87 protein-coding genes, 1 pseudogene and 2 riboswitches (2 of these 90 only partly in view) are annotated in these 115,343 nt (G+C 62.0%); of the genes and pseudogenes, 50 read left to right on the top strand and 38 right to left on the bottom strand.

The genetic code is table 11. The features are described from left to right. On the top strand, positions 1–6,520 hold the 3' portion of the coding sequence (locus ACZ89E_RS08350) for a filamentous haemagglutinin family protein (RefSeq protein ID WP_476255345.1). The gene continues 5,945 nt to the left of window position 1, outside the view; 6,520 of the gene's 12,465 nt are visible here — the last part of the coding sequence; the start codon falls outside the window, past its left edge; the stop codon is at positions 6,518–6,520. Between the two features lie 205 nt (positions 6,521–6,725). Here the strand turns inward: ACZ89E_RS08350 and ACZ89E_RS08345 are convergent, their stop codons facing one another. Continuing rightward, positions 6,726–7,676, bottom strand: coding sequence for a SphA family protein (locus ACZ89E_RS08345; RefSeq protein WP_476255344.1), 951 nt, complete (start codon positions 7,674–7,676; stop codon positions 6,726–6,728). A gap of 205 nt (positions 7,677–7,881) precedes the next feature. Here ACZ89E_RS08345 and ACZ89E_RS08340 point away from each other — a divergent pair, with 205 nt between their 5' ends. The 11 genes from ACZ89E_RS08340 to ACZ89E_RS08290 all read left to right on the top strand — a co-directional run bounded on the left by ACZ89E_RS08340 (position 7,882) and on the right by ACZ89E_RS08290 (position 18,625). Then, positions 7,882–8,910 carry an AraC family transcriptional regulator gene (locus ACZ89E_RS08340; protein ID WP_476255343.1) on the top strand — a complete coding sequence of 343 codons (1,029 nt, stop codon included), beginning with the start codon at positions 7,882–7,884 and terminating at the stop codon, positions 8,908–8,910. A gap of 299 nt (positions 8,911–9,209) precedes the next feature. Continuing rightward, a complete protein-coding gene (locus tag ACZ89E_RS08335) occupies positions 9,210–10,097 on the top strand; it encodes a Dyp-type peroxidase (protein ID WP_149658214.1) in 888 nt (295 codons plus the stop codon). Positions 10,098–10,114: 17 nt separating this feature from the next. Beyond that, complete coding sequence (locus ACZ89E_RS08330) at positions 10,115–11,083, top strand: Gfo/Idh/MocA family protein (protein WP_476255342.1); 969 nt, start codon at positions 10,115–10,117, stop codon at positions 11,081–11,083. Positions 11,084–11,364: 281 nt separating this feature from the next. Continuing rightward, positions 11,365–12,117, top strand: coding sequence for a GntR family transcriptional regulator (locus ACZ89E_RS08325; RefSeq protein ID WP_149658212.1), 753 nt, complete (start codon positions 11,365–11,367; stop codon positions 12,115–12,117). After that, positions 12,114–13,844 (top strand): fumarate reductase/succinate dehydrogenase flavoprotein subunit, encoded by a 1,731-nt coding sequence (locus ACZ89E_RS08320; RefSeq protein ID WP_476255341.1) that lies wholly within the window; start codon positions 12,114–12,116, stop codon positions 13,842–13,844. The genes ACZ89E_RS08325 and ACZ89E_RS08320 overlap by 4 nt, the downstream gene beginning before the upstream one ends. Positions 13,845–13,869: 25 nt before the next feature. Next, on the top strand, positions 13,870–14,115 hold the full coding sequence (locus ACZ89E_RS08315) for a 4Fe-4S dicluster domain-containing protein (protein WP_476255340.1): 246 nt from the start codon (positions 13,870–13,872) through the stop codon (positions 14,113–14,115). 123 nt (positions 14,116–14,238) lie between these two features. Next, positions 14,239–15,645, top strand: coding sequence for an ABC transporter substrate-binding protein (locus ACZ89E_RS08310; protein WP_476255339.1), 1,407 nt, complete (start codon positions 14,239–14,241; stop codon positions 15,643–15,645). A 127-nt stretch (positions 15,646–15,772) separates the two neighbouring features. Then, positions 15,773–16,546, top strand: a complete 774-nt coding sequence (locus ACZ89E_RS08305) for an ABC transporter permease (protein WP_149658209.1) — start codon at positions 15,773–15,775, stop codon at positions 16,544–16,546. Further along, on the top strand, positions 16,546–17,394 hold the full coding sequence (locus ACZ89E_RS08300) for an ABC transporter ATP-binding protein (RefSeq protein ID WP_476255338.1): 849 nt from the start codon (positions 16,546–16,548) through the stop codon (positions 17,392–17,394). The genes ACZ89E_RS08305 and ACZ89E_RS08300 overlap by 1 nt, the downstream gene beginning before the upstream one ends. Further along, positions 17,391–18,353 carry a HEAT repeat domain-containing protein gene (locus tag ACZ89E_RS08295; protein WP_476255337.1) on the top strand — a complete coding sequence of 321 codons (963 nt, stop codon included), beginning with the start codon at positions 17,391–17,393 and terminating at the stop codon, positions 18,351–18,353. Before ACZ89E_RS08300 ends, ACZ89E_RS08295 begins: the two co-directional genes overlap by 4 nt. Next, positions 18,350–18,625 carry a DUF971 domain-containing protein gene (locus ACZ89E_RS08290; RefSeq protein ID WP_149658206.1) on the top strand — a complete coding sequence of 92 codons (276 nt, stop codon included), beginning with the start codon at positions 18,350–18,352 and terminating at the stop codon, positions 18,623–18,625. Before ACZ89E_RS08295 ends, ACZ89E_RS08290 begins: the two co-directional genes overlap by 4 nt. A gap of 141 nt (positions 18,626–18,766) precedes the next feature. On the opposite strand, the gene ACZ89E_RS08285 is transcribed toward ACZ89E_RS08290, so the two are convergent. Together ACZ89E_RS08285 and ACZ89E_RS08280 are read right to left on the bottom strand one after the other, a co-directional pair. Then, entirely contained in the window at positions 18,767–19,519 is a 753-nt protein-coding gene (locus tag ACZ89E_RS08285) for a TorF family putative porin (protein ID WP_476255336.1), read from the bottom strand. 98 nt (positions 19,520–19,617) lie between these two features. Then, positions 19,618–21,360 carry an amidohydrolase gene (locus ACZ89E_RS08280; RefSeq protein ID WP_476255335.1) on the bottom strand — a complete coding sequence of 581 codons (1,743 nt, stop codon included), beginning with the start codon at positions 21,358–21,360 and terminating at the stop codon, positions 19,618–19,620. A 103-nt stretch (positions 21,361–21,463) separates the two neighbouring features. Here ACZ89E_RS08280 and ACZ89E_RS08275 point away from each other — a divergent pair. The 5 genes and pseudogenes from ACZ89E_RS08275 (at position 21,464) to ACZ89E_RS08255 (ending at position 28,305) form a co-directional block, all read left to right on the top strand. After that, positions 21,464–22,394: pseudogene (locus tag ACZ89E_RS08275) on the top strand (LysR family transcriptional regulator). A 179-nt stretch (positions 22,395–22,573) separates the two neighbouring features. Then, complete coding sequence (lexA, locus tag ACZ89E_RS08270) at positions 22,574–23,191, top strand: transcriptional repressor LexA (RefSeq protein WP_149658202.1); 618 nt, start codon at positions 22,574–22,576, stop codon at positions 23,189–23,191. Then, positions 23,191–23,808, top strand: a complete 618-nt coding sequence (gene imuA / locus ACZ89E_RS08265) for a translesion DNA synthesis-associated protein ImuA (protein ID WP_476255334.1) — start codon at positions 23,191–23,193, stop codon at positions 23,806–23,808. The genes lexA and imuA overlap by 1 nt, the downstream gene beginning before the upstream one ends. Positions 23,809–23,815: 7 nt before the next feature. After that, positions 23,816–25,231, top strand: coding sequence for a Y-family DNA polymerase (locus ACZ89E_RS08260; protein ID WP_476255333.1), 1,416 nt, complete (start codon positions 23,816–23,818; stop codon positions 25,229–25,231). Then, a complete protein-coding gene (locus ACZ89E_RS08255) occupies positions 25,228–28,305 on the top strand; it encodes an error-prone DNA polymerase (protein ID WP_476255332.1) in 3,078 nt (1,025 codons plus the stop codon). Before ACZ89E_RS08260 ends, ACZ89E_RS08255 begins: the two co-directional genes overlap by 4 nt. A gap of 138 nt (positions 28,306–28,443) precedes the next feature. Here ACZ89E_RS08255 and ACZ89E_RS08250 read toward each other — a convergent pair whose 3' ends face one another. The 7 genes from ACZ89E_RS08250 to ACZ89E_RS08220 form a co-directional block, all read right to left on the bottom strand. Continuing rightward, complete coding sequence (locus ACZ89E_RS08250) at positions 28,444–29,106, bottom strand: flavin reductase family protein (RefSeq protein ID WP_463260523.1); 663 nt, start codon at positions 29,104–29,106, stop codon at positions 28,444–28,446. A gap of 11 nt (positions 29,107–29,117) precedes the next feature. Further along, the gene (locus tag ACZ89E_RS08245; protein WP_476255331.1) at positions 29,118–30,596 is read right to left on the bottom strand and encodes an amidohydrolase family protein; all 1,479 of its coding nucleotides are present in this window, start codon (positions 30,594–30,596) and stop codon (positions 29,118–29,120) included. Next, the gene (locus ACZ89E_RS08240; protein WP_476255330.1) at positions 30,593–31,780 is read right to left on the bottom strand and encodes an amidohydrolase family protein; all 1,188 of its coding nucleotides are present in this window, start codon (positions 31,778–31,780) and stop codon (positions 30,593–30,595) included. Before ACZ89E_RS08240 ends, ACZ89E_RS08245 begins: the two co-directional genes overlap by 4 nt. A gap of 95 nt (positions 31,781–31,875) precedes the next feature. Further along, entirely contained in the window at positions 31,876–32,928 is a 1,053-nt protein-coding gene (locus ACZ89E_RS08235; protein WP_476255329.1) for an extracellular solute-binding protein, read from the bottom strand. Between the two features lie 18 nt (positions 32,929–32,946). Beyond that, positions 32,947–33,735 carry an ABC transporter permease gene (locus tag ACZ89E_RS08230; protein ID WP_149658194.1) on the bottom strand — a complete coding sequence of 263 codons (789 nt, stop codon included), beginning with the start codon at positions 33,733–33,735 and terminating at the stop codon, positions 32,947–32,949. Further along, the gene (locus ACZ89E_RS08225; RefSeq protein WP_463260527.1) at positions 33,732–34,649 is read right to left on the bottom strand and encodes an ABC transporter permease; all 918 of its coding nucleotides are present in this window, start codon (positions 34,647–34,649) and stop codon (positions 33,732–33,734) included. The genes ACZ89E_RS08230 and ACZ89E_RS08225 overlap by 4 nt, the downstream gene beginning before the upstream one ends. Position 34,650: 1 nt before the next feature. Next, entirely contained in the window at positions 34,651–35,736 is a 1,086-nt protein-coding gene (locus ACZ89E_RS08220; RefSeq protein WP_149658192.1) for an ABC transporter ATP-binding protein, read from the bottom strand. 140 nt (positions 35,737–35,876) lie between these two features. On the opposite strand from ACZ89E_RS08220, the gene ACZ89E_RS08215 reads away from it, so the two are divergent. From ACZ89E_RS08215 to ACZ89E_RS08205, 3 genes are all read left to right on the top strand, one after another. Beyond that, positions 35,877–36,566, top strand: coding sequence for a GntR family transcriptional regulator (locus ACZ89E_RS08215; protein ID WP_149658191.1), 690 nt, complete (start codon positions 35,877–35,879; stop codon positions 36,564–36,566). A 247-nt stretch (positions 36,567–36,813) separates the two neighbouring features. Beyond that, positions 36,814–38,925, top strand: coding sequence for a hybrid sensor histidine kinase/response regulator (locus ACZ89E_RS08210; RefSeq protein WP_476255328.1), 2,112 nt, complete (start codon positions 36,814–36,816; stop codon positions 38,923–38,925). Between the two features lie 143 nt (positions 38,926–39,068). Then, on the top strand, positions 39,069–41,693 hold the full coding sequence (locus tag ACZ89E_RS08205; RefSeq protein WP_476255327.1) for an excinuclease ABC subunit UvrA: 2,625 nt from the start codon (positions 39,069–39,071) through the stop codon (positions 41,691–41,693). Positions 41,694–41,825: 132 nt separating this feature from the next. On the opposite strand, the gene ACZ89E_RS08200 is transcribed toward ACZ89E_RS08205, so the two are convergent. The 6 genes from ACZ89E_RS08200 to ACZ89E_RS08175 are packed head-to-tail and all read right to left on the bottom strand — an operon-like array spanning position 41,826 to position 47,247. Continuing rightward, entirely contained in the window at positions 41,826–43,769 is a 1,944-nt protein-coding gene (locus ACZ89E_RS08200) for a response regulator (protein WP_476255326.1), read from the bottom strand. After that, positions 43,759–44,634 (bottom strand): sensor histidine kinase, encoded by an 876-nt coding sequence (locus ACZ89E_RS08195; protein ID WP_476255325.1) that lies wholly within the window; start codon positions 44,632–44,634, stop codon positions 43,759–43,761. Before ACZ89E_RS08195 ends, ACZ89E_RS08200 begins: the two co-directional genes overlap by 11 nt. Continuing rightward, a complete protein-coding gene (locus ACZ89E_RS08190) occupies positions 44,627–45,631 on the bottom strand; it encodes an ATP-binding protein (protein WP_476257031.1) in 1,005 nt (334 codons plus the stop codon). Before ACZ89E_RS08190 ends, ACZ89E_RS08195 begins: the two co-directional genes overlap by 8 nt. Then, positions 45,628–46,032 (bottom strand): anti-sigma regulatory factor, encoded by a 405-nt coding sequence (locus ACZ89E_RS08185; RefSeq protein WP_054055096.1) that lies wholly within the window; start codon positions 46,030–46,032, stop codon positions 45,628–45,630. Before ACZ89E_RS08185 ends, ACZ89E_RS08190 begins: the two co-directional genes overlap by 4 nt. Then, complete coding sequence (locus tag ACZ89E_RS08180) at positions 46,029–46,391, bottom strand: STAS domain-containing protein (RefSeq protein ID WP_059405963.1); 363 nt, start codon at positions 46,389–46,391, stop codon at positions 46,029–46,031. Before ACZ89E_RS08180 ends, ACZ89E_RS08185 begins: the two co-directional genes overlap by 4 nt. Before the next feature lie 4 nt (positions 46,392–46,395). Next, entirely contained in the window at positions 46,396–47,247 is an 852-nt protein-coding gene (locus ACZ89E_RS08175) for an STAS domain-containing protein (protein WP_149658187.1), read from the bottom strand. Between the two features lie 363 nt (positions 47,248–47,610). Here ACZ89E_RS08175 and ACZ89E_RS08170 point away from each other — a divergent pair, with 363 nt between their 5' ends. After that, positions 47,611–47,874 carry a hypothetical protein gene (locus tag ACZ89E_RS08170; protein WP_463260532.1) on the top strand — a complete coding sequence of 88 codons (264 nt, stop codon included), beginning with the start codon at positions 47,611–47,613 and terminating at the stop codon, positions 47,872–47,874. Between the two features lie 230 nt (positions 47,875–48,104). On the opposite strand, the gene ACZ89E_RS08165 is transcribed toward ACZ89E_RS08170, so the two are convergent. Then, positions 48,105–48,626 carry a DUF4142 domain-containing protein gene (locus ACZ89E_RS08165; protein ID WP_476255324.1) on the bottom strand — a complete coding sequence of 174 codons (522 nt, stop codon included), beginning with the start codon at positions 48,624–48,626 and terminating at the stop codon, positions 48,105–48,107. A 217-nt stretch (positions 48,627–48,843) separates the two neighbouring features. On the opposite strand from ACZ89E_RS08165, the gene ACZ89E_RS08160 reads away from it, so the two are divergent. Together ACZ89E_RS08160 and ACZ89E_RS08155 are read left to right on the top strand one after the other, a co-directional pair. Further along, a complete protein-coding gene (locus ACZ89E_RS08160; RefSeq protein ID WP_133836247.1) occupies positions 48,844–49,086 on the top strand; it encodes an HP1242/YdcH family protein in 243 nt (80 codons plus the stop codon). 103 nt (positions 49,087–49,189) lie between these two features. Then, positions 49,190–49,432: a hypothetical protein gene (locus tag ACZ89E_RS08155; RefSeq protein WP_463260533.1), complete on the top strand. Its 243-nt coding sequence runs from the start codon at positions 49,190–49,192 to the stop codon at positions 49,430–49,432. A 144-nt stretch (positions 49,433–49,576) separates the two neighbouring features. Here ACZ89E_RS08155 and ACZ89E_RS08150 read toward each other — a convergent pair whose 3' ends face one another. From ACZ89E_RS08150 to ACZ89E_RS08140, 3 genes are all read right to left on the bottom strand, one after another. Continuing rightward, positions 49,577–50,656, bottom strand: coding sequence for an SMP-30/gluconolactonase/LRE family protein (locus tag ACZ89E_RS08150; RefSeq protein ID WP_476255323.1), 1,080 nt, complete (start codon positions 50,654–50,656; stop codon positions 49,577–49,579). Further along, a complete protein-coding gene (locus ACZ89E_RS08145; RefSeq protein WP_476255322.1) occupies positions 50,653–51,798 on the bottom strand; it encodes a sterol desaturase/SRPBCC family protein in 1,146 nt (381 codons plus the stop codon). Before ACZ89E_RS08145 ends, ACZ89E_RS08150 begins: the two co-directional genes overlap by 4 nt. 95 nt (positions 51,799–51,893) lie before the next feature. Then, positions 51,894–52,757 carry a LysR family transcriptional regulator gene (locus ACZ89E_RS08140; RefSeq protein ID WP_476255321.1) on the bottom strand — a complete coding sequence of 288 codons (864 nt, stop codon included), beginning with the start codon at positions 52,755–52,757 and terminating at the stop codon, positions 51,894–51,896. A gap of 271 nt (positions 52,758–53,028) precedes the next feature. Here ACZ89E_RS08140 and ACZ89E_RS08135 point away from each other — a divergent pair, with 271 nt between their 5' ends. Next, positions 53,029–55,665, top strand: a complete 2,637-nt coding sequence (locus ACZ89E_RS08135; RefSeq protein WP_476255320.1) for an MGH1-like glycoside hydrolase domain-containing protein — start codon at positions 53,029–53,031, stop codon at positions 55,663–55,665. Positions 55,666–55,776: 111 nt separating this feature from the next. Here the strand turns inward: ACZ89E_RS08135 and ACZ89E_RS08130 are convergent, their stop codons facing one another. Both ACZ89E_RS08130 and ACZ89E_RS08125 read right to left on the bottom strand, forming a co-directional pair. Continuing rightward, positions 55,777–57,489, bottom strand: a complete 1,713-nt coding sequence (locus ACZ89E_RS08130) for a hydrogenase maturation protein (protein ID WP_476255319.1) — start codon at positions 57,487–57,489, stop codon at positions 55,777–55,779. A gap of 256 nt (positions 57,490–57,745) precedes the next feature. After that, the gene (locus ACZ89E_RS08125) at positions 57,746–59,584 is read right to left on the bottom strand and encodes an amidohydrolase (RefSeq protein WP_476255318.1); all 1,839 of its coding nucleotides are present in this window, start codon (positions 59,582–59,584) and stop codon (positions 57,746–57,748) included. Positions 59,585–59,892: 308 nt separating this feature from the next. Here ACZ89E_RS08125 and ACZ89E_RS08120 point away from each other — a divergent pair, with 308 nt between their 5' ends. Beyond that, positions 59,893–60,456: a hypothetical protein gene (locus ACZ89E_RS08120; RefSeq protein ID WP_476255317.1), complete on the top strand. Its 564-nt coding sequence runs from the start codon at positions 59,893–59,895 to the stop codon at positions 60,454–60,456. Positions 60,457–60,536: 80 nt separating this feature from the next. On the opposite strand, the gene ACZ89E_RS08115 is transcribed toward ACZ89E_RS08120, so the two are convergent. Further along, a complete protein-coding gene (locus tag ACZ89E_RS08115) occupies positions 60,537–60,851 on the bottom strand; it encodes an SCP2 sterol-binding domain-containing protein (RefSeq protein ID WP_149658176.1) in 315 nt (104 codons plus the stop codon). 63 nt (positions 60,852–60,914) lie between these two features. Further along, complete coding sequence (locus ACZ89E_RS08110) at positions 60,915–61,625, bottom strand: histidine phosphatase family protein (RefSeq protein WP_476255316.1); 711 nt, start codon at positions 61,623–61,625, stop codon at positions 60,915–60,917. A 206-nt stretch (positions 61,626–61,831) separates the two neighbouring features. On the opposite strand from ACZ89E_RS08110, the gene sohB reads away from it, so the two are divergent. From sohB to ACZ89E_RS08095, 3 genes are all read left to right on the top strand, one after another. Beyond that, positions 61,832–62,854, top strand: coding sequence for a protease SohB (sohB, locus tag ACZ89E_RS08105; protein WP_463260541.1), 1,023 nt, complete (start codon positions 61,832–61,834; stop codon positions 62,852–62,854). A 273-nt stretch (positions 62,855–63,127) separates the two neighbouring features. Continuing rightward, positions 63,128–67,978: a dermonecrotic toxin domain-containing protein gene (locus ACZ89E_RS08100; RefSeq protein ID WP_476255315.1), complete on the top strand. Its 4,851-nt coding sequence runs from the start codon at positions 63,128–63,130 to the stop codon at positions 67,976–67,978. Positions 67,979–67,995: 17 nt separating this feature from the next. Next, complete coding sequence (locus tag ACZ89E_RS08095; protein WP_476255314.1) at positions 67,996–71,805, top strand: dermonecrotic toxin domain-containing protein; 3,810 nt, start codon at positions 67,996–67,998, stop codon at positions 71,803–71,805. Between the two features lie 59 nt (positions 71,806–71,864). Here ACZ89E_RS08095 and ACZ89E_RS08090 read toward each other — a convergent pair whose 3' ends face one another. Then, the gene (locus ACZ89E_RS08090; protein ID WP_149658171.1) at positions 71,865–72,359 is read right to left on the bottom strand and encodes a DUF934 domain-containing protein; all 495 of its coding nucleotides are present in this window, start codon (positions 72,357–72,359) and stop codon (positions 71,865–71,867) included. Continuing rightward, positions 72,343–74,001: a nitrite/sulfite reductase gene (locus ACZ89E_RS08085; RefSeq protein ID WP_476255313.1), complete on the bottom strand. Its 1,659-nt coding sequence runs from the start codon at positions 73,999–74,001 to the stop codon at positions 72,343–72,345. Before ACZ89E_RS08085 ends, ACZ89E_RS08090 begins: the two co-directional genes overlap by 17 nt. Positions 74,002–74,524: 523 nt before the next feature. Here ACZ89E_RS08085 and ACZ89E_RS08080 point away from each other — a divergent pair. Continuing rightward, positions 74,525–75,598, top strand: a complete 1,074-nt coding sequence (locus ACZ89E_RS08080; RefSeq protein ID WP_476255312.1) for an ABC transporter substrate-binding protein — start codon at positions 74,525–74,527, stop codon at positions 75,596–75,598. A 7-nt stretch (positions 75,599–75,605) separates the two neighbouring features. Here ACZ89E_RS08080 and ACZ89E_RS08075 read toward each other — a convergent pair whose 3' ends face one another. Both ACZ89E_RS08075 and metH read right to left on the bottom strand, forming a co-directional pair. Further along, positions 75,606–75,824, bottom strand: coding sequence for a DUF2970 domain-containing protein (locus ACZ89E_RS08075; protein WP_149658168.1), 219 nt, complete (start codon positions 75,822–75,824; stop codon positions 75,606–75,608). Between the two features lie 272 nt (positions 75,825–76,096). Continuing rightward, positions 76,097–79,807 carry a methionine synthase gene (metH, locus tag ACZ89E_RS08070; RefSeq protein WP_149661253.1) on the bottom strand — a complete coding sequence of 1,237 codons (3,711 nt, stop codon included), beginning with the start codon at positions 79,805–79,807 and terminating at the stop codon, positions 76,097–76,099. Between the two features lie 155 nt (positions 79,808–79,962). Here metH and ACZ89E_RS08065 point away from each other — a divergent pair, with 155 nt between their 5' ends. From ACZ89E_RS08065 to nfuA, 3 genes are all read left to right on the top strand, one after another. Next, positions 79,963–82,248, top strand: a complete 2,286-nt coding sequence (locus ACZ89E_RS08065) for a fatty acid cis/trans isomerase (RefSeq protein ID WP_476255311.1) — start codon at positions 79,963–79,965, stop codon at positions 82,246–82,248. Positions 82,249–82,423: 175 nt separating this feature from the next. Next, complete coding sequence (locus ACZ89E_RS08060) at positions 82,424–83,458, top strand: acyltransferase family protein (RefSeq protein WP_476255310.1); 1,035 nt, start codon at positions 82,424–82,426, stop codon at positions 83,456–83,458. A gap of 57 nt (positions 83,459–83,515) precedes the next feature. Beyond that, positions 83,516–84,100, top strand: coding sequence for a Fe-S biogenesis protein NfuA (gene nfuA / locus ACZ89E_RS08055; RefSeq protein WP_007898222.1), 585 nt, complete (start codon positions 83,516–83,518; stop codon positions 84,098–84,100). A gap of 87 nt (positions 84,101–84,187) precedes the next feature. Here the strand turns inward: nfuA and cobM are convergent, their stop codons facing one another. The 4 genes from cobM to ACZ89E_RS08035 all read right to left on the bottom strand — a co-directional run bounded on the left by cobM (position 84,188) and on the right by ACZ89E_RS08035 (position 86,353). Then, positions 84,188–84,934, bottom strand: a complete 747-nt coding sequence (gene cobM, locus ACZ89E_RS08050) for a precorrin-4 C(11)-methyltransferase (RefSeq protein WP_476255309.1) — start codon at positions 84,932–84,934, stop codon at positions 84,188–84,190. A gap of 95 nt (positions 84,935–85,029) precedes the next feature. After that, positions 85,030–85,443 carry a cobalamin biosynthesis protein gene (locus ACZ89E_RS08045; RefSeq protein ID WP_463260550.1) on the bottom strand — a complete coding sequence of 138 codons (414 nt, stop codon included), beginning with the start codon at positions 85,441–85,443 and terminating at the stop codon, positions 85,030–85,032. Continuing rightward, entirely contained in the window at positions 85,440–86,147 is a 708-nt protein-coding gene (locus tag ACZ89E_RS08040; RefSeq protein WP_476255308.1) for a CbtA family protein, read from the bottom strand. The genes ACZ89E_RS08045 and ACZ89E_RS08040 overlap by 4 nt, the downstream gene beginning before the upstream one ends. A gap of 11 nt (positions 86,148–86,158) precedes the next feature. After that, positions 86,159–86,353 (bottom strand): CbtB domain-containing protein, encoded by a 195-nt coding sequence (locus ACZ89E_RS08035; protein WP_123408989.1) that lies wholly within the window; start codon positions 86,351–86,353, stop codon positions 86,159–86,161. 117 nt (positions 86,354–86,470) lie between these two features. Further along, positions 86,471–86,699: riboswitch (cobalamin riboswitch) on the bottom strand. Between the two features lie 202 nt (positions 86,700–86,901). Continuing rightward, positions 86,902–87,116: riboswitch (cobalamin riboswitch) on the top strand. Positions 87,117–87,212: 96 nt separating this feature from the next. Here ACZ89E_RS08035 and cobW point away from each other — a divergent pair. The 5 genes from cobW to ACZ89E_RS08010 all read left to right on the top strand — a co-directional run bounded on the left by cobW (position 87,213) and on the right by ACZ89E_RS08010 (position 95,697). Continuing rightward, positions 87,213–88,277 carry a cobalamin biosynthesis protein CobW gene (gene cobW / locus ACZ89E_RS08030; protein ID WP_149661247.1) on the top strand — a complete coding sequence of 355 codons (1,065 nt, stop codon included), beginning with the start codon at positions 87,213–87,215 and terminating at the stop codon, positions 88,275–88,277. A gap of 3 nt (positions 88,278–88,280) precedes the next feature. Then, a complete protein-coding gene (cobN, locus tag ACZ89E_RS08025; RefSeq protein WP_476255307.1) occupies positions 88,281–92,171 on the top strand; it encodes a cobaltochelatase subunit CobN in 3,891 nt (1,296 codons plus the stop codon). Between the two features lie 191 nt (positions 92,172–92,362). Further along, on the top strand, positions 92,363–93,361 hold the full coding sequence (locus ACZ89E_RS08020; RefSeq protein ID WP_476255306.1) for a magnesium chelatase ATPase subunit I: 999 nt from the start codon (positions 92,363–92,365) through the stop codon (positions 93,359–93,361). A 53-nt stretch (positions 93,362–93,414) separates the two neighbouring features. After that, positions 93,415–94,017, top strand: a complete 603-nt coding sequence (locus tag ACZ89E_RS08015) for a vWA domain-containing protein (RefSeq protein ID WP_476257030.1) — start codon at positions 93,415–93,417, stop codon at positions 94,015–94,017. A 36-nt stretch (positions 94,018–94,053) separates the two neighbouring features. Beyond that, positions 94,054–95,697, top strand: a complete 1,644-nt coding sequence (locus tag ACZ89E_RS08010; RefSeq protein ID WP_476255305.1) for a phospholipase D-like domain-containing protein — start codon at positions 94,054–94,056, stop codon at positions 95,695–95,697. Between the two features lie 82 nt (positions 95,698–95,779). On the opposite strand, the gene poxB is transcribed toward ACZ89E_RS08010, so the two are convergent. Continuing rightward, positions 95,780–97,504, bottom strand: a complete 1,725-nt coding sequence (gene poxB, locus ACZ89E_RS08005; RefSeq protein WP_149661242.1) for a ubiquinone-dependent pyruvate dehydrogenase — start codon at positions 97,502–97,504, stop codon at positions 95,780–95,782. Positions 97,505–97,596: 92 nt separating this feature from the next. Then, the gene (locus tag ACZ89E_RS08000) at positions 97,597–98,820 is read right to left on the bottom strand and encodes an NADH:flavin oxidoreductase/NADH oxidase family protein (protein ID WP_476255304.1); all 1,224 of its coding nucleotides are present in this window, start codon (positions 98,818–98,820) and stop codon (positions 97,597–97,599) included. A gap of 77 nt (positions 98,821–98,897) precedes the next feature. Between ACZ89E_RS08000 and ACZ89E_RS07995 the strand changes: the two genes are divergently transcribed. Then, the gene (locus ACZ89E_RS07995; protein WP_149661241.1) at positions 98,898–99,308 is read left to right on the top strand and encodes a MerR family transcriptional regulator; all 411 of its coding nucleotides are present in this window, start codon (positions 98,898–98,900) and stop codon (positions 99,306–99,308) included. 202 nt (positions 99,309–99,510) lie between these two features. On the opposite strand, the gene ACZ89E_RS07990 is transcribed toward ACZ89E_RS07995, so the two are convergent. After that, positions 99,511–101,049 (bottom strand): MFS transporter, encoded by a 1,539-nt coding sequence (locus ACZ89E_RS07990; RefSeq protein ID WP_476255303.1) that lies wholly within the window; start codon positions 101,047–101,049, stop codon positions 99,511–99,513. A gap of 140 nt (positions 101,050–101,189) precedes the next feature. Here ACZ89E_RS07990 and ACZ89E_RS07985 point away from each other — a divergent pair, with 140 nt between their 5' ends. Together ACZ89E_RS07985 and ACZ89E_RS07980 are read left to right on the top strand one after the other, a co-directional pair. Then, complete coding sequence (locus ACZ89E_RS07985) at positions 101,190–102,059, top strand: LysR family transcriptional regulator (protein WP_476255302.1); 870 nt, start codon at positions 101,190–101,192, stop codon at positions 102,057–102,059. A 344-nt stretch (positions 102,060–102,403) separates the two neighbouring features. Further along, positions 102,404–103,963 carry a TerC family protein gene (locus tag ACZ89E_RS07980; RefSeq protein WP_476255301.1) on the top strand — a complete coding sequence of 520 codons (1,560 nt, stop codon included), beginning with the start codon at positions 102,404–102,406 and terminating at the stop codon, positions 103,961–103,963. A 20-nt stretch (positions 103,964–103,983) separates the two neighbouring features. Here the strand turns inward: ACZ89E_RS07980 and ACZ89E_RS07975 are convergent, their stop codons facing one another. Beyond that, on the bottom strand, positions 103,984–104,415 hold the full coding sequence (locus ACZ89E_RS07975; protein WP_476255300.1) for a thioredoxin family protein: 432 nt from the start codon (positions 104,413–104,415) through the stop codon (positions 103,984–103,986). Positions 104,416–104,499: 84 nt separating this feature from the next. On the opposite strand from ACZ89E_RS07975, the gene ACZ89E_RS07970 reads away from it, so the two are divergent. From ACZ89E_RS07970 to ACZ89E_RS07930, 9 genes are all read left to right on the top strand, one after another. Further along, positions 104,500–104,664: a hypothetical protein gene (locus tag ACZ89E_RS07970; RefSeq protein WP_476255299.1), complete on the top strand. Its 165-nt coding sequence runs from the start codon at positions 104,500–104,502 to the stop codon at positions 104,662–104,664. Positions 104,665–104,886: 222 nt separating this feature from the next. Then, on the top strand, positions 104,887–105,735 hold the full coding sequence (locus ACZ89E_RS07965) for a transporter substrate-binding domain-containing protein (RefSeq protein WP_149661235.1): 849 nt from the start codon (positions 104,887–104,889) through the stop codon (positions 105,733–105,735). 175 nt (positions 105,736–105,910) lie between these two features. Beyond that, the gene (locus ACZ89E_RS07960; RefSeq protein WP_149661234.1) at positions 105,911–106,573 is read left to right on the top strand and encodes an amino acid ABC transporter permease; all 663 of its coding nucleotides are present in this window, start codon (positions 105,911–105,913) and stop codon (positions 106,571–106,573) included. Positions 106,574–106,582: 9 nt separating this feature from the next. Next, positions 106,583–107,245: an amino acid ABC transporter permease gene (locus tag ACZ89E_RS07955; protein ID WP_476255298.1), complete on the top strand. Its 663-nt coding sequence runs from the start codon at positions 106,583–106,585 to the stop codon at positions 107,243–107,245. Continuing rightward, positions 107,242–108,033 carry an amino acid ABC transporter ATP-binding protein gene (locus tag ACZ89E_RS07950; protein ID WP_123407719.1) on the top strand — a complete coding sequence of 264 codons (792 nt, stop codon included), beginning with the start codon at positions 107,242–107,244 and terminating at the stop codon, positions 108,031–108,033. The genes ACZ89E_RS07955 and ACZ89E_RS07950 overlap by 4 nt, the downstream gene beginning before the upstream one ends. 36 nt (positions 108,034–108,069) lie before the next feature. Then, positions 108,070–108,459 carry a RidA family protein gene (locus tag ACZ89E_RS07945; RefSeq protein ID WP_133836284.1) on the top strand — a complete coding sequence of 130 codons (390 nt, stop codon included), beginning with the start codon at positions 108,070–108,072 and terminating at the stop codon, positions 108,457–108,459. Between the two features lie 175 nt (positions 108,460–108,634). After that, complete coding sequence (locus ACZ89E_RS07940; RefSeq protein ID WP_476255297.1) at positions 108,635–109,399, top strand: IclR family transcriptional regulator; 765 nt, start codon at positions 108,635–108,637, stop codon at positions 109,397–109,399. A 39-nt stretch (positions 109,400–109,438) separates the two neighbouring features. Continuing rightward, the gene (locus ACZ89E_RS07935; RefSeq protein WP_149661232.1) at positions 109,439–110,644 is read left to right on the top strand and encodes an amino acid deaminase; all 1,206 of its coding nucleotides are present in this window, start codon (positions 109,439–109,441) and stop codon (positions 110,642–110,644) included. A gap of 142 nt (positions 110,645–110,786) precedes the next feature. After that, positions 110,787–111,722, top strand: coding sequence for a sugar kinase (locus ACZ89E_RS07930; protein WP_476255296.1), 936 nt, complete (start codon positions 110,787–110,789; stop codon positions 111,720–111,722). A 167-nt stretch (positions 111,723–111,889) separates the two neighbouring features. Here ACZ89E_RS07930 and ACZ89E_RS07925 read toward each other — a convergent pair whose 3' ends face one another. Both ACZ89E_RS07925 and ACZ89E_RS07920 read right to left on the bottom strand, forming a co-directional pair. Continuing rightward, positions 111,890–112,189, bottom strand: a complete 300-nt coding sequence (locus tag ACZ89E_RS07925) for a peptidylprolyl isomerase (protein WP_256672389.1) — start codon at positions 112,187–112,189, stop codon at positions 111,890–111,892. Between the two features lie 29 nt (positions 112,190–112,218). Next, the gene (locus tag ACZ89E_RS07920; protein ID WP_476255295.1) at positions 112,219–114,756 is read right to left on the bottom strand and encodes a PAS domain-containing hybrid sensor histidine kinase/response regulator; all 2,538 of its coding nucleotides are present in this window, start codon (positions 114,754–114,756) and stop codon (positions 112,219–112,221) included. 131 nt (positions 114,757–114,887) lie between these two features. On the opposite strand from ACZ89E_RS07920, the gene ACZ89E_RS07915 reads away from it, so the two are divergent. Continuing rightward, a protein-coding gene (locus ACZ89E_RS07915; protein WP_149661229.1) for a PilT/PilU family type 4a pilus ATPase crosses the window boundary here: on the top strand, positions 114,888–115,343 show its 5' portion. The gene runs 654 nt beyond the window's last position; 456 of the gene's 1,110 nt are visible here — the first part of the coding sequence; it begins with the start codon at positions 114,888–114,890; the stop codon falls past the right edge of the window.

The raw sequence follows: 115,343 nt of genomic DNA, 5'->3' as shown, positions 1-115,343 counted from the left end.
ACGCAGTGGTTTCATTTATGACCCAGGTACTAATGGCCTGTTGGCGGTGTCGAACGGCTGGCTTGACATGCTCCCGCCCACCGCGGCACCGGGTTCCTTTACGGGCCCCAGTCCGGTCCGGATCGGCCTGTGCACGTCACTGGCCTGCACCGGCACCACGCAGCTGTACTCCGAGGGTTCGATCACCGTTGCCACCGACAACACCTTCAGCCTGGATGACTCGGTGCGCTTCGGCACGCGCAACCTGATCCTGGCGGTGGGCGGGGTCAACATCGGTTCGGCCCAGGCGTTGGCCGCCGCGCAACAACGCAACGCCTTGCCCCAGGGCCTGACGCTGAATCAGCAAGTGCTCGACCGGTTGTTGCTGGGTGACACCAGCAAAGGCGCGCCGGCCCTGGAAAACCTGGTGCTCAATGCCCGGGATTCGGTGAATTTCTACGACAGCGTCGACCTCAGTACCCTCGACCAGAACGGCCAGTCGCGCTTGCAGCGCCTGGTGCTCGGCACCCCGGCTATCTACGGTTATGGCGCGGCGGGTGACCGGGCGACGATTCGTACCGGCACCCTGGTATGGAACGGCACCACGACGTCGCCAGCAGCCCCGATTGCCAATGGCGCGGGTACCGGCAGCGGTCTGCTGGATATCCTGGTCGATACCCTGGAGTTCGGTTACGGGCCGAGTAGCCAGGCTAACAACGACGACGGCCAGCGTCTGACCCTGGGTTTCAATCAGGTCAATCTCACCGCGACCCAGCGCATCACCGCCAACCATACCGGTGGCTTGCGCGTCTATCAGAAACAGGGTGATTACGTCGCGGGCAGCGGTTTCACCTACAGCGGCGGCGACCTGCGGGTCAGCACGCCGTTGTGGACGGGCGAAGCCGGTTCGGTCAACCGCATCAAGGCCGGGGGCGCGATTAGCGTTTCGGGCATTGCTGGCCTGAATGCCGGGGTCGTCGACGCGTCGGCACTGGGGGCGGAACTGGCGCTTGAAGGCCAGAATCTGTACATCGACAGCACCCTGCGACTGCCCAGCGGCAAGCTGACCCTGGACAGCCGCGGCGACTTGACCCTGGGTGATGCGGCGCGGCTTGATCTGGCTGGCCGCGAGCTGACTTTTAATGATGTCGTGCGCTACAGCTGGGGCGGTGACGTCCTCCTCAAGAGCCAGGCCGGTAATATCCGCCAGGCCGCTGGGTCGGTCATTGACCTGAGCGCGCGTAACAACTACGCGGGCACCTTGAGCGCCTATGCCCTGAATGACGGGGCAGGTCTGGTGGACTTGCAAGGGCAGATCCTCGGCAGCGCCAGCGGTGACTACAACGCCGGCGGCACACGGGTGCCATACGCGGCGGGCGGGGTGGATATCCGTGCGCAGAGCGTTGGTGATTTCGCCACGCTCAACCAGCGCTTGAACCGCGACCAGGTATTCGGCTCACGCAGCTTCCAGATCAAGCGTGGCGATCTGGTGATCGGTAATGAACTCAAGGCTAACGAAATCAACGTGTCGGTGGACAACGGTAGCCTGACGGTGCTCGGCTCGATCGACGCCAGCGGCCGGCAGGTGGGCAGCATCCGTCTGGCGGGCAAAACCGGGTTGACCCTGGCCGGTAGCGCGGTGCTGGACGCCCATGGCACGCAATTGCGGGTCGACAGCTACGGCAAAATCATCGACTCGCCGAACCGCGCCATCGTCGAGCTGACCGCCCAGGACGGTCCGCTGGTATTGGCCAGCGGTGCACGAATCGACTTGCGTCACGGCACCGATGCCGCCCTCGGCAATGGGCCGGGGCAACATGACGGTCGGATGCGCGGCACCCTCGAACTCAACGCTCGACGCCTGGGGGCGGCGACTGCGGGCGACATCGACATCGACGCCCGAGGTCCATTGACCGTTCAAGGTGCGCGTTCGATTGTGCTCAATGCGGTGCAACGTTACAGCGATGCCCCGCTGGGCGTGGGTGTGGGGGCTGACGGCAAACCGTATCAGGTGATCGACCAGACTTATCTCAATGCAAAGCACACTGAGAGCACGACCTTCATCGACGCGGCGCTGGCCAACCCGGCGTTGCTCAACGGCAAGCTCGCCGGGCTGAACAACGCCACCTACGCCGATGCCTTCCACCTGCGTCCCGGTGTGCAGATTGTCAGTGCGACAGCGGATGGCGACATGGTGATTTCCGGTGATGTCGACCTGTCCGGTTACCGCTATGCCAGCCTCAATCCGCACAGCCAGCAAACTGGCGTCTATGGTTCCGGCGAACCGGGCAGCCTGGTGATTCGCGCCGGGGGCAATCTTGATGTGTTTGGCAGCGTCACCGATGGCTTCATGCCGCCTGATCCGACGGTTGCTGCCGAGCGCACAGACGGTAACGGCTGGCTGTTAATTCCCGGCAAACAGCCTTTCGGTGGTGACCTGGTGGTACCGCTCAGCGGCGTCGAACTGGCCGATGGCACCCAGTACCCGGCAGGCAGCGTGCTCAACTATGACCTGCCGTTCAAGGCCATGACCCTCACGGCTGGCACCCTGTTGCCCAACGCTTTGGTGTTGGAGGCTCCGCTGAACCTGGCGGCCGGCACCTTGCTCAGCGCCGCCGTGCGCGACAGTAATGGCAACGTGTTGTACGCCGCCGGGACGTTACTCAAAGATGCCGTGACCTTGCCGGCCGACACGCGCCTGGACGCCGGCAGCCGCTTCACGGTGGCCGTTGCGGTGAAGTCCGGGGTCTGGCCCAAAGGCGTGAAGTTGCCGGACACCGGTTTGGTGCAATCAGGCGCCAATACCTTGCCCATCGGTGGCTTGATTCCCGCCGAAACCAACGTCAAGTTGGCCGAGGGCACCGACCTGATCGAGTTGCGCCCCGGCGTCAACGGGCAACAGGGCCGCAACTGGGCGGTGGCGACGATGCTGCCGGACGGTTCGTTGTCGTGGTCGATGCGCCTGGTGGCCGGGGCCGATACCGACGCCGCGGACACTCGCATCACACAGGTGAACGGCAGCGAAGGGCATTTGCGCCTGGCCGACGCACACTACATGGCCAAGCGAGTGACCACCGGTGGCCACACCGGCACCGGCATGGTCTGGAGCGATGACAACGGCTATGCCGACCCGGGCACGCCCGTTTCCGAGGAAGACCTGTACCTGTGCGACGCCGTTCCCGGCTGGTGCGTACCCGCACCTCCGAAAATGGTCTGGGTGTGGGCACCGGACAATCCGTATGCGGAGCCGGGCACACCGGTCGGCGATCAGGACCTCGCTTTCTGCACCGACATTCCAGACTGGTGCGTCCAGGTGCCGGTGCCTGAGGAGCCTGCGCGCACTGTCGCCACCCCGAGCACGCAGCTATTCAGCGTATTGCGCACCGGTACCGGTGATCTGGACCTGCTGAGCGCCGGCGACTTCAACATGCAATCGCTGTTCGGCGTGTACACGGCGGGCACCCCATCGGCCACGCTGGCCAGCGGCGCGAGTGACCCGTATCAGCAGGCCCGTGGTCGCGGGTCCGATGGCACGGTGCTGGGCGTCGATGCCAACGTTTATGAACCCTTGACCCAAGGCGCGGCGTATCAAGCCTGGTATCCGGAGCAGGGCGGTAACCTGCGGTTGAACGCGGGGGGGCAATTGCAAGGCGATACGCTGGGGCACATGAACGGAGGTCGAGACACGCTGCGCCCACAGCTGGCATCGGCGGCGGTCGGCAACTGGTTGTGGCGCCAGGGCATGGGCAATGGTTCGGACATCCCGACGGCCTGGTGGATCAACTTTGGCACCTTTGTCGCGCAATCCAGTGGTGATCCGGCACTGGCAGGCTTTACCGGCATCGGTACGCTGGGCGGCGGTAACCTCGACATCAGCGCCGCGGGTGACGCCGGTCTACTGGGCTACAGTGGTACGACAATCGCTTCCGAAGTGCAGCGCAGCCAGGGCATTACGCTGGCCGTGGGCAGCACCGGCCGAGTTAGCGATGATGGCAGCCTGGTCTTGACCGGCGGTGGTGACATGCAGGTGCGCATTGGCGGTCGACTTAATCCGTCGGCGTCGGCGCTTGCCGCCGCCAACGGTTCGACCGCCGACCTGAAGGGCACGCTGGTCAACCTGCGGGGCGCAGTGCAATTGCAGGCCGGCGCGGTAGGGGCACTGCAACTGAAATATGGCAGTGGCAGTGCGGTTCAAAACTCAAAAGAATCCAGGGCCTATGACGCCTACACCGCAACCTTGGCCACTGCACAAGGCGGTCTGACGGTGGTGGCCGCAGATGCTGGCGTCCAGTTGAATAGCCGTGGCGATCTGGTACTCGATGGCGTGGGTGACGCCGGACGCCTGGAGATGAAAAACTCGACGGGTTACACCGACGCATCCGGTGCTCCTCATGACGGAGGCGGTTACAGCGGTTTCTCATTGTGGACGCCGAACACCGCGATCGATCTGTTCAGCGCGGGCGGCAACCTGACGCCGTTCCTGAAGACTGAAATCAACCCGAGCCTCAATACACCCGGCGCTGGCGGACGTATGTTCTATCCATCGATCCTGCGTGCGGTGGCGGCCAATGGCAGTCTTTACTATGGATCTTCGGCATTCGGCCTCAGCGGCGATGGCGATTCATCGACATATTCATTGATGACGGCGCCTTCGGCCAATGCCGAACTGCAATTGATTGCCAGCGACTCGATCTACGCCGGCGGTTATGCGGTGACACAATCAGGGGCCGATCCGGCGCGGATTCCCACACCGTTCAACCCGGTGTTCGTAGGGACCAATTCGTTCGGGGGTGTCGGCTATAACAACTTCAGTGCAGATGTTTACGACTCCGAATTCAACAGGTTCCCGCTGTTCACCTTTGGCGCCAACACCTACACCAACATGGCCTGGCCGGACCGCAAGCCTGTGCGTTTCTATGCCATCAATGGCGACATCATCGGTTTGCGTACGGGGGAAATCCTGCGTTTTACGGAGACAGATAACCAAGTCCGCTATGAGGGCAGTGGTCCGGTCCGGATCATGGCCGGCCGGGACATTGTCAATTCCGGTGTGCCCCTGGATCAATACACGCTTGTACCGGCTACCGTCCGCCACGCGGGTGGCCGATCCACCGGCAACCTGATCGTCCATAGCCGGGCCGATGATATTTCCATCGTTTCAGCCGGGCGCGATATTCGCCTGAGCACGTTCAACATCGCCGGCCCCGGTTTGCTGGAAGTGACCGCCGGCCGCAATCTGTATGGCGCCGGCTCGGGTGTGGGCCAGGTGTATCAGGAGGGTGGCTTTAACAGCATCGGCCATGTTGATGCCCGTTCCTCGGTCAACGAGGGGGGTGCATCGATTTCGCTGACCGTCGGCGCCGGGGCTCAAGGGCCGAACTACCAAGGCTTGCTGAGTCGGTACCTGGGGCAGGGTGCGATCAAAAACTACAGCGCCGAATTGGCGCAGTGGTTGACCGAACGCTTTGGTTTCATCGGGGACGACAAACAGGTGGCCGCTTATTTCGCGGCACTGCCGGCCGAGCAGCAACGGGTCTTCGCTCGCCAGATCTACTTCGCCGAACTCAAGGCCGGCGGGCGCGAATACAACACCGTCGGCGCCACTCGCAGTGGCAGTTATGCGCGAGGTCGCGAGGCGATTGCCGCCCTGTTCCCGACCAAGGACGTGGCCGGCAATACGATCAATTACGACGGCGACGTCACGCTCTATGGCGGTGCGGGCATTCACACCGATTTCGGTGGCGACATCCAGGTGCTGACGCCGGGCGGACGGCAAATCTACGGCATCGAAGGCGCGGCGCCGCCGTCCACGGCGGGGGTGATCACCCAGGGTTCCGGTGACATTCAGTTGTATGCCCAGGACAGTATTCTGCTGGGCCAGAGCCGGATCATGACCACGTTCGGTGGTTCGATTTTCGGCTGGTCGGCCCAGGGCGACATCAACGCCGGGCGCGGCTCGAAAACCACCGTGGTGTACACCCCACCGAAACGCGTCTACGACACCTGGGGCAACGTGACCCTGTCGCCGTCGGTGCCGAGCACTGGCGCGGGGATCGCGACGTTGAATCCGATTCCGGAAGTGGCGCCGGGGGACATCGACCTCATTGCGCCGCTGGGCACCATCGATGCCGGCGAGGCGGGGATCCGGGTGTCGGGCAACGTCAACATCGCCGCGCTGACCGTGGTCAACGCGGCCAACATTCAGACCCAGGGCAAGTCATCCGGGGTGCCGGTCAGTGCTTCGGTCAATACCGGGGCCATTACGTCGGCCAGTTCGGCGGCGTCATCGGCCACCCAGGCGGCAGAAGACGTGGCGCGTCAGCAGCAGGCAGCGGCGCGACAGAACCAGGCGTCGGTGTTCACCGTGCAGGTCTTGAGCTTTGGCTCGGAACAACTGGCCCCCTCGCGCGATGGCGCGAGTCTGGCACCGACCAAGGGGTACAACCCCGACAGCCCGGTGCAAGTCCTGGGCGCCGGGGCGCTGGATGAACAGGCGCGGCAGCAATTGACGGAGGAGGAGCGGGGGCAATTGACCTTGTAGATGGCGCTGTGGCTGTGAGGGCCTCTTCGCGGGCAAGCCTCGCTCCTACAGGGATCGCGTCGAACACAGCATTCGTATAAACCGCCGACCCCGTGTAGGAGCGAGGCTTGCCCGCGAAGGCGTCGTGTCAGCCCGCATCAATGCTGATTGTGGAACCGCCATCGTGAGCAAGCATTGCTCCTACAGGGGATGAGGTGGCTGCCCGTCAAAACGCATACGGAATGCTGATCTTCGCCCACAGCATTTCGCCTTCAGGCCGGTTCTCCACGTCGAATTCCTTGGCCCAGCGAATCTCCGCGCTGGCGTATTTGAGGAAGGTCAGGTGCAGCGCCGGGCCGATGGCGAACACCTGGCCGCGCACGCCGTCGTTGACGTCTTCGCCGTTGAACTGCACGGTGCGGCCGAACTGTTTGTCGTCGGTGGTTTGCTTGAGGTAGTAGCCATTCAAGCCAAGCATCAGGTTGTCGGTGATTTTGTAGCTGGCGGAATAATCGAAGTGGAAAATCTGCCCCGACTTGTAGTCGGTGTCCTTGTTCTTTTCGTTGAAGCTGTACGTGGTCTTCATCGACAGCTCGGTGCGCTCCGTCGGCAGCCAGGTGAAGGAGAACAGCGGTTTGTAGGTGTAGAAGTTGTTGCTGGTGTTGGCCAGGCGATCGGCGCTGTATTCGCCGGTCGGCACGGTGATTTCCACGGCGGCGCCGAGGGTCAGGTTTTTGCCCATGTCCCACAGGATGATCGGCGCGATGGTGGTGTCGCCCATGCCTTCGCGGGTGTCCTGCAAGCCGAACACCGAGACTTCCTGCTTCAGCCAGGGCTGGGCGATGTAACCGGCCAACCGTCCGCCGAAAATGCGCACGGGGCTCAAATAATCCAGGCGCGGGATCACGGCGGTGGATTCGATATCGACCTTCGGCACTTTGCCGCCGAGGGAGCTGATGTTCAGCTTCGTGGATTTGTAATGGTTGTAGTAAACGTTGAAGGCCACCATGTTGTCCGGGAGGCTGTCCACCTCCAGCGGCAGCATGAAGAAGCCATCGGTGCCGGGGCCGATGTTGTCCACGCCCGCCTCGGTGGCGAGCGCCGGCAACTGGATGGCAAACACACCGGCCAGGCTGACGGCCAGGCGCAAGCAGAATGTCGTGCGGGTCGGGTTCATGGGTGTACTCATTATTATTGTTAGGGACGCACCGCCGGCCGCGCGGGCCGTTGCATAGAAATAAGCGCTTCAGGCCTTGCCGGGCAGGGTATTGGCGGCCACGTAGGGGGACTTCTGCGGACAGCCGTAAAACCCTGTGCTAAGTTCTTTCGACATAACCGGTAACAAAAATAAGAATTCAGCCTGCTCCGGGATGTCTTGCGCCATGCAAATGAAAGTCGTCGACCCTACCTACGAACTGGCGCTGGTTTCGCCATTCCTGTTGCAAACCCTGGCCGAAGTGGCCGAGCTCAACCAGGTTAATCCCGAGAGTCTCTGCCGAGGTTTGGGCTTCACCCTGGAAGACCTCCAGGACCCGGCCCAACGCATTTCCTACCGACAAGCCGTGGCGATGATCCAGCGCGCGCTCAAAGTGCTGCCCAATCGCGGGCTCGGCTTGTGGGTTGGCGCGCAGAACGTGCTGGGCACCCTCGGTTTGCTGGGCCATGTGCTGTCGCTGTGCAAGACCTTGCGCGACGCTTTTGAACTGGGCATCCGCCACCAGCACACCTCTGGCGGCATCGTGGTGTCGAGCGTGGAGGAGGCGGGCGACCGGGTGTTTGTCGACATCGAATGCCGCCTGCCGTTTACCGATGTGCAGTTGTTTGCGGTGGAAGAGTTCTTCGCCAGCCTGTTGGTGTACGGGCGGGCCTTGGTCGGGGCGGATTTCAAACCGATGGCGGTGGAATTTGTGCATGCCGCACCGGATTACCTCGCGGAATACCAGCGCTTGCTCGGGCCGGATGTGCGTTTCGGTTGCCTGCAAAACCGCATGGTGATTGCCGCGCATTGGCTGGATGTGCGGCTGCCCAATCACCATTCGTTGGCGCTGCGTCAGGCCGTCAAGTTGCTGGAGCTGGAAGCGGCGCAGGTGCATCAGAAAATCGACCTGATCCAGGCGGTGGAACGGGCGATTGCCCGGGACCTGACGCGGGGCAGTCATATCGAAAAAATTGCCGGCGACTTGAACATGAGCAGCCGGACGTTGCGGCGGCGCCTGACTGAACATGCGCTGACGTTCGAGACATTGCTGGAACAGGTGCGCCAGGCGCGAACCTTGAGCCTGTTGGCCAATCCGGAGATGTCGATCGAGCGGATTACCGAAGAAGTCGGGTATAGCGACGTGCGCAGCTTTCGCCGGGCGTTCAAGCGTTGGACGGGGATGAGTCCGACGGCGTTTCGGATCAGCTCATAAATCGGGCGCCGCCCAACCCTGTAGGAGCAAGGCTTGCCCGCGAAGGCGGCGTCACATCCAACAAAGATGTTGATTGACCCACCGCTTTCGCGGGCAAGCCTCGCTCCTACACGGGATCGGTGGTGTATATGCATGCGGTGTTCGGCGCCAATCCCTGTAGGAGCAAGGCTTGCCCGCGAAGGCGATTTCAAGGGCGCCATCGCGAGCACGCTTTGCTCCTACGGGTGAACTTTTGACCTGAAAGCACACAACAGCCTTTGCCCCGGTTAAACTCCGCGCTTCTTTCCCAAGGAGTTCATATGAGTTACTACCAGCCGGGCATTCTCGCCACCCCTGTTCCGCCTCAAGCCCGTCATATGTTCTTCGCCCTCGAATCCGCCGCCGCGCTGCCGGCCGCGCTCGAAAAGTTGATGCACCTGGTGGACGGCCAATCGGCGGTGGTCGGTTTCGGTGAATCCCTGGTCAAAGCCCTGCACGGTCAGATCGAAGGCCTGCGCGCATTCCCGGCCATGACCGGCGTCGGCGTCGATAACCCATCGACCCAGCACGCGCTGTGGTGCTGGCTGCACGGCGTCGACCGCGGTGAATTGCTCAACCGCAGCACCGCCATCGAAGCCGCGCTGGCCCCGGCGTTTCGCCTGGTGCAGATGAACGAAACCTTCCGCCATCTCACCGGCCACGACCTGACCGGTTACGAAGACGGCACCGAAAACCCCCACGACGAAGCCGCCGTGGCCGCCGCGCTGGTCAGCAACGGCGCCGATGGCACGGTCGGTGGCAGCTTCGCCGCGATCCAACAGTGGCAGCACGACCTCAAGGGTTTCCGCGCGCTGCCGTCCCACGAGACGGACAACATCATGGGCCGTCGCCTGAGCGACAACGAAGAACTCGACGACGCGCCGATCTCCGCCCACGTCAAACGCACCGCCCAGGAAAGCTTCGCCCCCGAAGCCTTCGTGGTGCGCCGCTCGATGCCGTGGATCGAAGGCGACCGCGCCGGTCTGATGTTCCTCGCGTTCGGCTTTTCCCTCGATGCCTTCGAAGCGCAACTGCGGCGCATGAGCGGTCTGGAAGACGGCATTACCGACGGTTTGTATCGCATCAGCCGGCCGATCACGGGCGGCTATTATTGGTGTCCGCCGATCAAGGACGGCCATCTGGACCTGCGCGCATTGCGCATGGGCTAAACCATCAAGGAGTGACTATGAACGTGGTGAGCTGGGGCATGATTGGTTGTGGGGATGTCACCGAACGCAAGAGCGGGCCGGCCTTCTACAAGGCACCCGGTTCGGCGCTGGTGGCGGTGATGGGGCGACGGCAGGAGGCGGTGACCGACTACGCCGCGCGCCACGGCATCGCCCGGGTCTACACCGATGCTCAGTCGCTGATCAACGACCCCGAGGTGGACGCGGTGTACATCGCCACGCCACCGGACAGTCACCGCGCTTACGCCCTGATGGTGGCGGCCGCCGGCAAACATTGCTGCGTCGAAAAGCCGATGTCGCTGAATGCCGGGCAAAGCCGTGAGATGCAAAAGGTCTTCGCCGATGCCGGGCTGCACCTGTTTGTTTCCTACTACCGTCGCTCGTTGCCGCGTTTCCAGCAAGTGCGGCAATGGCTGGCGGTGGGGCGGATCGGCGAGGTCCGGCACCTGAGTTGGACCCTGACCAAGGCCCCTTCTCCGGCGGATCTTGGCGGCACCAACAACTGGCGCACCGACCCGGTGATTGCCGGCGGCGGTTACTTTGCCGACCTGGCCAGCCATGGCTTTGATCTGTTCCAGTACCTGCTCGGCGACATCGTCGACGTCGCCGGGTTTACCGCACAACAGGCCGGGTTGTACGCGGCGGAAGATGCGGTCAGCGCCAGTTGGCGCTTTGCCAGCGGGGCACTGGGCATGGGCTGCTGGAATTTTGTCGCGGACCGGCGTGAGGATCGGGTCGAGGTGATTGGCAGTAAGGGGCGGATCAGTTTTGCGGTGTTCGATGAGCATCCGGTGGTGCTCGAAGCCGATGAAACCCTGAGCCTGGACATTGCCCATCACGAGCATATCCAGTGGCATCACGTGCTGGGCATGAACGCGCATATCCGGGGTGAGGCGCGGCACCCGGCGGTGGCTGAAGAGGCGCTGAAGACTGATTGGGTGATGGACCGGATTCTCAAGCGCGGCTGATCAAGATCAAAAGATCGCAGGCTTTTGTGGCAGTTGATTTCCTGTGGCGAGGGAGCTTGCTCCCGTTGGGCTGCGAAGCAGCCCCAAACCCAACAACCCCAATCCATCAGACATACCGCGTGCTCAGGTTTTACGACTGCTGCGCAGCCGAGCGGGAGCAAGCTCCCTCGCCACAAGGACAGATGGCACTCAGCTCTAACCTTATGCATAAACAATATTTCTCAACCCCCGCACGACCTCTCTAAGATCACGTCATAACTCGTTATAACAAGTGATCTCAGATGACCGATAACGTTCTATCCCTCAGCAGCGTGCCTTTGCACACCCAACTGCGCGACGTGCTGCGCAGCCGCATCCTCGACGGCGAATACCCGCAAGACAGCCAGATGCCATCCGAAAGCGAACTCGGCGCCCTGTTCAAAGTCAGCCGCATCACCGTGCGCCAGGCGCTTGGTGATCTGCAGAAAGAAGGCCTGATCTTCAAGATCCACGGCAAAGGCACTTTCGTCGCCAAGCCCAAGACTTTCCAGAACGTCAGCACCCTGCAAGGTCTGGCCGAGTCCATGACCGGTCGCGGCTACGAGGTGATCAACCGCCTGCGCAGTTTCAAATTCATCGCCGCCGACAAACTGGTCGCCGAGCGTTTACAGGTCGCTGAAGGCGAAACCGTGGCGCAGATCAAACGGGTTCGCCTGATCAACCGCGAGCCGATCTCCCTGGAAATCACCTACCTGCCCAAAGCCATCGGCGAGCGGTTGGAGAAGGCTGACCTGGTCACCCGCGACATCTTCCTGATCCTGGAAAACGACTGCGGCCTCGCTCTCGGCCACGCCGACCTGGCCATCGACGCGGTGCTGGCCGACAGCGACCTGACCCAGGCCCTGAACGTCGAACCCGGCTCGCCGATCATGCGCATCGAGCGCCTGACCCACGATGCCGCTGGCGTTCCGGTGGACTTCGAACACCTTTACTACCGTGGCGATGCCTTCCAGTACCGCTTACGGATCGACCGGCAAAAAGGGGATCAGGCATGACCCGAACGACTCTGGAACAGGAATACGACATCGTCGTGATCGGCGGTGGCACCGCCGGCCCGATGGCGGCGATCAAGGCCAAGGAACGCAACCGCGACTTGCGCGTGTTGCTGATCGACAAGGCCAACGTCAAGCGCAGCGGCGCGATCAGCATGGGCATGGACGGCCTGAACAACGCGATCATCCCCGGCCACTCGACGCCGGAGCAGTACACCAAGGAAATCACCATCGCCAACGACGGCATCGTCAATCAGGCGGCGGTGTACGCCTACGCGACCCACAGCTTCGAAACCATCGAGCAACTGGACCGCTGGGGCGTGAAGTTCGAGAAGGACGAAACCGGCGATTACGCGGTGAAAAAAGTCCACCACATGGGCGCCTACGTGCTGCCGATGCCGGAAGGCCACGACATCAAGAAAGTCCTGTATCGCCAGTTGAAACGCGCGCGAGTGAGCATCACCAATCGTGTGGTCTGCACCCGTTTGCTGATGGACGAAGAGGGCACGGTCAACGGCCTGATGGGCTTCGATTGCCGCACCGCCGACTTCCATGTGATCAAGGCCAAGGCTGTGATTCTCGCCTGCGGTGCCGCCGGGCGTTTGGGCCTGCCGTCCTCGGGCTACCTGATGGGCACCTACGAAAACCCGACCAACGCCGGCGACGGTTACGCCATGGCCTATCACGCCGGGGCCGAACTGGCGAACCTCGAATGCTTCCAGATCAACCCGCTGATCAAGGATTACAACGGCCCGGCCTGCGCCTACGTCACCGGTCCGTTGGGTGGCTACACCGCGAATAACAAGGGCGAGCGCTTTATCGAGTGCGACTACTGGAGCGGCCAAATGATGTGGGAGTTCCACCAGGAACTCGAAAGCGGCAACGGCCCGGTGTTCCTCAAACTCGATCACCTGGCCGAGGAAACCATCCAGAACATCGAGGAGATCCTGCACAGCAACGAACGCCCGAGTCGCGGCCAGTTCCACGCCAATCGCGGCACGGACTACCGCACGCAGATGGTTGAAATGCACATCTCCGAGATCGGTTTTTGCAGCGGTCACTCGGCGTCCGGGGTGTGGGTCAACGAGAGGGCTGAAACCTCGGTCAAGGGTTTGTACTCGGCCGGCGACATGGCGGCAGTGCCGCATAACTACATGCTCGGCGCGTTCACCTATGGCTGGTTTGCTGGCACCAACGCCGCAGATTTTGTCGCCGGGCGCGAGTTTTCAGCGGTGGATGCCCAGCAGATCGAGACGGAAAAGCAGAGGGTCTACGCACCGCTGGACCGCGAACACGGCCTGCCGCCCGCGCAAGTCGAATACAAGCTGCGCCGTTTCGTGAACGACTACCTGCAACCGCCGAAAGTGACCAAGAAGATGCAAATCGGCCTGCAACGCTTCAGCGATATCCAGCGCGACCTCGATCAGATCAAGGCCCACAACCCCCACGAATTGATGCGTGCCATGGAAGTCAGCATGATCCGCGACTGCGCCGAAATGGCCGCCCGCGCCTCGTTGTTCCGCGCCGAAAGTCGCTGGGGGCTTTACCACTATCGGGTTGACCACCCGCAACGCAACGACAGCGACTGGTTCTGCCATTGCCACCTGAAGAAGGGCGACGACGGTCGGATGACCAGTTTCAAGAAAGCCGTCGAGCCTTACATCATCCCGCTCGATGCCGAAGAAATGCAGGCCTACGACCGGCTGCGGGTCGGCGCGTTTGCGGCCTGAGCCTGACTATAAGAGAGACCGAGAAATGGCCTATCACCCCCAGGAAATCTTCTTCCGCTCCAACGCGCCGGTCACGGTCGACGAGGACCTTTGCATCGCCCACAAAGGCTGCACCGTGTGCGTCGACGTCTGCCCGATGGACCTGCTGGCGATCAACCCGGCCACGCAAAAGGCCTACATGGCGTTCGACGAATGCTGGTACTGCATGCCCTGTGAAAAGGATTGCCCGACCGGGGCGGTGAAGGTCGAGATTCCATATCTGTTGCGTTGAACCCCGCTTGCGTCAAAGCCATCCGGCAACACCGGACGCCTGATCCGAACACCCCTCGTTTCCCACCGCGCCCTGATCGTGGCGGAGACGAACATCCAATTAATGATTCGAGGGGAAATACGTATGTTATTGCGTGCAGCATTAGCCGGTCTGGTACTGGCTTCATTCACCGTGTCCGCGTCGGCTGAAACCATCCGCATCGCCATCGGCACCCAGGACACCACCATCAACTGCGCCGCTGGCGGCCTGCTGATCCGTGAACTCGGTTTGCTCGACAAATACCTGCCCCACGACGGGCAATACAAAGACGCCAAATACGAGGTGGAGTGGAAGAACTTCACCAGCGGCGCGCCCCTGACCAATGAGATGGTTGCCGGCAAACTCGACTTCGGTGCCATGGCCGATTTCCCCGGCGCGTTCAACGGCGTGGCGTTCGAAACGGCCGGCAAGCACAGCCTGTTTATCAGCGTGCTGTCGGGCAGCATCAAGGGCAGCGGCAACGGCATCGTGGTGCCGAGCGCGTCCGGTGTGCAGTCCCTGGCCGAACTCAAGGGCAAGACCATTTCCGTGCCGTTCGCCTCCACTGCCCACGGCATGTTGCTGCGCGCCGTGGCCGCCCAGGGCTGGGACCCGCTCAAAGACGTGAACATCATCGCCCAGCCGCCGGAAGTCGCCGGCTCGGCGTTGCAGGCCGGGAAGATCGACGCCCACGCTGATTTCGTGCCGTTTGCCGAACTGTTCCCGAGCCGTGGTTTCGCGCGCAAGATTTATGACGGCGCCCAAGCCAATGCGCCGACCTTCCACGGAGCGTTGGTGGATCAGGCTTACGCGAAGAAGTACCCGGAAATCGTCGTCGCCTACCTGCGGGCGAGCATCGAAGCCAATCAACGGCTGGCGGCGGAACCCGAGAAGTACAGCGAGCTGATCGCCAAGGTCACCGGCGTGGACGCCGAGGTCAACTACCTGTTCCACGGCCCGCTGGGCGTGCAGACCCGCGACCTGAGCTGGAAACCGGAATACCGCCAAGCGGTCGGCACCGCCATCGATACCCTCAAGTTGTTGAAGAAGGCTGATCGGGGCCTCGACCTGAATACCTTCATCGATGACCAGTACATCCGCGCCGCGTTCAAGGCATCGAACCTGGACTACACCGCGCAACTGGCCAACTACGCGCAAACGCCGCTCAACGCGGTGGATGCGCTCAGCGGCAAAGCCATCACCGATGTCAGCCACGTGGCGGAAATCTGGGTGCGCGGCGAGCCGAAAGTCCGGCAGTACGCCTCGGCGGAAGCAGCGTTCAGCGCGTTGGCCGGATTGAAGGCAGAAGGCAAAAACATCCGCGCGGTGTATGCCCAGGCGAGTGACAGCGGGATCAAGTTACTGGCGGATCAGGCGTGGTTTGCCAGCGATGCCAAGGGCCGGCTCAGTGCGTTCCTGCTCAAGGGCCAGGCCCAGCAATTCGCCACGGCCCAGGGTGGCAAGGTGTTCGATTTTGCCGACGCCACCACCCAGGCCTTGGCTAGCCGCTGAGTCAGATCGTTCCCACGCTCTGCGTGGGAATGCCGCCAGGGACGCTCCGCGTTCCACTCTTGTATGTGACGCAGAGCGTCACGGGATGCATTCCCACGCAGAGCGTGGGAACGATCAGAGGTGACATATGAATTCACGCTGGCTCCCCCGAGCCGCCTCACTGCTGCTGTGCCTGCTGTTCTGGCAACTCGCTGCGAGCGGTCACTGGAACCTCGGCCTGGTGACCTTCGCCAATGTGCCGACGCCCCTGTCGGTGATCCACGCCGCGTTGGGCCTGGGCGACTCCGGCAAACTCGGCCAACACCTGAGCGCCAGCCTCAGCCGAGTCTTCGCCGGTTACCTCGCGGCGCTGGTCATCGGCATCGCCCTGGGCCTGGCCATCGGCCGCTCGAAATGGGCCGAAGACTTGCTGCTGCCGCCTCTTGAAGTCTTAAGACCAATCCCCGCCGTCGCGTGGATCCCGTTGGCCATCCTGATGTTCCCGTCCTCGGAACTGTCGATGGTCTTCATCACCTTCACCGGCGCACTGTTTCCGATCCTGCTCAACACCATCCACGGCGTCGAAGGCGTCGACCCACGCCTGATCGCCTCGGCCCGCAGCCTCGGGGCAGGGCGCCGCGCGATTTTGCTGGAGGTGATCCTGCCCGGCGCCGCGCCGAGCATCATCACTGGCCTGGCCATCGGCATGGGCACGTCGTGGTTCTGTCTGGTGACCGCCGAGATGATCTCCGGTCAGTTCGGCATCGGCTATTACACCTGGGAGTCCTACACCATCCAGAACTACGCCGACATCGTCGTCGGCATGTTGCTGATCGGCGTGCTCGGGATGGGCAGCAGCCTGCTGATCAAACGCCTGGGCGGGCTGTTCACGCCTTGGCATCGACCACGAGGAAAAGCCTGATGAGCGTTTTTCAACACCCCGAAGGGCGCATCGATATTCGTGATTTGTCGATCAGCCTGGGCGAGGGCAGCACGGCGTTCGAAGCGGTCCAGGGCCTGGATTGCCAGATCGAACCGGGCCAGTTTGTGTGCATTCTCGGGCCGTCCGGTTGCGGCAAATCCACCTTGCTCGGCGCATTGGCCGGGCATCTGCAACCGCGCATCGGCACCTTGAATGTCGATGGCGCGCCGATCTGCGGCCCGTCGCCGCAGCGCGGCATGGTGTTCCAGCATCACACGCTGTTCCCTTGGCGCACGGTGCGCGACAACGTCGCCTTCGGCCTGAAAATGCGCGGCATCGGCAAGACCGAACGCCACCAAGCCGCCGATGAAATCCTCGCGCTAGTGGGGCTGGAAGGCTTTGCCGAACGCTGGCCGGACCAGCTCTCCGGCGGCATGCAGCAGCGGGTCGAAATCGCCCGGGTGCTGATCAATCGCCCACGGCTGTTGCTGATGGATGAACCGTTCGGCGCCCTCGATGCGCTGACCCGATTGAACATGCAGGAACTGCTGCTGGACATCTGGACACGGATTCGCACCACCGTGGTGTTCGTCACCCATGACATCGACGAGGCGCTGTTCCTCGCCGATCGCTTGCTGGTGATGAGTTCGCGTCCTGGTCGAATCATCGAAGACCTGCGCCTGGATTTCCCCCGGCCACGCACCACCGAATTGGTGACCAGCCACGAGTTTTCCCGCTTGAAGCGTCACTGCCTTGAGCTCCTGCGTCACGAGGACGGTCGGCAGCTGCCACGCCTGAACCCCCTCGGACTTCCCCCAGAAAACAAACTGCCGCGATTTGCCCTATGACCTCATTATTTGATGCAACCGAAAACGACGACATCCTCGCCCTGCAACCGCGCCTGACTGATGCCGATCCCGGCGTGCGCCGCATTGCGCTGATTGAACTGGCTGATCTGGAAGAGCCGGAAGGGCTGCTGTGGCTGGTCGATCGCCTGGCCGAAGACCCGACTGAAGAGGTTCGCGCGGAAGCCGCGCGATTGCTGGAAGCCTGGGAGGACGAACCGGTCGTTGAGGCGCTGTGCCAGGCGCTGACCGATCCGTCATTGGCCGTGCAAGCCGCCGCCGCGCAGAGTTTAAGCCTGCTTAAGAGCGAAGCGGCGGGCCGGGTGATTTTGCCGTGGACCGGGCATGCCGATATCAGCGTGCGGGTGGCGGCGTTCAGGGCTTTGCGCGAATTGCGGTTCCCCGAGGCTGCCGGCGCTGCTTTAAACGCGTTGAACGATCAAGACGCCAGCGTGCGCCGCGAGGCCGTTGGCGTACTCGGCTGGCTCAAGCAGCTGGACGCCTTGCCAGCCCTGGCCCGACTGGCCAGTGACGACCCGGACACCGAAGTCCGCCGCGCCGCCACCGGTGCCCTCGGATTGGCCTCCGACATTCAAGTCCTGCCGGCCCTGCGCCAGGCCTTGCAGGACCACGCCTGGCAAGTGCGCGAAGAAGCTGCCACCACGTTGGGCAAAGTGGGGCACGTGGATGCAGGCCCGGCATTGGTCGAAGCCTTGAGTGACGATTACTGGCAAGTACGCCTGCGCGCCACCCGCAGCCTCGGCCGCTTGCGTTACGCCCCGGCCCTCGACGCGCTGATCGAAACGTTAGGCCATCGCATCAGTAATTTGCGCAAGGAAGCAGCGCTGGCCCTCGGTGAATTGAACGATCGAGGCGCGGTTTCCGCCCTGCAAGCCGCCCAGGACGACGGCGACCCGGAAGTGCGCAAAGCCGTGCGCATCGCCTTGAGTCAGCTGCATTGAACCCGCTGGCGGTGGGTAATTCCCAGAGCAGACAGCAATTGCGGCTGAACTGGCCGGATGGGCGCGAGCAATTGCTCGACCACGCCGACCTGCGCCGCCAGTGCCCGTGCTCGCAATGCCGGGCGTTTCGGCTGCAAGGGCTGACCGTGAAGGTCGATTCGCGGATTCGCGTGGTCGAGTTGAATAGCCAGGGCTACGGCCTGCAACTGGTGTTCAGCGACGGCCACGAACGCGGCATCTATCCGTGGCCCTACCTCGCAGAATTGACCTGATCCCTGCCCGAAACGCGGCTGTCTGACCGGAACCCTGTAGGAGCGAGGCTTGCCCGCGAAGGCGATGTCCCTGACACACCGCCTTCGCGGGCAAGCCTCGCTCCTACGGTTCACCGGATCAGTTCCGCAGGTGTCGGCGGTTCAGAACGATTTACTGACGCTCGCCACCACCGTCGCCGTGCACACATCACCAAACCCCCAATTGCTGGCGCATTGGCTTTGCGACAGGTCGGTGTCGATGTAGCTGACCCCCAGCAACACCCCGGCCAGTTCATGGGTCAGCTTCACTTCCCATTCGTGGTACGCGTCTTCGGCGTGGCCGTTCGAGGCGTACAGGTGCGGGTCCTTGAAGTCCATTTCGCCGTAGCGCAGTTTCAAACCCAAGTCGTAGGGCAATTCGGTTTCGTAGCCGATGTAGCTGTAGAGCGAACTCTGCTGGCTGTCGATGCCCGGCGCATCCGCCGAATAATAGGCGGCGAGCTTCACCCCATACACGCTGAGAATGCCGTAGGTTTCGCTCTGATTGAACTGGCCTTCCTTGGGGTAGGCGTACTTCAAATAGCCGAGGTCCAGGCTCACGGCATCGGTCGCCTGCCACAGCCAACCGGCGTAGTAATCGATTTCTTGCCGGGTTTTCAGGCCGCCGCCGAAATCGACATTCGAACTCCATACACCCGCATACAAACCACTGCTGTGAGCCAGGGTGACACCGGCCTGCACGGCGGGATCGTTCTGGGTTTGCGAGATGCCGCGGGTGCGGTAATCGCTGGCCAGGGTCAGGTCCACCAGCAGGTTGAAATCGTCGTTCAAGGGGATGGCCTGGCTGCTCAGGGGCAGCAGGCTTAACGGCAACAAAGTTAAAGAGCGGAGGGCGAACAGGGTGAAAGCTTTCATGGGACGGTGCCTTTGTTGTGATTGTTCTGGGCAGTTTTCGGGCAAGGCTGCGCCACACCCCGGCGACGGTCGCAGGGGCAGGGCAGCAAGAGGGTTTCTTATAGGGTCGGTGCGTAGACTTCGCGTCCGGCAAACCAGGTTTGCAAGACTTTGGTGTCGTTCAGAGCTTTGTTATCGACCGTGAACACATCGCGATCCAGCACGATGAAATCGGCCTGTTTGCCGGCGGTCAGCGAACCGATCTGCTTCTCCAACCCGATGGTCCGCGCCGCGTTGAGGGTGTAGGCGTAGAACAGGGTTTCGCGGTCCAGGCGTTCATCGGCATTCAGCACACCCAGCGGACCTTTGCGGGTGATCGCCTGGGCCATGGCATTAAACGGATTGGGCGTGGACACCGGCCAGTCGCTGGCCCCGGCAATGGTCGCGCCCTGTTTGAGCAGCGAGTGCGCCGGGTATTGATAACGGAAGGCCAGGGCGCTGACGTAGGGTTTGATCATGTCCAGGGTGTAATCGTCGGCCGTGGCCCACAGCAGTTGCATCGAGGCGATCACGTTCAGCGGCTTGAACCGCGCAAACTCCTTCGGGTTGACCATTTGCAGGTGGGTGATCGAGTGGGTCACGCCGCTCTGGCGATCCTTGCGCGCCTGGGCGATACCGTTCAGGGATTCACGCACCGCGCGGTCGCCGATGGCGTGGATGTGCACCAGCCAGCCACGCTGGTCGATGGCGCTGACCAGTTCGCCGAAATGCTTGGGATCGATCAGCAACTCGCCCTGTTTGTGCGAGTTACTGTACGGATCGATCATCGCCGCGCTCTGCGCCGGGTATTCGATCACGCCGTCGGCGAAGATCTTGATCCCCGGCAGCGTCAGGTTGGGGATGCCCTGGAACTGCTGGCGGACCTTGTCCAGCACGTCGAGATCGGCCGGCACGCTTTTCGGATTGGCCACCAGCAGCGCGGCGACGTGGACGCTCATGTCGCCGGTTTCCGACAGCGCTTTATAGGCCGGCAGCACACCGACGGTCTTCTCCGTGGGCTTGAGCGCGAACACCGGCTCGCCCGGCGCGGCGTTGGCGGCGGGGTCCATCCACGCGGTAATGCCGAGGCTGTTGTTGTAGCGCATCGCCGATTGCGCGGCCTTGAGCATGTCGGCGGCGCTCGGCACCGGCATTTTCGAGGCGACCCGGTCCCAACCGGCATCCACCAGGAACCCGTTGGGGCTGCCATCGGCGTGTTTGCCGATCGTGTCTTTCTCGGCGTCCGGCAGGCTTTTCAGCAACGCGGCATCGATACCGGCGCGCTCCAGCATTACGTTGTTGGCCCACGCGGTGTGGTGGTCGCTGCCGGTGAAGACCACGGGCACGTTGGCCCATTCGCCGCTGTTGAATGTCTTGCCAAAGGCTTCAGCCTGCGCCCAATACGCCGAACTCATGCCGGCCACGCTCAGCACATCGCCGTGTTTGGCCTTGCCGTCGTCACGCCAGGCGCGCAGGCGTTTTTCCAGTTCGTCGAGGCTGACCACCTCGTCTTGCATATTCGCCGAGACCATTTCCAGGCCGCCGAACACCGCGTGGGAATGGCTGTCGATCAGCCCGGGCATCAGGGTCTTGCCACCGAGGTCGATGACTTGGGTATTGGCGTCGATCAGGGCTTTGATCTGTGCGTCAGTGCCGACTTTCAGCACCTTGCCGTTCTCTACCGCCAGGGCCTGCACCTTCGGTTGGGTGCGGTCGGCGGTGAAAATCTTGCCATTGAGCAGCACCAGATCAGTGGCGGCCATGGCTTCCATCGAGGCAAAACTAACAGCGGCCATCAACAGATTCGGGATGAATCTTTTCATTGAATGTTTCCTTGTTATTGCGTCTGATGGCCAGATTAGTGGCTGCCCGCGCTCAGCAGAACGCCTGCCTCACGAAAAACGTTTTTGCCTGAATGGAAAAAGCATGGACAAGTTGGGCGCATTGAAAATGTTCGTGGTCACCGCGCAGCTCGGCAGTTTCAGCCGCGCCGCCGAGCAACTGGGCAAGACCCCGTCGGCCCTGACCAAAGCGGTCAATCACCTCGAAGCCGAGCTGGGTGCGCGATTGTTCGAGCGCAGCACCCGGCGGATTCTGCTGACGGAAGTGGGGCGGCTGTATCTGGAAACCGCGCGCCAGGTGTTGCAGCGGCTGGAGGAGGTCGGCGAGGAAGTCGAGCAAATGCAGCATGGCCTGCGCGGCAGCCTGAAAATCACCGCGCCGCTGGCGTATGGGCAGGCGGTTTCTGGATCAGGTGTGTGGCGGTTTTCTGGAGCAATACCCGCAGATCAACCTGCAAGTGGATTTGTGCGACGAGTTCGTCAATCTGCTGGAAAACGGCTACGACCTGGCCCTGCGTGAGGGCCATGACGACTTGCCGGGGCTGATCGCCCGGGTCGTCGGCAGCAATCGCCTGGCGTTGTGCGCCAGCCCGGCCTATCTGGCGCGCAAGGGCGTGCCGGTGACGCCGCAAACCCTCGATCAGCACGAATGGCTGCTGTATCGCCATCCGTTGCTCAGCCGCGAATTCTGGTGGGCAGAACGCGACGGCCAGCGTTTGAGCCTGCCGCAGCCCCAGTCGCCCCGGCTGCGCAGCGACAATTACGACTTGCTGCTGGCCAATGCCCTGGCCGGGCGCGGCTTGCTGCACACACCGTTGTGGAGCGCCGCGCCGTACATCGCTGATGGGCGGCTGGTGCGGCTGATGGCGGATTACGCCATCGACCCGGATAGCTTCGGCGCGCACATCCTGGCGGTGTACCCAAGCCATCGGCGGGCGACGGCCAAGGTGGTGGCGTTTATCGATTACATCGCCGATTTCCTGGATGGCCTCGCGCCCTGTACACACCGACTGTAGGAGCCAGGCTTGCCCGCGATGCGATCTCAAGAACGCCATCGCGGGCAAGTCCGGCCCCTGTAGGAGCAAGGCTTGCCCGCGATAGCGATCTCATGCACGCCATCGCAGGCAAGCCTGGCTCCTACAGTCAGCGTCTACCGATTAGTGGTCGTTGCCAGAAAAACGCCAAAAGAGTACAAATGTACTCCATGACGACTCTCACTCCCCGCCGTACCGCCATCCTGACCTTTATCCGTGATCGAATCGCGGAGCACGGCCAGTCCCCGAGCCTCGCTGAAATCAGCGAGGCCTTTGGTTTCGCCTCCCGCAGCGTGGCGCGCAAGCATGTGCTGGCGCTGACCGAAGCCGGTTTTATCGAGGTCAACCCCAATCAGGCCCGGGGCATTCGTTTGCTCGGGCAACCGGCGCGCCCGGAGTGGCTGGACATCCCGGTGCTCGGCCGGGTGGCGGCGGGTGCGCCGATTGGCGCCGATGCCGAGGTGCACAGCCGCTTGCTGTTCGACCCGTCGATGTTTTCCCGGGTGCCGGACTACCTGCTGAGGGTCCAGGGCGATTCGATGATCGAGGACGGTATTCTCGACGGCGACCTGGTGGGCGTGCACCGCAACCCCGAGGCGCTCAACGGCCAGATCGTGGTGGCGCGGCTCGACGGCGAAGTCACCATCAAGCGTTTCGAACGGGTTGGCGATACGGTGCGACTGCTGCCGCGCAACCCGGCCTATCAACCGATCATCGTCGAAGCCGATCAGGACCTGGCCATCGAAGGGGTGTTCTGCGGTCTGGTGAGGCAAGGGTGATGGGCGCCGTCGTTGCGTTGGATACGCTGTTCAATGGCGGCCAGGTCTGGAAGGGCCGGCCTGCGCCCCCGGCCGTCAGCCCGCAACCCACCGGGCATGCCGCGCTGGATGCGGCGTTGCCTACCGGCGGCTGGCCGGAAGCGGCGCTGACCGAAATCCTCTTGGCCGGGCAGGGCGTGGGCGAGTTGCAACTGGTGTGGCCGGCGCTGGCACGGCTGTCGGCGGCGGGCGAGCGCATCGTGCTGATCGCGCCGCCGTACGTGCCGTATCCCCAGGCCTGGCAGAACGCCGGGGTCGATCTGCGTCAGTTGTCGATCATCCAGGCCAGCGAACGGGAGGCCTTGTGGGCGGCGGAACAATGCCTGCGCTCGGGCAGTTGCGGCGCGGTGCTGTGTTGGCCGCACAAGGCCGATGACCGCGCCTTGCGACGCTTGCAGGTGGCGGCGGAAACCGGCTCGACCCTGGCGTTCGCCTATCGCTCGCTGGCCGAAGCGGTCAACCCTTCGCCGGCAGCCCTGCGCATAGCCATCGACGCGAAACCTGCGCAGTTGCGGGTCTTGAAGTGCCGGGGTGGGTTGGCGCGTACGGCGCCGATTGCCTTCGCCATGGGACATTGAGGTTGCCATGCGCTGGGTGTGCATTCTGTTCCCACAATTGGCGCTGGACGCGGTACTGCGCCAGCGCCCTGATCCCGATCAGCCGTTGGCGCTGCTGACCGGCCCGGCCCAGCGCCGGGTGCTGCAAGCGGTCAACGGTTCGGCGCGGGCGCTGGGCTTGCGTCCGGGCCAGTCGATGACCGCGGCCCAGGCCTTGAGCAAAGGCTTTGTCACTGCCGAGTACGACGCCGCCGAGATCGAACACTGGCAGCAGTTCCTCGCGGCCTGGGCTTATCGCTTCAGTTCCCAGGTCAGCGTGCATTACCCGCGCGCGGTGGTGTTTGAAATCGAGTCGAGCCTGGGCCTGTTCGGGCCCTGGGCTACGTTTGAGGCACGGCTGCGCAGCGAACTCAGCGAACTGGGTTTCCGTCACCGCATCGTCGCCGCGCCCAACCCGGTGGCGGCGCGGGTGCTGGCCAACGTGTATGACGGGCTGGTGGTGCCGGACGATCAAGCCTTGCGTTATCACCTGGGACAACTGCCGGTCGACCGCATCGCCCTGGAACCCACAGTGGCCACGGCGTTGTCGCGCATGGGCCTGCGTACCTTGAGCCAGGTGCAGGCGCTGCCGCGACATACCCTGGCCCGGCGTTTCGAGGCCCCGGTGCTCAAGCATCTGGACGCCTTGCTCGGTCTGCGGCACCTGGCCCTGGCGTTCTACCTGCCGCCAGATCGCTTCGATGTGCGCATCGAGCTCAACTTCGACGTGCAATCCCATCAGGCGCTGCTGTTTCCATTGCGCCGGTTGACCGGGGATCTGTCGGCGTTCCTCTGCGGCCGGGACAGCGGTGTGCAGCGTTTCGACCTGCACCTGGAACACGCCGGGTTGCCGGACAGCGTGATCAAGGTCGGGCTGCTCAGCGCCGAGCGTGATCCGGCGATGCTCTTCGAACTGGCCCGGGGCCGCTTGGAGCAAGTGCAAGTCGAGGCCCCGGTGCGCGGTTTTCGCCTGCGCGCCGAAGACTTGCCGAGCTTCGTGCCCCAGCGCCAGGAACTGTTCGACGACCGCCCGCAGCAGTCCTTGCCCTGGGAGCAGTTGCGCGAACGCCTGCGGGCACGGCTGGGGGATGAGGCGGTGCAGGGTTTGCGTTTTCAGGCCGATCACCGCCCCGAGTGTGCGTGGCAGACCCGCGTCGATAACCAGTTCTGCGGCGGATTGCCGGGAGTCCATCGGCCGGGCTGGTTGCTGACCGAACCGCTGGCGGTGCACGAAGGTTCGGCGCGGATTCTCATGGGGCCGGAACGCATCGAGTCCGGTTGGTGGGATGGCGCCGATGTGCGCCGGGATTATTACCTGATCCAGACCCGCGCCGGCCAGCAAGGCTGGGCCTATCGTGTGGTGGGTGAGGGCGGTCCGTTGTGGCTGCAAGGCTGGTTTGCATGAACGTCGAATATGCCGAACTGCATTGCCTGTCGAATTTCAGTTTCCAGCGCGGGGCCTCCAGCGCGCTGGAGTTGTTTCAACGGGCCAGACAGCAGGGTTACCGGGCCCTGGCGATCACCGATGAATGCACCCTGGCCGGCATTGTCCGGGCGTGGCAAGCGGCGAAGTCGGTTGAGTTACCGCTGATCATCGGCAGCGAAATCCGTATCGAGGACGGGCCGAAACTGGTGCTGCTGGTGGAAAACCTCGAGGGCTATCAGGCGCTGTGTCGGCTGATCACCCGCGCCCGACGCCGCACACAGAAAGGTCAGTATCAAGTCCTAAGGGAGGACTTCAGCGAACCGTTGCCGGGATTGTTGGCGTTGTGGGTGCCGGACGCGGTGGATGATTTTGCCCAAGGTCACTGGCTCAAACAGGCCTTTGCCGAACGCCTGTGGCTGGCGGTCCAGTTGCATCGCGGGCAGGACGATAGCCGACGGCTGAACGTTCTGTTGATGCTGGCCAGGGAACTGCGCATTCCGGCGGTGGCCAGTGGTGATGTGCACATGCACGCCCGTGGCCGGCGTGCCTTGCAGGACACCATGACCGCGATCCGCCATCACCTGCCGGTGGCGGCGGCCGGGTTGCGCCTGCATCCCAATGGCGAGCGGCATTTGCGCGGCCTCGACGTCGTGGGTGAACTCTATCCACGAGCCTTGCTCGATGAAACCCTGGTCATCGCCCGGCGTTGCACCTTCGACCTTGGCCAGTTGCGCTATCAATATCCCCGGGAACTGGTGCCGGAAGGTCATACGGCCACGTCCTGGTTGCGGCATTTGACCGAAGAGGGCGTCCAGTGGCGCTGGCCGGTGCCGCCGCAGGCCAAGGTGTTGAAGCAGATCGACAAAGAACTGGAGCTGATCGCCGAGCTGGGCTACGAAAGCTATTTCCTCACGGTTCACGACATCGTGCGCTTCGCCCGCGAGCAAAAAATCCTCTGCCAGGGCCGGGGCTCGGCGGCCAACTCGGCGGTGTGTTTTGCCTTGGGCATCACCGAAATCGACCCGGATCGCACCACGCTGCTGTTCGAACGGTTTCTGTCGAAGGAGCGCAACGAGCCGCCGGACATCGACGTGGATTTCGAGCATGAACGCCGTGAAGAAGTCTTGCAGTACGTGTTCCAGCGTTATGGCCGCAGCCGCGCCGCGCTGACGGCGGTGGTCAGCACCTATCACGCGGCCGGCGCGGTGCGTGATGTGGCCAAGGCCTTGGGCCTGCCGCCGGATCAGGTCAACGCCCTGGCTGATTGTTGTGGTCACTGGAGCGACAAGACCCCGCCCGTCGAACGCCTGCTGGAAGGTGGCTTCGACCCCGAGAGCCCGGTGCTGCACCGGGTCTTGAGCCTGACCGGGCAACTGATCGGCTTTCCCCGGCACCTGTCTCAGCACCCCGGCGGTTTCGTGATTTCCGAGCAGCCGCTGGACAGCCTGGTGCCGGTGGAAAACGCGGCCATGGCCGAGCGCACCATCATCCAGTGGGACAAGGACGACCTCGACGCGGTCGGGTTGCTCAAGGTCGATATTCTGGCCTTGGGCATGCTCAGCGCGATTCGCCGCTGTTTCGATCTGCTGCGCCGTCACCGAAATCTGGACCTGAGTCTGGCGACCATTCCGTCCGAAGACAAACCCACCTACGAAATGATCGGTCGTGCCGACACCATCGGCGTGTTCCAGATCGAGTCCCGGGCGCAGATGTCGATGCTGCCCCGGCTCAAACCGGTGAATTTCTACGACTTGGTCATCGAGGTGGCCATCGTCCGACCGGGGCCGATCCAGGGCGGCATGGTGCATCCGTACCTGCGCCGGCGAAACAAGCAAGAGCCTGAGGTTTATCCGTCCCCGGCACTGGAAACCGTGCTCAAGCGCACCCTGGGCGTGCCGCTGTTCCAGGAACAGGTGATGCAGATCGCGATTGTCGCTGCGGATTACAGCCCCGGCGAGGCCGATCAACTGCGCCGTTCCATGGCCGCCTGGAAACGCCACGGCGGGCTGGAGCCGCACAAGGATCGCCTCGCCGCCGGAATGAAGAAAAACGGCTACACGGCAGAGTTCGCCGCGCAGATCTTCGAGCAGATCAAGGGCTTCGGCAGCTACGGTTTCCCCGAGTCCCACGCCGCCAGTTTCGCCCTACTGACCTACGCCAGTTGCTGGCTCAAATGCCACGAACCGGCAGCGTTCGCCTGTGCGCTGATCAACAGCTGGCCCATGGGTTTCTACAGCCCGGACCAGATTCTGCAGGACGCCCGCCGGCATCATTTACAGATTCGCCCGGTGGACGTGCGCGCCAGCGACTGGGATTGCAGCCTGGAACCGATCAGCGGCGCGCAACCGGCGATCCGCATGGGGTTGCGGATGATCAAGGGCTTTCGCGAGGACGATGCCCGGCGCATCGAAGCCGCCCGGTCCCGGGGCGCGTTTGTCGACATCGCCGACCTCGGTGAACGGGCGCAACTCGATGCCCGCGCCCAGGAGCAACTGGCCGATGCCGGAGCCTTGCGCGGGCTGGCCGGCGACCGCCATCGGGCACGCTGGGAAGTGGCGGGGGTGCAGAAGCAGCTCGGGTTGTTCGCCGGGTTGCCGCGTCAGGAAGAACCTGAGGTGTGTTTGCCAAAACCCACGGTGGGCGAAGATTTGCAGGCCGATTACGCCTCGGTTGGCACCACCCTCGGCCCGCACCCATTGGCATTGTTACGCCCGGAATTGAAGGCCCGACGCTGCCGCAGTTCGAAGGAATTGCTCGACGTCGAACATGGCCGGCCGGTCAGCGTGGCGGGGCTGGTCACCGGTCGCCAACGACCGGGCACCGCCAGCGGCGTGACCTTCGTCACCCTTGAAGACGAGTTCGGCAACGTCAACGTGGTGGTCTGGCGTGATTTGGCCGAACGCCAGCGCCAGGTGTTGGTCGGCTCGCAGTTGCTCAAGGTTGATGGGCGTTGGGAACGGGAAGGCGAGGTGCGGCATTTGATTGCCGGACGGCTGAGTGACCTGAGCCCCTTGTTGGATGGCATCAACGTGCGCAGCCGGGATTTCCGCTGATCCGGGACGCCGATCGTTCCCAGGCTCTGCGTGGGAATGCAGCCCGGGACGCTCCGCGTCCCAATGGAACGCGGAGCGTCCCTTGAGGCATTCCCCCGCGGAGCGTGGGAACGATCATCGCGGGTCGTGTGGGGACGATTATTTACCAACAGGCCAAAACCGCTCCCCACCCCCCGGCGCCTCCGTCCACGCCTGCAACGACCGGGTCGGCAAATCGAAATAATCCCGCGTGCGCGCATAGCCATGCCCGCCCATGCGCCCGATCGCGTCCAGCCCCAGTTGATCGATGTACAGGGTTTTCGGGTCGATCAGTTCATCCCTGACGTGGGCCATCAGTACCTCGCCAAAGATAATCTCCCGGGATTGCCCGATGGACAGCGCCATCATCCGCCGACACTCCAGCGCCACCGGCGCTTCGCCGATCCGGGGGCATTTGACGGTGGTGCCGGGGATGGCGGTGAGGCCGGCGGCGGTGAGTTCGTCGAAACCGGGGGCGAAGGGCACGGCGCAGACGTTCATGGCTTCCACCAGCGCATCGTTGACGATGTTGACGGTGAATTCCTGGTTGAGCTGGATATTGCGCGTGGTGTCTTTGGGGCTCTGATCGCCGTAGTTCTCCACGCCCAGGGCGAGGATCGGCGGGTCGGCCGACAGGGCATTGAAGAAGCTGAAGGGCGCGGCATTGATCCGGCCTTCGCCGTCGATGGTGGTGACCAGGGCAATCGGCCGGGGCACCACGCTGCCGATCAGGATCTTGTATTTGTCCCGGGGGCTCAGTTGGCTGAAATCGAAGCTTTGCATGGCAGAAATCTCTAAAGAAGGGGATCCATCGCGCTCAGCGGCGCGTGTGCGCTGTAGTCATCGGCGAACGGAATGGCCGGTTTGAACAGGCCTCGCCAGTCCGGTTGGCCAAAGGCCCGGTCGCTGTGGCTGCGCATCAGTTTTTCGAATTGGCGTTGGGCCTGGCGTTGCAGTGCGGGGTAATCGACGCCCTGCACCTGGCCGTCCTGCATCACGCAGCGGCCGTCGATGTAACTGGCGATGCAATCGTCGCCGCGCCCGGCCAGTACCAGGTTTTTCAGGGGATCGAACAGCGGCCCCAGATGCTGGCCGCGCAGGCTGAACACGGTGATATCGGCCTTGGCCCCCGGTGCCAGGCGCCCGAGGTCATCGCGGCCCAAGGCCTTGGCGCCGCCGAGGGTGGCGGCGTTGTACATATCCAGCGTGCTGGTCAACGTGTTGCCGTCCTCCATCAACCGGGCGATGTTCAAGCCCTGGCGCATGTTCTCCAGCAAGTCCGCCGGCCAGGTGTCGGTGCCCAGGGCGAAGTTGATGCCCTTGGCCCGGTAGCGACCGAACGAGTTCAACGCTTCACCATCCCGGGCAAACACCACGGGGCAATGCACCAGGCTGGTTCCGCCATCAACCAGCCGTTGCGAATCGTCGTCGCTGGCGTAGATGCCATGGGGCAGCAGACTGCGCGGGGTCAGCAGGTCAAGTTGCTCCAGCCACGCCAACGGCGAAACCCCACGCAGTTGCTCGACCATCGCCACTTCGCCAAGCCCCTGGCAGCAATGCAACCGCATCGGCGCGTTCAATTCCCGGCTCAACGCCGCCGTGCGTTGCAGCAGCGCCGGGGTGCAGGTCTGGATCCGGTCGGGGAGCAGGGCGCCACGAATCAATCCGTCATGCGCGCCATCGAAATCATCAAAAAACCGGACAGCCGCCTCCAGCCCGGCCATGCCCCGAGTTTCATCCCAGTGGTGACCCAACGACCCGTCAGCCCGCCAGTAACTCATGCCACTCATGTAGCACGGCCCAAGATAAGTCCGCAGCCCCAACTCGCCAGCCACGCCGGCCACCGCCGCGAACTCATCGTAGGTTTCAGCCCACTCGCGGTAGTACATCGAAGTGATCGGCAGCGCGGTAGTAATGCCGTTGCGGATCAACTGGGTGAAGGCATAGCGATACTTGAACACCTCTTCATCCGGCGTATAGCTCTCCCGCGGACCCGCCTTCAAATAGTCCTCGGACCACATCCGCCCCATGGCCCGCTCATCGCCGTTATCGAGGGTCAGCACCGTGGAATCGAGGTCGCCTAGGGCATCCAGATCGATAAAACCGGGACCGATCAACGCATTGCCGTAATCGACCCACTGCTCCACCGGCCCCGGATACCCGCGCCCGACAAACACAATGCGCGAACCGTCGAATACCACTTCACCGTCGCGCCACAGCACATGCTGCTTGCCATCGAACCCGACCACGCAACTGGCTTTCAAACCGATCACAGGCGACTTTCCAACAAGCGACCCTCGGCCGCGATCAACCGCCCGCCGCGATAAACCTGGCGCAGCGGCCGCGACACCAGCGCTTCACCCAAGGTCTGCACCGGCATCAGTAAAAAGTCCGCCGGGCTGCCGATCTCCACCCCATAACCTTCAAGGCCCAACGCCCGAGCGCCATTCACCGTCGCCGCGTCAAACGCCGCCGCCAGTTCCTCGTCCTTGTTCAAATCAAATCGAAACGCAAGCAACATCGCCCGTTCCAGCATGTCGCCATTGCCCATGGGCGACCAGGCATCGCGAATGCCGTCCGAACCCAGGCACACGTTCACCCCGGCCTCGCGCAAGGCGAGGTACGGCGGTACCGCGCAATCCGCCGGGGCCGAACTCATCAGCGAAATTCGCAACGCCGCCAGCCGCTGCGCCAGCGGTTTGACCTGACTCCACGGCAACATCCCCAGGCAGTACGCGTGGCTGATCATCACCCGACCCTCGAGCCCAAAACGCTCGGTGTAATCGGCGATCAACTTGATCTGCCACAGCCCCAGTTCACCCTTGTCATGCAGGTGAATGTCCACGCCGCGCCCGAATTCACTGGCCAGCGTGAACACGAAATCGAGCTGGGCAATCGGATCGTTGTCGATGCCACAGGGGTCGAGCCCGCCGACGTTCTCCACGCCCAGGACCATGGCCTCGCGCATCAGTTCGGCGGTGCCGGGGCGGCTGATCAGGCCGGTTTGCGGGAACACCACCAGTTGCAGGTCAATCAGGTCGCGGTAGCGTTCGCGCAGCTGTTGCATGGCCGTGACATGTCGCAGACCGAATTCCGGGTCGATGTCGACGTGGCAGCGCATCGTCAGCGAGCCCCGGGCGATGCAGTTTTCCAGCAGCGCACCGGCACGTTGGGCAATCGGTGTTTCGACGTCCCGCAGCACGGCGCGCTCGTTGGCGATGTAGTCCTTGAGCGTCGGCCCGGCGCTGTTCGGGCGCCAGGGTTGGCCCCAGAGGGTTTTGTCGAGGTGGACGTGGCTTTCCACCAGGGCTGGGGTAAGGAGTTGGTGTTGGCCGTCGATGTCGGTGGCGGCCAATGGGGTGTTGGACGCGGGGCGGCGGGCCTTGAACAGGCCGTTTTCGATTTGCAGGTCTTCAGCGGTTGCGCCGTAGGGACGTATGTTTCTTAGCCAGGTCATGGTTTATCTCGTAATTGATGGTGTTTGGGCGGGCGCCATCGCCGTAGGAGCAAAGCTTGCTCGCGATGGCCGCGCCTCAGTCTGAAACGAGACAATCAACCCTTGAGCTTCGACCAAATCCGATCCTGCAGCTCCCGCGCCTTGTTGCTGCATTCCTTTTCCGGCCGCAGGCGCGAGGCGTATTCGTCGGGCATGTTGATGGCGTCCATGACTTTCCATTTGGCGTCGAGCAACTGGTCGCTCTGGATGCCGTTGGCGTAGGCGATGGCGTTCGACACGGCGGCGGCGTTTTCCGGTTTCATCATCCAGTCGATGAACATCTTCGCGTTGCCGGGGTGCGGCGCACTTTTCGGTACGGCGAAGTTGTCCTGGAACATCGCCAGGCCTTCGCGGGGATACACGTACTTGATGCTGCTCTTCTGCAACGTCGCGCGGGCGGTGGAGCCGTTCCAGTTCTGCATCATGATCACTTCACCGGAGGCCATGCGGTCCACGGTGTTGTCCGAGCTGTACATCTTTAAGAACGGTTTCTGCTTTTGCAGCAGCTCCAGGATGCGCTTGGCGTCCTGGGGATTTTCCGTGCACTCGTCGACGTTCAGGTAATGGCTGGCGGCATTGATCACGCTGCTGGAGGTGTCGAGGGCGGCGAGTTGACCTTGCAGTTCCTTGCGCGGCTCGAAGAACTCTTTCCACGAGTCGTCGAGCTTACCGCCAGGCACGCGGGCACTGTCATAGGAAAACCCGGTAGTGCCCCACAGGTACGGTGCGGAAAATTTGCGTCCCGGATCGAAACTCGGATCGCGGAACGGACCTTTGACGTACTGGAAGTTGGCCAGGGTCGGCGTGTCAATTTCCAGCAACAGGTCCTGCTTGATCAGGGTTTGCATGATCGATTGCGACGGCACGATCACGTCATACGCCGCGCCGCCGGCTTGCAACTTGGCGAGCAGGGTTTCGTTGCTGTCGTAGCCGTCCATGGTGACTTTGATCCCGGTTTCCTTTTCGAATTTGGCCAGCAGGTCCACCGGGTAATAGTCGGTCCAGTTGTAGAAGAACAGTTCTTTGGGTTCTGCAGCCTGGACGCTAAAGGCTGTGAAGCAACTCAGGGCCAGACCAGAAATAGCCAAACGCAGGGTTTTCACTTTCATCAGAAAAGCTCCAGATTTTTATTGGTTTTTGCCGCGCTGCCCCAGCCAGAAGGCCAGCACCACCAGCACGATGGAAATCACCAGCATCAGGGTCGAGATCGCGTTGATCTCCGGCGTTACGCCGGCCTTGATCGCCGAGAAGATGTACACCGGCAAGGTCGTGGAACCGGGGCCGGCGACGAAGAAGGTCATGATGAAATCGTCGAGGCTGACCACGAACGCCAGCACCGAACCGGACAACACCGCCGGCCACAGCAGCGGCAACGTCACCCGGCGAAACACCTGCCACGGGTTGGCGTACAGGTCGTTCGCCGCTTCCAGCAGACTCTTGTCCAGGTCGTTGAGTCGCGCGCGGATCGGCAGATAAGCGAAGGGAATGCAGAAGCCGATGTGCGCAACGATCACCGTCAGCAACCCGAGCTTGATCCCCAGCGCCATGAACAGCAGCAACGTGGCCACGGCGGTGACGATCTCCGGCAGGATCAACGGCAGGTTGATCCCGCCCTCGACCATTTTCTGGCCATAGAACGGCCGGTAGGTCGCCAGCGCCGCGAGCAAGGCAATGGCCGTGGCGCACACCGTGGCGATGCTGGCGACGATGATCGAGTTCAGCGCCGCCGTCTGGATCGACGGGTTGGCCAGGATCCTCCCGTACCAGGCGAAGGAGAACTCGGTCCACACCGTTGCCGAGCGGTTGGCGTTGAAGCTGTAGGCGATCAGCACAAAGATCGGCACGTACAGATAGGCCAGGATCAGCAGGCTGATTTCCCGGGTCATGGGCAGTTTTTTCAGGTGCAGGGCAATCATGCGGTGGCTCCCCGACGAAGGGTTTTCGCGGCATTGCGGCTATAGAGGGCGTAGAGCACCAGCGACAACAGCAAAATCCCCAGCAACAGGAACGACAGCGAACTGCCCAGGGGCCAGTTGCGCGCGGTGCCGAATTGCTGCTGGATCAGGTTGCCGATCATCAGCGTCTTGCCGCCGCCGAGAATCGCCGGGGTGATGAACGCGCCGAGGCTCGGCACAAACACCAGCAACGCCCCGGCAATCACCCCGGGCATCGACAGCGGCAGGATGATCCGGCGCAACGCATGCCAGCGGTTGGCGCCCAGGTCGTAGGCGGCTTCCACCAGGCGCCAGTCGAGTTTTTCCAGGGTTGAGTAGATCGGCAGAATCATGAACGGCAGGAAGCTGTAGACCAGCCCGACGCTGACCGCGAAGTCGTTGTACAGCAGGGTGATGCCACCGGCGCTCGGGAATAGCGCGTTGAGGCTCTGGGCGACCCAGCCCTGTTCGCGCAGGATGATCAGCCAGGCGTAGTTGCGGATCAGCAGGTTGGTCCAGAACGGAATGGTGATCAGCAACACCATGAGGTTGCGTCTGCGCGGGCTCAGGCTCGACATCCACAACGCCACCGGAAAGCCGAACAGGAAACACAACACCGTGGTGCCGCCGGCCTGGAACACCGAGCGCAACAGCGCCTGGGCGTAGACCCAGTTCAGCTCCAGTTCGCCGTCAAAACCTTCCTGGAAAAACAGCTGGATGTAGCTTTGCAATTGCCAGTCGGCCTGCCAGTCGACGCCGCCATACAGGTTGCGCGGCAACAGGCTGATGTAGCCCATGATCCCTAAGGGAATCGCGATCAGGGCCAATAACGTCAGGACCACCGGGCTGAGCAACAGCGCGCGGTTGAGGGCGGGAGAAGTGCTGCTGACGCTCATCTCAGGCCTCCATCAACAGGCAGGCGTGGGGCGGCAGGTTGACCGCCACGCGATCCCCGACCACCCGGCCACGGTTCAGGCCTTCGTTGTTCTCGCGCAGCATGACCTTGATGTCGTTGTTCAAGCGGCACTGGTAGAGCGTGGCGGTGCCGACATACAGCACGGCTTCAATGACGCCGCGCAGATGATGCGGTTGCGAAGGATCGACCAGTTGCGAACGCTCCGGACGGAACGCCAGTTGCACGGCGGCGCCGTCGAAACCCTGGGCCGGGCAGGGGATCTCCACTGGCATGCCGCTGGGCACGAAGAGTTTTTCATTCTGCTGGCCACGCTTGAGGTGGCCGGGGAGGAAGTTGATGTCGCCGATGAACTGGGCGACGAACTGATGCTTGGGGCGCTCGTAGATATCGTTTGGTGTACCAATCTGCAGGATCTTGCCGGCGGACATCACGGCGATGCGATCGGACAGGGTCAGGGCTTCTTCCTGATCGTGGGTGACGAAAATGAACGTTATCCCGGCTTCTTTCTGCACGCGCTTGAGTTCGACCTGCATTTCCTTGCGCAACTTCAGGTCCAGGGCCGACAGGGGTTCGTCGAGCAGCAGCACCTTGGGTTTCGGCGCCAAGGCCCGAGCCAGAGCGACCCGCTGCTGTTGACCACCGGACAACTCCGCCGGTTTACGCTTGGCCAGGTGTTGCATTTGCACCAGCGCGAGCATTTCATCGACCCGTTTCGGGATCGACTTGCGATCAAGACCCTGCATCTCAAGGCCGAAGGCGATATTCTGCGCGACACTCATGTGCGGAAACAGCGCGTAGCTCTGGAACACCGTGTTGACCCGGCGCTTGAACGGCGGCAAGTCATTGACCGGTTCGCCCGCCAGGCGGATCTCGCCGTCGCTGACGTGCTCGAAACCGGCGATGGTGCGCAGCAAGGTGGTTTTGCCGCAGCCGGAAGGGCCGAGCAGGGTGAAGAATTCGTTGTCGGCGATGTCCACGGACACGTTATCGAGGGCTGGCGCCAGGCCCGGATCGTCGGAGTACCGCTTGGACACGTTGCGCACTGCAATGGCTATCGGTTGACCCATAATGGTGCAATCCTCTAATTATTGTATGCAATGTTTGGATGCAATCTAGAAATAACCGGATTAATCTGCCCGTGCAACCCCCTTTTTCAAAGGCTGATCAGCGCCAGGGGTCGATTACGCAGGGCCAAAGGAGTGTGGGAATGGCGGAGAAAAAACTGGAGACCACGGTCGACCGCGTCTACCAAGGGGTTTACCAGGCGATCAGCAAGCGCTCGTTGCGTCCGGGGATGAAGCTGGGCGAGGCGTCGTTGGCCGAGCTTTTTAATGTCAGCCGAACGTCGGTTCGTGCCGCGCTCAAGCAATTGGAAGCGGATGGACTGGTGACGACCGAGCCCAATAAAGGGGCGTCGGTGTCATTGCCCAGTGACGAAGAGATTCGTTCGCTGTTCGAAACGAGGCGCCTGATCGAGATCGGTATCGTCAGCGAATTGTGCCGGCGTCGTGACACGGCGGTGACCCAGGATTTGCGCGATCATTTGCTGCTCGAAGACGAAGCGCACCGCAGCGGCGACCATGAGCGGCTGATTCATCTGCTCGGCGAGTTCCACATCAAACTCGCCCGCAGCCTGAATAATCCGGTGTTGCTGGACTGGTTCCAGAAACTGATCTCCCGCGCCTCGCTGTACGCCGCCGCGCTGGACGATGACAGCCACGAAGCCTGCCGCGACGACGAGCATTTGCGCTTGATCGAGTACATCGAGGCCGGTAACCAGAGCGCGGCGATCGAGCTGACCTGCATGCACCTGAACGGCATCGAGAAGGCGATCCTCGACGTCGCCGCCACCTTGAAAACTGACTACCATCCGCTCAAGCATTTGATTGAGGTGTAGCCGACAGCGCTGGGCTTGAGGCTGACTCTTCACCTGTGGCGAGGGAGCTTGCTCCCGCTGGAGTGCGCAGCACTCCCAAACCGGCCACCACCGAGTTGGCTGGTTTGCGACTGCTTCGCAGCCGAGCGGGAGCAAGCCCCCTCGCCACAAAAGCCTGGCATGTGTGAATCAGCTAACCTCTATGAAACCATTGGCGCCCAGCGTGCTCGAAACAAACGGTCGCCATTACAGGACGCAGAGTCAGTCAATGCAGTTTCTATCGGATAGTCACGGATGTGCCGGCTGGAATGGCGAAATGGCCGGACGCATTCGCGCGTTCGACTGGAGCCTGACCGAGCTGGGCACGATCGATAGCTGGCCGCGCAGCCTGAGCAGTGCCGTGCAACTGATGCTCGCGTCGCCCTTGCCGATGGTGATGCTCTGGGGACGGGCGGGCTACATGATTTACAACGACGCCTACTCGGCATTCGCCGGTGGCCGCCATCCCTATCTGCTGGGTGCGCCGGTGGAACTCGGGTGGCCGGAAGTCGCCGAGTTCAACCGCCACGTGGTCGATACCTGCCTGGCCGGCGGCACCTTGACCTATCACAATAAAGTTCTGGTGCTGTTGCGCAATGGCGTTCCCGAGGACGTCTGGCTCGATCTCTATTACAGCCCGGTCGCCGATGATGCAGGGCGTCCCGCCGGGGTCATGGCGATGGTGGTCGAGACCACCGCCCATGTGATTTCCGAGCGCCGGCGCCAGGAAGCGGAGGACGCCTATCGCGCCGACAACGAACGGGTGCGCCTGGCGCTTAATGCCGGGGCCTTGATCGGTTCGTTCGTCTGGGACATCGAGGCCAACGTATTGTCCGGGGACGAGCGTTTCGCCCGCACCTTTTCCTATCCCCCGGACTGCAACCTCGCCGATTTGCCCTCGCGCATCGCCGAATCGCGCATTCATCCCGACGACCGTGCCTGGGTTCAGGAACAGGTCGATCAAGCCGTGCGAACCGGCGCGCCTTACAACGCCGAATACCGCGTGCTGCGCCCCGACGGCAGCTACCTGTGGGTGCTGGCCAGCGGCTGTTGCGAGTTCAACCAACAGGGCAAGGCGTTTCGCTTTCCCGGGGTGTTGATCGACATTCACGAACGCAAGACCGCTGAAGAATCCTTGCTCAGGTTCACCCGTAACCTGGAACAGCGGGTGGCCGATGAAGTCGGTGCACGGCTGGCGGCGGAGGAGCAATTGCGGCAGGCCCAGAAGCTGGAAGCCATCGGCGGCCTCACCGGCGGCGTGGCCCATGACTTCAACAACCTGCTGCAAGTGATTGCCGGCAACCTGCATTTACTGGCCCGCCACGAACCGGACAACGCCAACGTTCAGCGCCGGGTCAGTGCCTCGATTGCGGCGGTGGAGCGCGGGGCCAAACTGTCGTCGCAACTGCTCGCGTTTGCCCGCCGTCAACCGCTGTCGCCGGCGGTGTGCGACCCCCGGCAGATCTTCGAAGGCCTGGGCGAGTTGCTGCAACGGGCGCTGGGCGAAACCATTCAGATCAATGTGGCGCTGGCCGACGATGCCTGGCGCGTCCACGTCGACCGCAATCAACTGGAAAACGCCGTCCTCAACCTGGCGATCAACGCCCGCGATGCGATGAAGGGCGAGGGCATCATCGGCCTGAGTGCCGAGAACATCGTCCTGGACCGGCGGTTCTGCGCGGGCAAGGGCATCGTCGCCGGCGACTACCTGCGCGTGACCGTGACCGATGCCGGTGCCGGCATGCCGCCCGAGGTGCTGGCCCAGGCGTTCGAACCGTTTTTCACCACCAAGGCTGATGGCCAGGGCACCGGCCTGGGCTTGAGCATGGTGTTCGGCTTCGTCAAGCAGAGCGGCGGGCATATCGAGATCTCCAGCGTGATCGGCGAAGGCACGCGGGTGCAGCTGTACTTCCCGCGCAGCCTGCGACCGTTGCCCAACGAACCAGCGACCCCGGCAGCGCCGCAGCGTGGTGGGCATGAAACCATTCTGGTGGTCGAGGACAACGACGCGGTGCGCATTGCGGCGGTGGAGTTGCTGCGCGAGGAGGGCTACGAGGTGCTGACCGCCAACAATGGCGACATGGCCATGCAGATGTTGCTGGAGGGCGTGGCCGTGGACATCATCTTCACCGACGTGGTCATGCCGGGCCTGATCAAAAGCTCGGACCTGGCGGCGTGGGCCAAAGTCCAGGAGCCGCCGGTGGCGGTGCTGTTTACCTCGGGACACACCCGCGACATCATCTCGCGCAATCACCAGTTGAGCCCCGATACACACCTGCTCAGCAAGCCGTATGGGCCGCAGGCGCTGGCGCAAATGGTGCGCACCGTCCTCAATGGCTAACACGCGCAAACCTGTAGGAGCGAGGCTTGCCCGCGAAGGCGTCCGTCCAGTCGATATGATGTTGACTGACACACCGCCTTCGCGGGCAAGCCTCGCTCCTACAGGGATTTGCGTTTTTTCAGTGATCTAATCAAGGTAATTTCATGACTTCAAAGCGCACCCCAACCCCTCCTTCCGGCATGGTCAGGGTGCGCGGCGCCCGGGAACACAACCTCAAGAACGTCGACGTGGATATTCCCCGTGACGCGCTGGTGGTGTTCACCGGCGTGTCCGGTTCGGGCAAATCGTCACTGGCGTTCTCGACCCTCTACGCTGAAGCGCAACGGCGCTATTTCGAATCCGTGGCGCCCTATGCCCGGCGCCTGATCGATCAGGTCGGGGTGCCGGATGTCGACTCCATCGAAGGCCTGCCGCCCGCCGTGGCCCTGCAACAGCAGCGGGGCACGCCGAGCACGCGCTCTTCGGTGGGCAGCGTGACCACGTTGTCGAGCCTGATCCGCATGCTCTATTCACGCGCCGGCAGTTACCCGGCGGGGCAAACGATGCTTTATGCCGAGGACTTTTCGCCCAACACACCCCAAGGTGCCTGCCCTGAATGCCATGGTCTGGGGCGCGTCTACGAAGTCACCGAAGCGCTGATGGTCCCGGACCCGGGCCTGACCATCCGCCAACGGGCGATTGCGTCCTGGCCGCTGGCCTGGCAAGGCCAGAACCTGCGGGACATCCTCGTGACCATGGGCATCGACGTCGACATTCCCTGGCGCAAGCTGCCGAAAAAGCAGCGCGACTGGATTCTGTTCACCGAAGAAACCCCCACCGTGCCGGTGTACGCCGGGCTGACCCCGGAAGAAACCAGAGTCGCGCTCCAGCGCAAGATGGAACCGAGTTACCAGGGCACTTTCACCGGCGCCCGACGCTACATCCTCCACACCTTCAGCCATTCCCAAAGCGCGTTGATGAAGAAGCGTGTCTCGCAATTCATGCTCGGCAGCCCGTGCCCGTTGTGCGACGGCAAGCGCCTCAAGCGCGAGGCGCTGTCGGTGACCTTTGCCGGTTACGACATCGGCGAGTTGTCGCAGATGCCGTTGCTGCAAGTGGCCGAGGTGCTGAAACCGGTGGCGGCGCACAGTTATCTGGAACAGGCCGACGAGCCCGGCGAAGTCCTGACCCACGACCAGACCCGCGAGGCCCGCGAGCAGCGCATCGCCCACGGCGCCAGTGGCCACGCCAATGCGCCGGATGTGCGCCACACGCCGAACCTGTCGGTGGAGAAACGCCTGGCGGCGCAACGCATCGCCCAGGACTTGCTGGAGCGGGTCAGCACCTTGACCGATCTGGGCCTCGGTTACCTGGCCCTGGAACGCAGCACGCCGACCCTGTCGTCCGGCGAGTTGCAGCGCCTGCGGTTGGCCACGCAGTTGGGTTCGCAGTTGTTTGGCGTGATCTACGTGCTGGATGAGCCTTCGGCCGGTCTGCATCCGGCGGATGGCGAGGCGTTGTTCGAAGCCTTGCAACGCCTGAAAGCGGCGGGCAACACGTTGTTTGTGGTCGAGCATGACCTGGAAACCATGCGCCGCGCGGATTGGTTGATCGACGTGGGACCGGCGGCGGGCGAGCATGGCGGCCACATTCTCTACAGCGGTCATCCTTCGGGGCTGGAGCACGTCACGGCTTCCCAGACTCGTGCCTACCTGTTCGCCGAGCAGGTCACGGCAACGCGCAAGATTCGCAAGGCCAAGGACTGGCTGCGACTGGAAGGCATCACCCGCAACAACCTGAACAACCTCAGCGTCGAGTTCCCACTGGGCTGCTTTACCTCTGTGACCGGTGTGTCGGGTTCCGGCAAGTCGAGCCTGGTCAGCCAGGCGTTGCTGGAACTGGTCGGCGCTCACCTGGGGCGAACGGCCAGCGAACCGGAAGAACTGAGCCTGGAGGACGACGCGCCGCAAGTCAGTGGCGGCCAGGTCACGGCGGGGCTGGAATCGATCAAGCGCCTGGTGCAAGTCGATCAAAAACCCATCGGCCGCACCCCGCGCTCGAACCTGGCGACCTACACCGGGCTGTTCGATAACGTGCGCAAGCTGTTCGCTGCTACTCCTGAGGCCCAGGCCGAGGGCTACGACGCCGGGCAGTTTTCCTTCAACGTCGCCAAGGGTCGCTGCCCGACCTGCGAAGGCGAGGGGTTTGTCAGCGTTGAATTGCTGTTCATGCCCAGCGTCTACGCGCCGTGCCCGACCTGCCACGGCGCCCGCTACAACCCTCAGACCCTGGCCATCACCTGGGAGGGCTTGAGCATCGCCCAGGTGTTACAACTGACGGTGGACGAAGCGGTCACGGTGTTTGCCGGGCAACCGGGGATCCACCGCTCGCTGGAGGTGCTGCGCGATATTGGCCTGGGCTACTTGAGGCTGGGCCAGCCGGCGACCGAACTGTCCGGCGGTGAAGCCCAGCGGATCAAACTGGCCACCGAATTGCAACGCAACCAGCGCGGCGCGACCCTGTACGTGCTCGACGAGCCCACCACCGGGTTGCACCCACGGGATGTCGATCGGTTGCTGGAGCAGCTGGATACGCTGGTGACGGCGGGGCACACGGTGATCGTGGTCGAGCATGAAATGCGCGTGGTCGCCCAGAGCGACTGGGTGATCGACATCGGGCCGGGGGCGGGGGATCAGGGTGGCAAAATTGTCGTGGCGGGAACGCCGCAGACCGTGGCCAAAAACAAGAAAAGCCGCACGGCGCCGTTCTTGGCCCGAGTGCTGCAGTAATGATCGTTCCCACGCGCAGCAAAGGAATGCAGCCCGGGAAGCTCTGCGTCCCATTGGAACGCGGAGCGTCCCTTGAGGCATTCCCACGCAGAGCGTGGGAACGATCAGGTCCTGTAGGAGCAAGGTTTGTTTTCAGGCGCCGTCGAGGGAGCGGCGAACCTTGTCCAGCAATTCACTGATCTGAAACGGCTTGACCAGCATGTCCATGCCTTCGCCCAGGAACACCTGGCGATTCAGCGCATTCTCCGTATAACCGGTCATGAACAGAATCGGCAACCCTTCACGCCAACCCCGGGCGACATCCGCCAGTTCCCGCCCGCTCATGCGCGGCAACCCGACGTCGGTGAGCATCAGGTCAATCGACGGATCACTCTGCAAACGCTCCAGCGCCGATTCGATATCACCCACCTGCGTGCAGCGATAGCCGGCGTCCACCAGCACTTCGGCGACGAACATGCACACCGAGGGCATGTCCTCGACGATCAGCACATGCTCGCCCGAGCCTTGGGAGTCGACGGTCACCGACGGGATTTCGATCGCCGTCGGATCAGCGCTGGCCGGCAACATAATGGTTACTTCGGTCCCGCGCCGGGCCACGCTGCGAATATGCGCATCGCCCCCCGACTGCCGGGCGAAACCGTAAATGGTCGACAACCCCAACCCGGTGCCCTGGCCCAGCGGCTTGGTGGTGAAGAACGGATCAAACACCTTGTCGATCACACTGTGCTCGATACCGGTGCCGTCATCACGAACCGCCAGTGCCACATAGGCGCCGTCCGCCAGATTCGGGTCGCCGTGGGAATAGGCGGCGTAGGTGCTGACCCAGATATTGCCGCCCTGGGGCAGGGCATCCCGGGCGTTGATTACCAGGTTGAGCACGGCACTTTCCAGCTGGATCGGATCGACCAGCGCGATGGCCGCCTTGGAGGTCAGTTCCAGCCTCAGGGTAATGCGCTCGCCGATGGTGCGAATCAGCAGTTCTTCCAGGGAACGGATGTTCTCGTTGATGTCCACCGGCCGGGTATCCAGCGGCTGCTGACGAGCAAAGGCCAGCAGGCGATGGGTCAGGGACGCAGCGCTCATGGCCGAGTTCAGCGCCGCCTCGGCGTAGAACTGAACCTTTTCGGTGCGCCCATCGGCCATGCGTTTCTGGATCAGTTCCAGGCTGGTGATGATGCCGGTGAGCAAATTGTTGAAGTCATGGGCGATGCCGCCAGTGAGCTTGCCCAGGGCATCCATTTTCTGCACTTGCAGCAGTTGTGCTTCGGTGCGCACCCGTTCGGCGACTTCCTTGGCCAGTTGCGTGGTGGCGTCGTCGAGCCGGGCCAGGTGCGAGCGTTCGCGGTGCCGGTGTTCGGTGACATCCTCGACGAACACCAGGCTCAATTCCGGGGTGCGATAGGGTGAAATCTGCCACTCGGTTTCCCGCACCTGACCTTCGACCCGCATGTTCAGCGTGCCTTTCCAGCGCTCGCCATAGGCCAGGCGCAGGCGCAATTCATCAATCACCGCGCCTTGATCGTCGGCAAAGCATTCGCGCAAGGTGTCCGGGTCAAGGTTGTCCTGGATCAGTTGGGCGAAGGCGTGATTGCATTCGTGGACTTTCAGCGCCGCGTCCATCACCGCGATGGGCGCCGAGACGTTGGTGAAAATCTCGCGAAAGCGCGCCTCGCTTTCGCGCAAGGCATTCTCGGTGTCGCGCACCCGCAGCAGCGTGCGCAGGGTGGCCAGCAACACGTCCGGGTCCACGGGGTGAATCAGGTAGGCATCGGCGCCGGCGTCCAGGCCGGTTATGATGTCGCCGGTCTGGATCGAGGCTGCCGACACGTGAATCACCGGCAGCAGCGCGGTCGCCGCATCGGCGCGCAGTTTGCGCACGATGTCGAAGCCGCTCATGTCCGGCAGGTTGACGTCGAGGATCAGCGCGTCGATCCGCTCGCTGTCGATCAGCGCCAGGCCCTCGCCACCGGTGCCGGCTTCGAGAATAGCGTAGCCATGCCGTTCCAGGCGCCGACGCAAGGCGTAGCGGGTGGCGACGTTGTCGTCGACGATCAACAGGCAGATGTCACGTTTCATCGGCAGGCTCCACGGCGATGGCCAGCGGGATGATCACGAAAAAGGTCGAACCGGCACCCGGCGTACTTTGTACCCCGACTTCGCCGCCCAGCAACTCGGCAAAGCGTTTGCACAGTGACAGACCCAGTCCGGTGCCGCGCAAGCGTTTCTGCAATGGCGAGTCAACTTGAGAAAAGTCCTCGAACAATGCGCCATGCAGCTCCGGGGCGATACCTATTCCGGTATCGCTGACGGCGAAGCGCACGTGATCGCTGTTTTCCAGGCGCGCCGAGACCCGGACTTCACCACGGGTGGTGAACTTCAGCGAGTTGGAAATGAAGTTGCGCAGGATCTGCGCGAGTTTCTTGTCGTCGGTGAACAGCCGCGGCAGACCCACCGGCTCTTCGAAGATCAGGTCCACGGCGCTGCCATCGACAATCGGCCGGAACATGCCGCGCAGGGCGGCGAACAGGTCGAGCATGTCGAACCAGGCCGGGGAAATACTGATGCGCCCGGCCTCGATCTTCGCCAGGTCGAGCAGGTCGTCGACCATGTCGCTCAACTCCCGCGCGGCACCGCTGACAAACGCCACCTGCTTGTGCTGCTCGGGGCTCAACGGGCCGTCGAGTTCATCGGTCAGCAGGCCGGTGATGCTCAGGATCGAGCCCAGCGGCGTGCGGAATTCATGGCTCATGTACGACAGGAAGCGGCTTTTCAGGTCCGAGGCCTGGCGCAGTTGTTCGGCCTGTTCATCCAGCTCGGCGTAGAGCGCCAGCACCCCCTGGTTGGTTTCTTCGAGTTCGTTGCGCAGCGCCGTGGCTTCGCCTTGCAATTGGGCGATCAGCGACGCTTGTTCGTCCGGCGTCAGGTTGGGTGACTCAGCCATGCGCGGCCTCCAGGGCAACGACCACTACCGTTACATCGTCCCGGCTGCGACAGAAATCGCGGTGCAGGACAGCGGCAATCACGGCGGGGTGGCGGTGCACCAGGCCGGGGTAATCTTGCAGGTTCCATCGGGACTGCAGGCCGTCGCTGTACATGATCAATAGGTGTCCGTTCACTTGAGCATAGTCAAAGGGTTGAGCCTTCCGGTATTGGCCGCCGACGATGCCGGGGTGGGAGGCCAGGCCACGGGATTTGTCCGGGGTAATCAGGCAGCCGCCGATATTGCCGATGCCGACATATTTCAAGGCATCGCCATCGAACTGGGCGAAGGCTGCCGCGCCGCCACGGGTGCCGATCATGGCGTGATGCATGTCTTCGAGCAACAGCATCGGCGAGGCGAACGGTGCCAGGGCGAAAGCTTTCTCTCCGGCACGGGCGGCGCGTTCGGCGTCTTCGCCGTGGCCCAGGCCATCGATCACCAGCACACTGATGCGCGGCCCGTCGAACGCCAGGTGCCAGACATCGCCACACGCCGGGTCGTTATGCAATGAATGCTGACTGACGCCGATGCGTCGGTCCGGCGCCTTGTCAGTTCGCGGGTACAGACGCGCCAACAGCACTGCGCCCCGTGAGTCCGCATAGACATCAAATACTTCGGTCTGGCGCGACACCGCCCCGAGCCCGATGCCCTGGGTGCCGCCGGTGGAAAATCCATCGGTCAGGCACGCTTGCAAATCAAAGCCGCCGGCCCGGTCCACGGCGAGGATTTCGATCCCGGCGCCGGTCGGGCGGGGCAGGGTCCTGAGATGCAATTCGCCTCTTGCGGCGTGCTTGAGGATGTTGCTCGCCAGTTCCGTGGCCACCAGCGCCACACGTCCGGCGTCGGTGGCGTCGAAGCCGTTTAATTCTGCGAGTTTTTGCGCGGTGCGCCGGGCATGACCGATCTGACTGCTGTCTTCGATCGGCAACACGAGCGTGAGGGTACCGCCAATGTTCATGTCCATCGGGTAATCGTTATGCGAGTGCCTTTGCCAGGCTCGGTTTCCAGTTCGAACTCTTCCACCAGCCGTTTGGCCCCGGTCAGCCCAAGCCCAAGCCCACTGCCGGAGGTCCAGCCGTCGGTCATGGCCAACTTGATGTCGGGGATGCCCGGGCCTTCGTCACGAAAGACCAGGCGCAACCCGGTGCGCGCGTTTTCGTCGAGGATCTGCCAGTCCATGTCGCCGCCACCGCCATACACCATGGTGTTGCGCGCCAGCTCGCTGACGGCGGTCACCAGTTTGGTCAGGTCGATCAGGCGCATGCCGCATTCCTGGGCGAGTTTGCGCGCGGTCTGGCGGGCCAGGACCACGTCTTGCTCGATTTGGATGGGCTGGCTGCCGCTGCTGCGCACGGTCATTGTTCGCGTACTCGAGCCTGCAGCAGTTTCATCCCCCGCTCGACGTTCAGCGCGGTGCTGACGCCGGGCAGGGTCAGGCCCAACTCCACGAGGGTGATGGCCACGGCCGGTTGCATGCCCACCAGTACGGTCTGGGCATCCATGATTTTCGACAGGCCGGAGATGGTGCCGATCATCCGCCCGATGAACGAGTCGACCATGTCCAGCGCCGAGATATCGATCAGCACGCCCCGGGCCGAGGTGCGGCTGATGCGCTCGGAGAGATCGTCCTGAAGAGTGAGGGCGAGCTGGTCATGCATGTCGACCTGGATGGTCACCAGCAGGAAGTCGCCCATTTGCAGAATCGGGATGCGCTCCATCGGCTCATACCGCCTTGCTGACGGTGATTCCCAGTCGGGTCAGGGCCAGTTTCAGGGCGTCGGCCAGGTTGGCCTTGGTCACCACGCCTTGCAGGTCCAGGCCCAGGTGCACGATGGTTTGCGCGATCTGCGGACGCACGCCGCTGATGATGCAATCGGCGCCCATCAGGCGAATCGCGGTGACGGTCTTGAGCAGGTGCTGCGCCACCAGGGTGTCAACGGTGGGCACGCCGGTGATGTCGATAATGGCGATTTCCGAGCCGGTGTCGACGATCCGTTGCAGCAGCGATTCCATCACCACCTGGGTGCGTTGCGAGTCGAGGGTGCCGATCATCGGCAGTGCCAGCACGCCGTCCCAGAGCTTGACCACCGGGGTCGACAGTTCCAGCAGTTCTTCTTGCTGACGCTTGATCACCGCCTCGCGGGACTTCTGGAAGGTGCGGATGGTGTGCATGCCCAGGGCATCGAGCAGCTCGGAGACTTCCCAGAGTTGTTCGGCCAATTGCGCCGGGTCCTGTTTGTATTCGGTTTGCAGCAGGCTAAACATCGGTCCCTTGAGGGAAAAGATGAAACTGGCGGTCTGCTGCGAGTCCTGGCCGAGCATGGCGCGGCTATGGGAGAGTTTTTCGAGGAATTGGCGGATCTCGTCCCAGCCCGCAGCGGCGATGTTCTGCCCGTTGCCGCGTTCCAGCCCGGTAATGACCAGGTGCAGGAACTCCGAGGTCTGTTGCTTGAGGTCTTGTTCCTTGATGTTGCGCGTGGCACCACTGGCCTCGAGGCTGTTCGTCCATTCGGCGAGCAATTGCGCCTGGGTTTTCTTCATCGCTTCGAGTGTGTTGCTGTGCAGTGCCGCCATGTGTCTTGACTCCTTGGGAATGATGGCCGATACCCCATAAAAATGATCGGCGCGAATCAGTGACATTTGCCGTGCGAAATAGTTGTTCGCGCACGGCAGGATTTTTTTCATCCTTCACTCTAGTAGGCGCTGCCGAAGGCTGCGATCTTTTGATCTTGCCCTTGATCTTCAACAATCCAACCGACGCCGTTTGTAGGCGCAAGGCTTGCCCGCGATGACGATTTCGAAGACGCCTTCGCGGGCAAGCCTCGCTCCTACAGAGAGACCGGGTTTCATGAGATTGAACCCTGCGCCGGGGATGGCTTCGAATCTTCATGGCCGACTGTTTCCAGCCGCGCAAGTGCAGTGACGAACGAGGTAGCTATGAAAGAGCAATCCCAGCAACAGGATCAATCCGGGGCGCCGGTTGATCGCAATGACCCGGCGATTGACCCGCAGGTCCCGGGTGAAGGTAATCGCGGCCAGGGCGAACAGACCGCCAAGCCGGACAGCGCCGACCCCGCGGTCGACCAGAAGAACCGCCACACCGACAACGACAACGAGTTCAGTCCCGGCTTCAAACCGCATCCCGACCGGCCAAAACCCGGTGAGGATACCGATGCCGATATCGATACTGATGGCGGCTAACCGCAGACGAAAAAAAACCGCATCGACCGGATTTATGCCAATCAGTCAAACCTGACACTGAATCTGTGGCGAGGGAGCTTGCTCCCGCTGGGCTGCGCAGCGGCCCCTCTCTTTACCTGACTAAAGAAGGGGGCTGCTGCGCAGTCCAACGGGAGCAAGCTCCCTCGCCACAGGTTACTCATCGCTTGTCTGACTGGCGCTAATCTTCTGGATGCGGTTCTTTGTCCGGGTTATTTGCTTGGATGCTTCGCTTGCAAGGCTTTGGCCGCGTCCAGATGCTTCTCCAGCGCCGGTAACATCTTCTGCGCGAAGCCTTTGAAGTCGGTGGCGCCCGGTTTTTTGTCGTCGGTCACCGTGTCGGCTTCTTTCTTGAACAGTGCGATGGTTTCTTCGTGGGCCTTCACCTGATTGTTGGCGTAGGCCGCATCGAAGGATTCATCGCGCAGGTCGAGGATTTTCGCCTTGGCCTGATTGACCAGTGTCGTGCTGTCCGGCACCTCGATGTCATGCTTTTTCGCCAGCGCCGCCAGTTCATCGTTGGCCTTGGTGTGGTCGGTGATCATCATGTTGGCGAACGATTTGATGTCCGCCGATGCGCTTTTTTCCAGGGCCAGTTTGCTGGTTTCAACTTCAGCGATGCCGCCGGCCGCGGCATTGTCGACGAAATCATTGGAAGTGGCCGCGAACGCGGTGCCCATGCTGGTGCTCAGGGCAACGGCCAGGGCGAGGTGGCGCAGGGTAAATCCGTCCATTGGTTCTTCTCCACACGGGTTTTATGAGCGATCGAGGTGATCGTTATTCAATGGAGGTCGGGACTCGACGAAAGGTTTGATCGCAAACGCCAAACGACGACGAACGGCCACCGCTGGTCTGACAGGAGGTCGACAGAACCGGGTAACCGAGGCCATTCTGATGGTTGGTGAACGCAATTGATCGCGTTTGCTACCGATCAACAAACGGAGGTGTTCCATGCCGGTGCCACACAACCTTTATCAGGACCTGAACATTCCCAAGGAAGTTATCCAGCAAAAACGCACCACGGATCCGTTACTGGATTCACTGATCAATAAATATGTGCAGGCGGACAATGAGGTGGTCAAGGCCGAAACGGCCCAGTCCGATGCCCCCAGCGACGACGCACTGAAAAAGCTCAAGGAACAGCGATTGCAGGTCAAGGACAAGATCGTCCAGCAACTCCAGGCGTCGTCCTGAGCCACCGACGACCGGTGACTGAATAGTTGGAACGGCGATAAAGCCCGGCACCTCGAAAGTACAGAGTCTCTCCATTCATGACTCGCTTCTCAGAGGTGCCCTTATGACAGAGCCAAAATTCCCCAGTGAAGAGCAGGGCGGGTACGACCCGATCCCGACCCATCCCGAACCGCTGAGCCCAGGGCGCACGACCGTCCACCCCGAGGACGAACCGGGCATCGACGAGCTGCCGAACAACGAAGGCGCCAAGCCGATGGAACAGCGCGACGGCACCGACCTCGATCCTGAACGGGTGCGCGAAGAAACCGACAACGCCGAGCGCGATGGCGAGAGGGATCCGCGTTGATTGGCCTGACCCTCTTCAGATGCCGCCCCCCTGTAGGAGCGAAGCTTGCTCGCGAAGGCGTGATCAAATTCAACATCCATGTTGACTGACACGCCGCGTTCGCGAGCAAGCTTTGCTCCTACAGGTTTGGTGTTTGATTGACGATCAGTTCAAGGCTTTGCTGAGCGGCAACCGCACCATGTGCCGCGCTGTCAACGACCCAAAATACAACCAGTCTCCATACTCGCGCACCGTGGTGATCGGCGAATAATTGCCGCTGCCCGCATCCTGCAAATTGGCAATCACCTTGCCGTCCAGGTCCAGCCCCAACGCGAACGCCCGTTTCTCCACCGGTTTGGGCAACACCATCATCGCCCGCACGATCATCTTGCGCACGAACGGGTGCGGCGCTGTGGCGTCCAGCAGTTTGTTGCGCGGGGCATAGAGCGCCACCCAGAAGCGATCCCGCCCGTTGAACGCCAGGTTGTCCGGCAGCCCCGGCAGGTTGTCGATAAACATATCATGGGTCCCGGCTTTCGGCCCGCTCAGCCAATAGCGAGTGATGCGGTAGGCGCCGGTTTCGTTGACCAGCACAAACGCATCGTCGGGCCCGAGGGTGACGCCGTTGGCGAATTCCAGCTTATCCAGCAGCAGGGTGGTCTTGCCGCTCTGGAAGTCATAGCGCAGCAAACGACCGTCGCCGCCGTGCTCCATAATCGCCTCGCCATCCTTGCCATAGCCCCAGCGACTCGACGCATCACTGAAGTAGGCGTAGTGCCCGGGCTTGTCGATCACCACGTCATCGGTAAAACCGAACGGCACGCCATTCGCTTCTGTGGTCAATGGGATCACCCGACCCTGGGCATCAAGGGACAGCAAGCCCTTGACCCCGTCAGCGATCACCAGCAAACCATTGGGATGCCGGGCCAGTCCCAACGGCCGGCCACCCGTGTCGGTCAGCACGGTCCTGACGTTGCCGTCGAGGCTGCTGCGAATCACCCGGCCGTCGTGCAAACCGGTGATCAGCAGGTCGTTTTCCAGCAATAACGCCTCGGGACCGTCGATGTCCGAAGAACCAATACGCTCCACGTCCTTGAGTCGCTGATTGTCGGCGTACACCCCGCTGGCCAATGACGGCGCCGCTGCCGGTGTCCAGGCCACCGGTTCGACTTTGCTTGGCATCAGCAGTAAAAACGCGACAAATACGACGATCAGCAACAACACACACCTGAAGAGGGCCCTCATGCGCTCACGCCTGCGGGTGCCAGGTGCTTTTGCGCCATGTTGCGCAGCGCCAGCATCGACGCCGCCGACTCATGCTCGATGCGCCGCTTGAGCAGCAACCGATTGGCGATGCGCATGCCCAAACCGCTGAACCGATAATCCAGGGTCCGGACAAACCGTGTGCCGTCGCCGAGCGCCTCGCACTCGTAGGTCACCACCAGCGACAACCCATGATCGCCTTGGGCCCGGGCACGCCAGCGTCGCCCTGGCAAATACTCCTCGACCTCCCAGCTCAAGTGCCCGTCACGCCCGCCGGCGCGGATGTCCTCTTCAAAACGCGACCCCGCATGCAGCGGCCCGGCCTGGCCATCGACCTTGAGCGACGAGGGATGCCACTCCGGCCAACGGGTCACGGTGCTGGCGTAGGCGAGCACGGCAATCGGGTTGCCGGCGATGTCGATCGGGTGCTGCATGCGGGTCATGGGCGTTCTCGTCGGGTTCGGGTGGGTGTGCTCCGGCTCCCAGTACAGGGTGCCGAACAGGTAGTCCATCAGCGGAAACACGATATTGAAATTGCGCTCCTGCATCACTTCGCGGCGGTGATGCAGTTCATGCAGGCGGCGCATCTGGCGGATCCACGGCAGCCGTGTGATCGGGTTGCGCGGCGGCAAATGCTCGCAGGCATGGAACACTTCATAGGTCAGGTAACCCAGGACCATGCAGCCGCCAAACAACCCGGCTACATTGGCGTTGACCCGGGAAAACAGCCACCACAGGGGCAGGGTGATGACCAGCGTGTGCAGCACGATCAGCCACGCCGGGAACAGAATCACCCGCCAGTCCCGGGCGCTGTCGTAGGTCATGTGGCCGGGGGTAAAGAAGCTGTGATGATCGCCGGCATGCCTGGCATAGAACATCCGCGCGAAGCTCTTTTTGTGGTGCCCAAGGTGGCGATGCACCATGTACACGCCAAAGTTGAAGAACAACAGCGTCAGCGGCACCGTCAGCCATTCCAGCGCCTGCACCTGTTGCACCGTGCGCCAGAACCCGGCGATGGCGAGGAGGCCGAACAGCAGCACGAAGGTGCCGTGCAGCCACGGGTTGTAGAGCCGATGAATGTCGGCCCGGTAACGGCTGCGAAAAGCCTGGGTGGTCTGCCTCACTGCGCTCACCTGTGATTGTTGTTATCACAGCAGATTAGCCGATCCCGCCGCGCAGGCCTGGCGAACGTTGAGGGCACAAACGCCACTTGATGGACTCAGCCCAACGGGTTCCAGCGCTGGGACCAGTCATCGTCGGTCTTGATCACATCGCGCAGCAGATCGAACGCCTGTTGCAGGGTCGCCGAATCCCGGTCCCGGGAGTAAACCAGGTACGTCGGGTAACTGAATTCCGGGGCCTTGGCCACCGCTTCCAGCACGCCGCTTTCCAGATAACTCTGCACCACCCGGGTGCGGAAATAACCACTGCCGCCATGCTCCAGCAGGTACTGCAAGGCCAATGGGCCGAGGTTGAAACTCAGGGCGGCCTTGGCTTTTTCCGGTAGGGCGGCGTCGTGTTGGCGGCGGAAATCCGGGCCCCAGTCGATGTACACGTACGGGTCGGGTTGGTCAGCCAGGCGCACGAGGATCAGTTTTTCTTCCAGCACCTGTTCCACTTGCAGGCGTGGCCAATATTCGGGCTGGTAGACCAGCGCCGCGTCGAGCACACCCAGTTCCAGTTGGCGCAGCAGGTTTTCACCGTCGCGGATTTCCATGCGCAGGGCGTGGCTGGGGATCTTCTCCCGCAACTCGGCGGCCCAACTGAGCATCAGCGGATTGCACAGGCTGACTTCGCCGCCGATGTGCAACACGTCGCGATAGCCTTCGGGCAACGGCAGGTCCCGGCGCGCAGCTTCCCAGGTTTGCACCAGTTGATTGGCGTACACCACAAAGGCTTCCCCATTCGGGGTCAGGCGAGCGCCGGCACGGTTGCGCACGAACAGGGTGCTGCCCAACTGGCTTTCGAGTTTCTGCACCCGCGCGGTGATGGCGGTCTGGGTCACGTGGAGCTTCTGCGCGGCGGCGGCGAGGCTGCCGTGGCGGACGATTTCCAGGAAGGTGCGGGCGAGGTCGATGTCCATGGGGTGGCCGGTGTTGAAGGTGTCCGCATTGTAAGAGCCATCGATACCCTGTGGCGAGGGAGCTTGCCTGTGGCGAGGGAGCTTGCTCCCGCTTGAGTGCGCAGCGCTCACAAGATTTTGGGGCCGCTGCGCGACCCAGCGGGAGCAAGCTCCCTCGCCACAGGTTCCATGGTGCCTGCAGGTTTCAGTACCAAAGGTGTCAGAGTTTTCACATTCCCTCTAACCCCCGCGCACTACACTGCATCAATCTCCCGACCCAACGGACGACCTCATGCCGGCAAAACCCACCGCCACGATCCTCGATACCCCTGAAGGCCAACGCCTGGCCGGCAGCGAGGCCCCGGACTGGCGCGAGTGGGGGCCTTACTTGAGCGAACGCCAGTGGGGCACGGTGCGTGAGGATTACAGCCGTGACGGTGACGCCTGGCGTTATTTTCCCCACGAACATGCGCGCAGCCGCGCCTATCGCTGGGGCGAGGACGGCCTGGCCGGGTTCAGCGACAAGGCCCAGCACTGGTGCCTGGGCCTGGGCTTGTGGAACGAGCGCGACCCGATCATCAAGGAACGCCTGTTTGGCCTGAACAACAGCGAAGGCAATCACGGTGAAGACGTCAAGGAACTGTATTTCTTCGTCGACGGCGTGCCGAGCCATGCCTACATGCGCATGCTCTACAAATACCCCCATGCCGAATTTCCTTACGCTGACTTGGTGGCTGAAAACGCCCGCCGGGGCCTGACCGATACCGAATATGAAATCCTCGACACCGGGGTGTTCGACGACAACCGCTATTTCGACGTGACGGTGGAGTACGCCAAGCACACTGCCGACGACATCTTCATGCGCGTCACCGTGCATAACCGCGCCGAGCAGCCGGCGCGCCTGCGCGTGTTGCCGCACCTGTGGGCGCGCAACACCTGGAGCTGGGTGGCCGATGGGCAGAAACCCAACCTGAGCCTCAGTGGTGATCGGGTCCTGGCGCAACATCCGCACATGCCGGACCGCCAAGCCACCGCGTGGGGCGAGGCCGATTGCGAGTGGCTGTTCTGCGAAAACCAGAGCAACTTCCCCGCGCTCGATGGCGTGTCGGCGCAAGGCCCGTTCAAGGACGGCATCAATGATTTCATTGTCGATGGCACCACCGATGCAGTGCGCCGTGACAGCGGCACCAAGGTCGCCGCGCATTTCACCCTGAACTTCGACGCCGGCCAGACTCGCAGCGTGTTCCTGCGCTTTGCCCCGGCCGGTTCCCCGCAGATCAACGCCCGGACCCTGTTCGAACGGCGCCGCGCCGAGGCCGATGGTTTCTACGCCGCGCTGCAAGCCGAGATCAAGGACGCCGATGCGCGCAATGTGCAGCGCCAGGCACTGGCCGGTTTGCTCTGGTCGAAACAGCTCTACTATTTCGACGTCAACCAGTGGCTCGACGGCGACCCGACCCAACCGGCGCCGCCCCCCGAGCGCACGCACATTCGCAACACCCATTGGCGACACCTGTCGAATGTCGACATCGTCTCGATGCCCGATACCTGGGAATACCCGTGGTACGCCTCGTGGGACCTGGGCTTCCAAGCAGTGGCCTTTGCGTTGATCGATCCGGGGTTCGCCAAGCACCAACTGTTGCTGCTGGTCAAAGATCGCTTCATGCACCCCAACGGTCAGTTGCCGGCCTACGAGTGGCGTTTCGACGACGCCAACCCGCCGGTGCATGCCTGGGCCTGCTGGCGCGTGTATCAGCAGGACAAGGCGTTGACCGGCACCGGAGACATGGATTTTCTCGAGCGGATCTTCCACAAACTGCTGCTGAATTTTTCCTGGTGGGTCAACCGCAAGGACGCCGAGGGCCGCAACCTGTTCCAGGGCGGATTCCTGGGGCTGGACAACATCGCACTGTTTGACCGCTCGGCGATTCTGCCCCCCGGTTACCAACTGGATCAGGCCGACGGCACGGCGTGGGTCGCGGCCTATGCGCTGGACCTGATGCGCATCGCCCTGGAGCTGGCCAAGCGCAACAGTGTGTACGTCGATATCGCGGTGAAGTTCTTCGAGCACTTTCTGTACATCGCCGGGGCAATCAACAAGATCGACTCCGAGGCCGAAGGCTTGTGGGATGAGCAGGATCAGTTTTTCTACGACGTGCTGCACCGCCCGGATGGGGTGAACGAGCCGCTGCGCTTGCGCTCGATTGTCGGCCTGATGCCGCTGTTCGCCGTGCAGGTCCTGGAGCAACACGAACATGAAGGTTTGCCCGGTTTGCGCGAACGCTTGCTCGGGTTCATGCGCCATCGCCCGGACCTGGCCAGCCTGGTGTCGCGCTGGACCGAACCCGGCGAAGGCAATCGCATGTTGCTCGCGCTGTTGCGGGGCGAACGGACCAAGGACTTGCTCAAGCGCATGCTCGATGAAAGTGAGTTTTTATCGGCGTTCGGTATCCGTTCCCTGTCCAAGGCTTTTGCCGAACAACCCTTCGGCATTCGGATCAATGGCGACAGTTTGTGCGCGCACTATGAGCCGGCGGAATCCGAATCGCGGCTGTACGGCGGCAACTCCAACTGGCGCGGGCCGGTGTGGATGCCGATCAACTACATGCTGATTGAGTCGTTGCGCGAGTTTCACCGGTACTACGACCAGAATTTTTCGGTGGAATACCCGACGGGGTCGGGGTTTCTGGCGTCATTGGAGGAGGTGGCGGACAGCTTGAGCCAGCGGCTGACCAAGCTGTTTCTGCGCGATGAAGAGGGTAATCGGCCGTCGATGGCCGGTTATGCGCAGTTGCAGGCTGACCCGGCCAGCCGCGACCTGGTGTTGTTCCATGAATATTTTCATGGCGAGACCGGGCGCGGGTTGGGGGCCAGCCACCAGACGGGGTGGACGGCGTTGGTGGCGCTTCTTTTACAGCCTGGAAGATGATCGTTCCCACGCTCCGCGTGGGAATGCAGCCCGGGACGCTCTGCGTCCCCTTGGAACGCGGAGCGTCCCTTGAGGCATTCCCACGCAGAGCGTGGGAACGATCATTAACGATCAGTCGGTTAACTCGACCTGCCGCGCCCAATCCGCGACCAACCGCTGCGGCGTGCCACACGCCTTGCGCTTGAACACGAAGTGGCTGCACTTCTCGGCGAACTGTTTGCGGTTCTGCACCATGTCCAGGTGCATCTCTTCCAGCTCGGCATTTCGGCAATGTTGCATCAGTTGGGTGTCGTTGCGTCCCTTGCGCTCACGGATGGCGGCGTACGCCGGATCGTTCAGCGCGCCATTGGCCCGTTGCAGCAACCACAAGCCAAACTCGTTGGGGCAACGCGGGCCGATTTCCTGGACCATGCCCAATTGCAGGGCCTGGGCGGCGCTCACCGGCAGGCATTGTTCGGTCAGTTGTTCCGCCATGGCCTGGCCGACCGCGCGGGGCAGGCTGTAGGTCCAGTATTCGGAGCCGTACAGGCCCATGGTTTTGTAGTGCGGATTGAGCACGATCTCGGCACGGGCGAACACGATGTCGGCGGCCAGCGCCAGCATCACGCCGCCAGCCCCGGCACTGCCGGTCACGCCGCTGATCACCAGTTGCCGGGCCGTCAGCAGTTCCTCGCAGACGTCGTCAATCGCCTGAATATTCGCCCAGGCTTCCAGCCCCGGCACCTCGGCGGCCTGGATCACGTTCAAGTGCACGCCATTGGAAAAACTGCCGCGCCCGCGCTTGATCAGCAACACCTGGGTGTCCCGGGCCTTGGCCCAGCGCAGCGCCTCGACCAGCCGTTGGCACTGCTCGGTGCTCATGGCGCCGTTGTAGAACTCGAACGTCAATTCGCCGACCTGCCCGGACTCGCGATAACTGATCGGTTGATAGGCCTCAAGGTTGAAAGGGTTCGACGCAATCGACCAGTCCAGGGTCGGCACTTCACTCAACTGCCGACCGAGCACATGCCGGGCCGGACGCTTGAAGGTTTCTTCGCCGGGCAGCGGTTTGCGCCGCAAGGAGCCGATCCACAGGCTGTGATCACCGGTCGCCACCAGCACCGCATCGTCATGCACCGCCAGAATCTGCCCCGGCGTGCCCGTGCGTGAGTCCAGATGCGCGTCATACAGGTAGTACTGACCGCCGGCCAGACTGGCCAGCACACCGGGCTGACCATCGGCCGCGTCGATGCTGCGTTTGATGAACTGCGAGCAGTCGTGCCAGCTGAACGTGCGATCGACCTGTTTCATGTTCGGCTGCAAGCGGCCCAGCACCTGATGCTGGCGGTAATCCACCGGCACCGGGACAAACCCGGCGATGAATTTTTCTACGACTTCGCGGATGCAACGGATCGCCGCGTCACTGACCCGCCCGTTGTACAGCTCGGATTTACGCAGGCCCTGGGGCAGGTTGAATTCACTCGTGGCCCAGACCGGCCCGGCGTCCATTTCTTCCACCGCTTGCAACGCGGTGACACCCCAGCGATCCCGCTCATGGGTGATGGCCCAGTCCAGCGCGCTGGCGCCACGGTCACCGACGATGCCGGGATGGATGATTACCAGTGGACGCTTGGGGTTGCTCCACAGTTGTTGCGGCACCCGGTCCTTGAGGAACGGGCAGATCACCAGGTCGGCGCCGGACTGTTCGATCTGTTCGCACACCGCGTTTTCGTCGGTAAACAGGACGACGCTGGGACTATGCCCGGCCTGGCGCAATTCCAGCCAGGCCCGTTGGGTCAGGCCATTGAAGGCTGATGACAGCAGGATGATCTTCAGTGAACGCATGATTGCCTCTTCCTTGAGAATGTTCAGCCACAGCGCTCGCAATGAGCCGTCCTTGGCTTTCGATGGAAGGGCGATAGTAGAGAGTGCCCGGGCACACCCACCTGACCGGGATCAATCTTTTTTCTTCATTCACGCAAAGCCCTTGTAGGAGCAAGCTCCTACAGGTTTTGCACGCATCTGTAGGAGCAAGGCTTGCCCGCGAAGGCGATTTCAACGACGCCATCGCGAGCAAGCTTTGCTCCTACAGGGGTCGTGGTTAGAAGGCGAAACAGGAACAGCCAAACGCCCCCCAGAACCCCTGGAAGTCACTGACCGGCGCCGACGACAACCGCGCCCGCTGGTGACTGTGGGCATGCACCGCACACGCGCCGACACATTGATGAACCTGCGCGGCCAACGGCTTCCAGTGGCCCGGCACTTGGGTGACCGGCGACCACTCGGGCACCACCGGGATCGGCGGTGGCGAGAGTTTTTCAAACTCGACACTGCCGTAGACAATCTTGCCGTCGACAATGGTCAGCACCGATTCGATCCACTTGATCCCTTCGTCCTCGATGTGGAAGTAGTCCGCCGACAGCGCAATCAAATCCGCCAATTGCCCGGCCTTGATCTGGCCTTTCTGCCCTTGCTCGGACGAGAACCAGGCGCTGCCATGGGTGAACAGCTCCAGCGCCGTATCGCGGCTCAGGCCTTGGGGGTACAACTCCAGACCGCCGACGGTGCGGCCGCTGACCAGCCAATACATTGAGGTCCACGGGTTGTAGCTCGACACCCGCGTCGCATCGGTGCCGGCGCCGACGGGAATGCCTTCGGCCAACATCCGCGCAATCGGCGGCGTGTGTTCGGCGGCTTTGGCGCCATAGCGGTCAACGAAGTATTCGCCCTGGAACGCCATGCGATCCTGAATCGCAATGCCACCGCCCAGGGCTTTGACCCGCTCGATGTTCTGCGGGGTGATGGTTTCGGCGTGATCAAAGAACCATGGCAAACCATCGAACGGAATGTCGCGATTGACCTTCTCGAACACGTCGAGCATGCGGCTGATGGATTCGTTGTAGGTGGCGTGCAAACGGAACGGCCAGCGTTGCTCGACGAGGTGACGCACCACCGGTTCGAGCTCTTGCTCCATGGTTTGCGGCAGGTCCGGGCGCGGCTCCAGGAAGTCCTCGAAATCCGCCGCCGAGAACACCAGCATTTCCCCGGCGCCGTTGTGTCGCAGGAAGTCGTCGCCCTGGCCGTAATGGGAGGTGCTGGTCCAGTTCTTGAAGTCGGTCAGTTCTTCCTTGGGTTTCTGGGTGAACAGGTTGTAGGCGATGCGCACCGTGAGTTGCTTGTCGTCCGCCAGTTGCTGGATGACCTGATAGTCGTCCGGGTAATTCTGATAGCCGCCACCGGCATCGATGGCGCTGGTCACGCCCAAGCGATTGAGTTCGCGCATGAACTGCCGGGTCGAGTTGACCTGGTGTTCCAGCGGCAGTTTCGGCCCCTTGGCCAGGGTCGAGTAGAGAATCATCGCGTTGGGCCGGGCGATCAGCATGCCGGAGGGGTCGCCATTGGCGTCGCGGACGATTTCGCCGCCCGGCGGGTTCGGCGTGTCGCGGGTGTAGCCGACCACTTTCAACGCGGCACGGTTGAGCAGGGCGCGGTCGTAGAGGTGCAGGACGAACACCGGGGTGTCCGGCGCGGCTTTGTTCAGTTCTTCAATGGTGGGCAGGCGTTTCTCGGCGAACTGGAATTCGTTCCAGCCACCGACCACGCGCACCCATTGTGGCGTCGGCGTGCGTTCGGCCTGGTCCTTGAGCAGGCGCAAGGCATCGACCAGCGACGGCACGCCTTCCCAGCGCAGTTCCAGGTTGTAGTTCAGGCCGCCGCGAATCAGGTGCAGGTGCGAGTCGTTGAGGCCGGGAATCACCGTGCGCCCGTGCAGGTCGATGATCTGCGTGCCGGGGCCTTGCAGGGCCATGGCCTGGGCATCGCTGCCGACCACCACGAAGCGTCCGTCCTTGATCGCCACGGCACTGGCCTGGGGTTTCTTGCGGTCGACGGTGTGCAAGCGACCGTTGTACAGAATCAGATCGGCCGGGGCGTCGGGCATGGTTTTACTCCCTGCGAAAAGTGGGCTGACCCATGCACCGACGGCGCCTGCTGTAAGGCCTTGCAGTACATGGCGGCGGTTGAATCCGTTGTGCTCGTCAGGTGGGCTCATGGCAGTGTTCTGCGCTCAGTTCTTCATCAAAAAACCGGGATTGAACAGCCGATGTCTGACGCATGCGGCCAGAAGGAATATAGACCGCAAATCCATGGGCAGCCTGTTTTAACTCCGGGGCCAATCGGTTAGATTCCCCGCCCGCCTAAACAAGGATGTAGACGATGATTAAACTCGGTAACCCGAAAGGTATCTTGATGGCGGCGCTGATCGCGGTCGGGCTGGTCGGGACTTATCTGTATGCCGGCCAGGGCAGCACCATCCCCATTCCCGACACGGTGATGATGACGTCTCGCGATGCAGGCCCTATTGGGCCGAGGTTCGATGCGACGAAATGGTTTCGAAGCGGCATGTACGTACCGCAGGAGCTCGACGGCAAGATCAATCCGTACATCATGACCCGCAGCGAGCCGTTTGTTTTCAAAGCCAAGGACAACGTATTCCTGGTACAGGAAGCCCTTGAGGCGCTGCAAGACGTTCAGCCCGAAGTGAATACCCAACTCGTCTGGGATACATGGCCGGTGCTGACCCGGCGCGTGCGTTACGAATCCAGCTTTTTCCTGGCCCCGGATAAGCCGGCAGATCTTTATAACCTGTATCTGCAAGTGAGCTATCGCCGGTTTGTCATTCCCCTCAGGCTCGAAGGCGATGAGGGTGAGCTCAAGTTTGACGGTGAAGTGACCGAGGTCAACAGCGTCGACGCGTTGGAAGAAGAACACACCAAAGTCTTCGAAGAAATGGACGATGCCGGTACGCGTTGAACCCTGAAACGACGAATCCCGCCATATAAGCGGGATTCGTGTGCAGCCAGAGAGGCTCCCCGGGGCGGGGAGCCGTCATCTTACGACGGGAACAGCTCGGACAGTTTCATCGCCAGCATCATGTCGCCTTCAGCGCGCAGTTTGCCGCCCATGAACGCCTGCATGCCGTCGGTCGAGCCGTCGACGATGCCTTCCAGGGTCTCGGCGTCCATCACCAGCGTGACCTGGGCGTCCGGGTTTTCGCCTTCTTTCAGTTCGCAGGTGCTGTCCTTGACGATCAGAGAGAAGTGCTTGGATTCGTCGATGCGGAAACCGAAGACCAGGTCCAGACCGGCAGCGGCGGCTGGGTTGAACTTGGCTTTCATTGCTTGTACGGCATCAGCTACGGAGGTCATGGTTTGATCCTTTTGTTGAGAATTACAGCTGGGTAATACAGCCAGGGTCACAGTAATCCGGACTCAGCGAAACGTGATGAGTTCCGGGGCCTTCAGCAGTTGCAGGTGCGCATGACTGTTGAAGGAAGCCAGGGCCACCTCGCGACCACGAAACTTCAGTTGGTTGAGCGAGGTGTTGACGATTTGCCAGTTGAGTTCAAACGCCTGGCGAGCAGGCATTTGGGTAATGAGGTGGAGCAGGGCGGTGATGGTGCCGCCGGAGGTGAACACGGCGATTTTCTGCGTGTTGTCCGCCAGTTCAAGGATGCGGTTCAGCCCGGCCTGGACCCGTTCGACAAACCCCAGCCAGCTTTCCAGCCCCGGCGTGTCGTAGGTGCCGGCCAGCCAGCGCTCGATGATCAGGGCGAAGATGCGCTGGAACTCGGCACGGTTTTGCGCGGCATTGCGCAGCACGTCCAGCGCTTGCGGTTCGTCTTTGAGCATGGCCGGGAGCAGGGCGCGGATCACCGCGTCGGCGTCGAATTCGTTGAAGGCGGAATCGGTTTCAAGGGTTGGCACCGGCAGGTCCACGACGGCGAATTGCTCCAGCGCGGTGGTGGCGGTGTGTTGCTGGCGACGCAAATCCCCGGCGAGGCAGCGATCGAAGCTGATACCCAGCTCAGCGAGGTGCTGGCCGAGGATTTCTGCCTGGCGCACACCGGTCGGCGAGAGGACGTCATAGTCGTCTGCACCAAAGGAGGCCTGGCCATGTCGAATCAAGTAGATGCTGCCCACGTCCGCGTCATCCCGGTACGTTGAAGGTTCGGCGAGGTTATGAGGATGGCCGCGGGCTGTCAATGAAAAAACATACGCTTGTTTGAAATGCCCGTTACAGGCCTGTTGCCAAAGGTTTCATGGCTGGCCCCAAAGCCGGGGCATGGGTATGCTGGCGGCATTCCGCGCGCGTTTTTGAGCGGCGCATTGTATTGAAGGAGTCCTGTGTGGAGTTTTTTGCCGAGTACGCCAGTTTCCTGGCCAAGACCGTGACCCTGGTGATCGCCATTCTGGTGGTCCTGGCCAGTTTCGCGGCATTGCGCAGCAAAGGTCGGCGCAAGTCGGCCGGTCAGTTGCAGGTCAGCAAACTCAATGATTTCTACAAAGGCCTGCGTGAACGCCTGGAGCAAAGCCTGCTCGACAAGGATCAGCTCAAGGCCCTGCGCAAATCCCAGAGCAAAACCGAGAAAAAACAGAAGAAGAAACCCGAAGCCAAGGGCCGGGTCTTCGTGCTGGATTTTGACGGCGACATCAAGGCCTCGGCCACTGAGAGCCTGCGCCACGAGATCACCGCGCTGCTGACCCTGGCCACGCCGAAAGACGAAGTGGTGCTGCGCCTGGAAAGCGGCGGCGGCATGGTCCACAGCTATGGCCTGGCCTCGTCGCAACTGGCGCGGATCCGCCAGGCCGGCGTGCCGCTGACCGTGTGCATCGACAAGGTCGCTGCCAGCGGTGGCTACATGATGGCGTGCATTGGCGAGAAAATTATCAGCGCCCCGTTCGCCATCCTCGGCTCCATCGGCGTGGTCGCGCAGTTGCCCAACGTCAATCGCCTGCTGAAGAAGCACGACATCGACTTTGAAGTGCTGACCGCCGGCGAATACAAGCGCACCCTCACCGTGTTTGGCGAAAACACCGAGAAGGGTCGGGAGAAGTTCCAGGAAGACCTGGATATCACCCACGAGCTGTTCAAGAACTTTGTCGCCCGCTATCGCCCGCAACTGGCCATCGATGAAGTGGCCACCGGTGAAATCTGGCTCGGTATCGCTGCGCTGGACAAGCAACTGGTGGACGAACTCAAGACCAGCGACGAATACCTGTCCGAGCGCGCCAAGAGTGCCGAGCTGTATCACCTGCACTACGCCGAACGCAAAAGCCTGCAAGAGCGTATCGGCATGGCGGCCAGCGGTTCGGTGGACCGCGTGTTGTTGAGTTGGTGGAGTCGTTTGACCCAACAGCGCTTCTGGTAACGCCTTGTCGAAAACCCGGTCATCTTGTGTGATCGGGTTTTTTATTGCCGTTTTTTCAGTCACTGCATAATCAAAAAAGTGCAGGGCGGTATATAGATATTGTTTGCGTTCATATTGTTGATTCGTTGGTGTTAGTTCTGATCGGATATTGAAGCTATTAATTGAAAGTGACGTCTTTAGACTGAATGCTCTTATCGTGAAAAGAGTAATAAGTTCATGTCTTCGGATTTAACATCATCGTCGTCCACCACAACGACTCACGCTCCAATAGAAATGACACCTGAACAACAAGGTGTCTTTTACGAACTGTTCAAAGGCAGTCCCATTCCTGTCTGGCTGGCTCAGGCCAGCAGCGAGGCGCGCACGGGGCTGCATGCCAGCATCGTTGCCAGCCAGCGTTCCCGGGCCAACGCCGTCAAGGCGATGGCCGTCCTGAAGAATCCGCAACAGTTCTGCACGCCGTTACTGGCCAAGGCCATGGCCGATAAAATCGGTGAGGCCGTGGATATCAGGGGCGTGGTGTTTCAGCATATTCGTTCAACTACCAGTTTCTTCGGGCTGCGCAAGAAACTGATTTTGCCCATCGATCGGGACTTGTTGACGGCTGCGTGCGAGAACTTCGAGGTCAGTGAAACCCTGGCCGATAATTACAATGTGAAGTCACTGATCTATCAGCCGGAACGTATTAACGGTACCGCCAATAAAGTACTGGGGATCGAGCCCCATGAGTTCGCTCAACTGTGTCGTAACCTGGACCTGGGCAAGCAATACCAGGCGCACCTCAACCGTGTATTTGAACCCACGGTTGCAACCGGCCCTGTGCGTACCGCGTGCATGGCGCATTCCCGGCGCTGCTTCGATGTGGACCGGCACATTGCCCTGATGAAAAAACACATCAGTGCCAAGATGTTCAAGGTGCTCGGCGAGGTGGTGACTAACCAACCGTCGATCAAGCTTGACGACTATTCCATTGCCTATAAGGGCCTGGAATTGCTCGGCTACAAGCTTCAGGGCGTGATGTTGATCGTTGCGGTGGGGGATGGCACGTATATCGACAATCCATGCGTGCTGTTTATGCCCGGTGATACCGAGCAACCGCTCAAGGAGTACCCGAATGTCCGGGCGCTGGAGGTCGAACTCGGCGAGCGCCTCAAAAAACAGACGTTCGAACCCTTCCTGCTGCGGTTCGTCGCGCTGGGCGACCGGGCCGGCCTGCAAGCGGCACTGTCGAGTCGAACGCTGCGACCCGCCAGCCAATGGATGCAACCTTACCAGCGCGAGTCTGTGCCGGTCACCACCCTTGCCGGCTCCGCAGACCTGTTTGCCGACCTCTACCGCCAGCGCGCCGAGCATGTGATGGCCGATGCGCGATTGCTGGTGGTGCCCACCGACGATGAAGACGAGAAAACCCGCCTCGCGCGGCTGGACACCTACAAGACCATTGGCCTGGATATCGTGATGTTTGGCGCCTTGTTTATCCCGGTGTTGGGCGAGGTATTGATGGCGGTTTCCGCGCTTGAATTGCTGAACGGCGTGTACCACGGCCTGGAAAGCTGGGCGGCGGGGGAGCAGGAGCAGGCCAGCGACTACTTCTTCGACACCGTGGAAAACCTGGTGGTGATGGCGGCGTTTTCCACTGGCGCCGGGGCGACCCGGATGACGTTCAAGAAGGTCCGCAGTGCCGAGTTTGTCGAAAACCTGTGGCAGGTGAAAACCCCCAAAGGCCAGATGCGCCTGTGGAAACCGGACCTGGCCCCGTATCGGCTCAACATGCAGCTGCCAGCCTGGCTCAAGCCCGATGAACGAGGCCTGCGCTGGTTCGAAGACAAGGCTTACCTGGCATTGGGCGAGGACCTTTATGCCGTCCGTCCCGAGGCGGATTCGGGGCTGTGGAAAATCGAAGGGACGGGGGTGAGCGAACGCTACTCCCCTCGACTGGAGACCAATGACGCAGGGGCCTGGCGACATGATTCCGAGCTGCCCGCGCAGTGGGATCGGTTAACCCTGTTCCGCCGCCTGGGGTATTCGGAGCAGGACATTCCCGACGCCAGGGCGTTGCAAATCCTGTCGGTCTGCGCCATCGAAAACCGGGTGTTGAGCCGGGTGCTGATTGATCGCACACCACCTCCGGCCTTGTTGATCGACACCGTTCGACGCTTTGCGGCGGACCAGGTGGTGATCCAGTTCATCGAGCAATTGAACGACGCGTCATTGGGCGCCAAGGCAGACCCGCAACTGCAATTGCAGCTACTGACCCGCCTCAGGAACTGGCCGGCGCAGACCGAGATCCATGTTCTCGACGACCTGGGACAGACGGTCAATCGTTATGCATCCGCCGATGCCGACGGCGTGCTCAAGCCGCTCAAACTGAGCCTGGACAAAGTGCGCGCGGGGCAATTCTATCCAGAGCTGTTGTCGGGCCTGAGCGCTGCCGAGCGGGAGCGCCTGCTGGGTTCGGCCTCGACCGTGGCCAGTGACCAAGTCGCGGCACTGCTTGGCAAACTGGCCGAGCAGGCGGATCTGCGGCGTGCGTCGCTGTTTGACTGGGTCTACCAACGGGGCGTGGCGGCGCCGGATGCGCGGGTCATGCCCTTGCGCAAGCGCTATCCCGATCTGCCACTCAGCGTGCTGGATGAACTGGTGCGCTATGCCGATACCAGTGAATTGAATCAACTTGACGCCGACAAGGTCCCGCTGCGCCTGGCGGAAGAGGCCCGGCGTTTCCGGGACGTGGTGCGTGTCAACCGCGCGTATGAGGGGTTGTATCTGGATGCCGTGGGGGGCATCGACACTGATCGGCTGGTGTTTGACGCGCTCAAGCACCTGCCGGGCTGGGATGCGGATATTTACCTGCAAGTGCTGGAGTGGTCGTTCTACACCGAAGACATGGCCACCCTCGGCTTGGACACCGCCGTGCAACAGATACGGATGAATGCCCACGCTGACCGCTATGAGGTCCGGGACGGGGAGTCGAATTTGCTCGGCTACCTGCCGGGGCGAACCCGCGAGCATTATTTCCAGGCGCTCTGGGAGGGGATGTCGATGACGCGCCGCACGGCGTTGGGCGTGCAGGCGGCGGACCGTGGCGTGGCGCTGCGGCACAAGATCACCGAACAAGCGCTGGCACGTCGAGGGGGCGCGGCGCATGTCCTGGGCATTGAGGCCATGCGTTTGGGCTACCGCTCGCCGATGCGCCTGGCCGATACCTTGCAGAGCACCGCGTCGAGCAGCATGCCGTCGCAACCCTCGGCACCGATGAGTCGACCCGCCGCGCTGGTCCGTCGTGCGCAGGAGCTGTATCCCACCCATTCCCTCGAGCAGATTGATCTGTTCCTCGCCGGCCTGGACCCGATCAACGTGCTGGCCTTGAGAAAACTCGAAGGCCTGAGGCTGGAGTTCGCCTCCATCCGACAGGTCCTGCAGAACTGGATCAGTCGCGACACCTGGTACCAGGGCGCCGACGGTCCGAGGTTGAAAGTCACGACCCTGGCCAAGACCCGGGCGGCGGAAGAAATCATTCGCTGCTGGCGTCGGGAAACCCCCAGCATGCTGACCCTGGACGGCCGGCTCTATGAATTGTCGTTGCCACCCCTGCAAATCGGCGAGCTGCCACTGATCACTGGTGATTTCGCCCATGTAGGCACGCTGGTGATGGATCGCGTGGGCGCCAGCGCCGGGTTGAACAGCTTCCTGCATAACTTCAAATCCGTGCGACGCCTGTCCATGGTCGGTAACGGCCTGACCCGGCTGCAGCAGGCCATTGGCGGCATGGCGCACCTGGAAATCCTGAACCTGAGTGAAAACCGCATCCAGCTGACCGAAGCCTCGGTCACCGAACTGGCCAGCCTGACGCGCCTCAAGCATTTGAACCTGTGCGCCAACCCTACGTTGACCCGCACGCCCGATGTCTCGCGCATGCAACTGCTGGAACGCCTGGAACTGCGCGGCACCGGCATCAGTCAATGGCCCAAGGGCGCCAGCGGCCTGCCGAAACTGCGGGGCTTGGACCTGCGCGATAACCGCATCAGCGTGATCCCGGAGGATGTCTACTCTGCGCCGGGCACCTTGAATATGGGCACCGATATCGCCGGCAATCCGTTGACGCCCGATACGGTGAAGCGGCTGACCGAATTTCAACAGATCACTGACATCAGCCTGGGACTCATCGCCCAGGGGCATCTGGAGCAACTGCAACACATCCTCATGGACGTCTCCATGAGTTCGACCTGGCTGACCGGGGCGACGGAAGTCGACAGGGTGCTCAAGCAAGCGTTGTGGAGTGCGGTTTACGCTTACCCGGACTCCCAGCCGTTTTTCCTGTTGCTGGCCCGATTGCGCTACACCGCTGATTTCCGCATGGTCTACGGCTCATTGAGCCAGCGGGTGTGGGAGGTGGTGGAGGCGGCCGCGGAAGACAGCGCGCTGCGCCGGACGCTGTTCCGCCTGGCCAATATCGGGCGGGTCAGTGCCGATGGTTATTCCCTGTTGTTCAGCAACCTGCACACTCGTGTGCTGTGTTACCGCGCGTTAGAGGTCGCCAGGCTCTACGGGCCCACCCAGGAGATTGAGATGACGCAACTGGTCCGCGGTTTGTTCCGCTTGCAGGAGGTCGAGCGCCTGGCCCTGAGCAATATCATTGCGCGCAACCGTACCGGGCCGGTGACCTTCGAACAAGCCATGGAGGTCAGCCTGGCCTTCCGGGTGGGGCTGGCCGAGCGCTTGAGTCTGCCGGGGCAGCCGCAAGGGGTGAACTTCAGCCTGGGGGTGGAGGTGATTCCGCAAACCCTCGACTGGGTGTACGCCGAAGTGGTGAAACTGGAGCACACCCCACAGTTGCTGGGCTGGATGGCGGAGCAGGATTTCTGGGTCGAGTACCTGGAAATGGCTCATCGGGCCGAGTTCGACGACACGGTTATTCGCGCTTCGCTGGCGTTCCAGCATTTGGACAGTCGATTGCACTACACCCGTGTCGAGTTCAACCAAAGCATGGACGCCATCGTCAGTAACTTCAGTAATGAGCGTACCGCGCTGATCCGTCGCCTGACCGCCGAGGCCCTGGTGCACAGCCCGGGATTGTCCCTGGTGGCGGCCGTGCCGGAGCTGGCCGGCACCCCTGAGATTTGATCGAGCAAGGAATGCTGATGAATACGATCGAACAACACATCAATAGTGCCGGCCAGCCCTTATGGGCTGGCCTGGCGCCGGACCAGGTCCTGCCGCTGACGGCGGCGCAATACGCGGCCAACCTGATCAAGCAACGCTGGGGTGACGAAGCCCTGGACGCGGTGCTGGTGGACCTCAACTACGATTTTCCAGGCTATCCGGCGCAAGGTTCTGTGCATCAGGGCCGGGTGCGTCTGTCGCAAAGCCTGGTCCAGGCCTTGTTGAACAATTACCAGACAGTGGGGGCCGGGCGTTTCGGTGAAACCGCGTTCGGCCTGTACACGCCGCCAACCGTGGGGCCGCAGGTGCGCATTGTCGAGATCGACGCGTCGATCAACCCCGACGGCAGCTATGACGATTACGAAGGGATCTACCGCATCACCGAACCGCAGGTCTATGGGCCCGACACCCAACTGGCGCTGCAACCGGCGGCGTTCAAACAGTGGGTCTGGACCCTGGCATTCAAGGCCCAATATGCCGCGTACGTGGCCAATGCCTGGCCAGATGACCGGACCCTGTTGGCGGCCGCACCTTATCCATTGCGGACCTCGGTGAAACTGGCGTTCATCATGGCGGCGTGGCTGCAATATCAGGAACGCAGCCTGAGCCGCGAGGGTCTCGGCCTGGCGTTACGCGTTGCCGGACTCGATCCCGGACAGACCTGGGGCCAACTGACGCTCGCGCAGGTGCAAGCGCAAACGCCGATGCCGTCATCGGTGGAGGCCGGGCGCCTGTCGATCTACCGGTACAGCGCCAGCGATATAGGTTGTTTCCGCGACAAGAACAGTGGCCGACGGCTGCTCTACATTCCGGGGAATGCCTCGCCATTCCATGAATTCGCCGATCACCGGACGCTGTGCCAATGGGTGATCGAGATCGGCCGCGATGCCAAGCGCAAAACGGCGTTCGTGGCCCATTTTGCCGAGGACGATCAACAGGACGGCACCTTCCATGCCGGCGTGCGCACAGCGCTGGCCGGCATGGTCACCTGGCCCCGGCAATATCGCTTGAAGAAAGGCCACGGCTTTTTCAACAACGATGGATTTTGGCCACCCGAGGACTATATCGGCGTTGATGTGCGACCCACCACCGAGGACCCGTTTGCCCAGTGGGTGAAGGTCATGAAGGCCGCTGCCCAGGCCAGCGTCGACACCATCCGCGACGACGCCCAGGTCAATCGCGACAACCTGAGCGCGGTGGTCGAGCCCGTGGTGCAGTGGATCGAACGCTTCGCCCCCCTGGCTTTGTTTGTTCCGGGAGGCGGGGGTTTGCTGGCGCTGGCGGGCCTGATCGATGCCGGTTATGGCCTCGACGAGGCGGTGCACGGCAAGACCACGGACGAGCGCTGGGCGGGTGTCGGGCGCACGGTGTTCGGGTTGCTCAACGCTTTACCGGTGATCAAGGCCGGCGCGGTGCTCAAGGACGAGGAGCGGCTGCTGACAGTTGAGCACGTCGCCAACCCGGTCGAAGCCCACGTCAGCGCTGTGCCGGCCCGTCTGCGGGCGTTTATTCCCGAAGCCTCGGCCTTCAGCAATGAGGTGCTGCAACAGATTGGTCGGGTCTGCGGGCTGGATCCGGATGCGCTGGGGCTGTTGCAGGCGGGGCAGCCACCTTCGCCGATCCTGCTGGATACCCTGAATCGTTTTCGCATCGATCAGGACCTGCAACAGGCCCTCGAACGCTTGCCCGGCGGGTCGGTCGAGGCCGAGCAAGCCCGGAACGCCCGTGTCGGGCAGTTCAGTGAGTGTTATGCCGCGCTGCAACAGTCCGCAGATGAATGGGTGCGCCTGTTCCAGTCGCAATACCCCGGTTTGCCCAAGTGTGCGATCGAGCAGATGCTTGAGCGCGCCGGCATCGATATCCGCGCACCGCACACCCTGGCCGAGGCCAAGCGGGTGCTGGGCGAATTGAGCGGCAAGGCCCGGCAGTACGAATTTCATGTCCGCGTGGCCCGCGCCTATGAAGGCCTGTACCTGGCGTCGGTGGAAAACCCCGACAGCGATGTGCTGGCCCTGCATTCCCTGGAACGGTTGGCGGGTTGGCCGATCGGGATTCGGCTTGAGGTCTGTGAAGAGTCCGCGGTGGGGCGAGTGCTGGACAGCATCGGCCCGCAGGGCGCGCCATATTCCCGTCAATTGATCAGGCAGGGCACGCGCTACCAGGGCCTGGCGGCGGGACAGTCGGTGGATTTTCACCAGGCATTGCTCAATGCCTTGTCCCAGGAACAGCGTGCTGCGTTGGGACTGCGCGCCGATCAGGCATTGCAGGATCTGCGCACGCGCATCCGTGCTGAGCTGCGCCCGCGCGCCGAGCTGGAACTGGGTTTGCAGCGCATGGACTCGGGCCTGACCTTCGACAGTCATGGCCTGCGCGGCGGCGGATTTCCGTCCACGGCCCAGGGCGAAGCCTTTTCCAGAACCATCACCAAGCTGCAAATCCGCGAAATCTACCCCAGCCTGAGCGACGAAGAACTGGGCACGCTGTTGGACCAATGGGGCGAGCACGCCCAGACGCAACTGGCCCGGCTCAATCAGCAATTGCGGCAATTGCGGGTCGACCTGGCGGCGTGGATCGGCCAGGTCGACGTTGATGTGGAAAACATGGACGTCGATCTGCTGGATCCCGAAGAGCCTGAGGCCGAAGGCATGGACGAAGAGCAGATCGACGCGGAAAACGATGCGCGGATCGCCGATGCCATCCAGTTCGAGCGCCGCAGCCGCCTGGAGTTGGCCACCGAGCTGGAGGGGTTGTGGCGGGGGCAGGGCGAGGCGGCCAGTCGGGTCTACCACAACGGTGAGTTTGTCGGGTTTCGCCTGGAAATGGACTTCGAGCATTTCCACAGCCTGCCCGCCTTGAACGTCACGCTGCCGGAGGTGGTGGAGCTGAGCATGACCAGCTTCTCGTTGACCGAATCGGCGAGCCTGTCGCCGTTTCTGCGCGCCTTTCCACGCTTGCGCGTGTTGGACCTGGGCGGCACCGACCTGCACCAGCCCGGCCCGGGAATGCAGTGGGTGGGCCATTGGCCCGAGGCCATCGGGGAATTGACCGAGCTGACGCACCTGGACCTCAGTCAAACCGGCCTGGTGTTGACCGAGGCAACCGCCGGGGCGCTGAGCGGGTTGTCGCGCCTGGTGGCCCTCGACATGCGCGTCAATCCATTGGGCAGGCCGCCGGTGGTGGTGCACTTGACCGCGCTGCGTCGTCTTAACTTGCGGGCCACGGGGATCCGTGTGTGCCCGGTGGGCGTCCTGGACCGCCCCTATCTGGAGCTTCTGGACTTGCGCGAGAACCAGATTGCGCGAATACCGCCCGCCGTGCGCCAGCAGTCGGTGGCGGGGAGCAGGCTCTTGCTGGCAGGCAACCCGATCACCGATGAAGACAGCCTGCGCTGGATCGTTCAGCACCGGCAACAGACCGGGATCAATGTGTGGATGGCCGCGCCAAACGCCGATTTCGCCCAGCCTGACGCGTGGCTGACGGGGTTTTCAGCCCAACAGCAGGCGAGGGCGATCCAGCATTGGCAACACCTGGCGACCCTGCCCGGCAGTGAACGGTTGTTTGGCACGCTGGACATGATCCGACGCAGCGCAGACTTCCGGGTGAATTACCCGTCGCTGCAACAGCGCATCTGGCATCTGCTCGATGCCCTCGATACGTCACCGCCGCTGCGTCAGCATGTCCTGCAAGATGTGCAGTGGACCGCCACCGATGGCGACAATCCATTCGCCAGTTTCGAGCATCTGGAAGCTCGGGTCGCTGCCTTCAACACGCCGTTGCCCGAACGTTAACGCAGGCGAAAAAAAACCTTGAGCCACGGTCATGGCTCAAGGTTTTCAGTGACGGCGACTTAGCGGCGCCGGAACAGCGGCAACGGTTCGTCAGTGGCCGCCTGGTACGTCACCGAGAAGTCCTTGAGGCCTTCAAGGGCTTCGTACGGGTCTTTATCAGCGCGAATGGCAAACGCGTCGAAACCGCAGCGGTGCAGGTAGAACAACTGGTCGCGCAGCACATCGCCAATCGCCCGCAGTTCGCCTTTGAAACCATAACGGTCACGCAGCAGACGGGCGTTGGAGTAGTTACGACCATCGGTGAAGGCCGGGAAGTTCAGGGCAATGACCTGGAAGTTGTCCACGTCGTCACCGATTTCCTCGGCTTCTTCATCGGCGTCCAGCCACACACCCAGGCCGCCATCGCGGGCCTTGAGCATGCGCCCGTGTTCGCGCCACAGCGCCAGCGGCACGATCAGGTCGTCGCAGTTGCTGATCTCGTCGATGTTGAAATCCTTGGGCAGCAAGTGCCAGGTTTCGTCGACGACTTCGTTGTTCTTAATGATTCGCTGCATAGACGCGCTCCTTGAAGAGGTCGATGCCAATGCGCTGATAGGTGTCGATGAAGCGCTCATCTTCGTGACGTTGTTCGATGTACACGTTGATCAGCTTCTCGATCACATCAGGCATGGCTTCCTGGGCGAAGGACGGGCCGAGGATCTTGCCCAGGCTCGCATCGCGGCTGGCGCTGCCACCGAGGGACACCTGGTAGAACTCTTCGCCTTTCTTGTCCACCCCGAGGATGCCGATGTGGCCGACGTGGTGGTGACCACAGGCGTTCATGCAACCGGAGATGTTCAGGTCCAGTTCGCCGATGTCGAACAGGTAGTCCAGGTTGTCGAAACGACGCTGGATCGATTCGGCAATCGGGATCGACTTGGCGTTGGCCAGGGAGCAGAAATCACCGCCAGGGCAGCAGATGATGTCGGTCAGCAAGCCGATGTTCGGCGTGGCGAAACCTTGCTCGCGCAACTCGCCCCACATCGCGAACAGTTGCGACTGTTCAACGTCGGCCAGAATGATGTTCTGCTCGTGGGAGGTGCGCAGTTGACCGAAGCTGTAACGCTCAGCCAGATCGGCCACAGCGTCGAGCTGCTTGTCGGTGATGTCGCCCGGCGCAACGCCGGTTGGCTTCAGGGACAGGGTCACGGCCACGTAGCCCGGCTTCTTGTGGGCCAGGGTGTTGCGGGTGCGCCAGCGGGCGAAACCCGGGTGTTCCTCGTCGAGCGCGGCCAGTTCGGCGGTCTGGTTCTCCAGCACCTTGTAGTCCGGATCGACGAAGTGCTTGGCCACGCGATGCACTTCGGCTTCGGTCAGCGTGGTCTGGCCACCGCGAAGGTGCTCCATTTCCGCGTCGACTTTTTGTGCGAAGACTTCAGGGGTCAGCGCTTTGACGAGGATCTTGATCCGCGCCTTGTACTTGTTATCGCGACGGCCGTAGCGGTTGTAGACCCGCAGGATGGCGTCGAGGTAGCTCAACAGGTCTTGCCATGGCAGGAACTCGTTGATGAACGCGCCGACCACCGGGGTACGACCGAGGCCGCCACCGACCAGCACGCGGAAACCCAGTTCGCCCGCAGCGTTGTGCACCGGCTCCAGGCCAATGTCATGCACTTCGATGGCCGCACGGTCAGAGGTCGAACCGTTGATGGCGATCTTGAACTTGCGCGGCAGGTAGGCGAATTCCGGGTGGAACGTCGTCCACTGACGGACGATTTCGCACCACGGACGCGGGTCGATCAACTCGTCGGCCGCGACACCGGCGAACTGGTCGGTGGTGACGTTGCGCAGGCAGTTGCCGCTGGTCTGGATCGCGTGCATCTGCACGGTGGCCAGCTCAGCGAGGATGTCCGGGATGTCTTCCAGCGCCGGCCAGTTGAACTGCACGTTCTGCCGGGTACTGATGTGGGCGTAGCCCTTGTCGAAGTCGCGGGCAATCTTGGCCATCATTCGCGTCTGGCGCGAAGTCAGTTGGCCGTAAGGCACCGCCACCCGCAACATCGGGGCGAAACGCTGGATATAAAGGCCATTTTGCAGGCGCAGGGGGCGGAATTCTTCTTCGCTCAGCTCGCCTGCCAGATAGCGTCGGGTCTGATCACGGAACTGCTTGACGCGGTCCTCGATGATCCGCTGATCGTACTCGTCGTATACGTACATATAAGTCCTGTTCTCAGGCTTGGGCCGGTCGGTTCCAGTTGCGTTTTTCGCTTGCTGAAGTTTCCGATACTGCCTCGGCAATTCTGCGCGCACGGCCGCGCACTCCCTACGGAGCCGGGGCAAGATACCAGTTTGCAGTTATGCGCAAAAGTGATGTTTGAGTATATGTAAAGAACCAAAAAGACTAACGAGAACCGTTATTACTAAACCCGTATTTGTGGTGTGGGCAATCGTCGTCTTTACTGTGGTCGAGTCTTTATGCAATCACCGATAAAACCGACAAGAGGCGATGCAATGAGCAACCCGACCAAAGCAAGGAAAACCGACAGTACCGTCGATGCGTGGGCGATTTTGTTCCTGATCATTCTGGTTGTAGGAACAGCAGTGTTCTGGGTCAGTCACCAATAGCGGCACCGTCCGGGCCCGGTTGCGACGGATTGTCGGACAAAACCGGAATAATCCCCCGTTTTGCGGGCGTTCGCTGGCTATAATGCGCGGCGAATTTCCGGGGCTCGGACCATTAATGTTGAAGTTTCTGTTTGCTGTATTGCTGACGCTTGGCTCGGTCCTCGGATCCAGTGCCCAGGCGGCCTCGGTGCTGTTTCTCAATCCTGGCAGCACCACGGAAGCGTTCTGGATCAGCTATTCGCAATTCATGCAGGCGGCGGCCAAGGATCTGGGCATGGACTTGCAGATTCTCTATTCCCAACGCATGCCCGAACTGACGATTGCCCAGGCCCGCAGCGCGTTGCAAGGGCCTGAACGGCCGGACTACCTGGTCTTCGCCAACGAACAATACGTCGCCCCGCAAATCCTGCGCCTGGCCCAAGGCAGCGGGGTGAAGCTGTTCATGGTCAATGCGTCCCTGACCGACAATCAACTGAGCCTGCTGGGCAATCGCCCGGACCGCGTGGGCAGCCTGGTGCCCAACGACGAGGAGGGCGGCTACCTGATGCTTCAGGCGCTGATTCGCCAGCATCCGCCCGTGCAACCGGGGCAATCCATCGAGCTGCTGGCGTTTTCCGGGCTGAAGATCACCCCGTCGGCGCAACTGCGGGAAAAAGGCATGCTGCGCGCCCTGGCCGAACACCCGGAAGTACGCTTGCGGCAACTGGTCTACAGCGGCTGGACCCGTGAACGCGCGTATGAGCAGGCACGACTGCTGTTCCGGCGCTACCCGAACGTGACGCTGGTGTGGTCGGCCAATGATGAGATGGCGTTCGGCGCCATGCAGGCCTTTGCGGAGACGGGCGGCACACCGGGCCAGGATGGATGGTTCAGCGCCTTCAATACCTCACCGCAGGCATTGAAAGCCATTGTTGATGGACGCTTGAGCGTGTTGCTCGGCGGGCATTTCACCCTGGGCGGTTGGGCGATGGTGGAGTTGCACGATATCGATCAGGGCGTGGAGCTGGACCAGTACGGTGGCCGTGACCGGCAGATTCCGTTGTTGCAACTGATCGACAAGGCCCAGGCCAAGCGTTTGCTGGCCATGGGCGATGCGCCGGATTTCGGGGTGAGCTTCCGGCAGTTATCGGCCAAGGGGCGGCCGACCTCCTATCGCTATCCGTTCAGTCTGCAAACATTGATGCGCTGACGCGGCGTTAAACCCCCGCCAGCAGCAACACCAGTTTCACGATGCCAAACAGCGACAGCGCAAACACCGCAGTGAACAAAATCCCCAGAATCACGAAATGACTCGGCTTGCCGTGGCTGAAGTCCCGGGCACGGTTCTTCCCGCTCTGCACCCCGAATGCGGCGGCCACGACGCTGTGCAGCATCTGCCATAAGGTCGGCGGCTTGTTGTCGACTGGATCGTCCATAAATCCCTCGTCATGTTTGTGTGTCAGGCAAGCATAGACGTTTGACGCGAATCCCGTAGGAGCGAGGCTTGCCCGCGAAGGCGGTGCGTCAGTCAACATCTTCTCTGACTGACACACCGCCTTCGCGGGCAAGCCTCGCTCCTACAGGGGATCTATGATCGTTCCCACGCTCTGCGTGGGAATGCAGCCCGGGACGCTCCGCGTCCCAAAAGCGGACGCGGAGCGTCCATTGAGGCATTCCCACGCGGAGCATGGGAACGATCATGTGAGGCTTAGTTGTCGTAACCCAGGTTCGGCGCCAACCAACGCTCGGTCACGCTCAATTCCTGGCCTTTGCGCGACGTATAGCTCTGCACCTGATCCTTGTCGATCTTGCCCACGGCGAAGTACTGCGCCTGCGGATGCGCGAAGTACCAGCCGCTGACCGCTGCCGCCGGGAACATCGCGTAGTGTTCGGTGAGGAACACGCCGCTGCGCCCGGCGTGCATTTCACTGGCTTCAGGATCCAGCAGGGCGAACAGCGTGCCTTTCTCGGTGTGATCCGGGCAGGCCGGGTAGCCGGGGGCAGGGCGGATGCCGGTGTATTGCTCTTTGATCAGCGCGTCGTTGTCCAGGGTCTCGTCCTTGGCATAACCCCAGTGTTCTTTACGCACTTGCTGGTGCAACCACTCGGCACAGGCCTCGGCCAGACGGTCGGCCAGGGCCTTGACCATGATCGAGTTGTAATCGTCGCCCGCATCCTGATACGCCTTGGCCACTTCTTCGGCGCCGATCCCGGCGGTGGTGATGAAACCACCCACGTAGTCGGTGATTTCGCTGTCCTTCGGCGCGACGAAGTCGGCCAGGGAGAAGTTCGGCTTGCCGTCGGTCTTGATGATCTGTTGGCGCAAGTGATGCAGCTTGGCAATCGGCTTGCCGTCATCGCCGTAAACCTCGATGTCATCCTCACGCACCTGGTTGGCCGGCCAGAAACCGAACACCGCACGGGCGCTGATCAGTTTTTCGTCGATCAGCTTGGCGAGCATTTCCTTGGCATCGGCGTACAGCGAGGTGGCGGCTTCACCGACCACTTCGTCTTCGAGGATGCGCGGGAATTTGCCGGCCAGGTCCCAGGAGATAAAAAACGGCGTCCAGTCGATGTACTCGGCCAGCACCTTCAAATCGATGTTATCCAGCACCCGCGAACCGGTGAACGTCGGCTTGACCGGCTCATACGTGCTCCAGTCAAACTGCGGCTTCTTGGCGATGGACGCCGGGTAGCTCAGGCGTTCGGTGCGTGCGCTGCGGTTGGCGGTGCGCTCGCGGACTTCGATGTATTCCAGGCGGGTCTTCTCAATGAAGGCCGGCTTCAATTCCTTGGACAGCAACTGCGTCGCCACGCCCACGGCGCGGGAGGCGTCGGTGACGTAGATCACCGCGTCATTGCTGTACTTGGGCTCGATCTTCACCGCCGTGTGCGCTTTGGAGGTGGTGGCGCCACCGATCATCAGCGGCAGGTGGAAGTCCTGGCGCTGCATCTCGCGGGCGACGTGGACCATTTCATCCAGCGACGGCGTGATCAGACCGGACAGGCCGATGATGTCGCACTTCTGCTCCTTGGCCACCTGCAGGATCTTCTCCGCCGGCACCATCACGCCGAGGTCGACGATGTCGTAGCCGTTACAGCCCAGCACCACGCCGACGATGTTTTTGCCGATGTCGTGCACGTCACCTTTTACGGTGGCCATGAGGATCTTGCCCTTGGCTTCCGGCTTGTCGCCTTTTTCCAGTTCGATGAACGGGATCAAGTGGGCCACGGCCTGCTTCATGACGCGGGCGGATTTCACCACTTGCGGCAGGAACATTTTGCCGGCGCCGAACAGGTCGCCGACGATGTTCATGCCCGACATCAGCGGGCCTTCGATCACTTCGATCGGGCGAGTGAACGACTGCCGGGACTCTTCGGTGTCTTCAACAATGTGCGTGGTAATGCCCTTGACCAGTGCATGTTCCAGGCGCTTGTTGACCGGCCAACCGCGCCATTCTTCGGTCTCGGCTTCCTTGACGCTGCCGTCGCCCTTGTACTTGTCGGCGAGGGCGAGCAGGGCGTCGGTGCCTTCCGGCGTGCGGTTGAGCACCACGTCTTCCACGGCGTCACGCAGCTCGGCCGGGATCTGGTCGTAGATCTCCAGCTGACCGGCGTTGACGATGCCCATGGTCAGGCCGTTGCGGATCGCATACAGCAGGAACACCGAGTGGATCGCCTCACGCACCGGGTTGTTGCCGCGGAACGAGAACGACACGTTGGACACACCGCCGGAGGTCAGCGCATACGGCAGCTCATCGCGGATGTAGGCGCAGGCATTGATGAAGTCGACGGCGTAGTTGTTGTGTTCTTCGATGCCGGTGGCAATGGCGAAGATGTTCGGGTCGAAGATGATGTCTTCCGGCGGGAAGCCGACTTCGTTGACCAGGATGTCGTAGGAGCGTTTGCAGATTTCTTTCTTGCGCTTTTCGGTGTCGGCCTGGCCGGCTTCGTCGAACGCCATCACCACGACTGCGGCGCCGTAGCGCTTGCACAGTTTGGCGTGATGAATGAACTGCTCGACGCCTTCTTTCATGCTGATCGAGTTGACGATGCCCTTGCCCTGGATGCATTTCAGGCCGGCTTCGATCACTTCCCACTTCGAGGAGTCGATCATGATCGGCACGCGGGAGATGTCCGGCTCACCGGCAATCAGATTGAGGAAGGTCACCATGGCCTTCTTCGAATCGAGCATCCCTTCGTCCATGTTGATGTCGATCACCTGGGCGCCGGCTTCGACCTGTTGCAGGGCGACTTCCAGGGCTTCGGTGTAGTTGTCTTCACGGATCAGGCGGGCGAATTTGGCCGAGCCGGTGATGTTGGTGCGCTCGCCGACGTTGATGAACAACGAGTTGCGATCAATGGTGAACGGCTCCAGGCCCGACAGGCGACAAGCCTTCGCAATCTCGGGAATCACTCGCGGCGCATAACCGGCCACGGCTTTGGCGATGGCTTCGATGTGGCCCGGCGTGGTGCCGCAGCAACCGCCGACGATGTTGAGGAAGCCGCTTTGAGCGAATTCTTCGATGACCTTGGCGGTTTGCGCCGGCAGTTCGTCGTACTCGCCGAATTCGTTCGGCAGGCCGGCGTTCGGGTGTGCCGAGACGTGGGTGTCGGCCTTGTTCGACAGCTCTTCCAGGTACGGACGCAACTCGCTGGCGCCGAGGGCGCAGTTCAGGCCCACCGAAATCGGCTTGGCGTGGGCCACGGAGTTCCAGAACGCTTCGGTGGTCTGGCCCGACAGGGTACGGCCGGAGGCGTCAGTGATGGTGCCGGAAATCATGATCGGCAGTTCGATGCCGAGCTCTTCGAAAACCCCCTGCACAGCGAAGATCGCGGCTTTGGCGTTCAGGGTGTCGAAAATGGTTTCGATCAGGATCAGGTCGGCCCCACCTTCGATCAGGCCTTTGGTGGCCTCGGTGTAGTTTTCCACCAGTTCATCGAAGGTCACGTTGCGGTAGCCGGGGTTGTTCACGTCCGGCGACAGCGAGCAGGTGCGGCTGGTCGGCCCGATCACGCCCGCGACGAAACGCGGCTTCTCCGGGGTTTCCAGGGTCTTGGCGTCGGCGACCTTGCGGGCCAGGCGCGCGCCTTCTACGTTTAACTCATACGCCAGGCCTTGCATGCCGTAGTCGGCGAGGGACACCTGAGTGGCGTTGAAGGTGTTGGTTTCGAGGATGTCGGCGCCGGCATCCAGGTAGGCTTTCTCAATCGAGCCGATCACGTCCGGGCGCGTCAACACCAACAGGTCGTTGTTGCCTTTCACATCGCTCGGCCAGTCGGCGAAGCGTTTGCCACGGTAATCCTGCTCTTCGAGCTTGTAGCTCTGGATCATCGTGCCCATGCCACCGTCGAGAATCAGGATGCGCTCTTTGAGGGCGTGCTTGAGAGCTTGAAGGCGAACACTGCGATCGGACATTTGGACTACTCGGAAAGACCATGACGAAGGGCCGGGATAATAGCAAACCTGTGCGCTTTTAGAGCATGCCAAGGTTTTGCATGAATATCGCTCATGTTGGTGGCGGTGGTAGCCCGGTAGAATCGCGGCGTTTTTTCATGATCGGGACCAGGGATATGTCGTATCGCGTCGTTGTCAGCATTTTGTTGCTGCTATCAAGCTGGGGCGCCGCTGCGCAAAGTCCCGAAATCTCTTACACCCGTGACATCCAACCGATCTTCACCGAAAAGTGCGTGGCCTGCCACGCCTGCTACGACTCCGCCTGTCAGCTCAATCTGGGCAGTGGCGAAGGGGCGGCCCGTGGCGCGACCAAGATTCCGGTCTACGACGGCGAACGCAGCGTGGCCGCCGCGCCGACCCGGCTGTTTTATGACGCGTTCGGCAAACTGGCGTGGCAGCACAAGGACTTCTATTCAGTGCTCGACGCCCAAGGCAGCCAGGCGGCGTTGATGGCGCGGATGCTGGAACTGGGCCACAAAACTCCGCTGACCCCCAACGCCAAGTTGCCGGAAGACATCGTGCTGGGCCTGAACCGGGAAAACATGTGCGCCATGCCGGCGGAGTTCGACGGTTATGCCGGCGCGCACCCGAAGGAAGGCATGCCGCTGGCGGTGACCGGCCTGACCGATCAGCAATACCAGACGTTGCAGCGCTGGCTCGCGTCCGGGGCACCGATTGATGAACAAGGCCTGGTGCCGTCCGCGCAGGAAGCCTTGCAGGTGGTGCAATGGGAAAACCTGCTTAACGCGCCCGGCTCTCGTGGCAGTCTGGTGGGGCGCTGGTTGTTCGAGCATTGGTTCCTGGCGCACATCTATTTCAAGGATGGCGAGCCGGGGCATTTCTTCCAGTGGGTGCGTTCGCGCACGCCGACCGGCCAGCCGATCGATCTGATCAACACCCGCCGCCCGAACGACGATCCGGGCACCCAGGTTTATTACCGCTTGTGGCCGGTGCAAGGGGTGATCGTGCAGAAGACTCACATCACCTATCCGCTCAGCGCCGCGAAGCTGTCGCGGGTCAAAAGCCTGTTCTTCAGTGGCAACTGGCAGGTCAACGCCTTGCCGGGTTATGGCCCGGAGCGGCGGGCCAATCCGTTCACCACGTTCGAGGCGATCCCGGCTCAGGCGCGCTATCAGTTCATGCTGGATAACGCCGAATACTTCGTGCGCACCTTTATTCGTGGCCCGGTGTGCCGGGGTCAGATCGCCACCGACGTGATTCGCGATCACTTCTGGGCGCTGTTCCAGGCCCCGGAGCATGACCTCTATATCATCGACCCGAACTACCGCGGCCAGGCCACGCCGTTGCTGGCGATGCCGGGGCAGAACGACGATGTCGGCAGCGTCCTGAGCCTGTGGCGCGACTACCGCGACAAGCGCAACGAATACGAAGCCCTGCGCCGGGACAGCTACGCCGATGCGCCGGTGCCGAGCTGGTCGACGTTGTGGGCGGGCAATGACAACGCGCTGCTGACGATCTTCCGCCACTTCGACAGCGCCTCGGTGAACAAGGGCCTGATCGGTGACGTGCCGCAAACCATCTGGCTGTTCGACTTCCCGCTGCTGGAACGCACCTATTACCAGTTGGCGGTCAACTTCGATGTGTTCGGCAACGTCTCCCATCAGGCCCAGACACGCCTGTATTTCGACCTGATCCGCAACGGTGCCGAGCAAAACTTCCTGCGCCTGATGCCGGCCGATTCCCGGGACGACTACCTCGACGATTGGTACCAGAGCGGCGGCAAATTCAAGATGTGGCTGGATTACGAGTCCATCGACAACGACAAGCCCACCGCGCTGAAACTCGACGAAAAAGACCCGAAGCGCGACTTTGCGATGCAGTTGCTGGGCCGTTACGGCGAACTCAATGCCAAGCCTGATCCGATCAACCGTTGCGACGGTGCCTATTGCTCGCGGCCGAACATCGACCCGGCGTTGCAGAACGCCGAACAGGCCCTGAGTCGCCTGACGTCGCGGCCGGCGGCGGGGTTGAAGGTGATTGATCAGTTGCCGGAAGCGACCATGTTGCGCATCGAATCGGCCAGCGGTAAACGCGAGATCTACAGCCTGCTGCGCAACCGTGCCCACAGCAACGTGGCGTTCCTGCTCGGCGAGTCCCTGCGTTATCAGCCAGGGCTCGACACATTGACCATTTACCCGGGCGTGCTCAGCAGCTATCCCAACTTCATGTTCAACATCCCGGCGGATCAGGTGCCGGCGTTTGTGGATGCGATGGAGAACGCCAAGGATGCCCATCGCTTCGAGAAGATTGTCGAGCGCTGGGGGATTCGGCGCAGTCATCCGCAGTTCTGGTTCTACTTCCATGATCTGAGCCAGTACGTTCACGGAACCGACCCGGTGGAAGAGGGCGTGCTGGACATGAACCGGTACGAGAATCTTTGATCGACCTTTGAACAGCGTCCGGTGTCCCACCTGTAATGCCGCCAATCCCCTGTAGGAGCAAAGCTTGCTCGCGAAGAGGCCGTCACATTCAACATTGATGTCGACTGACACGCCGCTTTCGCGAGCAAGCTCGCTCCTACAAGGACTATGCGGTGATTTGACGGGAGGGCGGTTGATGTTGATGTCGGTACAAGCCCTGCGCTTCATCGCGGCCTGGGCGGTGGTCGGCCACCATTTCATGCAGATTTTCTTCGACTTCCACGCCCGTGGGCCGGTGGGGCAGGCGTTTATCGACAAGGGCGCGGTGGGGGTCGATGTGTTCTTTGTCATCAGTGGGCTGGTGATTTTCCTGTCCACCGAGGGCAAATCCCTGCCGCCGGCGCGATTCCTGTTGTATCGGCTGTTTCGCATCGTCCCGGCGTATTGGCTGTATACCGCGCTGATGGCGTTGGTGGTCGTATTCGCCAGACCGGTGTTGCCGGATCAGACGGTCGATTGGTCGCATTTCCTGCTGTCGCTGTTGTTTATTCCTACGGAGAATCCCGGCGGCTATGGGATTTATCCGACCCTCAACGTCGGCTGGACGTTGAACTACGAAATGCTGTTTTACCTGTTGTTCGGCTGGGCGTTGCTGTTCCGTCTGCACTGGCGGTTATGGATCGTCGCGGCGCTGCTGTTCGCGGTGTGCCAGGCCTGGACCGGTTATGGCTGGGTCAGCGAGTTCTACCGTTCGGACATCGTTTATGAGTTTTTGCTGGGGATTGCCCTTGGCATGGTTTATCGCCGGGGCTGGATCAAACCGGGGTTATACCTGCCGTTGCTGGGGATTGTGGGCGCGTTGTTGACCATTTATCACCTGGCCCCGGAGCCTCGATTCCTGGCCTGGGGCTTGCCAAGTGCCGTGCTGGTGATGGCGTGCATCTCGCTGGAACGCTATGTCGAGCACAACCGGGTGTTCGAACTGCTCGGTAATTGTTCCTACTCGGTGTACCTGATGCATGTGCTGGTGCTGTCCGCCGGTGGATTTGTCGCACAGCGTTATGGCGTGAATCCCTACGCGATGTTCACCGTTTGCGCGGCGACCATCGGCCTGGGTTCCTGGGCAAGTTACGAATGGGTGGAAAAACGCAGCTATCGGTGGCTTAAAGCCCGGATTGACGGCGAAACGGTTGATCAACCCGTGCCGGCGCTTTCCCGACAAAAATACTAGGACTTTGTGCCGCGCGATGATTGGCGTAAACTGCGCCCAAGCCTGCGAGGAGTTTCCATGACCGCTATTACCATCACTGACGCCGCCCACGATTATCTGGCAGATCTGCTCTCCAAGCAGAACACCCCAGGCATCGGCATCCGCGTCTTCATCACCCAGCCTGGCACCCAGTACGCCGAAACCTGCATTGCCTACTGCAAGCCGGGCGAAGAAAAACCTGAAGACACCGCGTTGGGGCTCAAAAGCTTCACCGCGTACATCGATTCGTTCAGCGAAGCTTTCCTGGACGACGCGGTGGTCGACTACGCCACCGACCGCATGGGCGGCCAGCTGACCATCAAGGCACCAAACGCCAAAGTACCGATGGTCAACGCCGACAGCCCGGTCAACGAGCGCATCAACTACTACCTGCAAACCGAGATCAACCCGGGGCTCGCGAGCCACGGCGGTCAGGTCAGCCTGATCGATGTGGTCGAAGACGGCATCGCCGTCCTCAAGTTCGGTGGTGGTTGCCAGGGCTGCGGCCAGGCAGACGTCACCTTGCGCGAAGGCATCGAGCGCACCTTGCTCGAACGCATTCCCGAGCTCAAGGGTGTTCGCGACGTGACTGACCACACGCAGAAAGAAAACGCCTACTACTAAGGTGCTCGCTGCGACATAAAAAAACGGCGCCCCGTGAGCGCCGTTTTTTTTATGATCGTTCCCACGCAGAGCGTGGGGACGATTATCTTACGGGCGGTACAAATGCGCATGCCCAGCGCGATAAAGCGACGACTCACTAAACGCATCACTCCCCAACACACGCCCCACCAGAATCAACGCCGTACGCCGAAACCCCTTGGCTTCAACCTTCGCGGCAATGTCCTCAAGCGTCCCCGCCACCCAATCCTGATCCGGCCAGGTCGCCCGGTGAATCACCGCGATCGGGCAGTCCGCGCCGTAATGCGGCAGCAATTCTGCGAGGATCTTCTGCAGATGATTGACCCCCAGATGAATCGCCATGGTCGCCCCATGCTGCGCCAGGCTGCCCAGTTCTTCACCGGGTGGCATCGACGTCTTGTCGGCGTAACGGGTGAGGATTACGCTTTGCGAGATATCCGGCAACGTCAGTTCGGCACCCAATAGCGCCGCGCAAGCCGCTGTCGCTGTGACGCCGGGAATGATTTCAAACGCAATATCGAGTTCACGCAGGTAGCGAATCTGCTCACCAATCGCGCCATACAAACTCGGATCGCCAGAATGCACCCGCGCCACATCCTGCCCCTTGGCGTGAGCGGTCTTGATCAATTCAATGATCTGTTCCAGGTGCAACTCGGCGCTGTTGACCACCGTTTCCGCCTGGTGGCCTTCCAGCACGGCCGCCGGCACCAGCGAACCGGCGTAGATGATTACCGGGCAGCTGCGAATCAGCCGCTGGCCTTTGACGGTGATCAGTTCCGGGTCGCCGGGACCTGCGCCAATGAAGTAGACGGTCATCATCCGTTCCTAAAATAAAGAGCTGTCAGAAAAAGGGCTTGGGCAAGGCTTCAGATGAAGATTGCTCATGATCGAGGCGGGGATTATCGGGGATTTCAGGCAGCGCAGGCCAATGCGAGCGTGGCCTGGGCGTATTTCTGTCGTGAAATCAGCAGCTTCGCCGGGGCCTGGGCCAGGTGTTCAGCCAGGGCCAGGGCGGCGCTTTCCGCGACGCCGTAACAGCCGGTGCGTTCGAACGCGATCTGCGATTGATGGCTGAGTTGCGGCTGATAACCGGCCAATTGCTCACTGCTGAAATACATCAATTCCAGCCCCAACTGCGCGGCCAGTTCGATCAGGCCAGGCTCATCACGCTTCAGGTCGATGCTGGCCAACGCCTTGATCTGCCGAAGTTCGATTTGATGCGCCTGCAGTGCCTGATCGAGCAGCGCCCGCAGCGTGCTGGCGGGACAGCCGCGCTGGCAGCCCAGGCCGACCACTAGCGTCGGCGCTGTGCGGGTGTCAGTCATGCGTGGGATTGGCCATCGCTTTTGCGGCGGAACAACCAGGCGCTGATCAGGCCCAAGGCCAGCCAGAACACCACGTTGGTCAACTGCGAAGCGATTTTGAACTGCGATTCCAGGGCTTCCGGCGCCAGCATCGAGTGCACTTCCGGTTGCGGTGCGCCAATCACATGCGGAACCGAGAGGATCGCCACGCCGAGGATCTTCATCAGCCAGTGGCGGCTGAACACGATCAGCGCGATGCCGACCGCGGTGGAGGCGGCGGTGCCAACCCACCAGATCTGCCGTTGTGCCAGGTCGGCGGCGGCCGTGCCCGGCAATTCCGGTGGCAGGCCGAGGGTCGGCGCCAGTACGAAGGTCGCGTAGCCCGCCAAGCCCCAAAGCAGGCCCTGAGCGGTTTTGGTCGGCGCGCGCAGGGTGTAGAGACCAGCGAGCATCAACGCGAATCCGACGGCGACCACCAGGTTACCGCCCGTGGTGGACAGCACGCGCTGCCAGCCGTCTTCCGGCTCCCAGGCTTCGGCGTCGTGAGTGTGAGCGGCCATGGCGCCGTCGGTGTGCTCGTGAGCAACCACGGCCGCAGGCTCGGATTTTTCATAGGTTTCCGCCTGAAGAATCAGCGGAGCAACCCAGAAACTTTGCAGCAGGGTCAACAACAGGGCGGCCAGCAACCCGGTAAAACCTGCGGTTTGCGCAATACGCTTGAACATGTCGGCAGGTCTCAATGGCACGGGAACGCGGAGCTGTGACGGGTATCGTGGGCGGCGTTGTGCACCGCTTCGATGTGCGAGAAACCGGCGAAATACACCAGGCACGCACCCAGGATCGACGCACAAACGGCGGCGGTCAGGCGTTGGCTCAGGGTTGTGGTGCTGCTGGCGGTGCTGCTGTGGTCGGTGCTGCTGATGATCGACATGGCGCTTCCCTCTGGTCTGTCAGCGGGTGATTCGAGCGCATGAAAACCCTGCAAACGAGCGTGCAGAGGTTTAAACAGCGCCCGCCCACCGCGGGTTTGTTATTCAGTGATCGTAGTGGTCACTTTGTGTTGCGGGCCGGTCTCCGGGCTCACGAGGGGCTTGGGCTTGCGCCGAAACCTGCAAGAATCGCCTTCCCATGCCGAACTGCCGGCACAGTGGATCTGATTCTTCGCTCGCTTACCGTTGCGGGGGCAGCACCGGACTGACATGACTTTAGAGTAAAGCACATGATTCACCGGTTTCCCGTTTCACCCTGTGAAGGGCACCCGTAACAAGGCGCACAGGAGAGCATGGGCGGGGGCGGGGAGTCAATTGGCAGGGGTTCTCAGTTAAAGACCGAGTCGCTGCCTTCGCGGGCAAGCCTCGCTCCTACAAGAGCGCCGCCGTCCCATCGAAAGCCGAACGCGGAGCGTCCGTTGAGGCATTCCCACGCAGGGCGTGGGAACGATCATCACCCCGCAGACGTTGACCCGCCCCCAACCGATGCGTAGCCTTGCGCTTTCGAGGTTCTTCGGCGTCTGCCGAAGCTAAGAAGGGAACGCGGTCGATGCCGCGGCTGCCCCCGCAACTGTGAACGGTGATGTTCGCTGCCACGCCACTGCAAGCCCTGTCCAAAGGGTTCGCGGGAAGGCGCAGCGAATGCCAGGCCACCAAGGCCGGCGCACTGGAAGCCAGGAGACCTGCCTCGAAACGAATTCTCACTACAACCGGGCGGGGTGATCCGGTGGCGAAATCTTCCGCGCATTCATCGCCGCGGTTGTCGTCCCGTATGCCCGCCACCTTGCCAAAGGGCATCCGATGAAAACACTGGCCAAACTCCCCGTCACCATCGTTACCGGCTTCCTCGGCTCGGGCAAAACCACCTTGCTGCGCCACATGCTGGACAACGCCCAGGGTCGCCGCATCGCGGTGATCGTCAACGAGTTTGGCGAGCTGGGCATCGACGGTGAAATCCTCAAGCAGTGCTCCATCGGCTGCACCGAAGAAGAAGCCAACGGCCGCGTCTACGAACTGGCCAACGGCTGCCTGTGCTGCACCGTCCAGGAAGAATTCTTCCCGGTGATGCGCGAATTGGTAGCCCGTCGCGGCGACCTCGACCACATCCTGATCGAAACCTCGGGCCTGGCCCTGCCAAAACCCCTGGTCCAAGCCTTCCAGTGGCCGGAAATCCGCAGCGCCTGCACGGTTGACGCGGTGATCACCGTGGTCGACAGCCCGGCCGTCGCCGCCGGCACCTTCGCCGCGTTCCCGGATCAAGTCGACGCCCAGCGCAAACTCGACCCGAACCTGGACCACGAATCGCCCCTGCACGAACTGTTCGCCGACCAACTGGCCAGCGCCGACCTCGTGATCCTCAACAAGGCCGACCTGATCAGCCCGGAAGACCTGGCCCGCGTACGCCTGGAAGTCGCCGAAGAACTGCCGCCAGCGGTCAAAGTCATCGAAGCCAGCAGCGGCCGCGTACCACTGGACGTGCTGATCGGCCTCGGTGCCGGCTCCGAAGAACACATCGACAGCCGTCACAGCCACCACGATCACCACCACGGTGACGGCGATGACGACCACGATCATGACGCCTTCGATTCTATCTCCATCGAACTGCCCCAAGCCGACGAAAGCCTGCTGATGGACGCGCTGACGCAACTGGTGGTCAAGCACGGCATCCTGCGCGTTAAAGGTTTCGCCGCGATCCCGAACAAACCGATGCGCCTGCTGATCCAGGGCGTGGGCACGCGTTTCGACAAGCACTTCGACCGTCAGTGGGGCGCCGATGAAGCGCGCACCACCCGTCTGGTGCTGATCGGCCAGGAATTGGACGCCGCGCAACTCGAAGCGCAACTGCGCGCCGCGCTCAGCGTTTAAGCCATGCACCTGCTCAGGACCCAGCCCGGCGGTTTCGTGTCGGATGACAACATCGCCGACCTTGGACAAACCCCCGCCGAGCTGGTGATCCTGTGCAGCGGCGACTCCAGCCTCGCGCTGCTCGCCGAAGCCGCGCAGCAGTTGCCCGACGACTACCCGAGCGTGCGCCTGGCCAATCCGATGCAGGTGCAGAATCACGCGTCGGTGGATTTGTACGTCGATGAAGTGCTGCGCCACGCCAAGGTGATTCTGATCTCGCTGCACGGCGGCATCGCCTATTGGCGTTACGGTGTCGAGCGGCTGGTCGAGCTGTCCGAACGCGGCGTGCAACTGATCCTGGTGCCCGGCGATGACCGCCCGGACCCGGAACTCAGCGACTTGAGCACCGTGGGCGCTGAAGACCGTGATCGCCTCTGGCAGTTTCTGCGTCAGGGCGGCATGGGCAATGCCCTGGATTTTTTCCGTTGCCTGGCCAGTCGCTGGCTGGACCGGGACTACGCCTGGGCCGAGCCACAAACCCTGCCGCGCACCGCGATCTACCACCCGAAAAAAAGCCCCGCAGAACTGAGCGATTGGCAAGCCGACTGGCAGGCCGATCAACCGGTGGCGGCGGTGCTGTTCTACCGCTCGCATTTGCAGGCGGCGAACACCGGTTTCATCGATATTTTCTGCCAGCGTCTGCAAGCAGCGGGTTTGAACCCGTTGCCGATTGCGGTGGCCAGTTTGAAAGAACCCGGCTGCCTGACGGTGGTCGAGGACCTGTTGGATGAAGTGCAGGCGGCGGTGATTTTGAACACCACCGGTTTCGCCCAATCCAGCCCCGAAGCGCCGCATTTGCGACCGTTTCGCCGCAACATTCCCGTCATTCAGGCGATTTGCGCCCAGGACAACGAACCCGGCTGGCGCGCCAGCGAACAGGGCCTCGGCCCACGGGACCTGGCGATGCACATCGCGCTGCCGGAACTCGACGGGCGGATCATCAGCCGACCGATCAGCTTCAAGGACCTGGCCTGGCGCAGCGAGCGCAGTCAGTCCGATGTGGTCTGCTACCGGCCGCAACCGGAGCGCATGGACTTCGTCGCCGAACTGGCGCGGCGCTGGATCGATCTGGCGCGGGTGCCCAACGGCGAAAAACGCATCGCGCTGATCCTCGCCAACTACCCGACCCGCGATGGTCGCATCGGTAACGGCGTGGGCCTCGACACCCCGGCGGCGGCGCTGAATATCCTGCGTGCGTTGCATAACGAAGGTTATCCGCTGCCCGCCGAGTTGCCGGACAGCGGCACCGCGTTGATCCAGCAGTTGCTTGGCGGCGTCAGCAACGACCTCGACACCCTCGACCAGCGCCCGTGCATGCAAAGCCTGGCGCTGGTCGATTACGACCTGATGTTCAACGCACTGCCCGAAGCCAACCGCCAAGCGGTGCTGGAGCGTTGGGGCCCGCCGCAAAACGATCCGATGTTCCGTGGCGGGCGGATGATGATCGCCGGTCTGCGCTTCGGCCTGACGTTTGTCGGCATCCAGCCGGCCCGGGGGTATCAGGTTGATCCGAGCGCGGTCTATCACGACCCGGACCTGGTGCCGCCCCACGGCTACCTGGCGTTCTACTTCTGGCTGCGCAATACCTACGGCGCCCATGGCGTGATCCACGTCGGCAAGCACGGCAACCTTGAATGGCTGCCGGGCAAGGGTGTGGGGCTGTCGGAAAATTGCTGGCCGGACGCATTGCTCGGGCCGCTGCCGAACATCTATCCGTTTATCGTCAACGACCCGGGCGAGGGCGCCCAGGCCAAGCGCCGCACCCAGGCCGTGATCATCGATCACCTGATGCCGCCCCTGACCCGTGCCGAAACCTACGGCCCGCTGCGTAACCTGGAATTGCTGGCAGACGAGTATTACGAAGCGCAACTGCTCGATCCACGCCGCGCCCGGGAGTTGCAGCGCGACATCCTGCAACTGGTACGCGACACGCATATCGACCGCGAACTGCAACTGGACGCGAAACTCGACAGCGATGCGGATGCGGCAATCTGGTTGCCGCGCCTGGACACCTATTTGTGTGATTTGAAGGAATCGCAGATTCGCGATGGCCTGCACATCTTTGGCGAATCGCCGACCGGGCGGTTGCGCATTGATACCTTGCTGGCGTTGCTGCGGATTCCCCGGGGTGACGGGCGGGGAGCGCAGTCGAGTGTGTTGCGGGCGTTGGCCAAGGCGTTTGCGCTGGGGTTTGATCCGCTGGATTGTGAGTTGGCCGAGCCGTGGACGGGTGCGCGTCCTGATGAGCTGCAAGCGGTCAGTGATGAAGTGTGGCGTACGGCGGGGGATACCCGCGAGCGTCTTGAATTGTTCGCCGCCCAGCTGATCGAACAGACCTTGAATGCAGAGGGTGAGCAACTGTGGCGAGGGGGCTTGCCCCCGTTGGGTCGCGAAGCGGGCCCGCTTATCCCTGAAAAGCAGGGGACTGCTGCGCAGTCCAACGGGGGCAAGCCCCCTCACCACAAAAGCCCGCACCCACAGGATGCGAACTGGTCGGAAGTAAATGCCATTCTCGACAACCTGCACGAAGTCGTCGCCCCACGCCTGGACGCCTGCGGCCCCGCCGAAATGCGCGGCTTGCTCGACGCCCTCAGCGGCCGTTTCGTCCCCGCCGGCCCCAGCGGTGCACCGAGTCGCGGGCGCCTCGACGTGCTGCCCACCGGGCGCAATTTCTATTCGGTGGATGTGCGCAACCTGCCGACCACCACGGCATGGCGCATTGGCTTCCAGTCGGCCAACCTGATACTCGAACGGCACTTGCAGGACCACGGCGACCACCTGCGTCAATTGGGCCTGTCGGTGTGGGGCACGGCGACCATGCGCACCGGCGGCGACGACATCGCCCAGGCCATGGCACTGATGGGCGTGCGCCCGGTGTGGGCCACGGGCAGTCAGCGGGTCGATGATTTCGAGATCCTGCCGGTCAGTTTGCTCGACCGACCGCGCGTGGACGTGACCTTGCGCGTGTCCGGGTTCTTCCGCGATGCGTTTGCCAACCTGATTCGCCTGTTTGACGCCGCCGTACAAGCGGTCGCCGACTTGGACGAACCGGACGATCTCAACCCACTGGCGGCCAAGGTGCGCGCCGAACGTGAGGCCTTGCTGGCCAGCGGTCTGGATGAAGACGCCGCCCGGCGTCAGGCGGGCTGGCGGATTTTCGGGGCCAAACCCGGTGCCTACGGCGCGGGCGTGCAGGGCGCCATCGACGGTCGCTTGTGGCAAAGCCGTGAGGATCTGGCCGAGGTCTACCTGAACTGGGGCGGTTACGCGTACGGCGGCTCCGACGAAGGCACCGCTGCTCGCGAACAATTCGCCCAGCGCCTGAGTCAGGTGCAAGCGGTGCTGCAGAATCAGGACAACCGCGAGCATGACTTGCTCGATTCCAACGATTACTACCAATTCCAGGGCGGTATGCTTGCCGCCGTGGAAACCCTGAGCGGCGAGGCGGCGGCCAGTTATCACGGCGATCACAGTCAGCCGGACTTGCCGAAGATTCGCACCTTGAAGGAAGAGTTGAACCGGGTGATACGCTCCCGGGCGGCGAATCCGAAGTGGATTGAAGGGGTCAAGCGCCATGGCTACAAGGGCGCTTTCGAACTCGCGGCGACGGTCGATAACCTGTTTGCCTTTGATGCGACGACGCAGTTGATCGACGATCACCAGTACGCGTTGCTGGCGGATGCGTATTTGCTCGATCCAGCGACCCGGGATTTTGTGCGCGAGCACAATCCCCATGCCTTGCGGGATATGGCGGAGCGGATGCTGGAGGCGCAGCAGCGCGGGATGTGGCAGGAGCCAGGCGAGTACCGCGAGGCGCTGGAGAATTTGTTGCTCGATATAGAAGAGGACAGCTGACCCGACATTTGAAAGCGCCACCTACCTGTGGCGAGGGAGCTTGCTCCCGTCCGGGTGCGAAGCAGTCGTAGACCCAGACGATGCGGTGTGCCAGGCAGAATGTGCTTTCAGGTGTTGGGGCTGCTGCGCAGCCCAGCGGGAGCAAGCTCCCTCGCCACAGAGTAATCACCGACCATGACTGAGTATTTAAGATGACCGATACCCCCCATTTCCCGCTCTCCGCCGTGGTCGGCGCCGATGACTTGAAGCTCGCGCTGTACCTGACCGCCATCGACCCGAAAATCGGCGGCGTGCTGATCGAAGGCCCGCGGGGCATGGCCAAGTCGACCCTGGCCCGTGGCCTCGCGGACCTGCTCGCCAGCGGCCAGTTCGTCACCTTACCCCTGGGCGCCACCGAAGAACGCCTGGTCGGCACCCTCGACCTCGACGCCGCCCTGAGCGACGGGCGTGCGCAGTTTTCCCCCGGTGTGCTGGCCAAGGCTGACGGCGGCGTGCTCTACGTCGATGAGGTCAATCTGCTGCCCGATCATCTCGTCGACCTGCTGCTCGACGTGGCCGCCAGTGGCACCAACCTGATCGAGCGCGATGGCATTTCCCATCGGCATTCGGCCAGGTTCGTGCTGATCGGCACCATGAACCCGGAAGAGGGCGAATTGCGCCCGCAACTGCTCGACCGCTTTGGCCTGAACGTCGCCCTCAGCGGCCACACCGCGCCGACGGAACGCGGTCAGATCATCCGTCGTCGCCTGGCTTTCGACAGCGATCCCCAAGGCTTCTGCGCCGAATGGGAAAGCCTGCAACACGCGCTGCGCGAACGCTGCCAGCAGGCGCGGGTCGCATTGGCGAGCATTCCTCTGGATGACATCGCGCTGGAACAGATCACCGAGCGCTGCTTTGCCGCCGGTGTCGATGGCCTGCGCGCCGACCTGGTCTGGCTGCGCGCCGCCCGAGCCCACGCTGCCTGGCGCGGGGCCAAGGCGATCACTGCAGAAGATATCGACGCGGTCGCCGAGTTTGCCTTGCGTCATCGCCGCCGCGAGCATGCCCACCCGGCGCCGCAACAATCCCAGCCCCCCGCGACCCAAAACGCCAACCCGAGCGAAGGCCAGGGCCAGTGGGGCGAAATGCCCGCCGAGGCGCTGCCGGTCGGTGCTCGACGTGAAGTGCCGAGCTGGCCAAAAAAGCCCTAGGCATTCGCCCTCGATCTGACGCGGGGGCGAATGCCAGACCCCGGGCCGGACGGCTGGACCATGGCCGGCAAGGCAAGCGCCGTGCGGCACCGCAAGGCTCGATCAACTGGCCCGGCACATTGCTCAACGGCCGCCCGCGTCAACGTGACGACCTGCTGTTTCATTTGCGCACCCGTTCGCCCCATGAATTGTGGCTGGTCATCGTCGACGCCTCGGCATCAACCCGTCGTCATCAAGCGTTGAGCGATGCCAAGGGTTTGTTGGCGCAGCTGTTCGACGATGCCTACCGCCAGCGCGCGCGGCTGGCGTTGCTGACGGCCAGCGGCCACACGCCGAAATGGCAGGTGCAGGGTTTGAAGGCTTCCAGCAGTTTGCGTGACTGGCTCGACGGCTTGGGGGCGGGCGGCGGCACACCGTTGCTGGCGGCGCTGGGCGAGGCGGGACGTTGGCTGAGCGCGCGGCAGAAACGCTTCCCGGCGGAACAACAACGCCTGTTGCTGGTGACCGATGGGCGACTGAAAGAGTGGTCAGGCTTGCCGGTATTGGCGTGTCCGGGGTTGCTGATTGATATCGAACGCGGGCCGATTCGGCTGGGACGGGCTAAGGTGTTGGCTACGCAGTTGCAGGCGGAGTATCGGCATATCGATGACGTGTAGCGGGCTGCGATCTTTTCATCTTCACAGGAGTGAACCATGCGCGTGCTAGCCGCCAACCATCAGGATGATTTCCGCGTTAAAGCCTACGCCGGCACCAACGGCGTGCTACTGGCCATGGACCTGGCCGAACCGCGCCGCAAAGGTCTGCTCGGCTTCGCCATCGAAAAACAGGTCGGCAACAAACCGTGGCTGTTTCTGTTCAACAGCCTGACCTTCCCCGGCAAGGCCCACACCTTCCCCCAATACCACGCCACCCCCAGCGATATCGCACCGCTGCAGAAATTTCGCTGGGCCGATTACGCGGTCAATCCGGGCACGACCCTGCACTACCGCGTGCACCTGGCCTATGGCACGCCGGATGCGCCGCAACTGGGCGAATTTCTGGAACTGACGATCACCTCCGACGACGGCCACCCCACCCATCAACGCGTGATCTTCAACCGTGCCGTGGCAGCGAGTCAGGCATTCCAGCGCAAATTCCCCGACCTCGACGCGCAGATCAGCGCCAATAAGCACATGCCCATCGAAGCCTGGCCGCTGGCGGCGCAGCAGTGGCTGGAGAACGGTTTGCTCGGGCGCTTGCTGGGGTTTATCCAGCGTGCCGTGGATGACCAATGGGCGCTGGACATTGCCATCTATGAATACCAGCTGCAGTCGATCGTCGATGAGGTCAACGCCGCGTTCGCCCGAGGGGTCAAGGTGCGGGTGCTGTATCACGCGCAGCCGGACGATGAAGACACGACGATGAACGAAGCCAGCCTGGAAAAACTCCCGGCGGCGAACAAGCGCGGGCGGGTCACGCACAACATCTTCCACGACAAATTCATCGTCCTGAGCAAACTCGATGGCGGCGAGCATCGGCCGCAAGCCGTGCTCTGCGGCAGCACCAATTTCACCCCCAACGGCGTCTACCGCCAGGCCAACGTGGTGCATGTGCTCGACGACGCGCGGATCGGCGCCAGTTACCTGCAAACCTTCGAAGAAGTCTGGGCGAACCCGGCGGACGTCGGCGCGACGCGCACCTGGCTGACCCAAAACAACCCCGTGGACCCGACGCAGCCACTGTTCGCCGGGTTCTCACCGCGTACCGGGCAGGGGGATCTGAAAGCGTTTGTCGAGATCATCAACGCCGCGAAAAAGGACGTACTGTTCGTCACCGCGTTCGCCTTGCCCGACGACGTCCTCAATGCCTTGCTCGGCGAGCCCCACGACGACATCCTGCGCTACGGCCTGCAAAACACCGTCAGCCGCATCACCGGCTTCCACGCCGATCGCACCGCCGAATTCGCCGCCACCGCGCTGCTCAATACCGGGCTGGAAGGCTGGCTGCGGGAAAACATGAAAGGCCAGAAGGGCAACTTGTTGGTGCACACCAAAGCCATCGTCACCGACTTCACCACCGACACGCCGACGATCATCAGCGGCAGCCACAACCTCAGCGCGGCGGCCAGTAATGGTAATGATGAGAACTACCTGATCATTCGTGGCGATACCGATCTGGCAGACCGCTATGGCTTGGAGTTATTGCGGTTTTATGAGCATTACCGGTTTCGCTATTTTGCGAAGAAACTGGCGCTGAAAGAGGTTTCGCCATTGGCGGCGGATGACAGTTGGACCAATGATTATTTTGTGGAGGGGGATTTGCGGCAGTTGTCACGACTGCGATTCTCCGGCCGATAAACACCAATCCCCCATTCAACACAAACCCTTGTGGCGAGGGGGCAAGCCCCCTCGCCACGGGTTTACGCGCACGGCTTGGCAATCAACGAAACCAGTTCGTCCGCGCCAATTCAATCACCTCATCCCCACGCCCACTCATCACGGCTTTAAGCATGTACAGGCTGAACCCCTTGGCCTGCTCCAGTTTGATAGTCGGTGGCATGGCCAGTTCCTGGGTCGCGGTAATCACATCCACCAACACCGGCCCGTCATGCGCCAGCGCCCGGCGCAACGCCGGCTCCAGGTCTTCCGACTCTTCAACGCGAATCCCGAGGATGCCCATGGCGTTGGCCATCGCCGCAAAGTCCGGGTTGTGCAGGTCGGTGCCGGTATCGAGCATCCCGGCGGACTTCATTTCCATCGCGACGAAGCCCAGTGAAGCGTTGTCGTAGACGATGATTTTCACCGGCAATTTCAACTGCGCCAGGGAAATGAAATCCCCCATCAACATGCTGAAACCGCCATCTCCCGACAACGAAATCACCTGCCGATCCGGGAACGTCGCTTGGGCGCCAATGGCCTGGGGCATGGCGTTGGCCATCGAGCCGTGGTTGAACGAACCGAGCAACCGGCGCTTGCCGTTCATTTTCAGATAACGGGCAGCCCACACGGTTGGCGTGCCGACGTCGGCGGTGAAGATCGCATCGTCATCCGCCAGTTCGCTGAGCAGGCGGGTGAGGTATTGCGGGTGAATCGGCCGGCCTGGCGCGGAGGGCTGGGCCAGGTCATCAAGGCCTTGGCGCGCTTTCTTGTAGTGTTCGAGGGACGATTCCAGAAAGCTGCGATCACCGCGATAGGGCAGGCGCGGCAGCAGTGCGGCGAGGGTTTCGCCGACGTCGGCGGCAATGCCCAGGTCCAGGGTGGTCCGGCGGCCGAGGGCCTCGGGGTTGTGGTCGATCTGAATGATGGTGGCGTCGGTGGGGTAGAACTGCCGGTACGGGAAGTCGGTGCCGAGCAGCACCAAGGTGTCGCAGTTGAGCATCGCGTGATACCCGGAGCTGAAGCCGATCAACCCGGTCATGCCAACGTCGAACGGGTTGTCCCACTCCACGTGTTCCTTGCCGCGCAAGGCATGCACCACCGGCGCGCCAAGGGCATCGGCCAGGGCCACCACTTGATCATGAGCCCCGGCACATCCGGCGCCGCACATCAGGGTCACGGCTTTGCTTTGGCTCAGCAGTTCAACGAGTCGATCCAGATCCTGCGGCGCGGGCAGGGTGCGCGGCTTGGACAGGGCCGGCCACGGCTTGAGGTTGTCTTCGACTTCCTGCAACGCCACGTCACCGGGAATCACCACCACCGCGACGCCGCGATTGAGGATCGCGCTGCGCATCGCCCGGTGCAGCACCTGCGGCATCTGCGCCGGGTTGCTGACCAGTTCGACGAAGTGGCTGCACTCCTTGAACAGCTCTTGCGGGTGGGTTTCCTGAAAGTAGTTGAGGCCGACTTCCGACGACGGAATCTGCGCCGCAATCGCCAGCACCGGCACATGGTTGCGGTGGCAGTCGAACAGCCCGTTGATCAAGTGCAGATTGCCCGGCCCGCAACTGCCGGCGCACACCGCCAGCTCTCCGGTGACAGCTGCCTCGGCCCCGGCGGCAAACGCCGCGACCTCTTCGTGGCGCACGTGCATCCACTCGATGCTGTCCATGGTGCGCAGCGCTTCGGTCAAACCGTTGAGGCTGTCGCCGGTCAGGCCCCAGATGCGCTTGACGCCGGCCTGCTCAAGGGTGGTTGCCAGTTGCTGGGCAAGGGTGATTTTCGCCATGGGGTGCTCCAGTGATCGATGAGTTGTCCTTGGGATAGAAAAAGGGACAACTCAACGGCTGGCATGACTCCCGGGGATTTGTGAAGACTCGTTTACTTGGCCATGGCCTGTTTGTATTGGCGGGTGCGTTTGGCGATGTACAACTGATCGCGGATCAACGCCCACAGCGCCGAGACTTGCGGTCGGGGCTGGTGGCCACGGCTCAGGCGATGCATCTGGAACTTGACCACCGCCATGGTCGCCAGCGCCGCCAGGGGTTTGCGCTTCCAGTGGATCGGCGGCAGTTGCGGATGGCTGTTCTTGCCTTCGCGCCAGTGCTTGACCAGGTGCGGCTCAACCGCCATCGCGGTGCCGATCCCGGCCATGGCGATGCCGCTGTCGAGTACCTGTTCGACGATGGCCAAGCGACGAATGCCGCCGGTCACCATCACCGGCATGCGCGCCACGCTGGCCAGTTCGCCGGCCATCTCCAGGAAGTAGGCTTCGCGGGCCAGAGTGCGGCCGTCCCGGGCTTCGCCTTGCATGGCCGGGGCTTCGTAGCTGCCGCCGGACAATTCGAGCAAGTCGATCTGCTGTTCGTTGAGCCACTGGATCACTTGCCTGGCGTCGTCCGCATCGAAGCCGCCGCGTTGGAAGTCCGCTGAGTTGAGCTTCACTGAGACGCAGAATTTTGGCGACACGGTTTTACGTACGGCACTGACCACCTCAAGCAGCAGCCGCGCGCGATTTTCCAGAGAGCCGCCCCATTGATCGGTGCGGCGATTGGTCAGTGGCGACAAGAACTGGCTGAGCAGGTAACCGTGGGCCGCGTGAATCTGCACGCCAGTGAATCCGGCCTTCTCCGCGAGGGCCGCGCTGGTGGCGAAGCGTTGGATCACTTCATGGATGTCGCTTTCGGTCATCGGCTTGGGTTCGGCGAACATTTTCGAGAACGAGCCCAGGTCCAGCGCCACCGCTGACGGCGCCCAGGCCTGCTGACCCAGATTGGCCATGGTCTGGCGCCCCGGATGATTGAGCTGCACCCAGAACTGCGCGCCACCGGCCCGGCCAATCGTTGCCCACTGGCGAAAACGCTCAAGGTGTTGCTCGTCTTCCAGCGCCACGCCGCCGGGGCCGGTCATGGCGCGACGGTCGATCATCACGTTGCCGGTCAGCAACAACCCGGCTTCACCTCCGGCCCAGGCTTGATACAGACGCAACAGGGCATCGGACGGCGCCTGTCGGGTATCCGCGAGATTTTCTTCCATCGCGGCTTTGGCGATGCGATTGCCGATGGTCTGGCCGTTGGGCAAATTCAGTGTTTGAAAGGGCGACATGCTTGACTCCTCATCAGTGATGGGTGGAGGCTAAGCTTAAAGTTAACTTTAATGTCAAGCAGGCAAATGAGGTCGGGATGAAGATTGGTGAATTGGCGGAGTTAAGTGGCTTCAACCCGTCGCGTATTCGGTTCTACGAGGCTCAAGGGTTGATCCAGAAAGTCGAGCGCCGGGCCAACGGCTACCGGCATTACCCCGAACAGGTGTTGCAGACGCTGTACCTGATCCAGTGCGCCCAACAGGCCGGGTTCAGCCTGGAAGAGTTGAAGCAGTTGATGCCAGACACCGCCACCGGTGAATTCAAGCACGACGAACTGCTGGCGGGGCTGACGCGCAAAGTCGAGCAGATCGAAGAAATGCAGCAACACCTGGCGCAGAGCAAGGCGAAGCTGCTGGCGGTGATCGACGACATCCAGGCGAAACCCGAAGGCATGGGCTGCGACGCGAATGCCGAGCGGGTGCTGGCGTCCTTCAAGCAGCCGCGTTGATCGCCCCAGATCCCCTGTGGGAGCGGGCTTGCTCGCGAACGCGGTGGGCCAGCCAACATCCCTGTTGAATGTGAAACCGCCTTCGCGAGCAAGCTTTGCTCCTACAAGGGGATCGTCGTACACAATATCTGTGTTCACCACCGCCCCCCCTGTAGGAGCGAGGCTTGCCCGCGAAGAGGCCCTGATAGTCAACGCAATGTCATCACTGGTGAGCAACGGTCCCCGATACATGGTTTGAGGGGACTGGAATCGGATTACGCATCAACGTGCCCACCACCAGCGCCCCCAGCAGCGCCAACAACCCCGCGACCAGCAGCAACAAACTGAAACCACCAACAAACGCTTGCCGGGCCAGCGGTTCGACAACGCCACGCGCGGTGTCCGGCAGCAGGCCCAACGCCGCGGTCATGTCCCCGGCCACCACCCGCGAGGCGATTCCACGGGCCTGCTCTGCCCATTGTCCCGACAGGCTGTCGCGCAGCAACAGCTCGGTATGACCGGCCAGCAACGCGCCGTACACGCCGATGGCGAGCATGATCGCGCTGAAGCGCATGGTGGTGCTCATGCCCGAGGCCATGCCGGCGCGGTCGCGGGGCACGCAGGCCATGATGTTTTTCTGGGTATCACCATTGAGCAACCCGGCCCCGGCGCCGGTCACCGCAATGGCCAGGGCGAACGGCAAATAGCCGCCGCTGTTGACCGCCCAGGCGCTGAGCAGGTTGCCGCCGCCGACCAGCGTCAGGCCCGCAGCCATCAAAGTCGCGGGGGCAAAACGGCTCGCCAGCCGTGCGCCGATGCGCGGGCAGATCAGCATCGTCAACGCGAATGGCAGCATCCCCAGTCCCGAGGCGATGGCCGAGAACCCCAAACCGTTTTGCAGGTAGAACGGCAGCAGCGTCATCATCACTTGGGCACAACCGGCGTAGGCGAACATCCCCAGCAGCGCGCCGATAAAGCGCGGGTGCTTGAACAATTGCAGGTCGACCATGGGCCGCTGCTGCAGGCGCTCGATCAGCACAAACAGCCCGAGCAACAAGGCGCCGCCGATTAGCCGGGCATAGGTCATGGGAGTGTTCCAGCCGATGCGATTGGCTTCGATCAGGCCCCAGATCAGGCACAGCAAACTCGCACTGAAGGCCAGGCTGCCCCACGGGTCGAGACGCGCGGACTGGGTGTCCCGGGATTCCGGCACGTTGCGCCAGACCAACGCCATCAGCAACGCACCCACCGGCAGGTTGAGGTAGAAAATCCAGCGCCAGCCGATGTATTCGGTGATCAAACCACCCAACGTTGGCGCGGCGGTCATCGCCACACCCATGCACGCGCCCCAGAATGCCCAGGCCTTGGCCCGTTCGACTTCGTCGTGAAAGGTGTGGCCAATCGAGGCCAGCGCCGATGTCAGCAACAACGCGGCGCCAACGCCTTTGATCGCGCGGGCGATGTCCAGGAACAACGCGCTCGGCGCCGCGCCGCAACCGAGGGAAGCCAGGATGAAAAGGCCCAGGCCCCAGAGCAGGGTTTTCTGTCGGCCGAAGCGGTCGGCGATGCTCCCCGCCGGCAGCAACAGCGCGGCGAAGGCCAGCATGTAGGCGCTGACCACCCATTCGATGTCGGCAAAATTGGCGCCCAGGTCCCGGGCGATGGTCGGCAACGTGACGGCGACGATGTTGGTGTCGAGGACGATCAGCGAGCACACCCCGGAGGCGGTCAGCAGCGTCAAGCGTGGGCTGACCTTGCTCATGATCGGATTGCCTTTTGAGTAAGGGGTTTGACGTGCATGGTTTTGGCTCTCTACTGTGGCTGCATCGAAAGCTTATCCCGTTGGCTGCGTTGCTTTGTTAGCTGTCAGTCGGGACTTCATTACCTTTGAGCTAATGCACCATGGATATACGTCATTTCCGCTACTTCCTGGCCGTTGCCCGGCAGCGCAATTTCACCCGTGCGGCTGAGCAACTGGGCATTGCCCCGCCGACCTTGAGCCGACAGATTCAGGACATGGAAACCGAACTCGGCACGCGGCTGTTCCTGCGCCAGCAACGGGAAGTCAGCCTGACCGAAGCCGGCGCGGCGCTGGTGATCGAGGCCGAAGCCACGGTGCGCCAATTCGAGTACGCCCAACGCAACGCCCAGCGCGCCGGACGCGGTGATATCGGCCATATCGAACTGGGTTACGTGGCCTCGGCGGTGTATTCGGGGTTGCTGCAAAAACAGGTGCAGGCCTTTATTCGCGAGTGCCCGGACGTCAGCCTGAATGTGCGGGAAAGCCCAATGGCAGCGTTGCCGGGCATGGTGATCGAGGGCCGGTTCGACATCGGTTACGTGCGCTCGCCGATGACCTTGCCCGAAGGGCTGGAAGCGGTGCGGCTCGATGCGGAAGGCTTTGTGCTGGCGCTGTCGAGTGAGTCCTGGCTGTGCCGCTTGCCGCAAATCAGCCCGGCGCATCTGCAAAACGAAACGTTTATCCTGCCGGAGCAAATCAACGGTACGTTGCAGGTCGCTGCTGAGGGCGGATTCGCGCCTGTTTTAGGGCCCCAACCCGGTGGGTTGGTGGCGGTGATTGCGCTGGTGTCACTGGGGCAGGGCGTGGCGGTGGTACCGGAATCGGTGGTCGGGCATGTGGGATTGCCGGGGGTGGTGTATCGGGAAATTGAAGGGTGCGAGGCGAGTTCGTGGTTGTCTCTGATTTATCGGCGGTTTGAGCGGTCGGCGGCGGTGGTCAGGTATATCGAGCACATGAAGAGAGGGCGTTAAAAGCGAAAAGATCGCAGCCTTCGGCAGTTCCTACGTGCCTGTGGGCGCCGCCGAAGGCTGCGCTCTTTTGATCTCTCTACAGATCTTGTAATGATTTCCCGCTGTGGGGATTGTGACTTTCACCTGTACGCTCCAAGTCCTTTTTTCCACTCAGGACCTGCATGAACACCCTCCCGGAGCCCCCCAGTCAGCCCTCCATCTCGCGCCTTCGCGCAACCCTGACGCACGTCAAACACCCGGTTTTCCGACCTCTATCTCTTTCTGCATCTACGCTCCCACGGCCCTCGCGCCGCACCTTGCCGTGCCCGGCATTCTGAATTCGCTGAAGAGATCGAGACATTTTTATGGAATGGATAGCTGACCCCACCGCCTGGCTGGGCTTGTTGACGTTGATCGTGCTGGAACTGGTGCTGGGCATCGACAACCTGGTGTTTATCGCGATCCTGGCGGACAAGCTGCCGCCGCATCAGCGCGACCGGGCGCGGATCATCGGTTTGTCCCTGGCGCTGCTGATGCGCCTGGGCCTGCTGGCCAGTATTTCCTGGCTGGTGACCCTGACCCAGCCGCTGTTCGAGGTGTTCGACAAGAGCTTCTCGGGGCGTGACCTGATCATGCTGTTCGGCGGTGTGTTCCTGTTGTTCAAGGCCACCATGGAGTTGCACGAACGACTCGAAGGCCATGTCGGCCAGCGCACCGGCAATGCGGCTTATGCGATGTTCTGGCCAATCGTGGCGCAGATCGTGGTGCTCGACGCGGTGTTCTCCCTGGATGCGGTGATTACCGCCGTGGGCATGGTCGACGAGCTGGCGGTGATGATGATCGCGGTGATCATCTCCATCGGCCTGATGATCGTCGCCAGCAAGCCGCTGACCCGTTTCGTCAACGAACACCCGACGGTGATCATGCTGTGCCTGGGCTTCCTGATGATGATCGGTTTCGCCCTGACTGCCGAGGGCCTGGGCTTCCACATTCCCAAGGGGTACCTGTACGCGGCCATCGGCTTCTCGATCCTGATCGAAGTGTTCAACCAGATCGCCCGCGCCCGGCGCAAGCGCTCCATGCAAGGTCTGAAGCCAATGCGTGAGCGCACGGCCCATGCGGTGATGCGTTTGCTGGGCGGTCGCACGTTGGCGGTGGAAGAAGTCGGCGAAGAGATTGCCGACCTGCTGGACAACGGTGCAGCGCCGAATGAAGTGCTGTTCGACCGCCGTGAGCGGGTGATGATCAGCGGTGTGCTGCAACTGGCCGAGCGGCCGATTCGTACCCTGATGACGGTGCGGGCTGACGTCGACCATATCGATCTGGCCGACGATGCCGAGACCATTCGAACACGCTTGATGCATTCGTCCTACTCACGCCTGCCGCTGATTCGCAATGGCGCGGTGGATGAGCCATTGGGCTTCGTGCACAAAAAGGAACTGCTCAAGGACTATCTGGCCGGCAATGAGCCCGACCTCCAAGACCTGGCGCGCACGACCATCAACTTGCTCGACAGCTACTCGATCCTCAATGCCCTGGAGCAGATGCGCAAAGCCTCGACCCACATCGCTTTTGTGGTCAATGAATTCGGCGACTTCGTCGGTGTGTTGACCATGACCGACATCCTCGAATCCATCGCCGGCGAATTGCCGGACGCCAGCGAAATCGAAGGCCCGGACGTGGTGCAAGAGCAGGGCGGGTTCATGGTCAGCGGCGCGTTGAGCCTGACGCGGGTGCGTCAGTTGACCGGTTTCAGTGCCGAACCCACCGAGGATTACCAGACCCTGGCCGGGTGGGTGATGAGCGTGCTGGATCGCCTGCCGATCATGGGTGACCGGCATGAGTGGGACGGCTGGACCATGACGGTGGTGGCGGTCGAGGAGCGGCGGGTAGTGCGGGTGTTGTTGGTGCGCAGCGGCGGGTAACGCTGCGCAGGGCGCGCCACTCAAGCCCCGATCAACGTCCGTGCCCGCGCCACCGTGCACAAGCGCCGCAAGGTTCGACGCAACCACGCCAAGTCGTGGCTCGGTTTTCGGGCCACGACTTTGGGTTTCACCTTGCCAATGTGCGCCGCGAAATCGGCGGCCAGCGTTTCCTCGGTCCCAATCCCCTTGAGCTTTTTCAGCAGCTTCCGGTCTTTGTAAAACAATACGGTCGGGGTGCCGGTCACGTTCGGATGCCGGGGCGATTCGCTGGTATTCAACATGTAAATATCTGCCCGATGCCGAAACGACTCGGCAATCGCCCGAAACACTGGCCCGGCGTATTCACACGCAGGGCAGTGCTCATTACCGAAGTACAGAATCACCGGCCGCCAGGTCTTCAGGGCTTTGCGGTAGGTCGGGGCCAAGGCCGTTTGAGGGGTGGTTGAAGTCATTGAAGTCTCCTTTTCACAACGATCAGTGAAGGCTTGTTGACGGTAAAGGAGGGGGGCGGGCGGGTCTACTGTCAGAAATTACAGGTGGGCCTCACCTTTATCCCCGCAGACCCACTGGATGTAGGAGCTGCCGAAGGCTGCGATCTTTTGATCTTCCTCAGATTCATGCGATTTGAAGAAAAGATCGCAGCCTTCGGCAGCTCCTACGAAAGTAATGCGGTGCCACATTTTGAATCGCCGCTTGCCTAATGTGGTGCGACTACCCGCCCACGTGTGGCCCTCGGTAGCGCTCCCTCATCCGTGCGTTTGGTAACGCCTTTTCTCCTCTTTCGTACATCCCTTTGATTCAAAACACATTTCAATCTCTCCAACATCACCACTCCATCCTATGGCACACTTTCTGCTGTCTATTCCGTTGTTACACACCTATATCCGGTATAACGGAATACACAACACTCTGGAGTGCTTGCCATGCATCGCCGACCTTCTTTGTTCAAAGCGTGTGTTTTTCTCTTTGCGGCTACGGCTGCTGCCATGGGCGTTGCCCAGGCGGCGGACAGTAAGCTCGACAGCGTGCTGGCCCGTGGCAAGTTGGTCGTGGGTACAGGCAGTACCAACGCGCCGTGGCATTTCCAGGGAGCGGACGGCAAGTTGCAGGGGTTTGATATCGATATCGGGCACATGATCGCCAAGGGTTTGTTCAACGACCCGAGCAAGGTCGAGTACGTGGTGCAGTCCTCCGATGCGCGGATTCCGAACCTGCTGACGGACAAGGTCGACATCAGTTGCCAGTTCATCACCGTCACCGCCAGCCGTGCGCAGCAGGTTGCGTTCACCCTGCCGTACTACCGAGAAGGTGTCGGCTTGCTGCTGCCGGCCAACAGCAAGTACAAGGAAATCGAAGACCTGAAAGCCGCCGGCGACAGTGTGACCGTGGCCGTGCTGCAGAACGTGTATGCCGAAGAGTTGGTGCATCAGGCGCTGCCTAAAGCCAAGGTCGATCAGTACGACAGCGTCGACCTGATGTACCAAGCCGTGAACTCCGGCCGTGCCGACACCGCTGCCACCGACCAGTCCTCGGTCAAATACCTGATGGTGCAAAACCCTGGCCGCTATCGCAGCCCGACCTACGCCTGGAGCCCGCAAACCTACGCGTGCGCGGTCAAGCGCGGCGATCAGGATTGGCTGAACTTCGTCAACACCGTGCTGCATGAAGCCATGACCGGCGTCGAGTTTCCGACCTACGCGGCGTCGTTCAAGCAGTGGTTCGGCGTCGATCTGCCGACCCCAGCTATCGGTTTCCCCGTCGAATTCAAATGAAAACTGCTGCGCTCGGAAATACTGCGTTGAAAACAGACTCGAAATGCTCATTGGCTAAAGCCAACTCCGCTTTCTCGCCTGTTTTCGCCTTGTCTTTCCTTCGCTCGCGACGTTTCCATTTCTTGAGGATGAGCGGGGCGGCTATGAAGGCGCCCCGTTCAAGGTACTGCTGACCATGAACTATCAGTTGAACTTTGCCGCCGTGTGGCGCGATTTTCCCAGTTTGCTGGCGGGGCTCGGTCTGGGCCTGGAGCTGGCGCTGGTGTCGATCGCCATCGGTTGCGTGATCGGCCTGATGATGGCGTTTGCTTTGTTGTCCAAGCATCGCGCGTTGCGGGTGCTGGCGTCGGTGTACGTGACGGTGATCCGTAACACGCCGATTCTGGTGTTGATTCTGTTGATCTACTTCGCCTTGCCGAGCCTGGGGATTCGCCTGGACAAGATCCCCTCGTTCATCATCACCCTGTCGCTGTATGCCGGGGCGTACCTGACCGAAGTGTTCCGTGGCGGGCTGTTGAGCATTCCCAAAGGGCAACGCGAAGCCGGGCTGGCGATTGGCCTCGGCGAGTGGCAGGTCAAGGCCTACGTCACCGTGCCGGTGATGCTGCGCAATGTGCTGCCGGCGCTGTCGAACAACTTCATTTCGCTGTTCAAGGACACCTCCCTGGCGGCCGCGATCGCGGTGCCGGAGCTGACCTATTACGCGCGCAAGATCAATGTCGAGAGCTACCGGGTGATTGAAACCTGGATGGTGACCACAGCGCTCTATGTTGCGGCTTGTTACCTCATTGCCATGATCCTGCGTTATCTCGAGCAGCGTCTGGCGATCCGCCGATAGGAGCCTTCCATGTACGAATCCCCTAGTTGGTTGCATGAGTTGTGGGTGGCGCGGGAAGTGCTCTGGCAGGGCTTTCTGGTCACGGTGCAGTGCTCGGCCCTGGCGATTTTGCTCGGTACGTTGATCGGCATCGTCTCCGGACTGGTGCTGACCTACGGCAATGTCTGGATGCGCGCACCGTTTCGTTTCTACGTCGACCTGATCCGTGGCACGCCGGTGTTTGTGCTGGTGCTGGCCTGCTTTTATATGGCGCCGGCGCTGGGCTGGCAGATCAGCGCGTTTCAGGCCGGGGCCTTGGGGCTGACGCTGTTCTGCGGCTCCCACGTCGCTGAAATCGTGCGCGGGGCACTGCAAGCCTTGCCACGCGGGCAGATGGAAGCGAGCAAGGCGATTGGCCTGACGTTTTATCAGTCCCTGGGTTACGTGTTGTTGCCCCAGGCGCTGCGGCAGATCCTGCCGACCTGGGTCAACTCGTCCACTGAAATCGTCAAGGCCTCGACCTTGCTCTCGGTGATCGGCGTCGCCGAGTTGCTGCTCAGCACGCAACAGATCATCGCCCGGACCTTCATGACCCTGGAGTTCTACCTGTTCGCCGGTTTCCTCTTTTTCGTCATCAACTACGCCATCGAATTACTCGGCCGGCACATTGAAAAGCGGGTGGCTTTGCCATGACTCAGACTTCTGTTGCACCTAACGGCCAGGCCTTGCTGGACATTCGCGGCCTGCACAAACAATACGGCAAGCTTGAAGTGCTCAAGGGCGTCGACTTGACCATGCAGCGCGGCAACGTGGTCACGCTGATCGGCTCCAGCGGCTCGGGCAAGACCACGCTGCTGCGTTGCGTGAACATGCTCGAAGAATTCCAGGGCGGGCAGATCCTGCTCGACGGCGAATCCATTGGCTATGACGAGGTCAACGGCAAACGCGTGCGCCATGCCGAAAAGGTCATTGCCCGGCATCGTGCGATGACCGGCATGGCGTTCCAGCAATTCAACCTGTTCCCGCACCTCACCGCGTTGCAGAACGTCACCCTGGGTTTGCTCAAGGTCAAGAAGCTGCACAAGGATGAAGCCGTGGCGCTGGCCGAGAAATGGCTGGAGCGCGTGGGCCTGTATGAACGGCGGGATCACTATCCCGGTCAGTTGTCCGGTGGTCAGCAACAGCGGGTGGCGATTGCCCGGGCGATTGCGATGAACCCGAGCCTGATGCTGTTCGACGAAGTCACCTCGGCCCTCGACCCGGAACTGGTCGGCGAAGTGCTGAACGTGATCAAGGGCCTGGCCGACGAAGGCATGACCATGTTGCTAGTGACCCACGAAATGCGCTTTGCCTTCGAAGTCTCGGACAAGATTGTCTTCATGAACCAGGGGCGGATCGAAGAGCAGGGGCCGCCCAAGGAATTGTTTGAACACCCGAAATCGCCACGCCTGGCGGAATTTCTCAAGAACACCCGTTTCTGATTTTTCAGAAGAATTTTTTAAGCAGGAGAAACACTCATGAGCATTACTCGTTACGGCACCGGCAGCACCGCCGGTGGCGGCCAGCCTCGTCCTTTCGCCCGCGCCGTTGAAGCCGATGGCTGGCTGCACGTGTCCGGCCAGGTGCCGGCGCTGAATGGCGAAATCATCGTGGGCGGCATCGTCGAGCAGACCCACCAGACCATGAAGAACCTGATCGCGATCCTCGAAGAAGCCGGTTATGGCCTCGAAGACGTGGTGCGCGCCGGCGTGTGGCTGGAAGACCCGCGGGACTTCTGGAGCTTCAACAAGGTGTTCTCCGAGTACTTCAAAAGCGAACACGCCCCGGCTCGGGCCTGTGTGCAGGCGAACATGATGGTTGATTGCAAGGTTGAGATTGACTGCATTGCTTACAAGAAAAAGGCCTGAGATTGGCGGTGACTGCTTCGCGGGCAAGCCTCGCTCCTACAGGGTATGTGATCGTTCCTACGCTCCGCGTGGGAATGCCGCCAGGGACGCTCAGCGTTCCGCTTCGGATGTGACGCAGAGCGTGGGAACGATCATTAGCGTTAAACTCCCGGCACTTTGAATGGGAACCTGAAACATGACCGAAGACACCATCAAGCGCCGGGCTCGCGGTCTGGACCGGGCGTTCGATATTCTCGATTTCCTCAAGGAAATCGGCCAACCGCTGCGCCCGAACGAAATTGCCAGCGGCATCGGCAGCCCGAAATCCACGGTCTACGAACTGGTGGCCTCGCTGCTGGAGCGGCGCATTCTCGAACCCGTGGGCAAGGACGGTCACGTCTACCTGGGCCGTCAGCTGTATTTCCTCGGTCAGGCGCACTTGCGCCATTTCGACCTGACCCGCGAGGCCGATCACGCCTTGCAGGAAATCGTCAGCCAGACCCACGAAACCGCGCAGATGTGCCTGCTCAACGGGCGCAAGTACACCGTGGCACTGATGAAAGAGGGCGAGCGGCATTTCCGCATTTCCTCGGACATCGGCGAAAACGCACCGATTCCCTGGACCGCGTCCGGGCGCCTGTTGCTGTCGCATTTGAGCGATCAGTCCATCATCGACCTGATCGACCACGACGACTTCATCCTGCCCAACGGCGAACGCCTGCCGCTGGAGCAGTTTCTCCAGGAAATCCGTCAGGCCGGTATCGACGGCTTTTTCTCGTTTGATAGCGTCGCCGACACCTTCACCCATTGCTTCGCCGCGCCGGTCAAAGACCCCAACGGCGTGGCCATTGCGACCCTGTGCATCGTCGCTCCACGGGCCGATGCCAAGAACAACTACAACGAGTATCGCCGGGTGCTGATCGACAGCGCCAACAACCTGGCCCGGCGTATCAACGAATAACCGCGGCTGCTGGCGGCCGCGAATGTAAGGAGTTGGATCATGTCTTCTGCTGCCGTAGAAAAAGGCTTTGCGCAAACCGGCGCGCACCTGGTGCGTGACGTCAGCCTGCCGGCGCTGGTGCTGCACCGTGAAGCGCTGGAACACAACATCCGCTGGATGCAGGCGTTCGTCAGCAACAGCGGCGCAGAACTGGCGCCCCACGGCAAGACCAGCATGACCCCGGCGCTGTTTCGCCGGCAACTGGACGCCGGCGCCTGGGGCATCACCCTGGCCAGCGCCACCCAGACCCGCGCGGGTTACGCCCATGGCGTGCGTCGGGTGCTGATGGCCAACCAACTGGTGGGCACGCCGAACATGGCGCTGATCGCTGATTTGCTGGCCGACTCGACCTTCGATTTCCATTGCATGGTCGATCACCCGGACAACGTCGCCGACCTCGGCGCCTACTTCGCTTCTCGCGGCGTGCGTTTGAACGTGATGATCGAATACGGCGTGGTCGGTGGCCGTTGCGGCTGCCGCACCGAGCAGGAAGTCATCGAACTGGCCAAGGCCATCGCCGCGCAACCCGCACTGGCGTTGACCGGCATCGAAGGTTACGAAGGTGTGATTCACGGCGATCACGCCGAGACCGGCATCCGCGAATTCGCCGCGTCCCTGGTGCGCCTGGCGGTGCAGTTGCAGGACAGTGGCGCGTTCGCGATTCCAAAACCGATCATCACCGCGTCGGGCTCGGCCTGGTACGACCTGATCGCCGAATCCTTCGAAGCCCAGAACGCCGGTGGACGCTTCCTCAGCGTGCTGCGCCCCGGCAGTTACGTGGCCCACGACCACGGCATCTACAAAGAAGCGCAATGCTGCGTGCTCGACCGTCGCAGCGACCTGCACGAAGGCCTGCGCCCGGCGCTGGAAGTCTGGGCGCATGTGCAGTCGATGCCGGAACCGGGGTTTGCAGTGATCGCCCTCGGTAAACGTGACGTGGCGTATGACGCCGGTTTGCCGGTGCCATTGTTGCGTTACAAGGCGGGCGTAATTCCGGCGATTGGCGACGATGTGAGCGCCTGCAAAGTGACGGCGGTGATGGACCAGCATGCGTTCATGACCGTGGCCCCGGGCGTTGAATTGCGGGTCGGGGACATCATTTCGTTTGGCACTTCCCACCCGTGCCTGACCTTTGATAAATGGCGCACCGGGTGTCTGGTGGACGAGCAGTTGCAGGTGATTGAAACCATGGAAACCTGTTTCTAACCCCTAATTGATCGTTCCCACGCTCTGCGTGGGAATGCCTCACTGGACGCTCCGCGTCCGCTTCGGCATGTGATGCGGAGCGTCACGGGCTGCATTCCCACGCAGAGCGTGGGAACGATCAACACCAGAGAACCCTAAATCCATGAACACCATCAACCCCCTGGGGCCCAACACCCCGCGCATCGCCCTGATCGGCGAGTGCATGATCGAGCTCCAGCAGCGCGCCGACGGCAGCCTGCAACAAAGCTTCGGTGGCGACACCCTGAACACCGCCGTCTACTTGTCCCGGGAACTGGGGGGCGGTGGCACGGTGGATTACGTCACGGCGCTGGGCGATGACAGCTTCAGCGATGCCATGTGCCAGAGTTGGGCCGCCGAAAACATCGGCCTGGACCTGGTCCAGCGCTTGCCCGGTCGTTTACCAGGTTTGTACTGCATCCAGACCGACGCCGCCGGCGAGCGTCGCTTCCTGTACTGGCGCAACGAAGCGGCCGTGCGCAGCTGCTTCACCACCCCGGCGGCCGCGCCGATCCTGGCGGCGTTGCCGGATTACGACGTGCTGTATTTCAGCGGCATCACCCTGGCGGTACTCGGTGAGCAAGGTCGGGAAAAGCTGCTGGAAACCCTGATTGAAGCCCGGCAGCGGGACGCGCGGATCGTCTTCGACAACAACTATCGACCGCGTTTGTGGGCATCGGTGGAAGAGGCGAGGGTGGCGTATCACAGCGTATTGCCGTACGTGGATCTGGCACTGCTAACCGTGGATGACGAACAGGCGCTGTTTCATTTTTCCGATTGCGATGCCGTGTTTGAGGCGTATGCGCAGATCGGCACGCCGGAAGTGGTGCTCAAGCGTGGCGCCGAGGCTTGCCTGATTCGTTGCGGCGGGGAGTCATTCGAAGTGCCGGCGCAAAAGGTCGAGCGCGTGGTGGACACCACGGCGGCGGGGGATTCGTTCAGCGCGGCGTACCTGGCCAGTCGGCTCAAGGGCGGAAGTCCGGTTGAAGCGGCGCAGGCGGGGCATCGGTTGGCGAGCAGAGTGATCCAAGTCCCCGGAGCGTTAATCCCCAAAGATTGAAATGCGACCCTGTGGCGAGGGGGCTTTTGTGGCGAGGGGGCTTGCCCCCGTTGGGTGGCGAAGCCGCCCCTTGCGATTCTTCTAACAACCGCATCCACAGGTTTACGACTGCTTCGCAGCCGAACGGGGGCAAGCCCCCTCGCCACAGGGGCCCTCAAGCCACCCCATCAATCCCGATAAAACACCTGCACCAGGTGATACCCGAACTTGCTCTTGATCGGCCCATGCACCACCCGCAGCGGTTTCTTGAAAATCACCGCATCAATCACCCCGACCATCTGCCCCGGCCGCACTTCACCCAAGTCGCCGCCACGCTTGCCGGACGGGCAGGTGGAGTACTTTTTGGCCAGCACATCGAAGGCTTCGCCCTTGGCGATGCGTTGTTTGAGCTGCTCGGCTTCTTCCGAGGTTTTCACCAGAATATGGCGGGCTTGAGCTTTCATTGAGGCAGACCTTGTAACGGTGATGACAAACGGGCGCGGGATTATGCCTTAACTCACTCCGGTTGGCCGATCATCGTGCGAATCTTGTTGGCCAGCAGGTCGATGGAAAACGGTTTGGCCACCATGTCCATGCCTTCTTCGAGGAAGCCCTGGCGTTCGGCGGCTTTCTCCGCATAACCGGTCATGAACAGCACTTTGAGGTCCGGGCGATGCTGACGGGCGATTTCCGCCAATTGCCGACCGTTCATTCCCGGTAACCCGACATCGGTCACCAACAGATCCACGCGCAAATCGGATTCAAGCAACGGCAGTGCGGCCCGGGCATCTTCCGCTTCATGGGCGTGATAACCGAGCTCATTGAGCAAATCGAGCACCAGCATGCGCACCGCCGGGTCGTCTTCCACCAGTACCACGGTTTCCCCGGCAATCGCCGAGGGCGCTTCGCCCGTAACCGGCAGCGAGGTGTCTTGCGGTGCGCCAAGGTGCAATCGTGGCAAGTACAGGCGCACGCACGTGCCCTGGTCCGGCACACTGTCGAGGCTGACATGCCCGCCGGATTGCTGGGCAAAACCGTAGATCATCGACAGCCCCAAACCGGTGCCCTGGCCGATGGGTTTGGTGGTGAAGAACGGATCGAACGCCTTGGCCAGCACCGACGGGGTCATGCCGGTGCCGTTGTCGCTGACGGCGATCATCAGATAGTCCCCGGCCTTGACCGACTCCAGCGGCGTAAGGTCGTTACCGTCGAGGTAGACGTTGGCGGTTTCTATCAGCAACCGGCCGCCATCGGGCATCGCGTCCCGGGCGTTGATCACCAGGTTAAGCAGGGCGTTTTCCAGTTGGCTGAGGTCGGTGCTCACCGGCCACACCTCGTCGGCCAGTTGCAGCACCAGTTCGATATGGTCGCCCTTGGTGCGGCTGAGCAGGTCTTCCAGGGAATGGATCAGCTCATTGGCGTTCAGCGGTTTGCGGTCCAGGGACTGACGCCGGGAGAACGCCAGCAGCCGGTGAGTCAGGGCCGCCGCGCGTTTGGCCGAGGACACCGCCGCTTCAGTGAAACGCCCGATCTCGGCGGCACGGCCATCGGCGATGTAGCGTTGCATCAGGTCGAGGCTGCCGATGATCCCGGTGAGCATGTTGTTGAAGTCATGGGCGATGCCGCCGGTGAGTTGACCCACCGCTTCCATTTTCTGCGCATGGCGCAACGCATCTTCGGCACGCTCGCGCTCAAACATCTCGTTTTGCAGGCGCTGGTTGGCTTCGGCCAGTTGCTGGGTGCGGGCGATCACCCGCTCTTCGAGGGTTTCATTGAGGTTGCGCAGGGCTTCCTCAGTCTGTTTGCGCTCGGTTTCATCGATCACAAAGATGTAGAAACCGTTGACCGCGCCGTCCGCACCGTGGCGCGGCAGGTAATTCATCAGGGCACTGCGGATGCTGCCGTCACGGTGCGCGGCGTCGATGCTGAACGAACAGGGCTTGCCGGTCAGCGCCTCGGCGATGTAGTGGGCGCGCAAGGCGTAGGCTTCGTCGCCGAGCACTTCCTGGATGGTCCGGCCGAACAGTTCCTGGGGCGTCAGGCCGTACCAGTCGAGGTACGCGGCGTTGTTCAGGCGAAAGCGTTCTTCGCGGTCGACGTAGCTGATCAGGATCGGCATCGCGTTGATGATCAGTTGCAGCTCGGTCTGACTCTGACGCAGGGCTTGTTCGGTGTGTTTGCGTTCGGTCAGGTCCAGGGCGGCGCCGAGAAAACGCATCGGCCGGCCATGGTGATCCTTGTAGCAGCGGCCCCGGGCAAACACCCAGCGCAGTTCGCCGTCGGGTTGCAGCAGGCGGTATTCTTCAGCGTACTCGGTGCCGTGGGTGATGCAGTGCTTAATGCTGCGCGCCACCATGCCCCGGTCTTCCGGGTGTACGCCGTGCAGGTACTCGCTGATAGGTAATTGGCTGGCCATCGTCGGGTCAACCCCGTGCAGTTGCGCAAAGTGCGCGTCGGCGATGAAGCGGTCTTCGCCGATGTCCCAGTCCCAAGTGCCGACCGCGTCGGTGGCGGCCAGGGCCAGTTGCAGGCGTTGTTCGGTTTCGTGCTGGGCCTTGAGGCTGGCGGCGGAGCGCTGTTCGAGTTCGAGGGCGATGCGTCGCCGTTCGTTGGTTTCGATGGCGGTGACCAGGATCCCGGCGACCTCGGCGTTTTCATCGCGGATCGGGCTGTAGGTCAAATCCAGCCAGAAGTCGGAATCGCGTCCGTCGCGTTGTAGGGTAAAGCGCTGTTCGCTGTAGGTCCGCACCTGGCCTTGTAGGACGGCGCTGTAGATCGGGTCGGTAAAGTCTTTTAATTCAGGCCATATCTGGTGCGTGGGCTGTCCGAAAGCGTGCGGATGCTTGTGGCCGGACAGCAAAGCGAAGCCGTCGTTGTAGATCTGCGTGAGCTGTGGCCCCCACAGCAGGAGCATGGGCATCGGCGAATGAATCACGATGTCCACCGCGGTGCGCAGGCTTTGCGGCCAGGTACTGGCGGCGCCCAGGGGGCTGCGGCTCCAGTCCAGTCGGGCGATCAGGGCCTGGGCATCGCTGCCGGTCGGTGATGCGTTCATCAAGATGTCCTGCACGTCAGTCGGTGTGGCTACGTCTACTATCCTTGCAGGGCGGTAGTCGCTGGATGACCCGAGGCGTCATGCTGTCGGGTCATATTTGCTCATTGAATGCTTCGCGGGTGCTTTTTGCCATGGAAATCGATTTATTGTTGCGGCAACTGGCCAGCCAGGAGGGCTCCGATCTGTACCTTTCCACCGGTGCGCCACCCAGCGCGCGGTTCGACGGTGTGCTCAAAGCCCTGTCCGATCAGCGGTTCAAACCGGGGGAAATCGCCGCCATCGCCGAATCCATCATGGACGCCGAACAGCGGCTGGAGTTCGATCGGGATTTGGAAATGAACCTGGCCATCTCCCTGGCCGGGGTCGGGCGTTTTCGGATCAATATCTTCAAACAGCGCAACGACGTGTCGATCGTGGCGCGCAACATCAAGCTCGACATCCCGCGTTTCGAAGACCTCAACTTGCCGGCGGTGCTGCTGGAAACGGTGATGCTCAAGCAGGGCCTGATGCTGTTTGTCGGTGCCACCGGCTCGGGCAAGTCCACGTCCCTGGCGGCCCTCATCGATTACCGCAACCGCCACAGCAGT

This window comes from Pseudomonas sp. TE3899 (assembly GCF_056279105.1).
The sequence above is the reverse complement of the archived record's forward strand: the minus strand, read 5'-3'. Positions and strand labels throughout refer to the sequence as shown.

Coding starts and splice junctions, on each gene's coding strand:
- ACZ89E_RS08095 (WP_476255314.1), top strand. CDS start 67,996: ATGAATACGATCGAACAACACATCAATAGTGCCGGCCAGCCCTTATGG.
- ACZ89E_RS07945 (WP_133836284.1), top strand. CDS start 108,070: ATGAGCATTACTCGTTACGGCACCGGCAGCACCGCCGGTGGCGGCCAG.
- ACZ89E_RS08255 (WP_476255332.1), top strand. CDS start 25,228: ATGAACGTCGAATATGCCGAACTGCATTGCCTGTCGAATTTCAGTTTC.
- ACZ89E_RS08080 (WP_476255312.1), top strand. CDS start 74,525: ATGTTGAAGTTTCTGTTTGCTGTATTGCTGACGCTTGGCTCGGTCCTC.
- ACZ89E_RS08305 (WP_149658209.1), top strand. CDS start 15,773: ATGAATTCACGCTGGCTCCCCCGAGCCGCCTCACTGCTGCTGTGCCTG.
- imuA (WP_476255334.1), top strand. CDS start 23,191: ATGGGCGCCGTCGTTGCGTTGGATACGCTGTTCAATGGCGGCCAGGTC.
- ACZ89E_RS08085 (WP_476255313.1), bottom strand. CDS start 74,001: ATGTACGTATACGACGAGTACGATCAGCGGATCATCGAGGACCGCGTC.
- ACZ89E_RS08300 (WP_476255338.1), top strand. CDS start 16,546: ATGAGCGTTTTTCAACACCCCGAAGGGCGCATCGATATTCGTGATTTG.
- ACZ89E_RS08130 (WP_476255319.1), bottom strand. CDS start 57,489: ATGCGTTCACTGAAGATCATCCTGCTGTCATCAGCCTTCAATGGCCTG.
- ACZ89E_RS08240 (WP_476255330.1), bottom strand. CDS start 31,780: ATGACCTGGCTAAGAAACATACGTCCCTACGGCGCAACCGCTGAAGAC.
- ACZ89E_RS08020 (WP_476255306.1), top strand. CDS start 92,363: ATGACCGATACCCCCCATTTCCCGCTCTCCGCCGTGGTCGGCGCCGAT.
- ACZ89E_RS08180 (WP_059405963.1), bottom strand. CDS start 46,391: ATGGAGCGCATCCCGATTCTGCAAATGGGCGACTTCCTGCTGGTGACC.
- cobM (WP_476255309.1), bottom strand. CDS start 84,934: ATGACCGTCTACTTCATTGGCGCAGGTCCCGGCGACCCGGAACTGATC.
- ACZ89E_RS08040 (WP_476255308.1), bottom strand. CDS start 86,147: ATGTTCAAGCGTATTGCGCAAACCGCAGGTTTTACCGGGTTGCTGGCC.
- ACZ89E_RS08345 (WP_476255344.1), bottom strand. CDS start 7,676: ATGAACCCGACCCGCACGACATTCTGCTTGCGCCTGGCCGTCAGCCTG.
- lexA (WP_149658202.1), top strand. CDS start 22,574: ATGTACTCCATGACGACTCTCACTCCCCGCCGTACCGCCATCCTGACC.
- ACZ89E_RS08295 (WP_476255337.1), top strand. CDS start 17,391: ATGACCTCATTATTTGATGCAACCGAAAACGACGACATCCTCGCCCTG.
- ACZ89E_RS07920 (WP_476255295.1), bottom strand. CDS start 114,756: ATGAACGCATCACCGACCGGCAGCGATGCCCAGGCCCTGATCGCCCGA.
- ACZ89E_RS07960 (WP_149661234.1), top strand. CDS start 105,911: ATGAACTATCAGTTGAACTTTGCCGCCGTGTGGCGCGATTTTCCCAGT.
- ACZ89E_RS08140 (WP_476255321.1), bottom strand. CDS start 52,757: ATGGACATCGACCTCGCCCGCACCTTCCTGGAAATCGTCCGCCACGGC.
- poxB (WP_149661242.1), bottom strand. CDS start 97,504: ATGGCGAAAATCACCCTTGCCCAGCAACTGGCAACCACCCTTGAGCAG.
- ACZ89E_RS08125 (WP_476255318.1), bottom strand. CDS start 59,584: ATGCCCGACGCCCCGGCCGATCTGATTCTGTACAACGGTCGCTTGCAC.
- ACZ89E_RS08330 (WP_476255342.1), top strand. CDS start 10,115: ATGAACGTGGTGAGCTGGGGCATGATTGGTTGTGGGGATGTCACCGAA.
- ACZ89E_RS08155 (WP_463260533.1), top strand. CDS start 49,190: ATGACAGAGCCAAAATTCCCCAGTGAAGAGCAGGGCGGGTACGACCCG.
- ACZ89E_RS08035 (WP_123408989.1), bottom strand. CDS start 86,353: ATGTCGATCATCAGCAGCACCGACCACAGCAGCACCGCCAGCAGCACC.
- ACZ89E_RS08135 (WP_476255320.1), top strand. CDS start 53,029: ATGCCGGCAAAACCCACCGCCACGATCCTCGATACCCCTGAAGGCCAA.
- ACZ89E_RS08285 (WP_476255336.1), bottom strand. CDS start 19,519: ATGAAAGCTTTCACCCTGTTCGCCCTCCGCTCTTTAACTTTGTTGCCG.
- ACZ89E_RS08185 (WP_054055096.1), bottom strand. CDS start 46,032: ATGACCGTGCGCAGCAGCGGCAGCCAGCCCATCCAAATCGAGCAAGAC.
- ACZ89E_RS07985 (WP_476255302.1), top strand. CDS start 101,190: ATGGATATACGTCATTTCCGCTACTTCCTGGCCGTTGCCCGGCAGCGC.
- ACZ89E_RS08225 (WP_463260527.1), bottom strand. CDS start 34,649: ATGAGCGTCAGCAGCACTTCTCCCGCCCTCAACCGCGCGCTGTTGCTC.
- ACZ89E_RS08100 (WP_476255315.1), top strand. CDS start 63,128: ATGACACCTGAACAACAAGGTGTCTTTTACGAACTGTTCAAAGGCAGT.
- ACZ89E_RS07930 (WP_476255296.1), top strand. CDS start 110,787: ATGAACACCATCAACCCCCTGGGGCCCAACACCCCGCGCATCGCCCTG.
- ACZ89E_RS08160 (WP_133836247.1), top strand. CDS start 48,844: ATGCCGGTGCCACACAACCTTTATCAGGACCTGAACATTCCCAAGGAA.
- cobN (WP_476255307.1), top strand. CDS start 88,281: ATGCACCTGCTCAGGACCCAGCCCGGCGGTTTCGTGTCGGATGACAAC.
- ACZ89E_RS08335 (WP_149658214.1), top strand. CDS start 9,210: ATGAGTTACTACCAGCCGGGCATTCTCGCCACCCCTGTTCCGCCTCAA.
- ACZ89E_RS08215 (WP_149658191.1), top strand. CDS start 35,877: ATGGCGGAGAAAAAACTGGAGACCACGGTCGACCGCGTCTACCAAGGG.
- ACZ89E_RS08075 (WP_149658168.1), bottom strand. CDS start 75,824: ATGGACGATCCAGTCGACAACAAGCCGCCGACCTTATGGCAGATGCTG.
- ACZ89E_RS08230 (WP_149658194.1), bottom strand. CDS start 33,735: ATGATTGCCCTGCACCTGAAAAAACTGCCCATGACCCGGGAAATCAGC.
- metH (WP_149661253.1), bottom strand. CDS start 79,807: ATGTCCGATCGCAGTGTTCGCCTTCAAGCTCTCAAGCACGCCCTCAAA.
- ACZ89E_RS08120 (WP_476255317.1), top strand. CDS start 59,893: ATGGCGGCGCTGATCGCGGTCGGGCTGGTCGGGACTTATCTGTATGCC.
- ACZ89E_RS07940 (WP_476255297.1), top strand. CDS start 108,635: ATGACCGAAGACACCATCAAGCGCCGGGCTCGCGGTCTGGACCGGGCG.
- ACZ89E_RS07965 (WP_149661235.1), top strand. CDS start 104,887: ATGCATCGCCGACCTTCTTTGTTCAAAGCGTGTGTTTTTCTCTTTGCG.
- ACZ89E_RS08000 (WP_476255304.1), bottom strand. CDS start 98,820: ATGTCGCCCTTTCAAACACTGAATTTGCCCAACGGCCAGACCATCGGC.
- ACZ89E_RS08260 (WP_476255333.1), top strand. CDS start 23,816: ATGCGCTGGGTGTGCATTCTGTTCCCACAATTGGCGCTGGACGCGGTA.
- ACZ89E_RS08200 (WP_476255326.1), bottom strand. CDS start 43,769: ATGAAACGTGACATCTGCCTGTTGATCGTCGACGACAACGTCGCCACC.
- ACZ89E_RS08190 (WP_476257031.1), bottom strand. CDS start 45,631: ATGAACATTGGCGGTACCCTCACGCTCGTGTTGCCGATCGAAGACAGC.
- ACZ89E_RS08250 (WP_463260523.1), bottom strand. CDS start 29,106: ATGCAAAGCTTCGATTTCAGCCAACTGAGCCCCCGGGACAAATACAAG.
- ACZ89E_RS08060 (WP_476255310.1), top strand. CDS start 82,424: ATGTTGATGTCGGTACAAGCCCTGCGCTTCATCGCGGCCTGGGCGGTG.
- ACZ89E_RS08165 (WP_476255324.1), bottom strand. CDS start 48,626: ATGGACGGATTTACCCTGCGCCACCTCGCCCTGGCCGTTGCCCTGAGC.
- ACZ89E_RS08235 (WP_476255329.1), bottom strand. CDS start 32,928: ATGAAAGTGAAAACCCTGCGTTTGGCTATTTCTGGTCTGGCCCTGAGT.
- cobW (WP_149661247.1), top strand. CDS start 87,213: ATGAAAACACTGGCCAAACTCCCCGTCACCATCGTTACCGGCTTCCTC.
- ACZ89E_RS08195 (WP_476255325.1), bottom strand. CDS start 44,634: ATGGCTGAGTCACCCAACCTGACGCCGGACGAACAAGCGTCGCTGATC.
- ACZ89E_RS08150 (WP_476255323.1), bottom strand. CDS start 50,656: ATGAGGGCCCTCTTCAGGTGTGTGTTGTTGCTGATCGTCGTATTTGTC.
- ACZ89E_RS08010 (WP_476255305.1), top strand. CDS start 94,054: ATGCGCGTGCTAGCCGCCAACCATCAGGATGATTTCCGCGTTAAAGCC.
- ACZ89E_RS08220 (WP_149658192.1), bottom strand. CDS start 35,736: ATGGGTCAACCGATAGCCATTGCAGTGCGCAACGTGTCCAAGCGGTAC.
- ACZ89E_RS07950 (WP_123407719.1), top strand. CDS start 107,242: ATGACTCAGACTTCTGTTGCACCTAACGGCCAGGCCTTGCTGGACATT.
- ACZ89E_RS08170 (WP_463260532.1), top strand. CDS start 47,611: ATGAAAGAGCAATCCCAGCAACAGGATCAATCCGGGGCGCCGGTTGAT.
- ACZ89E_RS08045 (WP_463260550.1), bottom strand. CDS start 85,443: ATGACTGACACCCGCACAGCGCCGACGCTAGTGGTCGGCCTGGGCTGC.
- nfuA (WP_007898222.1), top strand. CDS start 83,516: ATGACCGCTATTACCATCACTGACGCCGCCCACGATTATCTGGCAGAT.
- ACZ89E_RS08065 (WP_476255311.1), top strand. CDS start 79,963: ATGTCGTATCGCGTCGTTGTCAGCATTTTGTTGCTGCTATCAAGCTGG.
- ACZ89E_RS07990 (WP_476255303.1), bottom strand. CDS start 101,049: ATGAGCAAGGTCAGCCCACGCTTGACGCTGCTGACCGCCTCCGGGGTG.
- ACZ89E_RS08205 (WP_476255327.1), top strand. CDS start 39,069: ATGACTTCAAAGCGCACCCCAACCCCTCCTTCCGGCATGGTCAGGGTG.
- ACZ89E_RS07935 (WP_149661232.1), top strand. CDS start 109,439: ATGTCTTCTGCTGCCGTAGAAAAAGGCTTTGCGCAAACCGGCGCGCAC.
- ACZ89E_RS08175 (WP_149658187.1), bottom strand. CDS start 47,247: ATGGCGGCACTGCACAGCAACACACTCGAAGCGATGAAGAAAACCCAG.
- ACZ89E_RS08280 (WP_476255335.1), bottom strand. CDS start 21,360: ATGAAAAGATTCATCCCGAATCTGTTGATGGCCGCTGTTAGTTTTGCC.
- ACZ89E_RS08340 (WP_476255343.1), top strand. CDS start 7,882: ATGCAAATGAAAGTCGTCGACCCTACCTACGAACTGGCGCTGGTTTCG.
- ACZ89E_RS08320 (WP_476255341.1), top strand. CDS start 12,114: ATGACCCGAACGACTCTGGAACAGGAATACGACATCGTCGTGATCGGC.
- ACZ89E_RS08090 (WP_149658171.1), bottom strand. CDS start 72,359: ATGCAGCGAATCATTAAGAACAACGAAGTCGTCGACGAAACCTGGCAC.
- ACZ89E_RS07975 (WP_476255300.1), bottom strand. CDS start 104,415: ATGACTTCAACCACCCCTCAAACGGCCTTGGCCCCGACCTACCGCAAA.
- ACZ89E_RS07955 (WP_476255298.1), top strand. CDS start 106,583: ATGTACGAATCCCCTAGTTGGTTGCATGAGTTGTGGGTGGCGCGGGAA.
- ACZ89E_RS07980 (WP_476255301.1), top strand. CDS start 102,404: ATGGAATGGATAGCTGACCCCACCGCCTGGCTGGGCTTGTTGACGTTG.
- ACZ89E_RS08210 (WP_476255328.1), top strand. CDS start 36,814: ATGCAGTTTCTATCGGATAGTCACGGATGTGCCGGCTGGAATGGCGAA.
- ACZ89E_RS08310 (WP_476255339.1), top strand. CDS start 14,239: ATGTTATTGCGTGCAGCATTAGCCGGTCTGGTACTGGCTTCATTCACC.
- ACZ89E_RS08325 (WP_149658212.1), top strand. CDS start 11,365: ATGACCGATAACGTTCTATCCCTCAGCAGCGTGCCTTTGCACACCCAA.
- ACZ89E_RS08115 (WP_149658176.1), bottom strand. CDS start 60,851: ATGACCTCCGTAGCTGATGCCGTACAAGCAATGAAAGCCAAGTTCAAC.
- ACZ89E_RS08315 (WP_476255340.1), top strand. CDS start 13,870: ATGGCCTATCACCCCCAGGAAATCTTCTTCCGCTCCAACGCGCCGGTC.
- ACZ89E_RS07995 (WP_149661241.1), top strand. CDS start 98,898: ATGAAGATTGGTGAATTGGCGGAGTTAAGTGGCTTCAACCCGTCGCGT.